The sequence below is a fragment of the Timaviella obliquedivisa GSE-PSE-MK23-08B genome (assembly GCA_019358855.1).
In the GTDB taxonomy this organism is placed as follows: Bacteria; Cyanobacteriota; Cyanobacteriia; order Elainellales; family Elainellaceae; genus Timaviella; species Timaviella obliquedivisa.
The window spans coordinates 57,327-172,669 of record JAHHII010000003.1 but is presented as its reverse complement, the minus strand read 5'-3'; the positions used below and the strand labels follow the sequence as shown (position 1 = coordinate 172,669).

The window sequence follows — 115,343 nt, the reverse complement described above, 5'->3', positions numbered from 1 at the left end:
CGATCGTCGCTTCTGCGGACGGCACTAGCTGTTCTTGTATAGGCTGGATGGGATGCGATTCGTCGATATTAGCTATCTTGGGAGCTTCTGCCAATTCTGCCAATACCGGAGAATTTTCTACGGGAAGCTCTGAAGCGGCGATCGGTGCAACAGGCAACTCAATCAGCGGCACTGAAACCTCAGGTGGGCTATCTGCCTCTAGTACCGAGCTAGGGGCTGAGTCGGGGGCTACGGCTTCTGCCCTCGCCAAGTCAACCTCAATGGGTTCGTCATCGTGCCAGCTAGAGTCGAGATCGACAGACGACACCTGCAACTGCACCATTTGGCTCCAGCCCTTGCCCAGCATGTCGTCCATTAAATCGCCTGTGCAACGGAGTTCCCAGTCTCCGGGCTGCAAACGGGTGAAGGGCATGATTACCACTAATCCCTGGGGATTTGTTTTAGCAGAACGCTTTTGAATGCGGCGAACAGGAGGCACTTCGTCAAGGTCTTGCTGTGTAATTTTAATTTCGAGGATGGTGTTAGGACGACTAGAACGAGCAACGACGCGGTACCGTCCTTCTAAAATTTCGACGTTGGGAGACTCCAACGGTAACCAGGAGCGATCGCCCTCTTTCTGCAATAGAAATTCCCAAAACTCCATCTTAAACCTCTGGTTAATCAGGGACTTTTGCCTCGAATGTTGCCACGAACCCACGGTCATGATCTCGCAACTGCGATCACAGTGCAACCCAGTAGATGTAACCGAATAACCTTTAATGTGAACCTAAAACTTAATGAAGCTTCATAGCACAGACGTTTCAGGCTACCATAGGCGGCGATCGATCGCTAGATAGATGTCAGTTCAGATAGATATAAGTTCAGAGTAATGTAAGTTTCTCAATCCTAGAATAAGCGTCTCTTACTTTTTTCCTGTTTGCCAAGTCTTCACCACCTTCCCGATGATTTCTTGTCCTAACCAAAAGGTGTTGTAGGACTGAGATTGCAAGCTTGCAGGGGTGACTTGCCAAACCTGTTGCGGGTCAAAAAGAGTCATCTCGGCAGATAGACCCGGAGCGATCGCGCCAGGATTTTGCTGTAAACAAAGCGCCGGATGGGTACTCAGGCTACGCCAAAGTGCTAATGCTGTCCAGTCTGCGGAGGTTACGAAGGCTTGCCAAAGCAGCGGCAATGCGAGTTCTAGCCCAATGGCACCGGGGGGCGATTCAGCAAAGGCGACGGTTTTTTCTTCGTAGGTATAAGGCGTATGGTCAATGGCGATTGCATCCAGCACGCCATCCTTAAATCCTTGAATGAGGGCGGCTTGGTCGGACGGATTGCCAAGGGGTGGCTCGACACGCAGGCTCGTATGGTAGCCGCGAATGTCATTGACGTTTAATAGCAAATGCAGCCAGGTGGTGCTGGCGGTGATGGACAAACCGCGCGCTTTTGCTGCCTGAATTAGCTCAACGCTACGGGCTGTAGAAACGCGCATGATATGGATGGGCAATTGAATATCGGCTACACATTCTAGGAGTGCAGCTAAGGCTGTGGTTTCAGCGATCGCAGGACTGTTGGGTAAGCCCAGGCGCAGGGCGGCAATGCCTTCACGGACTACGCCATTACTAGTGAGATCGGGGTCGCAGCACCAGAAGGCGATTGGTTTGTTGAAAGGCTGAGCGTATTCCAGCGATCGTCTCACTAAGGCTGGATTAGCCAGAGGTCTACCATCGGCAAAGCCAATTACTCCACCGTCTGCAAGTTCTGCTAGCTCAGCCATTTGCTGCCCTTGGGTGCCCAGCGTCAGTGCGCCCCAATACTCGACTTGGACAGAGGAACAGGAGCAAACTTGGGTGCGCATCCATTCAAGTTGGGCAGGATGATCGAGGGCGGGGTGAGTGTCGGGGAGGAGCGTTAGGCGGGTAAACCCTCCGACGATCGCGGCTTTGAGGAGGGAGTCTAAAGTCTCACGCTCTTCAAATCCAGGTTCTCCAGAATGGCTGTACAGATCGACCAGTCCGGGCCCAAGTACTAGTCCAGTGCAGTCGATAACTTGAGTATCTTCGGGGCGATCGAGGATAGGCGCTTCGACTGCGGTAATAATGCCATCAGTAATAAGAACGTCGGCAATTTGGTCAGTGTCGTAAACAGGATTGAGGACGCGGGCTTGGCTGAGAAGGATAGAGGTCATGGGAATCGTGGCAGGTCGGTCGGGCTAAACGTAAGCACCTCGTTCATAGAGCGCCAGCGGCGGTTTTGTCGAGGATGCTGCCCTGATGGGTAGTAATGTTCATGGCTTGGATGACGCATCTGCCCGTTGCACCATCGGGGTAGTCGATGACACTGACGGCTCCGTTGCCCTGCTTAAAAGTCCAGAACTTTTCAGGAGATTGCCCCGCGAGGTAGCAAAGGATGGCTTTATTAACAGCATCATGGGCGGTGACAAGGACAGTTGTAACTTGTCCATCGGGGTTGGCAGGAGTAGTGGCAAGGATGTGAGTCCATGCGGCGATCGCCCGTTCCCAGACCTGTTGCAGGTTCTCGCCTTCGGGCATTTGCACAGTTTCGGGATAGTTTTGCCACTGGGCAAGTTCGCCCGGAAACTCTTGTTCAATTTCTGACTCTAGTTTGCCTTCCCAGAGTCCATGGCTGATTTCGACCAAGTTGTCGTTGAATTCGAGGGTAACCTGGGGATGATACTGCAAGATGATTTCGGCAGTTTCTTTGGGGCGCAGCATTGGACTGGTGACGGCTCGGTCGATCTGAAAGTTTTTAAGAAAGGCTGCGGCTTGTGCCGATTGGATTTTACCGTTTTCGTTGAGTGGCACATCAATTTGACCTTGGAACCGCTGCTGTCGGTTCCAGTCGGTTTCGCCGTGGCGCACTAGCAGGAAGCGAGGGCCACGCTGCCCTCTACGAATGGGGGGTAGGGGATGACCTAAATGAGCCGTGAGATTAATAGATTCGAGTTGAACGGGTGCGCCCAGTTCGCCTGAAAAGTTGAGGACACTGATACCGCAGTTAGATTGATAGAGTACTTTGTATCCGGTTATGCCCAAATCCATTGCGGCGCTGATCAAACAACGATTAATACCGCTGTGGGCGATCGCTAAAATGGTTTGTCCAGGGTGTTTGGGTAGGATTTCTTGCCAAAACCTTTGGGCTTGCTCGTACAAGGCAACAACTGGGTAGAAGGTTTGGGTGCCTTCTGAAGTGACAAGCGGCATTTGCAACTCGTGGGGGCGATCGCGCCAGCACTCGTAAAGCTCTGGAAACTTCTCCTCAACTTCTTGAAAGCTCAGCCCTTCCCAGAGGGGCAGGCTAATTTCTCGGAGGTTTTTGGTAATCTGTAGCTCGGAGGGAGCTTTGTGATTGAGACTGGCTAAAATCAAGTCAGCCGTTTCCCGTGCCCTTTGGAAGGGGCTGCAATAGATCGCATCGAACTGTAAATCTTGAAGAGCAACGCCTGCCTGGGAAGCCCCAAGTTGACCCGCTTCGGTCAGTGTCGATTCATCGCAGTGCCCTTGCACTCTGCGTTGAGCGTTGTAGGTGCTTTCACCGTGCCGAACTAAAATTACGCGAGTAGCCAGGACTGTACCCTCCCTGCATCACAAAGCATCAGCATTTTACCCCGTTTGGGTCACAGCATTGAGTGTCAGAATGGCGATCGCAAGATGACAGGAAGTGCTAGGCAGATGCTAAATACGCTACAACGATGGACGATGCGATAATGCCAGAGGCGGACGTGTTGATTTAAACATTTCCTGAAGTTTTCTATGAAGTCTAAGTGCCGTGAATAACCTGAAACGAATTATTTTGAGCCTGATCACCGTGACGGTGGTCGTTTTATTGGGAAGCTCCTTGTTTGCAAGTTTGAGCGAACCGCAGATTAGCGATCGCATTGAACTATATCAGACCGATCTGGTGCTGCGTGCCACCGAGCTAAATCCTAAAAGCTTGTCGGGTTCGCAATTGACGGCGGTGCGCAAAAATCTCTTGGGTGAAAATCCTTTCAAGACAGCGCTCGAAGCCTATCAAGAGGTGCGGAAATCGGCGCAAACTAACCTAGATAAATTTCAGGCTCAGCTGGTTCCACCGTCCCTGACCGATCCACAGAAGCAACTGGTCAAAGCTAGCCAACAACAACAGGATTTAATTCACCAGCTTGACCTCAGAATTGGGTTGCTTCAAGTCAAGGAAAATCAAATTTCCACAGCGCTCAAAACCTGGGATGCAGTTGCGACTCAAGCCGAAGATTCCTCTTTGGCTGCTACCGCTGGGGTGCTGGCTGGGCTGTGGAGTGAGCCGCCGCAACTTTTGCCCAATGCCGAGCCACAAATTCAAAAGCATTTAGAAGGCTGGTTTCAGGATCAAGGGCTGACTCGGCTTTACCAACTGCAACAACGAACGGATGCGTTAGTGCCCTTGCAGGCAAATGCGCAGGTGAATGCTCAAGAGACTTTGGTGAAATTGGCGATCGTGGGGGCACTGCCTGCAGTAGGCGGCATCATTGGCATATTTTTGTTAATTGGATTTGCGGTGCAGTGGGTGCGGCGGCGATCGCTCGATCCGTTGCTGGCTTGGGAAGTTCCCTGGACTTGGGAAACGATTTTACAGGTATTAATGATAGGGTTCTTCTTCTCAGGACAGATTGCATTGCCGTTGTTAATCAAATCATTAGGCATAGATTTTTCAGCGTTTGGCGGACGCGCAAGCGCGGTTAATACGTTGATTTATTACGTACTCATGGCGACTTCTGCCCTGACAATTTTGTATCTTTCCATTAAGCAGCATTTGCCCTTGCCTGAGGGCTGGTTTCGCCCAGGGGGAAAGCGCAACTGGTTTGCCTGGGGCTTGGGGGGTTACTTTGTGGCTTTGCCGCTGATGCTGTTGGTTTCAGTGCTGAACCAACAAATTTGGCAGGGGCAGGGGGGCAGCAATCCGCTGTTGCAAATTGTCTTGGAAGAGGGCGATCCGGTGGCATTGGGAATGTTCTTTTTCACAGCAGCGATCGCCGCTCCAGTGTTTGAAGAGATTTTGTTTCGAGGCTTTTTGCTGCCTTCTCTAACGCGGTATTTCCCAGTGGGTGGAGCGATCGCCCTCAGCAGTCTCATCTTTGCAACCGCTCACCTCAGCCTTTCAGAGATTTTGCCGCTAACTGTGCTGGGGGCAATTTTAGGGTTTGTGTACACGCGATCGCGCGGGTTATTGTCATCCATTATGCTGCACAGTCTTTGGAATAGCGTCACCATGATTGGACTGTTTATTTTGGGCAGTGGAATGAATTAAGAATGAATTAGAGATGGATTAGGGATGGAAGAAATGGGAGGCGATCGTCATGACCACGATGGCTCAACAGATGACCAGTGATGAACTATAGAATCGCCCTACAAGCGAGAGAGGAGGTTGAAAGGTTATGTGCTTTCTCGCAGTATTTTGGGCGATCGGCAGGGCGTTCTAAAGTAGCTTCTCCGATTTACAAACAAAACTTTAATTTGATTACGGGCGAATGTTTTGATGATGAGACGGTACGTGTCGCGGTCTTTCTGGTGCGCGTGGTAGACGGACATGTGCAGGTTGGAATCGAAGCATAATTAGTTTGGCTTTGTTGCGCTGCGCCTAACACCTCGCCGGATATAATCCATCATTAATTAGCTGGACTGGGCTGTTAGAATGGCGGGTGTTCTTCACCCAAGACTGGCAGCAGCGATATGGCTCAGTTCGATCAGGCTTTTATGAAACGGCTTTATACTGCGTTTGACCCGTTTCGTCAGTTGCAGGCAAATGATCCGGAGTGGGTGGATTGTCAATCGGTGCGGGGCGATGAGGACGTGTTGAAGGGCTTGGGGCGGGAGATTTTGCGCTCAGAAAGGGTTACCTGTCAGCTTTATTCAGGGCATACGGGTGGGGGAAAATCGACGGAACTGCTGCGGTTGAAGCAATTTTTGGAGGATAACCAGTATCGGGTGGTGTATTTTGCGGTGGATGATGAAGATTTGGAACCGGAGGATACGGAGTATGGCGATGTGTTGATTGCCTGTGCGCGGCAGTTGATTAAGGAGTTGAAGCCTGCCAAGCCGGATGAGAAGACAACCATGGGACGGTTGCAAACTTGGTCGGATAAACTGTGGCGATCGCTCCATGACCTTGGTTTAACTGAACTCAGTCTAGAAGAATTTGCCTATGAAACGCCAGACTTAGGTTTGGGCAAACTTTCCACTACGATTAAAACCAACACTGCCAAACGCCAACAAATTCGCCGCCAAGTTGAGTTAGATGCGGATTCGCTGATTGATATTTTGAACCAGTTGATTCGAGATGCACTGAATGGAGAACCGAGCGATCGCCTTGTATTAATTGCCGACAACCTCGATCGGGTGGTGGAAAAGTTTGACCCCGATTCTCGGCGCAGCAACTATGAGCAAATCTTTGTCACTCATAGCGATGACCTAAAGGCGCTAGATTGTCATTTGATTTATACCGTGCCAATCTCGTTGGTGTATTTGTCTCATGCGATGGCAATGGCAGATCGCTATAAGCCTGTGGAGGTGTTGCCGATGGTGATGGTAAAAACGCCCGATGGTCAGCCTTGCCCGAAGGGCATTGAGGTGATGAAAGACATTATTCAGCGGCGGTTTAGGGCGGCGGATCAGAGTTTGGATTTGGTGGATGTGTTTGAGGAAATGACGGCGGTCGAGCAGTTGTGCTTGATGAGTGGTGGGCATGTGCGAAATTTGATGACTCTCATGAAGGAGACGCTGCAACATACGGAGACACTGCCGATTCGGAATCGGGCAGTGAAGCGGGCATTGTCAGGATTGCGAGACACCTATCGCCGCACCATTGACGAGCCTGACTGGGTATTGCTGGCGCGGGTACATCTAGACAAGATAATTATCAATAATGATGAGCATCGGAAACTGTTGTTTCAGCGCTGTATTTTGGAGTACTGGTGTTTAAATGAAGAGGAGGAAGAAGTAAAATGGCATGATATCCATCCATTGATTTTCGGAGTAGAGCGGTTTCAAAGTGCGCTAAAGCAAGTCTCTACGGGAGAGTAGGGCACCGATTTATCAGCAACTAGAGGCATCTGATGCAGAATAGCCTGAGTGAGTGGGATCAAGATCTGTCGAGCGATGCAGACGAAATTTATCGCTCCTTTTATCGGGCGCTGCAACGGACAGAGGACTTTGGGCTATTTTTTGTGCGCTGTGTTGAAGGCGAACGGAACAAGTTAATTGAGCGATTACAACAAGATTTGCTGAAGAAAAAAATAGAGCGACTAACGTTAGAACTTCCCGTTGAAGACGGCAATTTGTATAAAATAATTAGTCAGTTGCCCAACAGAAATGAGATTGACGTTCTATTTATTTCTGGCATTGAAAAATCGCTAGAACCTTACATCCAGCCAGGATTTGGTGGACAAGGAGATTACTACAAGCGCGATACAGTTCCGCGCATCTTGGGGCATCTAAACTTACAGCGCGAACGCTTCCGCGATGATTTCCCGTTTGCTATTGTGTTCTTAGTACCATTATTCGCATTGAAATATTTCATGCTACGATCGCCCGATTTCTTTGATTGGCGATCGGGTTTGTTTGAATTTCCGCAGGAGAAGGAGGACGTTGAGCGAGAATTCTCTCGTCTCTTAGCAAGGAGATCTGAAGCGTACGTTAACCTAACGTATCAAGAGCGCATGGATTACCTGCGAGATATACAATCTCTGATTGATGAAGATTGTATATCTTCTGAAATTAAATCTGTTCTCTGGCAAGAACAAGGATTGATTTGGTATCGTGATGGCAATTTTGAAGCAATGGTCGCATCGTTCGATCGAGCGCTTGAACTCAATCCTATCAATTCTCTTAATTGGTTCATTCGAGGGCTGGCACTAGCCAAACTAGGACGCAATGAGGAGGCGATCGCCTCCTATGACCGTACTCTAGAGATTAAGCCCAACTCATACGGAGTTTGGTATATTCGGGGACTAGGATTAGGCAATCTGGGGCGCATTGAAGATGCACTTGTTTCCTTCAACCGTGTTCTGGAGATTGAACCCAATACTGCAAATGCCGTTTACGGTAAAGCTTGCTGTTATGCATTACAAGCAGATATAGAGGCAGCGATCGCCCACCTTCAACAAGCGATCGCCCTTGACCCCAGCTACCGAGAAATGGTAAAAACCGACAGTGATTTCGATCGCATTCGAGACGATCAGCGATTTCAGGATTTGCTTGAATAATAAGCTATGGGAGCAAATCATGCTGCCAAGCTAACTTTCTTTAAAGACATCCTTATGAACGCCTTGCCATTCGCCCAAACCTGCCGAAAGTCGACAAATCAAAGCTGTTGTGCCTCCGACTTAAACCTGATTCGCGCGTTTCCCCACTAAACGATCGCGCAAATGTTTAATGCGATCGCGGAATTTTGCCGCTTCTTCAAACTCCATTTTTTTTGCAGCTTCTTTCATTTGTGCTTCCAATTGCACAATTAAGCTAGGGATATTTTCCAATGGTAAATCATAGGAATGCTCGTAAACTTCTTCTAGCTCATGGGCGCTCAAGCGGCGAGATACATCCAAAAACGCCAGAATAGAATTTGATGTGCGGCGGATAATGGAAGTGGGTGTAATGCCGTGTTTTTCGTTGTAAGCCATTTGGATGGCGCGACGGCGTTCGGTTTCGCTGATGGCTTTTGCCATACTGTCGGTCAGGTTATCGCCGTAGAGAATGGCTTTACCCTGGACATGGCGGGCGGCTCGACCAATCGTTTGAATCAGCGATCGCTCTGCGCGCAGGAAGCCTTCTTTATCAGCATCTAAAATGGCAACTAGCGAGACTTCGGGTAAGTCTAAGCCTTCCCGCAATAGGTTTACCCCAATCAGAACGTCAAAATCTCCGTTGCGCAAATCTTGAAGAATCTCGATTCGTTCAATTGAGTTAATCTCGGAGTGAAGGTAACGGACTTTTACAGATCGTTCTTGAAAGTATTCCGTTAAATCTTCCGCCATACGTTTGGTTAGCGTGGTTACTAACGTTCGCTCGTTAATTTCTGCTCGTGTCAGAATCTCTCCCAATAGATCATCGATTTGTCCTTCAGTGGGTCGAACAAAAATCTCTGGATCCAGAACGCCTGTCGGTCGGATGATTTGTTCAATCACTCTTCCGGTGCCAGGAACGTAGATTTGCTTCTCGCCAACAGTGTCTAGTTTACCGCCCGATTGCTCTAGCTCCCAAATGCCTGGAGTCGCTGAAACGAAAATACACTGGTTCACTTTTTCCCAAAATTCTTCTGATTTGAGGGGGCGGTTGTCGGCGGCGCTGGGCAGACGAAAGCCGTGATCAATTAGCGTCATTTTTCGAGAGCGATCGCCGTTATACATGCCCCTAATCTGTGGAATTGTGACGTGCGATTCGTCAACCACCAACAGCCAATCATCAGGAAAATAATCGATTAAGCATTCTGGGGGTGCGCCAGCGGTGCGTCCGGCAAGATGACGAGCGTAGTTCTCAACGCCGTTGCAATACCCGACTTCGCGCAGCATCTCCAGGTCATAGCGGGTGCGTTGCTCTAGGCGCTGTGCCTCTAAAAGCTTGTTGTCTTTTTCCATCTCTTCGAGGCGATCGCGCAGTTCTTGCTCAATGGCATTACAAGATTCCTCTAAGCGATCTTCTGGCGTAACAAAGTGACGGGCTGGATAGATATTTACAGCGTCCATACTTTGAAGCGTTGCGCCTGTAATCGGATCGATATACCGAATAGCGTCAATTTGGTCTCCAAAGAATTCTATCCGAATAATTCGGTCTTCGTATGCCGGACCAATTTCTAGAACATCGCCTTTAACTCGAAACTTTCCCCGTCCCAGGTCAAGATCGTTCCGTTCGTATTGTACTGAGGCGAGATCTCGAAGTACTTGCCGCTGATCAACTTCTTTCCCAACTCTGAACGGTAGGGCAGCGTTAAGGTATTCTGAGGGAATTCCTAAACCATAAATGCAGCTAATAGAGGCAACGACAATCACGTCTTTGCGCTCGAATAGCGATCGCGTTGCCGAGTGGCGCAGCATATCAATTTCTTCGTTAATGGATGCTGTTTTGGCAATGTAGGTATCGGTAACTGGAATGTACGCTTCGGGTTGGTAATAGTCGTAATAACTAATAAAATATTCGACGGCGTTATCAGGAAAAAATTCTCGAAACTCGTTGCATAGCTGTGCTGCCAGGGTTTTGTTATGAGCCAGAACTAAAGTAGGTTTACCAATATTTTGAATGACACGGGCAATCGTGTGGGTTTTACCCGTGCCCGTCGCTCCTAGAAGAGTTTGGAAGCGATCGCCCGCTCTGGTATTTTTAATGAGTTTAGAGATGGCTTTAGGTTGATCTCCGGCAGGTTCGTAGGGAGCTTGAATGTCGAAATCTGTCATGGTGGCTGGGTGGCTGTGTAGCGGGGTCTACGTTCTAGATCCTAGCGATTTTTGACAGATGTGGGGTGAGAATTGAGAAAGAGAAAAAAGATAATTTCTTGAGCAGGTCTGCAAGCGACGAAACTGGCAGACCTGTAATCTACATGGCTAGGCTGCATGACTCAACTATACAAACCGAAATTGATTGCTATTTAAGCTTAAGTTTGCTTCATTCTGAACAACGCCCACTAGCTCTAGTCTTACGCCCTGGCTAAGAAAAATTCCTGTTCCCAGGTTGATATCTTGTAAACGATAGTCACGACGGGTGCCATTTAGTTGAATTTTGTCGATCGCTTGCAAGTCTAAAATCAATGCAAAATCTCTCCTTCTACCGTCATCATAGTAAGCCTGATTTCTATCTCCCAACACGAACACATCTCGATCGCCACCCCCGCGAAGCTGATCGCGTTCCCCTTGTCCAGGGGCATTAGCCTGAGCGTTCACGCCTACGAGGCGATCGTGTCCACCTCCTCCGATTAAAATGTCGTTTCCTTCATCCCCAATTAATCTATCGTTGCCGCCGTTCCCAGATATTAAATCGTCACCCGCACCCCCTCGGAGTTGATCATTACCGCCTTTGCCCAACATTTGATCATCGCTTTCTTTTCCATTAGCAATGTTGTCTCGCCGATCGCCCACCAAAATATTTGGCTGCTCAAGTGCCACGGCTGCCCGTGCTCCCGAAATCAAACCGAGGAAGGAGAATCCTGGAGAAACTCGTAAAGCTTCAACGCTGCCCCTGGAAGTTAGAGCATTGGCAACGTTGTTGGGTGTAGCTTGATAAGCTGCGATAAACTCTCTAAAATCGGTTTCTTGATTAAAGTTGAAACCCGCGTTACTTAATTCTTGAACAGTAATGTTGGTTTGAGTATAACCAGGGGGCGGCGTGCTGAGAAGTCGTCTGCCTGCTGCGAGTTGGATGTGTTTATCTAGGGCAAAAATTGGCTCTACGGTGGTGCCGTCAGTGTAGGTTTGCAGCACAACTGAACCAGGTAAGTAACCTTGCCCACCCAAGCTCACTAAATCGCCGCTAACAATGTAATGGGTAATGTTTTTAGCAATGCCCTTTTGTTGATACTGCTCTACTATTGGGTTGTTAACACCAGGCGAGTTAAAGGTGACGAGGTTACCGATTTGATTAGTCAGATCAGCAGCAGCGAGTTGAGCGATCGCCCCGCCCATGCTGTGTCCAATCAGGTCAGGCTTGAGGGTGGCACCGCTAAACTTAGCGAGCCAAGTGGCGATCGCTTCTCGGTTTGCCAAAAACTGATTAAACCCAATGCTTCGCAGATCAGCATTAGCAATATCATCAATGGGTTCATCTGCGGCACGAAAAATTAGAACTGGCGGTTTCTCTGCTATTAACGAGGTTAGCCCAAGCGCCTGAAATCCGGTCGCAGGATCATTAAAAACCTGATCAATTTTGTAACCTGAAATTGTCAAAAAAACGTTAGACAGCAAGCTAAACTCAGGTTTGTCGAACCCGTTTATTATTTCTTTCGCCAAAATCTCATAAATTGGAGCTAAAGGGGTCATTGCTGTATCTCTCTGGTATTTCCGCTCCTATCGTAAAGTTATTTAAAAGCAACAGACGTTGAAGAATGGTGTACTTTTATTTAGTTGGAAAAAATCAAGATTCTTAAATTTCAGATTGCTTTCTTTCTTCTAAAATCTTAAGTCTTAACTAAATCTTAAGTCTTAACTTAGGTTATTCCTTAGGGCAATAGAGGCCCCCACCTTGATAACGCCAAGCCACGTCTTCAGGGTCTAGGCTTTTTGACCATTCGCTAAAACCAGCCTGTCGTTTACGTTGGCGCACCGTGCTTTTGCTAACGCCGAGCCGCTGGGAAAGTTGACGGCAAGAGAGGCTATTGTTTGGGGCAAATTCATCGAGCAGCGACAGATAAGTCTCCCAAAAAACAAATAGGGTCGTCACAAAAATGAACACGATCGCTTCAGGACGTTTCAGGTAATCCGGATTACCTGAAGTTTCTGCAAGGGCTGAGCTAGGGCGGAGAACAAGTGAGGATGTATCCATAGGAATAAGAGCAACTTGGGTTGAGGTAACCTCTGTCAGTAAGTTTTGAGACAAAGGGAGAATAGGTTCTGTATCAGGTACTTCTGTTTCAGATATTTCTACTTCAGAATCAAAAAGGCTGGCTTCAGCCTGTTCTGGAGTTGAGAGATCGCGATCGGCGCTATCTGGCGTAGTTAGAACGGGTTCAACGTAGAACTGGCTTTGTATGACCTCGTGCCAAGCATGATGATGGCTGTTCTTCTGCCGACCGTAAACCATGATGGTTTTGAGCGAATGAATTTTGAGAACCTCTATGCTAGAACGAACAAATGAAACAGCGATAGGCTGTTCCGGAGTAGACTCTCCTTCAAAGAGAAGATGCAGACAGTGATCTTGATTCTTTACCCGTACCGAGATGCCCAAGGGCTTTGTCACTTGGTTCATTAAGCTGGCGATCGCCGCCGGGTCACCCTGCTTGGCTAAACTCAAGACTTCTGAAGATGCCATGATTTTTTCCTTTCAACCTCAGCATCTTTTATGATCCCATCAATCGCTCCCTTGCAACAAAGCTGTCACGGCATTAACAATAACTTGGGCAGACCCAAGAAAAAATTCGCGATCGATGGTTTCTAGGGTGTCAGTCGGTTGATGGTAGTGAGGATTTCTAAAATTAGCGGTATCTGTCACTAGTACGGCTCCCAGCCCGTTCTTCCAAAAGGGGGCATGGTCACTTCGCACTAAGTCGGGGGTGAAGTTTCCAAAGGTGGGAATTTCTAAGGTTAAGACTTGGGGCAATGTGGGGCGCGTGCTTTGGGTAAAGCTATTAATCAGCGCCGGATGCCCCTGGTTACCAATGACTGCCAAAAAATCACCGCGATCGGTGGGCGGCGTGATGGGCAGCATAGGTGGATAAGACTGGCACCCTGCCTGGTAGCAAGCGTAGCCGACCATATCGAGAATGACTGCGCCTTTAAGGTTGTCCTGCTGATCCGGCTCGTCGATAAAAGCTTGGCTGCCCAACAGACCAACTTCTTCAAGGTCGAAAAAGACTAGCTTCAGGGTGCGGGGCGTAGCCGCACTAAGCAAACGGGCGGCTTCCAAAACGGTCGCTAAACTGGTAGCGTTATCGTCGGCTCCGGGCGATCGCTCGACCGAATCGTAATGTGCTCCCAGTAAAATTGCTCCTGCGGTCGGGTCACTGCCTGTTCGCTCAGCATAAACGTTAACTCCGCTAGTGGCACTAAGCTCAAAGGGCATCTCTTGCACCGTCCAGCCCGCATCTTGCAATGCCCGAAGAATGTAGCGCCTTGCCTTTTCCCGATCTGCCTGAGCATAGCGGTTAAAAGTTAGTGATTCTAAATCGGTCAGCAGCCGTTGAGAATCGACGGTGGGCATAGGGGCAGGTCGCACCTGTTGCATGAGTTGGGCATTGCTGCCGGATTGAGAGTGCCCTGATTGAGAGTGAGTTGATTGAGATTGGGTTGATTGAAATAAGGGCGATCGCTGCCAACTGACCCAAACCGCTAGAATCGTCGAAACAAATAGCCCCAGCCAGATCCATCGCTTCATGGAACTCCTTCAAATTGCATCTCCGCAACTTGAAAGATACCACTAATTGCCAGAACGCTCTGGGCAAAGGCTGCGCCCTTCATCTTGCCGAGTGACGACACAGCCTGCATATTGCCCTGCGGGAGTCGTTCCTGGTGTAAAGACTAATAGCGCCTCACTGCTAACGGCAGTTGAACCTTGTTTAATCAGCAAATCGCCATCTAGATACCGAACTCTAAGAATGGCATTGAGGGGAAAGGTGGAAAACTCATCCGGTAGCGCCGTCGTTCCCGGTACTGGCACGCGGTAGATGGCATAAGTGCCAGGGGACTGGGGATCAATGACAAATACGGCACTGGTAAAGGTATCAAAGCAATCTTGAAGCACAACTCCTACCGCCACATTGCCCGTTAACGGATCGATGGAAAGTGCCCGATTGCCAAAAAACCTTTGACCTGATAAAGTTTGGCGTGGCGCGATCGCGCCCTGAGTACAATCAACCCCTTCTATAATTTGGGCGTTGAGTGAACTAGCAGCGATCGTCGTTTTTCTGCCCGACCATTGCAACTCTAACTGCGTTCCATTGCTAACAATACGAGCACTTGGAACGACAGGAGCAGCAGAATGGGAAGGTGCGAGGAACGATAGGGAAGCGATCGCGACTCCGCCTGTTAACACCTTTGAAACACATTTCATAACACAAGTCCTCTCAGCCACAGGGATGAACTAAAGCATGAAAACATCATATTTCTATCTAAAACTTTTTACGCTACCGTAACTAAATACTAACAATCACAACAAACGGAGAATTGATCGGTTCTTTAGGAACTTGATACCCTAAATTAACCGGATTGCCAAACTCTGCTTGCCGCCGCACATAGAGGACGATCGCCCGCTCTAAAATTGCAGCAACTTCACCTCGTGTTGCTGCCGCCTTTGGGTTTAAGCGATTGACGTTGGGATAATTCACAACAATTTCGTGAAGCGTAGCCAGTTCAACCGGAAGTAGAGCGTAGTCAGAAATAGTCTCAGCATCTTCGTACCGATTGAGTACGCCAGAGCCACCGTCTCTGCGGGTGCCTAGAACTCGCGCTAGCGCGACTAAAACATCTTGCCGACGAATACCATCCTCAGGACGAAAAGTGTCATCGTCGAACCCCGATAAGATGCCCGTCTCGTAGGCACGAACAATCGCAGGACGAGCGGACATGGGCACATCTCGAAACCGAATTGCTGGACGAATGTTGGTCAAAATGCGATCGAAAGCTGCCACGATGAGTTGGGCAAATTGTCCCCGAGTAATCAGGGTATTAGGACTAAAATTGCCCAGATCATTACCCTGGGCAATCCCCATGTTGGCGAGGACAGTGATGTAATTTGCTGCCCAATGTCCTTCACTATCAGGAAAGGGAATTTGCAAAAGTGATGTCCAAGTCTGATGACCCACGACTCCATCTGTGTTCAGGGCATAGTGTTCTTGGTAAGTCAGAACGGCAGCGTTGGTGCGATCGCCGAACTCTCCATCAACTACTAAAGGCACCAGCGATCGAAAAATGAGTTGGTTGCCAAGGCGCTGGTTTAGCAGAATTTGCAATTCTTCAACGGCATCTCCCTGGCTACCAATTTGGACAATAGGACGAAGGGTAATGACTGGCATAGGTTAATCCTCTGGATTGAAATTCTAAAGATGCTCTCTTTGGATAACAATCTGAGATTAGCCCGTGAATCTGGGTGATGTTGATTACCCCAGCGGGTAGTTTTGTGGCTTAGGGCAACCAAGGATACTGCCGAAAATCAGGCTGCCGCTTTTCTAAAAATGCTTGTTTCCCTTCCGATCCTTCTTCCGTCATGTAATAAAGCAATGTCGCGTTACCCGCCAGTTCTTGCAGCCCCGCCTGCCCATCACAATCGGCATTAAACGCCGACTTCAAGCAACGAATGGCGATCGGGCTTTTCTCTAAAACTTCCTGCGCCCATTGAATGCCTTCAGCCTCTAGCTGGGCGATCGGCACCACGCAGTTGACCAAACCCATCTCTAATGCCTGCTGGGCATCGTATTGCCGACAAAGGAACCAAATTTCGCGTGCCTTCTTCTGCCCGACCACCCGTGCCAAATAACTCGCCCCAAAGCCACCGTCAAAGCTACCGACCTTAGGGCCCGTCTGTCCAAAAATGGCGTTATCAGCCGCGATCGACAAATCGCATAGCAAATGTAAAACATGTCCTCCACCGATCGCATACCCCGCCACCAGCGCAATAACCACCTTGGGCATAGAGCGAATCAATCGCTGTAAATCCAACACATTCAGCCGAGGCACGCCCTCCTCATCTACATATCCTGCCTGCCCCCGCACTGACTGATCTCCGCCCGCACAAAATGCATATTTGCCATCGGTATGCGGCCCTGCTCCAGTCAGCAGAACTACCCCAATGCGCTGATCCTCTCGAGCATTAGCAAACGCATCGTAAAGTTCAAACACCGTCTTAGGGCGGAAAGCATTGCGCTTATGGGGACGATTGATCGTAATTTTGGCAATGCCATCGGCTTTTTGATAAAGGATATCTTCGTAGGTTTTAGCAGTCTGCCATTCGAGGGGCATAGGAAAAAGAGAAGGGATAAGGTCGGTTAGGATTATATGATTCTTTGGTATCCACGGCTTTAGTATCTGATATTGAGTATGAGAAGCTTGGGTATCAGGGTCTTTGGCTGTAGAGCAGGAAATAATACAAAAGATAATTCGTCATTTTCTCAATACTGTGAAATAATTAGAGACTGTGTCTAACTGTCCCTAAAAGTAAAAGTATAGAGTTATGGCGAAGGGCGTACGAATTATTATTACGTTGGAGTGCACTGAGTGCCGCACCAACCCCGACAAGCGTTCAGCAGGAGTTTCCCGCTACACCACGCAAAAGAACCGTCGTAACACCACGGCGCGGTTAGAGCTGAAAAAGTTCTGCCGTCACTGCAATAAGCATGTAGTTCATAAAGAAATTAAGTAATTTTCACTTTCAATCATTCCAGTAAAGACCTATGGCATATTTTCGTCGTCGCGTTTCTCCCCTCAAGCCCGAAGAACCCATTGATTACAAAGATGTGGACTTGCTTAGAAAATTCATTACCGAGCGCGGTAAAATCTTGCCTCGGCGCATTACAGGTTTAACCGCTAAGCAACAGCGTGATTTAACTGAAGCAATCAAACGCGCCCGAATTCTGGCGCTCTTGCCCTTTGTAAACCAAGAAGGCTAGTGCTTAAACTCTGCAAACGTTGATTTTTCTGGAGTGCTGTTCAGAAAAATCAACAATTTGTAGCAATTTGATGCGATGAGGTGATGAGCAGAGGGAACTTTAAGCCTCATAATAGCGACATGCCGTTATAGGGCATAAATTACCTAACCTCATAGCCATCAATACTTTCATGGAGAAGGGAACTTTAGTTGAGTTCAAGCTACAGGGCGATGCCTCAGATCGTCGTCGCTTAGCGGTTATCGATCGCCCTGAGGGGAAAAAGAACTGGATTGCCATTGACGAGCGATCGCATCCTCATACTCTCCACTCTCGGCAGGTTACTTACACCGTTACAGGTCAGAGCTATACCCCAAAAGAAATTACCGGGTTCTGGCAAGAAACTCAGTCCTACCTCGACCCCGACAGTTTAGAAGTCGCTTGGGAAATTTTAGATGGCGAGTCGGTTGACCCAGCCGGTATGGCGATGCTGCTGTTCTCCCAGAAGACACCAGTCTTTTGTTATGCCGCATACTGTCTTTTGTCAGAGGATAAGCTTTACTTTAAACAGAAGGGCGATCGCTACGAACCGCGTTCTTCTGCTCAGGTCGCAGAACTCAAGCATCAGGCTAACGTTGAGACGCAGCGCTTGCAGGAGGGACAAAACTTCCTCAACCGCATTAGGCAAGCTCTAGAGGGCGAGTCGGTGGAATGGCAGAGTAGCGATCGTGTCCGGCTAGATGCTCTGGAGCGATTTGCGCTTTTGGGAGACGAGGCGACTCATCGAACGCCTGCCTTAGAACTGCTGACCTCCTTAGGGCGACCAGAAACTGCTGAAGCAGCGCTGCAACTCCTGGTGGCGCTGGGGCTTTGGAGTCCTCACGAAAATCTATTCCTGCGACGCAGCCAAGTGCCGATTCAGTTCTCTAGTAAGGCATCCGAAATGTCCGCATCCCATCTCTCGTCGCCGCCGCCTGATGCTCACCCCAATCGGTTAGACCTCACTCACCTCAAGGTTTATACCATTGATGACGAAAGCACCCGCGAAATTGATGATGGACTGAGCGTTGAATCTTTGCCAGACGGACGACAGCGGCTCTGGATACACATTGCTGATCCTAGCCGTTGGGTCGAACCGGGTGATGACCTGGATTTAGAGGCACGTCGTCGCTGCACTACCATCTATTTGCCTACAGGTATGATTCCGATGTTTCCCCCAGAGTTAGCGACTGGGCCCATGAGCTTGACTCAGGGAAAGGTCTGTTCGGCGCTCAGTTTTGGGGTGATTTTAGATGAAATGGGGGGAGTGGAAGACTACCAAATTCAGGTGAGTTTGGTCAAGCCAACCTATCGTTTGACCTATGAAGATGTTGATGAAATTTTGCAGCTAGGCGTGCAGGCAGAACCAGAGTTAGAGGCGATCGCCACTTGGTCAAAACGGCGATCGAGTTGGCGGCAGGCTCAAGGGGCAATCAGCATTCACATGCCCGAATCGTCGATTAAGGTGAAGGATGACGAAATTACGATCGAAGTTTTAGAAGATTCTGTTTCGCGATCGCTGGTAGCAGAGATGATGATTTTGGCGGGAGAAGTGGCAGGGCGCTACGGCGAAGCTCACAGTTTGCCGCTGCCCTTCCGGGGTCAACCCCAGCCAGAACTGCCGCCCGAAGGAGAGCTACTACAACTCCCGGCTGGCTTCGTCCGAGACTGTGCAATTCGCCGCTGTATGCCCCGCAGCGAAGTTAGTATCACACCCGTTCGCCATGCCAGCTTGGGGTTAGATACCTACACGCAAGTAACATCCCCAATTCGGCGGTATGCTGACCTGCTGGCGCATTTTCAGATCAAAGCGCACTTGCGAGGCGAGGCGTTGCCTTTCTCAATGGAATCAATTAAAGAGTTAATTCAGGTGATTAGCAACACTGCCTATGAGTCGATGCTAGTGGAGCGCCAAACCAATCGCTATTGGGCGTTGGAGTATTTGCGGCGACGACCCGAAGAAATTTGGGAGTCGCTGGTGTTGCGCTGGTTGCGGGAACACGAGAATTTGGGTTTGGTGCTATTAGAAGAGTTAGGTTTAGAAATTGCCATGCATTTTAGCCGTCCAATGGAAGTGGGTGAACGGTTAGATGTAAAGGTAACTTATGCTGATCCTCGGCAAGATATGATTCGTCTGACTGAGATGAGTAAGTCGGTGGCTTGATTCGGAGGGGTGAGTGGTAGGTTGTAAGAATTTACGAAGCGTAATCTTAATGAGGAAAACCGTGGAAATTCAGGAACTCAAACTGCTCATTAAAGAGACGATGCGAGAGGTTTTGCGAGAGGAGCGATTGACGCTCTGCAAAATTTTGATGCCCTATGTTGATGATGCTGAGCAAGCGGAACTGGAAGCCGAGTTCGGTTCGCCTGCTGACTACTCTGAAGACGAAGCCGTTGATATGACAGAGTGGGTGAAGCATGGCAATCCGGTTTCGTAAGCAGGCAATCAAATTCCTCGAAAAAGCTGACCCCGAAACAATCAGCCGCATTCAGGAAAAGCTGAATCAATTGCTGACGGCTGTTGAAACACAAAGCCTGATTCCGTTTACAGAACTCGACATTAAACAAATGAAAGGTGATTGGGAAGGCTTTTATCGGCTTCGAGTTGGCAAAGTTCGTCTGATTTTCACGATAGACATAGAGGTTTGTCAGATTGAGATTTATAGTATTGGGAATCGAGGCGATGTTTACAAAAAGGGCTGAACATTTCATCTGTAGATTAGTATTTGCAGATTGGTATTGAGCAGAAGTGCGATCGCTAAAATGAGACTAAATCGACATCTCCTCTAGCATTAAAACTATGACGATCGCTGAAAGGATTTACGCCCTTGTCAAATCTCTGCCTCAGGAGCAAGCTAGTGAAGTCCTGACTTTTGCCGAGTCTATCCATGCCAAACACGTAGACCCTAACCAGCCCAACGCCCCTGTCGATTTAGCAGAGTGGTCAGAGTTAGTGTATTCTCTTTCTGGAGTTTGGAAAGATGACTTCCTTACCCTAGAAGAAATCAGGGCTGAATCAGGATAAGACATCCCCTGTGAGAGTCTGTAGTTGTTTGTTTTAGATACAAATACCCTGATTTACCACTTCAAAGGACAAGGGCAGGTGACACAGAACTTAGCTAGGGTTCTTCCCCAACTCATCTTTGTTCCCGCGATCGTTTTCTTTGAATTACAGGTTGGCATCGTAAAGTCGAGTTCTTCTGAAAAACGTATCCAACAGGTTCAACAACTTTTGAACCAAACTACTGTTGTTCCTTTTGACCTAGAGGGGGCTGTTGCATCTGCAAAAATTCGTGCCCACTTAGAACAACAAGGAATGCCTATTGGCTCACTCGACGTTTTGATTGCTGGGACAGCCATAGCACTTCAGGCGACACTCGTGACTCACAATGTGAGGGAATTCCTAGGGCTCCGGGATTGACGATCGCAGATTGGTACTAATGAGGCGATCGCCAAACCTATTGAATAGGTATTTTAAGACTCAAACAGGGCTTGCTGAATCTACCCTCTCCTTAACTATTAAATACGTAGCTTCCACCACATTGCGATCGCTCGGAAGCTGAATAACTTTACGTTTGCACACTTCAGATTCTATAAACGGTCTTAATTTGTTCCGTGCAAATATTGAACGATTATTGCTAGTGTACATATCGTATAAAACATCAGCGGCGCTGCTAAATTGCGATATGAAAATCATGTTCCCCTGCCCTCGCAGGGAAGGGGCTAGGGGTTAGGTTTCGACAACGCAGCGAGACAGACCTCTCCCTAAATCTCTCTCTTAAAGGGAAGGGACTTTGAAGGATTCATATTTTGATTCAGCAATGCCAACATCAGCTAGGTTTGAGGATTTCAGCAGAAGAAAGAACGACTGTTGTTACAACGCCTGTGACAACGTTGTCCGGAATTAGCTTGCTGACATGGCTCATAGCCTTAGCGGCTCACCCGACCAAACTTTATGGTTCCCAACCCCAACCTGCCCTGACCCAACTTACCCCACCCCGATCGCCAACCCTTTCCCCAGTTCCAGTAGTGCCGCCGAACTTCGCACCATCGAATCTTGCTCATGCAAATGCTTGTAATAAAGCTCTTGGGCATCATCCAGGCGCAGATGTAAGTGAAGCTGCTGACCCAAATCGATGAGCCGCTGAACCCAGAGAGCATCTGCCTCAACGGTTTGAGGATTAGGGCTGTTGAGCAAATTCCATAGCCAGGAGACAATTAGACGTTCCAAAGTTGCCGAGATTTGAGGGAGCTTGAGTTGGCAGTGAAGTTGCTGGGCTTCAATGGCGATCGCTTCCAAGTCTGCCAAGTAGCTGAGGCAGAGTTGCGGGTTGCTGGGCGGAAAATCGCTGGCTTCTCGTTCGAGAGATTGTAGGGCGGCGATCGCCCGTTGCGTAATAGCAATCTCAGCCGCCACCTGGAGTTCTTGGGGCACCTCTAGTTGATCTCGATGGAACGCCATCAGTACGCCATAGTTATCGCGGTAAACCTGAGTATACAGTTGATCCAGGCGCATCAGAGTTTCCTGGCTAAGTAAATTCATCAGGCGATGACGCTCCTCAGCAAACAGGTTTTGCAAACTGTAGGATTGATCTCCAAACGCCTTGTTCATTGCCAAAATCGTTTGAGCGGCGCTGGCTTGCTGCATCGCTTCAAACAAATTGTCTCTCGTTTGGCTATAGACCCGTCGTCCTTTGAAAAGTTGAATGCAGCAGTGAAAATCCCAGCCGCCCAAATGCAGCACTGCAAACGCCATGCTAGTGCTGGATCTAGTAATGTCTGACCTGATCTGAATTTGCCCAACGGCTAAGGTGAGATTGCCCAAGCGTTGAAGTTGATAATCCTGCTGATGAACGGTATAGCAATAGATTTGCTGTTCGCGGGAATAGGGAGTGAATAAGGAGGTTAAGGCATAATGGGCTGCCACTTGCTCTAGGCTGACCACGGATGGCGCAACCAGTTGACGGTAAACTTCTGCACCCGTTTGGAACTGCTCGACGTTGCTAGGAGCGATCGCCAAACGTTTGATAAAGCCTTTCTCAAGCTGGATGCCAGAGACATCACCTGCTAGCTCCAGAGCACGAGCAGCATAGCGGAGGATCTGGGTGCCTTCTGGACGAGAAATTTCTTCAAAAAACCAGCCGCAGCTTGTGTACATTAGCAGGGTATGGCGCTGCATTTCTAAAAGCTGGAGTGCATCTACTTTTTCTGTCGATGTCAGCCGATGGGTTTGATGTTTGGTCAAGAACTGGTGAATGTGAGTGGGAGTACGATCGAGAATGACCTGCACGTACTCATCCCGCGCTTTCCACGGATCACGGAAAAACTTGGGAGCAGTCTCTTCGTAAACTTTGACAAGCTGATCTCGTAGCCAATCCAGGCTATCGCGCAGGGGTCTGCGCCATTGTAAGTGCCAGCCGCCGCCACCGCCACAGCCGCAGTCGTGTTGCCAGCGATCGACTCCATGGGAGCAACTCCAAGCTGTGACGGGCTTGAGTTCTACCTCCCAGGTGGGGGCACTGAGGCAAAGGTAATGGGCGTAATTAGTCACTGTCCAGCCCCGTTTGGGAAACTCCTTGACCAGGGCGTAGGCTAAAGCCTTTTCGCTACCTTTTTTGTGATGCCCAAAGGTTTCGCCATCCGTAGCCACTGAAATTAACTGCGAGGGCTGATGATCTGCCCGAACGGCTGTGCTAACTCGTCCGGCAAAATGCCCAGAACTGAGAAGCACATCATTAAAGCCCATATCCCGCGAAATCGGGCCATCATAAAAGAAAATATCAATGTATTTGTCTCGTCCAGGCAGGTAGCAGCGATAGGGACGAACCGGATCAATTTGCCCACCACCCACTTCTAGCCATGGAGAATGATCATCTAAGGGACGACAGCGCTGAGCTTGGGACGGTGCCAAAATAATGAAGCGAATATCCTCTGCAATCAAGGCTTCTAGCGTCGGGTAATCGACAGCGGTTTCCGCTAGCCACATCCCTTCAGGATTGCGCCCAAAGCGTTTGCAAAAGTCAGCTTTGCCCCAGCGAATTTGAGTATATTTGTCGCGCTCGTTGGCGAGGGGCATAATGATGTGATTGTAGACCTGGGCGATGGCGTTGCCATGTCCATTTAACCGTTCGCAGCTATGGCGATCGGCTTCTAAAATTCGTTGATATGTCTCTACATCATGGCGTTCCATCCAACTCATCAGGGTCGGACCAATATTAAAGCTGAGATACTCAAAGTTGTTGACGATCCCCACGACCTCGCCTTCGTTGTTGAGAACGCGAGCGAACGCATTAGGGCGATAGCATTCCTGATGAACACGCTCGTTCCAATCGTGGCAAGGCGCGGCACTAGGCTGGCGTTCGACGGCATTGAGATATGGATTTTCGCGGGGTGGTTGGTAGAAATGCCCGTGGACTGTCACATAAACCCCTGTCGCTGTTTTGAGGGGATCAGGCTTGAGGGGATCGGTGGATGCGGAGCTTTCTGAAGCGATTTCATCTAGAGCTATCCCTTCAGATTGTTCAAATTCCTCGGATACTGACGGGCGATCGGAGTTGAGAAGAGTCATGAAATCTTTTAGCGTGAAAGGATGAAGATGTAGCGCTATGCACTTAAATAAACCATTAAAACGGTTACTGCTGGCTACAAAGTGTTAACAAGATTCTAAATTCTTTTAATCTAGGAACTCTTTAAACGGGAATCAAACTTAAATGCTTACACTGCCACTATTCAGCATCATGCATCACAAAATCTAACTCATTATTCAAAGTTTAGCCACACAGGATTCTACAAATAGAACTGATTTCAGTCGAATACTCGGACGAAACTTGGAACTTGGCTTAAGTGTCTTAGTAATTTATATCAGTACAGATTTGAGCAGCTATTGCGAATAAAGTTTTCCTCTTCTAAGGAATTACACGATTCATTGATCAATAAATCTTAAATTTCCCTTCAAATAAGCTCATTACTAATGTGAAAGTTAATCATCTCTAACATTCAACTACAGCCTCCTTATCAATCGAAACAATAGCGAGACATAGACTGAAGAGCTAGAATGCTGCTTCAAAAAAGGAGACACACAAATCTGTATGTCTCCCTTTCTGTTTTTTAGATGGATTTAAGAGGATGATTAGAGCGTGCTGCTTTGCAGATACCGCCAGGGTCGCCCCCACCCATTACCGTCCTAACCCCTGATTAGCAGTCGTAATACATTTCAAACTCAAGCGGATGCGGCAACTTGCTCAAAGGCTTCACTTCCGTATCCATTTTGAGAGAAACCCAGTTGTAAATAAAGTCCTCAGGGAACACTCCTCCAGCCGTCAAGAAGTCATGATCCCGTTCCAGGTTGCTTAAGGCTTCCTGCAAAGTTGCTGGAGCTTTGGGCACCTTGGCCAACTCTTCAGGAGACAATTCGTAAATGTCTACATCAAGCGGCTCACCGGGATCAATTTGGTTTTTGATGCCGTCTAGACCCGCGCACAGCATTGCTGAGAAGGTTAGATAAGGATTGCTGGAAGCATCCGGACAACGGAATTCTAGGCGCTTTGCCTTGGGGTTGGCACCCGAGAGCGGAATGCGGATCGATGCTGAGCGGTTTCCGGCTGAATACGCCAGGTTAACCGGAGCCTCAAATCCAGGCACCAAACGCTTGTAAGAGTTGGTGGTAGGGTTAGTGAATGCCAGAATTGAGGGAGCGTGTTTAATCAACCCACCAATGAACCAGAGGGCGGTTTGACTAAGTCCAGCGTACTGATCTCCTGCAAACAAAGGCTGACCATCTTTCCAAAGGGACATATGGCTGTGCATTCCTGTGCCGTTGTCATCATGGATGGGCTTAGGCATAAAGGTTGCGGTTTTGCCATACTTGCGGGCGACGTTTTTGACCACATATTTGTAGGTCATGACGTAATCAGCAGCATGAACCAAATCCGAGAACCGAATGCCCAACTCACACTGACCACCGCCAGCGACTTCGTGGTGGTGCTTTTCAATGGGCACGCCGCACTTTGCCATAGTCAGCAACATTTCGGTGCGGATATCTTGCAGCATGTCAGAGGGCGCAACCGGGAAGTAACCGCGCTTCTTGGTAATTTTGTAACCCAAGTTGCCGCCATCTTTACCCGTGTTCCAGCCGCCTTCATCAGAGTCGATGAAGTAGTAGCTTTCGTGACCTGATTGCCCAAAGCGGATGTCATCAAAAATGAAAAATTCGGGTTCGGGGCCGCAAAATACAGTGTCGCCAATGCCAGTGGAGATCAGGTAATCGACGGCTTTTTGAGCGATCGATCGCGGGTCGCGCTCATACATTTGGCTGGTGCGTGGATCAACAATGGTGCAGACCATGCTGAGGGTTGGTTCTGCCATAAAGGGGTCGATCCAGGCGGTGGTGGGGTCGGGCACCATTGCCATGTCGGAGTTATTAATGGCTTTCCAGCCGCGGATGCTAGAACCATCAAATGCCACGCCGCCTGTGTTCACAAAGGACTCTGCGTCAATAAGACTTTTGTGAAAGGTGCAGTGTTGCCAAATGCCATATAGATCTACAAATTTTAGGTCGATGAGTTCGATGCCCTGCTCATCAATCATGTTTAAAATTTCTTGTGCTGTTTCAGCCATGAACTACTCCTTAATCCTGTAGGCTTATCTCTGAGTTGATTGGGGCAAGAAGCTGTGAGTCCAGCTACCGAGGAACGAACTCTAACGATGTCGAGTCGGCATTGCTGCTGCATCTCAGACGTTAGGTCTATTGACAGTTAGTGAGGATACATACTTCAAATAAATCTCCAGATTCTAAATCATCCTAGAAACAGGGCTTGCAGTATTTTGTATCAAGAAATACAAAACTAGCCTTCCTCGGTTTAGATTTAGAAGATTATGGGCAGCGCGACCCCGGCGGTGTCTGTCAAGCAACGTGCTCATAAGTCGTCCTAAGAACTCTCCCTAAAAACTCTGGCTCAGTTGCACTTGCAAGGATTTAGTTGAGTCTATTGAATTGCCTCTGGAAGGTTTGGCAGCGTTGTTCGTAGACAAAGTTGTACATTCTTCGTTACTAAACTTAACGCCCTGAACCTTGCCCATCAGCGCTTTCAAGTCAATTCTGAGAAACGCACCGTGATAAACTGAAGGGCGAATCATAAACCAACTATAGACAGCACATTGGGAGACGAGACCTCATGCGGGACGCGGTAACCAGTCTAATTAAAAACTACGACAACACAGGTCGATATCTAGATCGGGATGCTCTCGATACCTTGAAGTCCTATTTCAACACGGGCATGGCGCGAGTTCAAGCCGCCGCCGTGATTAATGGGAATGCTGCCGCCATTGTGAAACAGGCAGGCTTACAGCTTTTTGAAGATGTCCCTGAGTTAATTCGTCCGGGAGGCAACGCCTACACGACTCGTCGCTATGCCGCTTGTTTGCGAGATATGGACTACTATCTTCGCTATGCCAGCTATGCGTTGGTTGCAGGCAACATGGATGTGCTGAACGAGCGTGTGCTCCAAGGGTTGCGGGAAACCTACAATTCTTTGGGTGTGCCGATCGCGCCAACTGTAATGGGCATCCAAATTATGAAGGATGTGGTTAGAGATAAGGTGGCATTGGCAGGGATTGATGAATATGCTTCTTTTATCGATCAACCCTTCGATTACATCACCCGTGAATTGAGCGAACAGGATATTTAGGGCTGCTGGTTTCTAAAATTCTTGCAGAACTGAAACTTTAAAGGGGTAGGCAAAATGCCTATCCCTTTTGGCGTTGCTGAATGAAAGTCTGAAAATCTGGATTCTCTGCCTTTTTTCCGGTTCCCCTGCTTGTGGGGAACGGGCTAGGGGTTAGATTAGGTCGCCAATGCAGCGAGAGCGATCTAACCCCCAATCCTTCTCCTACAGAAAAGGGGTTTTGAATTGATTCATAATTTCATTCAGCAGTGCCAGAACTCTTTACAGAACTCTTTAATTCTTTAATACAGCTGGAAGTCTTCAATAGAAGCGTCATTAGAGCGAATTCGGACTCGGAAAGGTGCTCCATTCGCTTCGCCTTCTACAATCCAGGTTTGATTATTGCGCTCAATGTCGTCAATCTCAACGATGTCAGAATAGGGGTCGTCAATGTCTAACTGATCCCCTACGGCTTCTCTGGCAATGTTTTCGGCATCCTGCCGATCGCTCACCCGATCGCTTCTATTGCGATCGCCTCGATAGAAGCGATCGTCCGAGTCATCATCATCACTCTCAAAACGATCATCGCGATCGCGGCGACCATCTTCAATGCGATACAACTCCACATTGCGAGAAGAGGCGCTGTAGTCACATCCTACCGTATAGTCATTACCGCTCCGCGTAACCCGCATAATCACTTCAGTTCCGCCAGAGTGATCATTGGTTTCTAAAATATTCACCACGCGTAAGCCGCGATCGCGGACTTCAGAGGTGCAGATTGCCTCAGCCCGACCCGACTGTGCAATTTGTAATGCGGGCTGGAACCTTAAACTTGGGTTTGTCGTCCAGGAAGCACTAGAGGTTGCTGTCCCTAGGGAAAGGACTGCCAGGAGAGGTAATACGTTCATAAGCCACTATCGGATACAAAGCAGGTGGACTATGATTTAGACCCCTGGGGATTAGAACGGTTCCTGAAAGTTCCTGACTGTCATAAATCTTTACGTGAATCCTTAGCACGGGTGCTGGTATTAGAGGTGAGTGCGCGATCGAGCGTACTCCTAGCGGTTTCTGCCTGAGACTTAGCTTCGCGGTACTTAATATTGGCTTGGGCAAATGTTTTCAGCACTTTAAAGCCCTCTTTAAGCTTAGTCACCTCGTCTTCAGAAATCGGGTCATCGGAGAACAATAAATCGACTAAAGCCCGGATTTCTAGCGCCTCTTGCTTCGACTCCTGGGTTTTGAGTTTAAGGGTGGCGAAGTTGTTCAAAGTCTGGACGGCTTCCACAATTTCATCGTCTTCAGGCGAATTACCGTTCGTAGAAGGTTCCCGAATTTCAATAAATTCATCGGGACCAAACCCATCCTCTAGGTTGGTGTTCAATTTTTCTTCGTTCAGCAGCTTCATGAGCTTATCCATGGCTTTGTCGCGGGACTTCGCCGAATCTTTACCTGGCACTTCGATCGCCACTTCGGGATCTTCTTTAAGCGTGTACTTAACCATGGGAGTTGTTCTTAAGAGTTGTAAGAGAGATGGGCAAGAAAGCATTCTTCAAAATAGAGTTATATCGAAAAAATACGGACTAGGGAGATGTTTGACCCTAAGCAATATTTGAACCTAAACAGTAAAACTCTAGGAGTAGAACGTAAATAGTAGAACTAATGTTCTATTGTAAGTCATATGCAGACGGGTAATTACTTTTAAGCAGTAGTTAGCTCAACAGTAACTAACTCAGCAGTCAATTCAGAGCATTACTGCATAGAAAGTATGGCTCTGAGTCAAAGTCCCTCTCATCAAGGAAAGGAGCAGATTCATCCTTTCATTCAGCAGTTCCCAATTTTGCACCCTCGTACCGAATCCTATGGCTAAAGTCTTTGACCACATTACTCCTGAGTTGCAGCAATTCATTAAGCAGCAGCATTTATTCTTCGTTGCCACCGCTCCGCTCAGTGAAACCGGACATGTCAACATTTCGCCTAAGGGTTTAGATTGTTTCCGAGTCCTCTCTCCGAACCGGGTTGCCTATTTAGATTTGACTGGAAGCGGCAACGAAACTTCGGCTCACTTGCAAGAGAACGGAAGAATTACGCTAATGTTTTGTGCTTTTCAAGGTGCGCCTAGTATTTTGCGGCTCTATGGTACTGGACAAACATTACTCCCCAATGCTGCGGAATGGGAGGGCTTGCTTACTCAATTTCCAGCCATTCCTGGCGTTCGACAAATTATTACCGCAGACATCGATCGGGTACAAACTTCCTGCGGACATGGAGTTCCGCTCTATGAGCATCAGGGGTCGCGATCGCAGTTGGTAGACTGGGCAGAAAAGAAAGGGGAAGCAGGTTTGGCAGCCTACCATCAGCAGAAAAATCGTATCAGCATTGATGGCTTGTGGAGCGCGATCGCTCAATCTTCAAAAGAGTAAGACTACAAAAGAATAGGGAACAACAGATATTTTCAGCTTCGTTGAAAAGCTGGTTACAAAGTTGCCAATGTGACAATAAAGTGTCAAAGCATGACATTCAGACGACTTTTTTTGGCAAGTCTAAGAACTTTTTTGCTCGATTGTATGCGCCTTTAGATCACTGCACTTCTTCTCAAACATTCTTTTAGCGTGATGGAACAAATCACGCTCTTTTACGTCTACTAATTCCTTCTATATCTTACTTTGTCAGAACAGAGTAAATTAACTTTATGAGTTTTTCAACTTCAAACTACTGCACTTAAAACTATTAGAAAAACCTTTAAAACTATTCAAGTTCAAGTTCCGCCATCTATGACAGTTGCAAAAGAGTACACATTTAATACATCCCTTACTGGACAGCGCTATAACTGAAACATAGAGAAAAAGAGGTAAAGAAAACGAACGAAACAAGCTTCTAAGCAGCGAGTTGAATGGAGTGTAGGAATTCGGTTATCACCACCCACATTAGATTGGAATTAACTAACACACTGATGTAGATGACAGAAATAAGACACATTCGCCTCAAGGCTGAAATCTTACGAACCACTCTTCAAAAACAAAGCTTAGGAGTAAAGTTCAAGTCGTTTTCTACTAGTTCTTCTAACAAATACCTGTCTCATCAACAAGGGTTAGGTTAGTAAGAAAAATCTCTAAAAACAGTTCACAAAATACTAGAAACTCAACAAGGTTACTCATCATGAAATTCTCAGTAAAATCTGCTGCAATGTCCGTTTTGTCTGTTTTAGTTGTTGCGCCTGCTCTATTGATGGCTAATAGCGCCTCTGCTCAGACTGCTCGCGGTATGACAGGTAGCTACTTGGGCGGTGGCGCAACGGTTGGTTTGGGTGGTGAAGTCGGTAACAACGACGCTAACTTTGGGGGTAACGTGCAAGGTCGGTATGCCCTTCCCCAAGCGCCTGTTTCACTGCGAGGCGCAGCTTTGATCACGAGCAACAACGTTAACCTAGTTCCTACCGTGACTTATGACTTGGGCGTGGCTCCTAACACCAACATCTACTTAGGTGGCGGCTACTCTTTCGCAACTGATGAGGGCACGACCTCTGCATTGGGTAACCAAAATGCTGCTGTCCTGACCGCTGGGGTTGAAACCGCAGTTCAACGCAACATTGCGCTTTACAGTGATGTAAAAGTGGCGATTGATGGCGTTGCCAACAGCGACAAAACTCCCGTAAGCGTTCAAGTCGGTGCTGCTTACAGATTCTAAAGCTAGCTGGTTAGCTAATTCAGGTGTGCATTTGACCTATATCTAACGACTTCCTAGTGATTACCTAGACGGGGTGAGCAGTGCTTGCCCCGTTTCCTTGCGGGCTGAGGGTGATAATTTTGAACGCGGTTGAAGATCTGTGCCCAAAAATCCAGCTATCATAGCTGATGTTGCAGCGGCTACATATTTGGGCAGACAGCATGGGCAGACAGCGTTCTTTATTGGCTTTGATATTGGTCTTGGCGATCGCCGCAATTGTGGTGATTGTGCAATTTCCTGTACGACTCGGACTGGACTTACAGGGAGGGTCTCAGCTAACGCTGCGGGTGCTTCCTACGGCAGCTGTTCCTACAATTACTCCTGAAAAGCTCGAAGCGGTTCAGCGCGTCATCGAAAATCGAATTAACGGTCTAGGCGTTTCAGAAGCATTGGTACAGACGGTTGGATCCGATCAAATCTCTATCCAATTACCCGGAGTCAGCGACCCAGAGCAGGCAGAGCGGGTTTTGGGTGGCACCGCCCAGCTAGACTTTCGAGAACAGCGACAAGGGACAGAAGCTGAGTTGACCGTTGAGTTTAATGTTTTAACGGCAAAGCGGTTAGAGCTAGAAACGCTGAAGAAAACTGGAGATGCAGCCGCGATCGCCACGAAACAAGCAGAAATTGATGCCAGCAATCAAGCAATATCTCGACTGTTTGACAAAACGCCTCTCACTGGCGACAGCCTCGAAACAGCTTACCCTGCGCCCATTGGCGGCGATGCTTGGGAAGTTGTGCTGAAATTCAATGCGCAAGGAGCCGAAGGCTTTGCTAACCTAACTAAAAATGTTGCCGGAACAGGACGTAGCCTCGGCATCTTTCTAGACGATCGCCTCCTCAGTGCCCCTCGTGTCGATGTTAAATACGCTGCCAGCGGCATTACAGGAGGAAACGCCAGTATCTCTGGAAACTTTGCAACGAAAGAAGCCAACGACTTATCCGTTCAGCTTCGCGGCGGTGCGTTGCCTGTTCCTGTAAGGGTTGAAGAGAACCGCACGATTGGCGCATCCTTAGGACGAGACAGTATCCAAAGCAGCATTTACGCGGGTGCCCTAGGGTTAGCGCTAGTTCTCATCTTTATGGTGTTTTATTACCGGTTACCTGGGTTTATTGCCGATATTTCCCTGCTCCTATATGCCCTTTTTACCCTAGCAATTTTTAACCTGTTGGGCGTAACGTTGACCCTACCTGGAGTCGCTGGGTTTTTGCTTAGCATTGGCATGGCAGTAGATGCAAACGTGCTAATTTTTGAACGCACCCGAGAAGAATTGCAGGCGGGTAAAACCCTTTACCGTTCAGTCGAGTCGGGCTTTTATCGTGCTTTCTCCAGCATTTTAGATGGCAACGTGACGACCCTAATTGCCTGTGCGGCTCTGTTTTGGCTAGGCACAGGTTTGGTCAAAGGATTTGCGCTAACCCTGGCGTTAGGAATTGGGGTCAGCATGTTTACAGCGTTAACTTGTAGCCGGACGCTGTTGCTCTACGTCCTGACTATTCCCAGCCTTCGGAAACCCCATTGGTTCTCCCCCAACTTGCCCTCATCTATTCAGGCGGAGAAAACCTCATGAAGCTCGAAGTCATTAAACAGCGATCGCTCTGGTGGGCAATCTCCGCTGTCGTCCTTTTGGCGGGCATCATTGCCATGTTCATCAATTGGCAGCAAATCAATGCTCCTCTTCGCCCCAGCCTCGACTTTGTGGGTGGCACGCGGCTTCAACTCGAACTCGACTGCACCCAGCCTAACAACTGCGATCGACCGATCGACCCAGCGATCGTTCGAGCCGTTATGGAAACGCAGGGCTTGGCAGGCAGCAGCATTCAGGTTGTAGGCAATGAAGAACAAGCCCTGACCATTCGCACTTCTAGTTTAGATGTTGACCAACGTACCAAGCTTGTAGCGGCTCTTACCGAAAAGGTTGGTACCTTCACGACAAGCCAAATTGACTCTGTAGGAGCCACCCTGGGGCGACAAATTTTCACATCAGGTTTGTTGGCTCTCCTGCTTTCCTTTGCAGGAATTCTAGGCTACCTTAGCCTTCGGTTCCAGTTCGATTACGCCGTGTTTGCTATTGTGGCACTGCTGCATGATGTGTTCATCACCATTGGCATTTTTGCAATTTTGGGGCTGCTGTTTGGCATTGAAGTAGACAGCTTATTCATTGTGGCGCTGCTGACAATCGTGGGGTTCTCGGTCAATGACACGGTCGTTATTTACGATCGCATCCGCGAAACTATGAAAATCGATGGCGATCGCTCCATTGATGAAATTGTTGATACCGCCGTTAACCAAACTCTCACCCGCTCCATTAACACCACACTCACCACTCTGTTTCCTCTGACCGCTATCTTCTTTTTAGGTGGAGAAACGCTTAAATACTTTGCCTTAGCGCTGATTGTTGGCTTTGTTGCCGGAGCCTATTCCAGCATCTTCATTGCCAGTACCTCCCTAGCCTGGTGGCGCGGACGATCGGAAAAATCTACTAGCCGAGTAGAAACAAGCGAAAGCTAACGCAAAGACACCTCCTAGAAATAAAAGATAATCAGAGTAGCATCCCCGTCTCTGTCTAATTTTTGCGATCGCCAATTCTTCAACAAACGCTAACGGGTTGACTTAAGATGCAGAGTTTATTCATGCCTAAAGATCGTCCCCCTAACGAACAACGCGTCCTTCTTCCTAATGTCAGTTGGGAGCAATTTGAGCAGCTTGTCATTGAGTTAGGGGTCGATCGCCTGGTTCGCCTTACCTATATGCGAGGCAAGCTAGAAATGATGACTCCTGTCGCCGAGCACGATCGCTGCCACAAACTGTTAGAGTCCCTTGTCTTAATTATTGCCGACGAATTAAAGCAACCTGTAGAAGCGATCGCTCCTGTCATGCTCAAAAGCCCAGACCTTCTCTGTGCCACCGAACCTGACGCTTGCTACTACTTCTCGACTCCTTCCCTCCCCCATAAACCTGAGATCTACATACCTCAAGATCCTGTTCCCAATCTTCTCGTTGAAGTTGCCCTCACTCAAAGTAAACTCGACAAACTGCCTCTTTACGCCAGCCTCGCCATTCCTGAAGTCTGGCGCTACATTACCACAGCAGGCGAAGACGTTTTGAAAGGCAAGTTATTAATCTACGGCTTACAGAGCGATCGCTATCTTTCCCAAAGTCACAGCAGTACTTTTCCAGGATTATCGGGCGATCGTATTCTTGAATTTCTTGAGCAAAGTGACTCCATGAGCTTATCTGCTGCCCTCCGGGTCTTCCGCGCCTGGATTCAAGAAAAGCTATAACACCGTACAGATGGTTTATGCAAGTATAAAATGCTACTTTCGTTCGGAATCTTTCTCCTCAGTTGCGTAGTTAATGATTGTCCATTCCGCAAGCACTGCGACCCAGAAAAGGGCTTCTAGAAGAATCTTAAAAGGTTGTCCTGATTGTCATGCAAAACTCATGAATAACTAGGAAATGCCCCTTCTTTTTCAGAAGACTATCTTCACTCCCGGTAGTCGCAATTCATTAAACGCTGTGGTCTGAGATTCACTACCGCATCTATAAAGTAACTTTTATGAAGAAATATTCTTGGTTAGATGCTCTTGAAAATGCATCGCTGGTGGGGTTAGGGGTAGGTTCAGTCGCATCTCTTTTACTGAAAGAGATGTTGTTTACCACAACTCCGCTCTCGCTGCTGGTCGCATTAGGCTTAGTCAACCGCCGCCGCTACGAGCAAGAAGCAGAGCAAAACAAGACTTCTACATTTGCAGAACTCGATCAACGCTTAACGCATCAGGTTGAACAGCTTAACCAGAAAGTTGTGGCAATGCCTGCTCCTGAAGCCATTCATATTCTCAAAAAAGGCTTGCTTCGTAAAGACCGAGAAGTTGCTGAAGCACTCTATGGAGAAATTACTGCGGTTCAGCAGGAAATGCAGGAACGGTTCAATGTTTTAGAACAGCAAAGTATTCATAGTTTGCGTCAGGACTTAAATCAACTCAATGGTCGTTACGGTCACTTAACAGAAAGCGTTACTCAAATTTCTGAACAGCTTAATGCTCTGGGTCAACTCTCTCAACCGAAGCATGTGCGCACCGAGCTAGATCAACTGAAGGCAGAAGTATCTGACATTTTAGGGAACCTTGATGATCTGACTTCTCAAATCAAACCAAATTTCACTGCGCTCAATGCAGAAATTACGAGGCTCGATCGCCGCATCAGCAAACTTTCTCCCTCCTTCGACCTAAGCTCCCTTCGCCAAGAAGTTAGTGAATTAATTCGGATGATTGCCGATTTAGTTCCCAAACGGGATCTAGTCAGCATGATCAGTGAGATGAAAGATTTGCAGCAGCAGCAGGAATCTCTGCGGCAGTCGGTAGAAACCTTGGAAGTGAGTGCGGGCAAAAGTAAGCTTGCAACTCATGATAATGGCTCGACTATCAGTGGCTCGACTATCAGTGGCTCGACTATCGGTGGCTCAACGTTGAATCGCTCTACCGTTGAGCCTCAGCCACCCTTAACGGCGGCTGAACTCGAAGCAATGTTTGCAGCCCAGATTCAGCAGTCCGGATTTGACTTTACGGTTATTTCTCCAAATGCGGCTCAGATTTATCCTGAAATCCGAGGGATGGCTGCTGATTATTTGAACAACCTGCGATCGCAGCTTAGCACCATCCAAGAATTTACCGAGCACCTCGCCCGCCAGCAAAAACAGCTTCGGGAGCAAGTCAGCCAACTCCCCCAAACGCTAGATGTCGTCGCTATTCAGGGTCAGCTTCAAGAACTGTCGGGGCGCATTCCTCCACCCGAATCTAGCCTAGAGTTTAAGGCGCGCATTCAAGAAGTCCTAGAGCAAGAAATGCAGTTGATCAATCAACAGTTGCAAGCATTGCCCAGTCAGCCCCAATATGAACTGTTGTTTGACTTGAACGGTGACCAACCTGATCCGGATGAGCAGGGCATCTTGGCAGGCAGTCGTGCCGTCTTAGATGAAGCCTTGGAACGGACGCAGCAGCGGTTGATTTTAATTTTTCCTTGGGCTGGACAAAGTGACCTTGATGAAACCTTACTGACTAAGCTTGAGGTTTTCCTGAGCCAAGGTAAGCAACTCGACATAGGTTGGTGTCAGTTAAGCGATCGCCACGACGAACGATTCTTGAGCAAAGTCCGCCGAGGCTGGATGACACAGAGCCAGAAGCCCAATGTTCAAGAGTCGCTTCACAAACTGCTCAAGCTTAAGAAAGCTTATCCTCAAAATTTCCAATTTAAGATCTTGGGCACTAGCGAAAACTTTCTGGTTTCCGATGACAGCTTTGCTGTCTTGGGAATCGCTGATGCCCTGAGAACGAACAGCGCATTCTCCGAGCTACAGCTTAAGCTCCGCACCAAAGATCCTGAAGTGATTCAGCGGCTAGTGAGTTGTTTTGAAACCCCTCAGCTTGCCTTGGATGATTTAGTGGCGCACTGGAACCGGGCTGTCACTCGTCATGACTTGGGCGATAAACAAGGCGCGATCGCCGACTATGGTCAAATTCTGAAGCTCAACCCCGACGATGCCATAACCTACAACTACCGAGGGCTAGTGCATTACGATAACGGTGACTTAGAAAGCGCGATCGATGATTTTACTCAATCGATTCACCATGCCCCTCATCAAGTTTCGGCTTATTGCAATCGGGGCTTCATCCGCTATGAGCAGCATGATCAAGCGGGTGCTATTAGTGACTTTAGCTTTGCCATTCAATTTAATTCAACTTGCGCGATCGCCTATTTCTACCGGGGCATGGCGTGGCAAAAACTAGAAAAATATGCAGAAGCCGTTGCTGATTACGGTGAAGCGATTCGACTGGCTCCTGACGCTGCCGTTGCCTACTACTATCGGGGCTTAAACTGGCAAAAGCTGCGGAACTATCAAGGGGCGATCGCCCATCTGGAAACGGCTGCCGATTTGTTCGAGGCGCAGCATAACTTAACCAATGCCCAGAAAGCTCTGAGAAGTCTTGCCAAAGCCAAACAGGCAGCGGCCTCTTATCCTTTAACAGAGGAAGAGATTTCCCCGCCTCAACCTCAAGCATCAGCCAATCCTTTTGGTGAGGTCAATGTCGCTTTAGTCGAAGAGACCAGCGCAGTGGCTCCCAGTCACGCCAGCGAAGCTACTGTAGAAAATACAGCCATCAGCAATATTGCGGTGTCTCTCAAAACCTCCGACTTAATGAACCAATTAGTACAAGCAACCGCTCCCTCTAAAGCCAATGGTCTTCCGACTGTCGGAACAGACCGCTCTGAATTTGAGACGCTGATTAACTTCTTCTTGAGTGCTAATGCCAACGCCGAACAAGATTGGCACTCTAGCACTCAGGAAGAAACATTGAGCTTAGGGCAGCAGGAATCGCGAGCATTCCAGCGCAAAATCTAGAGCCTGTCCCATCGCCTATCGCCAGGGTGGTATAAACGGTAGGAATATCTATTGTTTATCGTCTGCCCTTACCCATGTATCTCCAGTCTCTCCAGCTCAAGCAATTTCGCAATTACCGAGAGCAATGGGTAGAATTTTTGGCGCCCAAAACAATTTTGGTGGGAGACAATGCGCAAGGCAAGTCGAATTTGCTAGAGGCAGTGGAACTGTTGGCAACCTTGCGATCGCATCGGGCAATGCGCGATCGGGAGTTGGTGTTGGAGGGAGAACCTGTCGGACAAATTGCGGCAGTCTTGGCACGCGATGCAGGTTCAAGCGATATGATGATCACGCTACGCAGCAATGGGCGGCGAACCGTCAGCTTAAATGGGGAAGCATTGCGACGACAGTTGGATTTCTTAGGCTTGCTTAATGCAGTGCAGTTTTCCAGCTTAGATTTGGATTTGGTGCGGGGTGGGCCAGGAGAACGACGAAATTGGTTAGATACATTATTGATGCAATTGGAACCTGTTTATGCCTACATTTTGCAGCAGTACAACACGGTTTTGCGGCAGCGCAACGCATTTTTGAAGCAGGGTGAAGCCGGGAAAGATTTGACGCAATTAGCAATTTGGGATGCACAGTTGGCATCGATCGGGGCACGGGTAATTCGGCGGCGATCGCGGGTAGTGCGACGGTTAGCGCCTTTAGCCCAGACTTGGCACCAGGCAATTAGCAGCAGTGCTGAGAGCTTAGAGGTTCATTATGCGCCCAATGTCGGGACTGAGGAAGATGACCCGCTGGTGGTGCAGCAGGCTTTTTTGGAACGGTTACAGCTACGGGCGATCGCAGAGCAGCACCAAGGGACAACGTTGGTGGGTCCGCACCGAGACGAGGTAGAGTTTATGATTAATGGCACTCCGGCGCGGCAATATGGTTCTCAAGGACAGCAGCGAACGTTGGTATTGGCGTTAAAGTTGGCAGAATTGAAGTTGATTGAGGCAGTGGTAGGAGAGCCGCCGCTGTTGTTGTTAGATGACGTGCTGGCGGAGTTAGATTTAACACGCCAAAATAAGCTATTGGAAACCATTCAAGATCGATTTCAAACCTTAATTACGACGACTCACCTGGGTTCATTTGATGCACTGTGGCTAAAATCTTCTCAAATTTTGACAGTGCAGGGAGGACAAATTGTGCGGCAGTAGGCTCTCATAATGCAAACCCCTAAGTCGCGGTGTAGGATAAAGGTATTCCCCATCACGCAACACAAGTGGGAGATCTCATATATGAGTTTTCAAAAAGTTTTAGTCGCTCTTGATCGTTCATTGCAAGCATCTGCTGTGTTTGAACAAGCCATGAGCGAAGTTAAAGCCAGAGGCAAAGGTTCACTTATGCTGGTTCATGCGCTGCGAATGGATGCTGAACTGCCAACAGGTTCATTTATGGGGCTTGGCACGATCGCTGACCTAGATACCTATGGAATTTTGAGGCGGGTTCAGCAGGAAAAAATTCAGCAAGAGCGAGACAAAGCGATCGCTTGGTTACAACCCTATCAGCAGCAAGCGATCGCCCAGGGAATTGTGACTGAATTGACTTGCCTCGTTGGCACACCAGGGGCTGGAATTTGTGAGTTGGCTCAAAGCTGGGGTGCAGATCTCATCGTTCTGGGTCGGCGCGGGCATCAAGGACTGACCGAGGTAATGATGGGTAGTGTTAGCAACTACGTAGTGCATCATGCCCCTTGTTCGGTGTTAGTTGTACAGAGGGCAATAGAAATGTCTGAGGCTAAATCTTTAGAGCCTGCGAGTTAAAATAAGTTTCCACATCTGTTCACGAATCATTCAGAGTATCGTTATTGTCCATGACGGATTTCTCTGGCTCTTTCTAGTAATTCTCGAATCATTAGAGCATCATTTGTATCGTGATTTGTAGATCCTTGTTTGGTCTGATCGACCTCTACTTCTAATTGCCGAATTTTATCTCGCAAATCTCCCGATCGCGTTCTAACTTGTTCTGCCATTGCATAAAAAATTCGAGCCAGTTGACCGAATTCATCCTTACGCTTAATTTCAGTTGCTAGTAATTCAGGTGTATAAGTTTCGGCTTCAATTGCAGTGGCTGCTGAACTAAGAGTCAAAATAGGGCGGGTGAGGCGGCGGGCAGTTAGCAGCCCCACAATAGAAGCAACCACTAAAGAGCCTAAACATAGCAAAAAGGTAGTGCGCGAGTTTTCTTGAATCTTTGCCATAAAATCAGATTCAGGAATAACGACTATGACGAGCCATTGCAAGTCAAATTGCTTGAACGATCGCACTTCTACAAAATTTCGTTTGCCGCCAATAGAATCCACTAGCTGGGCAGATTGATCGATCTTAAAGCTCCCGTAGTGCTTCTGAAGATACTCTGCTGTACCTCGAATTAAGGCAGTTTTGCTATTGGTTGCCATCACCCGATGATTTTTTTTACTAGCATCTTGGGTAATAACCGGTTCCCCAGTTGAGGTTGCCACTAACTGTCCCGAAGGCTCGATAATAAATGCCATCCCCGACTTGCTAATTTCTAACTCGCTTAGAAATTGACTAATCTGCGAGAGAATGAGGTCTACTCCAACAACTCCCAATAGTTCACCTTTCTGTCCGTTACTAAGCTGACGATAGATAGGCTGGGAAGCCGTGATGGTAGGACGGTTTTCGTAACCAAAGGCGTTGTAAACTTCAGTCCAGCTTTGTTTGCCTGTTTTTACGGCTGTTTTATAGTAGGGGCGATCGCGCGGATCATACTGACCTGCCTGTTTAATCAGTTGAGCATGACTTCCCTCATTGCCAATTCCATAGGTTCTAAAGGCTCCGCCACTGTCTGCCAAATCGATCGTGCGTTTTCCTTGATCGGATTTTTCAATGCCTACGTAGTCGCCTTGCTCGTTGGCAACTAGAAGATAGCTAACTGAATCAAATAAATAGCTTTGTTGTCCTAAGTAACGTTCCACCTGGCGAAGGTTACTGGGTTCCATGACATTTTGAGGCGACAACAGACCTAACTTAAACTGGTTTGCCATCGTGCCCAATACTAACTGGGGAGTCACCAAATACGCACTCACATGGCTATCAATGCGAATTGCCAACTGTGCGCGCAACTGAGAGGCAACGTCGTTCACTGCCTTTTGCCCATTGATGTACGAGATCAATCCTGTTAAACCAACCGCAAGCGCAATTTGTGCAGAAATAATAATGGGGACTACAGTACGGATAGAAACCATGGAGAAGCAGAGAATGGGAGTTCTCTTAAAAATGCACTAGGTTGAGAGGGAGGGCTATTAGTCGAAAGTCCAGTTCTGCAAAAAAATATGCAAAAAAGGAGGCAAAACAAAAAACTAGGCAAAACAAAAAAGGAGGCGATCGCCCCCTGAATTAATCAAACCCAATGAATAAAACTGATACAGAATAAAGCTACAAGAAAGCCTTAACCCGTTCAAAAATATGATCAGGAATATTATGTTCTGAATAAACCTGATCATACTTTTGCTCAAGTTCTTCCCAATTTTGCAATACCTGAGCCTGCACATCTGTTTCAAACATTGCCATCACTTTACCCGTAAGCCCCTTCTGCGCGCACTTCTGCATCGCAATTCTAGACTCATGAATATGACCTACACATTCAAACGCATTATGCTCTTCTAGCCCTAGCATTTGGCGATAATAAAGATGCAGGTCTGAAGAGTCGAAGGGGTTGGTGTGAAACAAAGCATTAATGACTGAGGTGTCAAAGTTTGCCAGGTAGTTAAGCCAAACATAGGCGCATTTAGCGCACTTTTTGCACCAAGGTTTGTCAATGTTGCAAGAGTGGAGGTCGGGCAATGCTTGAGGATAACGAGCTAGATTTTTGAAAATTCGATAATCGTAAAGAGGCTTGAGCAAGCTGAAATATTGGTGGTTTGTAATGAAATGCTCTCGGACGAAGGCTTCAAAAATACACTCTGCTTCATAGGTTTTAATCCACTGATGGTTAACCTCTTGCCCTAGCTCAGCCCAGTAAAAATTGCCAGTATCAGAACTCTTTTCATTACCAAACGATAGGTAGCAATATTCTTGATCTAGCAAAATTGGCAGCGCCGCAAAAATACATTCTGGCGTACCGAGGGTAAAGGGTGGCTTGAGGTGGGGGAAGTAGAGTTGCATGTAAACGCCATCGGTAAAGTCATCATGGATAGAGACGCGATGAACCGTTTGGGGTTGAACATGCTGATAAATTTTAGCGCTGAGGTCATGCTGATATTCAAAGCGACCATACTCTGACCGCGCCCATTGAAATGCGGCAAAAGGAATGGTTGCCTCTTCTAGTATTTTCATAGAGAGAAAGCTATCTTTACCGCCGCCATTTCCAGTTAAGACAGTGGGATTATTGCCTTTAAACGTGATGGGTTGTAGCGTTCCTAAAATAGATTCAAAGTAGAGAAGAGGTCCATTATAGTTACTGATTTGATTTTCGTATTTGTTCTGGGTGTATGCTGCGTTGTAAGTACGGCTAAAGAACTCTAGAGAAGCCACAGATAAGCCATCGGCGATCGCCGTTACATCATAAATTTCGGGAAAAACAGAGCAATACTTCAGTCCTTCTACCAAAGCAATGTGGCAATAAACCTGACGCATAAACTGAGCAGAATACCGTACCGCTAGGGCTTCAAGATCCACATCATGATAAAAAACTTTGGTTGTGAAAGCGCATTGTCCAATTTGGTAGGAAATTTCAAGATGATGCCTATACACTTCTAGAGCATTAACACGGACTGTTAGTGCCGACTGGGATGGATCATCCACGGAAGAAAAAACTGGCTGGGGGCTGGCAACCTGCGAACTAGTAGACATTGGGCGATCGGTGATTAGCATTTCTAAAATGTTAAATAGCGGGAAAGGATAGCCCTCGTCCGACATAGGCACAGACAAGGGCGATAGCTGTTGAAATTAGGAAAGAACTAGTAGCAGGATGCTTGTCCTGTAAGGCTGTGGGATTCGTAGCCTTTGAGAGGTGGGTTGAATACACAGACCAAGCGCATCGTTGTTTTGGCACGCAAATAATGTTTGTCGTTTCGGTTCAGTGCGTACATTGAACCAGGCTTAATGGAGTAAACAACACCGTTCGTTTCGACTTCGCCTTCGCCTTCAATGCAGTAACAAGTCTCCATATGGTTCTTATATTCCAGCAAAGATTCTGTGCCAGCGTTAATAACGGTATCGGTTAAGGAGTATCCCATTCCGTCTTGTTCAACTAGAAAACGGCGACTTTGACCGTTTCCCCAAGCAACATCACGTTCGCTGCCAACTACATCTTCTAAATTTGTATAGATCATGATGACTTCCCTAATTAAGTAAATAAGCGTAGCGATCGCTACTAATCTCTAGTAATGTTTCGCATCTATAACGTTTTATATTCTTAATAAACGGCTGAATTCATCGTCATGAGTGCGGAAGAATTAATACATACCTAGTTCTAATAGCTGTGGAATTTACTGAATTTAATGTAAAACTGTCTTCAGATTGAGGAAGATATCCTCCCAGGATTATGAGCTTAAAAATCAACTCTTCTGAAAACGTAGCAAGCGATACGGTTATTAAAAGAAATGTTTTTCTGGCTTGATTTGAGGGCACCTTAGACGCTAAGCGCTTTGGAGTCTGAATTATGCGGGTACAGAAAAAATGGTTGGTGTGGCTGGCGATCGCCACTTGGAGTTTAATTTGTATTTTAGGGGCACACCCTGCTGTTGCTCAAGTCGATCATCATTCAACTCTAAAAACAGCATCTTACGGTTGGCGACCCTTCATTTATGAAGAAGAAAGTGGGGGAACAAAGTCAGTCAACGGGCTAGATACTCGCTTAGCAAACTTAGCGTTCTCTAACATTGGTTACAGTGTTTTGTATGAAGGTGAAACTAGCTGGAACAAGCTATTGGATGATCTTAAAAAAGGAAAGAAAGACATCATTATCTCAGCTTCAAAGCGACCAGAAAGAGAGGCTTTTGGCTATTACTCCAAAGAGTTTCGGAGGTCTGTTAATGTACTTTTTGTTCCTCAAGGAGCGTCAGAGCAATATAGCTTAAAGAATGCTGCCGATGTACTGAAGATGTTTCACGAGAAATCTTTTCGTCTTGGCGTTGTAGACGGATACTCTTACGGTCAGAAGGAGATTGATGCCTATATTAAAGATTCCGATAATGAAAGCAAAATTGTTAAAGCTGAAACCGATGCAGAGCTTTTTAATTTGCTTGCTCGTAAGCAGGTTGATGGGTTTCTCATTGATCAAATTGTCGGTGCAGACATTTCCTACAAGCAGCAGTTCCAAGATATTGCCGAAGAGTATCCTCTTCGCATTAGCGAACTCCCTTACTACATTCTTTTCAGTAAAAAATCCAAGCAAGTTACACCTGAGCTAGTTGAGCAGTTTAATGCCAGCATTACGAAATTGAAAGATAACGGTCAATACAATAAGCTAGTTCAGCAATATTTATTCCCAGTCTTGTTAGGCTTTACTACAGGACAAAAATGGTACTTCTTTGTAGAACTAACTGGAGTAATTTCGTTTGCAGTTTCAGGGCTAGTAATGGCAAACCGCGAAGGCTACGATCTCTTTGGGGCTTTGGTGTTGGCGGCTTTGCCCGGAGTTGGCGGGGGAGTGTTGCGGGATATGATTGCCGGACGAACTACACTAGGCTTAATGAAAGCGCCCACTTATATGATGGCGGTGATTATTACAGTTTTGGTAGGATACGTGCTGATTCAATTAATCGGTTTTTGGAACGATAAGATCAGGAAAAACACTTCTCAGGTTCAAAGCAACACGCCTTCACTCAGTGCCAAGACATTCAATGCAGTGATTGAACTTTTAGATACGTTGGGTCTATCTACACTGTCGATTATTGGGGTGATTGTAGCCCTCGAAACTCAAAGTTCTCCGCTTTGGTTATGGGGGCCTATTTTTGCAGCCATCACCAGCGCTGGCGGTGGCATTATCCGCGATATGGTGAGAGCCGATCCAAATAATCCATCACTCAAGGGCTCTTTTTACCCAATCATTGCAATTATTTGGGGTTTCATTTTCTCAATGTTTATTATTTGGTATTCTAGCCAGTTAAACTATTACCCCGACGAAATTTTCAAGGCAGTTATGGTCATTATTGCAGGCTCGTTTGTGACACGGGTAATTGCAATTTTTCTAAGGCTGAAGATGCCTTTATTTTCCTACCAACCGAGTCAATCTAAAAGAGATGATGCTCGCTTTCAAGTGCCTGCCTACGAAACTGGTGAGACTGGGAGCGAAGTTAGAGAATAGCCAGTAAGCGCAAGAATATTAATGAAAAAGCGTTACGTTCCTACAAAGTGAACGTAACGCTTTTGATTAGCCTTTAGGAATGTTTAACGTAGCCGTCTCTCAGCCGCCCGCCACTGCGGGAACAATACTTACTTCGTCCCCTGTGGTGAGAGGAGTGTTTTGACCTTCTAAAAAGCGAATATCTTCGCTGTTGACATAGAAGTTGATGAAACGACGCAACTGACCTTGTTCATCACAAAGACGCGCTTTGATACCAGGGAAGCTTTGCTCAAGAGACTCTATTAGCTCGGCAATGCTGTTACCTTCGCACTCTAGGGTAGCTTGGTCTTGGGTTAGCTTTTGAAGGGGAGTTGGAACGAGAACTTTAACTGCCATGTTCTAGAAAAAATAAAGATTAGGAAAAAGAACGAAGTAATAGGACTGAGCCTAAACCATCACTTGCTGCCATTCTAGCCGACCTAGAGTTCTGGAACGCTCTAGGGCACGCTCGAAGGCATCAAGTTTAGGTTCAATAGTGAAAGGTTCTCCGATGCAACCTTGAACTGCTTCTTGAGTTTTTAAGCCATTGCCTGTGATGTAGACAACAGTGGTTTCTTCAGGATCAATTTTGCCAGCTTCGACTAGCTTTTTGAGGACAGCGATCGTGGTGCCTCCTGCCGTTTCGGTAAAGATGCCTTCGGTTTCCGCAAGCAGCTTGATCGCCTCTACGATCTCAGCATCGTTGACAGATTCGATGTTGCCGTTCGTTTTCCGGGCAATGTCTACAGCATAGATGCCGTCCGCAGGATTGCCGATCGCAATAGATTTGGCGATCGTGTTGGGTTTGACCGGGGTGATAAAGTCTTGATTTTCTTTAAACGCTTTAGCAATCGGCGAACAGCCTTCAGCTTGGGCACCGCTAAAGCGGACAGGTTTATCATCCACTAAACCCACTTTGACAAACTCTTGGAAGCCTTTGTAGATTTTGGTAAACAAGGAGCCGGAAGCCAAGGGAGCCACAATGTGATCAGGGAGTTGCCAGCCCAATTGTTCTGCAACTTCAAACCCTAGAGTTTTAGAACCTTCAGAATAGTAGGGGCGAAGGTTGATGTTGACGAAGCCCCAACCGTGGCTATTGGCAACCTCAGAGCAGAGGCGATTAACTTGGTCGTAGTTGCCATGAACTGCCATAACTGTCGGGCCGTAGATGAGAGTGCCCATGACTTTTCCGGCTTCTAGGTCTGAGGGAATGAAGACGCAGCAGTCAAGTCCGGCGTGAGCAGCGATCGCCGCGGTAGAGTTTGCCAAGTTTCCAGTGCTAGCGCAGGAAACTGTGGTGAAGCCAAGTTCACGGGCGCGGGTAAGAGCCACTGAAACAACGCGGTCTTTGAAGCTAAGGGTTGGCATATTAACAGCATCATTTTTAATAAAGAGACGTTTGATGCCGAGTTGACGAGCCAGACGATTAGCCTGTACGAGCGGAGTCATGCCAGTACCGACATCAATGGGATTTTGTGAGGTGACGGGTAGAAAGGGGCGATAGCGCCAGATAGAATGGGGCCCAGCTTGAATGGTTTCGCGGGTAACAATTTGCCTGAGGCGATCGTAGTCATAGGCAACCTCTAGAGGGCCAAAGCAGAGTTCGCAGACGTGGATTGCTTTGGCTTCATACTCGCTACCACATTCTTTACATTTCAATCCAGTAAAGGTTGTGGCGGAGTGGACGGCGGAATGGGTAGGGTTTATGGCTGCCTGAGTCATGACTTGAATACTCTCTCGTCGTTAATGAACAGGATAGTAACACGGGCATAAATCCTCGTCAAACATACCCGATAAAAAAAGTCGGGTATGTTTGAAAGCCTTACACACAAAGAAGCTGAGGTTCTCAAATAGCCTCAGCTTCTAAAAATTTATTTTTTAATTATCCTAAGCTGCGTAATTTTGTACAGCTAAAACTAAATTTTCTGTCCAGTAGCAGGTCAATTCATTGGTACTTGCTTCGACCATGATGCGGATGACAGGCTCGGTACCAGAGGCTCTGACTAGAATTCTGCCCTGATCACCCATCGCAGATTCGGCTTGAGCGATCGCGCTTTGCAAGGTTTCGTCATGTCGCCAATTAAGACGGCGATCGCGGTCTTCGACTCGCACATTTCTGAGAACCTGAGGATAGGTTTGGAAGCTTTGCTCAATCAAATCAGAGAGCGATGTGCCAGAGCGCAATACTAAGGCAGTCAGGTGAAGAGCCGTGAGGATACCATCGCCTGAAACGCCGTAATGAGGACAAAGGATATGCCCAGATTGCTCTCCGCCGAGCTTTGCACCCTGGCGCAGCATTTCAGCATGAACATATTGATCACCGACATCGGTACGAATGAGGGTACCGCCGAGGTTTTGCCAGGCTCGCTCAAAGCCAAGGTTTGCCATGACGGTTGAGATAATGATGTCGTGGGGAAGTTGACAGGTGCGGCGCAAGGCAGCGCCCCAAAGGTAGAGAATATAGTCACCATCGACGGTACGACCCTGAGCATCAACCGCCATGACGCGATCGGCATCGCCATCAAAGCCAAAGCCAATATCGGCTCTGTGTTCCAGGACTGCGGCTTTGAGAGAGTCAAGATGAGTGGAGCCACAATGAACATTGATGCGATCGCCATCGGCTCGATCATGCAGGCAAATCACTTCAGCGCCCATTTGGCTGAACACAAGCGGCGCAACTTGAACAGCAGCCCCCCAGGCTAAATCTAAGACAACTTTCATGCCTTTGAGATTAATCTCAGGCAGGAGCGGCTCTTGGAGAAACTGCACGTACTGGCGGACAAGTTCAGGACGATGGTAACAGCGTCCTGAACTATTGATGGGCGCTAGGTCTAACTCGCCACGAAGAGCAGCTTCAATTTGAGCCTGAACTTCTGTGGAGAGCTTGTTGCCATTTTCGCCAAAGAATTTGATGCCATTGTCTTCGGGAGGGTTATGGCTGGCAGAAACCATAATGCCGCCGATCGCTTCAGTTGTGCTCGTGAGGTGGGCGACAGTGGGAGTAGGACACAAACCCAGGTTCCAGACCTCTAGCCCTGCGGCGGTCAGCCCTGCTGAAAGTGCCATGGTCAGCATGTCGCTAGAGTTACGGGAATCTTGTCCTAAAATTACGATGCCAGAACGGTGAGATTGGAGAACTTGTCCTGCCCAAAACCCAACTTGTAAGGCAAGGGGCGCGGTTAGCAAGTCGCCTACGCGACCTCGAATACCATCGGTGCCAAAGAGCCGAGTATTAGGGAGAGCGATCGCGCCCCATTGGGGTTTAGAAATGCGAGAGAAAGGTCTATCGGACGATACGGGAACTGCCACCATAACTAAATCACTCCATACACACATCACACCGATCAGCGGAGCATAGCACAAGCATTGACAGCTTAATCAAAGCCTAGATTACAGAACCCGCTTCAGGTTAGGTTGTGCAAATAGACTACTCTTTTTTTGAAAAAAAGTCAGGTTTAACTACAGCAATGGATTTTGCTTTTCCGGAAGTTAGTGAAGGGTTGAGTGAGGATTTTTTAGACCCCGATCGCCTGAAGCAGTTCTTGCATCATTTCCCAGGTCAATCCTTGCTGAATGTATTGAGGAGACTGGGGATTGTAAGGAGCAACGAGGCGATCGAGAGTCAGAATCGCAGCGTTTTCGGGTAAGACAGGCAAATCTGGATCAAACGCAGTCGGGCGCATGAGAGAGCTAGAGAACCCTTTGAAAATGGCAATTTGATCAGGCTCACCCTCAATTTCTACAGTGACCAGCAGAACCTCTGGAGGACGTTGTTTGAGGGTATATTGCTCTAAACGATAACCAATGGAGTCGCTCATGGGTTAAAGCTCTGCTGCCGATCGCCCCTGCTTGCCGAGGCGAAACACCACAAAATAGCCGAGATAGAGGATGTAAACAATCAGGGCAACAATGCCCAAGAAGCCAAGAAATTCGGGCTTAGTAGTAGGATGGAAGATCTCTCGGAAGCTGAAAGGAGGATAGAGCCAAGCTTGGCAGAATTCGGTTCTAAATGCATCTATTGCAAAGCCACATTTGAGAAAAGGGAGACTGGCGATCGCGCCTAGTCCGCAGTAGAGGCTAACTGCCCACCGCCAAGAGGTGAAGGTTAGCTTGAGCGGAGTTTGGAACTGGTCAGAAATTTCTTCATTTAAGTCAACCCAAAACCAGAGACCTAGCGGGATGAGGATTTTAGCAAGGAACCCTGTAATAAAACCAATAGGGTGGCTGCCAATCAGGAGATAAACCGTGATGGCGAGCAAGCTAGCCACTCGCCAGTAAATCATCAGCAACCGTTGGATGGCTTCTGCTTTTTGAGCAAACGACCAGATCAGCAGGAGAAAAGGCAGGACAACGGTAAAAAGCACAGCGAGGCGATAGTCAGTCCAGATGAGGGATTGAAGCAAAGGTTGGGACATGAGGAGGATTCAGGATGAGCAGGGTTAAGAGGGCGATCGAGAGCAGGTCAATAGACTAAGACCCAACAGAAGATATTACATCAGGTATTTTAGTTAAGCTCTCAATCTTGTTTCAAGTTTAATTTCTAGCCCCACTCTAATTAATTTTTCACGGTTACAGCCTTTATGGCTACAGTCCTTGAATTTGCAGTCCTTAAATTTACAGTCCCTGGATGCGACCATACCAACGCAGCAAGATTCTGGCAAGGCGATCGGAGTCGTGGCGAACGAGGTGTAGCTGTTTGTCTTCGTCCATGACATTGGCAACAACTGCGCGTCTACCCAATTGTGATACGGCTTCCCGGTCAAAGTAGACGGGATGAGACTTTTCTTGCGCGTAGTGAATTAGAGATGACGGAGAGGGGGAATCTTTTTGGACAAGAACAACATCAAAAAGTTTATAAGGGCTGACAGCATCAATGCTACGGATATGGTCGGAGACGGTGTAGCCATCGGTTTCGCCCGGTTGAGTCATGATGTTGCAAATGTAAAGACGAGGAACTTTGCTACGGGCGATCGTCTTGGCAATATCGGGCACTAGCAGGTTAGGGATGACGCTAGTGTACAAAGAGCCAGGGCCAATGATGATGTAGTCGGCTTCGGCGATCGCATCTAAAGCACGAGGCAGGGCGATCGGGTTGGCAGGAGTACAGCCCAGACGGACGATTTTACCTTGGGCTTCAGTGATGCTTGATTCGCCTTCAATCCGTCTACCATCGGCAAGGTCTGCCCAGAGGCGCATGTCGCTCAGGGTGGCAGGGAGGACTTGCCCTCGGATCGCTAGCACTTTAGAACTGGCGGCGATCGCTTGCTCTAGATCCCCTGTAATTTCGCTCATGACAGTTAGAAACAGGTTGCCAAAGCTGTGTCCTGTCAAGCCATCGCCCGCCTGAAACCGATATTGAAATAGCTCGGTTAGAAGCTTTTCTTCATCTGCCAGGGCTGCCAGGCAGTTACGGATATCGCCAGGGGGAAGGACACCGATTTCGCGGCGCAGACGACCAGACGAGCCGCCATCATCAGCCACAGTCACAATGGCGGTAATATTGGCGCTGTAGCATTTGAGCCCTCGGAGCAAGGTAGAAAGCCCGGTGCCGCCACCCAGCACGACAATTTTGGGCCCCCGATGGAGACGGCGATGAGTGAGGAGGCGATCGACTAATTCTTCGTTGCCTTCAGGCATGAGGACATCGGTGATGGCTCCTAAGCTGCGAGTTTGACCCCAAAAAACAAAGAGAATCCCTAACAAAAGAACCAGGGGCCCACTAATGTAACTCGGGATTAATTGCGTGATGCTACGGAGCAAGTCACTTAGCAGTTGGCTAATGTAGTAAATCGGGGTGAGGTTTGACCAAATGGCCAGTCCTAGAGCAGTCAGCAATACGCCTGCTGCACTAATCAGAAGCCAGCGCTTAACAAACAAGCCAGGAGCTAACCATTTGAACCATTGGTTTACCCAATTTGGCGTTCGGGAGCGCGACTCTTGCTTAAGAGCTTGCAGGGCTTGTTTGAGTAAACCAATAGACATGTTAGATGAGGGGCAAAAGTGAAGAACAAATTTTCGGAAAGACTGCACTGAAAGCGCATTGAGGCTACGTGTCCCTGATTCGAAACTACGCGTATATACGTAGATTAATCGTAAAATTTACTACACTAGCAACAGGCTTTGATGAAGAGCTACTTTACAAAGCGCTATCTGTTTTTCGTACACCCTGTAAACAAACTGAACCTAGGTTATCCCGTTTTGCTCTTAGCAGCAGACAGTAACTCAAAAATCGATTTCTGGCACTCAAAAGGATCTGATTTTGAGGTTGCTCTTCTAAGCTAGAACTGTAGATGCAAATCCAGCTTAATTTTTATTTTTGTAACGAAAATTCTCTCTATGGCTGAGCCACTTATTCAACTGAAGAAAGTCAGTAAATCTTTTGGATCTAATGTTGTCTTAGACAATGTGGATCTGACGATTTACCGAGGAGAGGCGATCGCCATTATTGGTCCATCAGGAACAGGGAAATCAACCATTTTGCGGATGATTGCGGGGCTATTAGCTCCTGATTCAGGAGAAATTTATGTGCAGGGGCAACTCCGAGAAGGGTTGGCAGAGGATCAGCAGGAGTCTATTGGCATTGGCATGGTGTTTCAAAACGCGGCTCTGTTTGATTCGTTGACAGTAGATGAGAATGTGGGGTTTCTGCTTTATCAGCATTCACGGTTGCCTGCTAAGCGAATTCGAGATTTAGTAGAACACAAGTTGGAGATGGTGGGGTTGCCGGGGACGGGCGATCGCTTTCCGGCTGAGCTATCGGGTGGGATGCGGAAGCGAGTGAGTTTTGCGCGTGCCATTATGGATAATCCTGACAATCCCGCAGACAGTCCTGAAATTATTCTTTATGATGAACCCACGGCTGGGTTAGACCCGATCGCTTCAACCGTGATTGAAGATTTAATTCGCCAGCTTCAAAAGGCGCGAGGGGGCTGTAGCACCTATGCCATTGTGACTCACCAAGACAGCACGATTCGCCGAACTGCTGATCGGGTGATCTGCCTCTATCAGGGCAAAGTGCAATGGGAAGGGTCGGTGACAGAAATTGATACAACTAAGCATCCGGTGGTGAGACAATTTTTTAGCGGTAGTGTCGAGGGCCCTATTCATGCCCTAGGGTAGGATGTCTTAGACACACAACCTGTCGAGGGTGAGTGACCTGGGCTAATCTGAGTAGAGCTTGAAAGCGGTGAGGAACTATCATGCGATCGCGGACAATTCGAGAAGGTTCAGTCGGCTTACTGATACTGCTAGGACTAGGGTTATTTGGGGGTATTGTGCTGTGGCTGCGGGGCTTCAACCCCACTAATCAGAGCTATCAGGTGACGCTTGCGTTTTCCGATGCGCGCGGGCTCACTGACGTTTCCGGGATTCAGTCGGGGGCAGTCGTCCGCTATCGGGGGGTGCCTGTCGGGCGGGTGCTGGAGGCTCGGACAACGCCTAATGCAGTTGAGGTGGATGTGGAGATTACTCCAGCGACACTGGTAATGCCGCGCGATGTGGCGATCGAGGCAAGCCAGTCTGGTTTGATTGGTGAGACTTCGATTGATATTATTCCGCGATCGGAGGTGCCAGCAGCATTCCTGACGGCTAATCCTTTAGCAGCAGATTGTAACAATCAGCAAATTGTTTGTAATGGGTCGCGTTTAGAAGGTCAGATCGGGGTCAGTTTTAAGAAATTAATTGATACAACGGTACAGTTTGCTGATCTATTCTCTAATCCTGAGTTTTTTGGAGAAATTCGAGCGCTAACTCGCAATAGCTCCAAAGCGGCAGCAGGGGTGACCACGTTGACCGGAGAAGTCACCACTTTAACGAAGTCTGTGAAGCAGGAGTTGGGCAATATTTCGGCGGCAGCGGCAACTTCTGCAACTTCTGTAGGGCAGGCGGCTGAGCAAATTGGGCTAACAGCGGCTCAGGTCAATAGCTTGGTTTCTTCTAATCGTTCTTCGTTGGTTAGTACTTTGGATAATATTAATCAAACGAGCACTCGCTTGCAATCACTAGTTGGCAGCTTTGATCCAGCGATCGCAGACGGCAGTAGTAATTTGGTAGAAAATTTGCAAACCCTGTCGGCAAACGCGGTTGAAGCGTCGGCAAACCTGCGAAATCTGACTAGCGCGGTGGGCAGCACCGAAAATGTGGTGTTGCTTCAGCAAACGCTAGATTCAGCGCGATCGACGTTTCAAAATGCTCAAAAGATTACTGCCGATTTGGATGAATTAACGGGCGATCCGGCGTTTCGAGAGAACTTACGGAATTTGGTGAATAATCTCAGCGGTTTGGTGGCTTCGACGCAGCAGCTTCAGCAGCAAACTCAACTCGCGCAGGATTTGGCTCCAGTTCAGGACAATACATTGCGAGAAAGCAGTTCGCCAGCATCTCGTCTGACTTTTCAACCGCAATCTAGCTCGCTCTCTGCTGAAAGTTTACAGGTCGATCGCCTGTGGTCTCCAGTTCTACCGCCAATGCCGAGAGCGACCGCCGCTGATATCGCTCCTGCCACAGATGTCGCCCAATAGTTTTTCAATAGATTATCAAAGTGTCTCCATGAATTCGCGCTGTCGAGATACTTCTGAACAAAAGTACCACTAAGACTCAAGCTCCTGAAGTGATTTCAAAACTCGTTGTTTCAGAGCCTGCTCTTTTGTTACCTGCAAAGCTTTTTTAAAGTTCTGGATAGCTTTATTAATATCACCAAGCCTACGATATGCATGTCCTAAATTGCTATATGCTTTATCACTACTGGGATCAAGTCGAATCGCCTCGTTGTAACTTTCAATAGCTTTTTCATCTTGTTTTTGGTCGGCGTAAACCGTGCCCAAGTTATTGTACATATATGCAGATGGCTTAAGTTTAATAGCATAAAGAATGCTTTTGACTGCTTTCTGATACTCTTTTTGGTCAGCGTAAACCAAGCCTAAATTGTGATAAGCTTCGGCGTAGTCTTTCTTAAGATCGATCGCCCTGCGATAGTTGTTTTCTGCCCCTTCATGTCTACCTAGTTGAGCAAAAGCATATCCGAGGTTAAAGAATAAATGTGTATCATCTTGACCACTCCCAACAACTCGGCTTAGGTTATCAACGGCAAGATCATATTTTCCTTGTTTTAGGTAAGCAGATCCCAAATAATTATAAGCAGTAATATTAAGAGGATTTAACTGAGAAACTTTCTGAAAATCCCTAATGACTTGATTGAAATCCTTCTGCTCATAGGCGGCCATCCCTCGATCATAATAGCCATCAAACCGCTCAGGCTCAATCTGGATGGCTTTACTAAAGTCTTGAATGGCTAATGCATAATTCTTCAAATAGTAATGAGCCTTTCCTCTCCTTAAGTAGCTCTCTGTATGATTTGGAACAAGTTGAAGCACTTTCTCGAAATCCTTAATTGCTTCTGCATAATTTTCTTTATTAAAATAAATCGAACCTCGTTCATAGTAGATATTAGAAGAATTAGGACTTAGCTGAAGTCCTTTTGTAAAATCAAGTTCAGCTTTTTCATAGTTACCCTGATCAAGAAATGCCCTGCCCCTATTAAAGTAGGCAATGGAAGAGCTCGGTTGCAGTTCTATCGCTTTATCGTAGTTAAAAAATGCGTTCTGATAATTACCCGAACGTTTATATGCTTCTCCTTTTAAGACATAAGAAAGAGCGGAGGTAGGTGTGCTCTTGAGTACTGTGTTAAAGTCTTCAATCGCCTGTTCTTGTTTTCCCTGGTTAATGTAAGTCACTCCTCTAAAATAGTAAAGTGGTGACAATTCTTCTGTCGATAAAGAGCTTGAAAAAATCTTGATCGATTCATTGTAATTATCAATAGCCTCTTCGTATTTAAGCTGGTCGGCATAAGCAAGTCCTCTGTTGAAATATGCTAACCCAAAGTTAGGGCTATTTTTAATGGCCTTGTCGTAGTTAGCGATCGCTTCTGAGTAGTTCCCTTGACGCACGTAAACAACGCCCCGGTTATTGTAAGCTAGCGATTCGTTAGGGTTAAGCTTAATAGCTTGATCATAATTTTTGATTGCCTCATCTACATTGCCATGTCTATCATAGGCAAGCCCTAAGCTGATATAAGCATCAGTAAAGTCAGGTCTAAGTTGTACAGCTTTCTCATAGTCTTCAATAGCTAGTTCATAATCCTTCTGCGTGCAAGCACATATATCTTTCAGCAGAATATGAGAATTGCCTCTATAAAAATAGATATAACTCTTGTTCAACGACGGACTAGGAACTTTTTCGACAATCTCCAGTGCTTTCGTGAAAAGCTCGACCGCCTTTTTATCCTTTTCCAGAGAGTATTGTACTAAGCCGAGAGTAAAGAGAGTCAGATAAGACATTTCTTCTGAAAGCCGTGTCTGAAGCCTAAAATTATTCAATTCAGCTATTTTTGATACTTTTGTCTTCTGATTGTTAGCAGCTAATTCTAAATCAGGAAAAGCGCTAGGAGATCTCAAGACTGTGAATGTAGCATTAACAGGAACAACTTCAGAAGTTTGACCATAATCGCCCCAGATTACGACAGTAGCCTTTCTCTTTTTCCCTTCAGATATAGCTTCATCTCGTTGTGACAAGCTCTTGGGCAGACGCTCTACTTTTGCATTTTCGTATGCCCGTATAGAAGTTTCTAAGTTGTTATAAATTGCTTCCGTAACTCGATATTTCTGTGGTTCAGGGCCATCAAAGTTTGCGACTAAAACTATGGTCTTTTGGGGTGGGAGACTTTGATAATTTTGCCAGGTGAAAAATCCAGCTATACCCAAAAGTGGAATAACGATAACGCCAATCCAACTCAGTGATCGGACAATCTTTCGGTGCTTTACCTTTACGGCTTGAGTTTTGACTACCTTATCAGAGGAGAGTTGGATAATAATAGACCCCTTATCCTCTAGCTCAGGCTTCCACCAACAGGCATAATAGAGGCAAACTACTGACAGAGTGATAGTGAAAATGATGATTAGTAGGGGAGTATAAAGTTCAGTCTCCCCTTGGATCGCTTTAACGAAGCCTGCAATTAAGCCTATGAAGGCTACTAGCCCCGTCACAACGCCTCCAAGCCATTTGAGAGACCACATCAACCCTTTTTGAGAATCGCCATCACTACTCATAGGAATAATTTTAGATTTTTACTTATGTTGAGTGTTTTGTAGCTCTCCCGTAGTTTAATGTTTTGAAGCCTAGATTTCGTATATTTTGAAGAGTTTTAACTTTTTATCAAGATACACCTCGCTTTTATTTCTCTAAAAATGAAGTAAGAAGTAAGTAGAGGGCTGGAGGAGATTGCAAAGTTTGATAGATGTCCTAGTTATCCAGAGTTGCCAAAAATTGCTTTAGCCGCATGAGGGTTAAGGTTTGCCCCAGGTTTAACGGTAATAAGGAAACCCCTTCCAGGCAAGACTGCACCCAGCCGTCGCCCCAATGCCACTCATGAAACCCATCAATGCCTTGGTGCAGAAGCAGCCGTAGCCCATTCTCATCAGCGAGTTCTACCCGATGCTGAACCGCAATAGGGCCGAGCCAACTGGTGTACGCGACCCCAGCCTTGAGGCGATCGGGTAAGCCTGCCGAGAAGGTTTGAGGGAAAAGCCATTTTTGAAACTGAGCAGGGCAAAGCAGGCTATCGGCAATTTTTTGGTGAGAGGCGTTGATTTCGATTCGGAGGTGGCTTTGTTGAAAGGTTCCTAGCATGGTTGTAAGCGGCAAGGGATAGCGGGTAATTCCTATTTAGTATACAGAGGAGAAAAGGACAGGATGGTTGAGGAGCAGGTGCAGGTAACGGTAAAGTTGTTTGCAGTTTACCAAGAGGCTTATGGGGTTAGTGAGTTGAGCCTGGGATTTCCGATGGGGACGACAGTACAGGGACTATGCGATCGCCTGATTGCCGAGCATCCTGAACTAGAGCCGTGGCGATCGACGACTCGGTTTGGCGTTAACTTGCAGTTTGTTGAGCCGGATACGATCCTTCAAGCAGGGGATGAGGTCGTGCTAATTCCGCCTGTGAGTGGCGGTTGAGGCGATCGCCAGACTTGAAGTTTTAGATTAGAAACCTGCATTTCTTCGAGTTGCCAATGGGCAGTGGGAGCAGTGATTTGCTGAAAAGCGGCTTCTGTTAAGAGAATTTCGTCTGGTTTGGCTAGGTCTTCACCCAGTTTAGAGGCAAGGTTCATTTGATTGCCGAAAGCGTCTTTGCTGCCCTGCGAGGCTTTATCGTTGGCAATCATAATCAGTTCGCCATAGCCAATGCCAATGCTGGCGTGAATGCCGACCTGGGCAAGCTGCTGAATCATTTGAGTGGCGGCGACCACCGCCTGATGAACCTGAGGGAAAATAGCGTAAACGTTATCTGCTTCTAGTTTAAGAATTTCGCCTCGGTGGGCTTCAACAGCAGGAACGACCACTCCTCGCATTTGTTGAATCTGAGCCAAGGTATGGATAATGAAAAATTCTTCGACAAGACGGGAGAATCCTGACATGTCGAGAATGAGAATAGCATGGGTTTCAACGAACTTTTTTTGGATTTGAGCGTCGATCGCTTCAATCCATTCAGGATGAGCCAAGCGTTTTTTAAGCAATCGCACTAATTCAGCTTCAGTATTTTCTCTAGGTAAAGTTTACCCTCCAAACTGTGGCTAATCCGTTCCATACCCGCCATCTACGATGTTGAAGCGAGCATTTTCACTGTTTAGGATGCCCAAAAATGGGTCGTTCTCAATCCTGCTGCTGATCCCGTTGTTGATCCCATTGTTGATATCATTGACCCCATTGAGGTATAGAATGTTCTTCCTGAACCGCTTTCCTAATCTCTATAGACGATCGCTGACTCATGAATCAGTTAAATAGTGTTTTGACGCTGTTTTTCAGCTTGCTAGTGGAGGCAATGCCTTTTTTGTTGCTAGGTGTTTTATTCTCCAGTGCGCTGCTGTTGTTTGTAGATGAGCGTCAGCTAATTGCATCTGTGCCTCGCAATCCTCTACTTGCCGCTTTTGTGGGGAGTTTAATTGGCTTTATTTTTCCAGTTTGCGAGTGTGGCAATGTGCCTGTAGCGCGACGTTTGATGGTGCAGGGTGCGCCTATTTCGATGTCGATCGGGTTTTTGCTGGCGGCTCCAACGGTTAACCCAATTGTGTTTTGGGCAACTTGGACAGCATTCCGAGATCAGCCGGAAATTGTATTCATGCGGGTGGGTTTTTCGCTGCTCATCGCCACGGTCGTGGGCTGGGTGTTCAGTACTCAAAAAGACTTGCGCCCATTATTACAACCTGCGATCGCTCGTTCAATGCCTGTTCCCCGGTATCGTAGCAGGCGCGGGAAAAAGGACAAGGAGTCAGTTTCAGACTTATTGCAATCTGGCACGTTTATTTTAGGACAGTCGGGTAAGCTCCAGCTAGATGGAGACCCGTTACAGGCAGCGGCTTTGGTGGCAAATCCGGTGTTGTCGAAGCCAATTCCAGTGCGGCTTCAGATGATGTTGGATAACGTGGTTCTAGAACTGCGAGAACTCGGCGGAATTTTGGTTATTGGATCAGCAATAGCGGCGATCGTTCAGGTTTCAGTACCGCGTGACGTGATTTTAAGTTTAGGGCAGGATAATGTTACATCGATTTTGGCAATGCTGTTGCTAGCCTGCATTATCTCTATTTGTTCAACGGTAGATGCTTTCTTTGCGTTATCTTTTGCTTCTGTGTTTACAAGTGGGTCTCTATTAGCATTCCTGATTTTTGGTCCAATGATTGACTTGAAGAATATTGCTTTGCTTTGGTCAGTGTTTAAAGGACGCGCTATTTTCTATCTTTTTGCTTTGGCAGCGCTGTTAACATTTCTTGTTGCGTTACTCATTAATCTTTACGTTAGCTAATTCATCCATGGTTCCTACCGAATCCTCTCGCTTACCGCGTTTCTCTCGTTTGCCGCTCCTGATGGCGTTGCTTGATACTGCTGCCATTCTGACTTGGAGCTTGCTGCTGTTAAAGTTTTGTTGGACAAAGGAAATTAATCTGTTGCTGCACCCTGATTATGTGTGGCTGGCTTATGTCGCAGGATTCTTCTTGATGGGATTGGGATTGTATAAGATAGTGAAGTTGGTGGGGCGATCGCTTAATCGTTCTTCTCGACGATTAGCACGGGCGCGGGCACAGGCGGCTGAGGCAATGCCACACTTTTCATTGTTTCCGTTTGGGAGTGGATTGCTGTTAGGGGTGGCGTTATTTGGGCTAAATTTTACGCCTCAGCCGTTTGCCAGCCAGACTGCACTTGACCGAGGCGTGACGGATACGTTGACGTTGACGCGATCGCAGCCGCAGTCGTTTCGCAGTAAAAGCAGACCCGAAGAACGAACGTTAACCGAGTGGGTGCGGACGCTCAATGTTTATCCAGAGCCGGATGCTTACAAGGATCAAAAAGCAAAGATTGAAGGGTTTGTAATTCACGTCAAGGATCAGCCCGATGATGTTTTAACGTTGTCTCGCTTTGTGATTACTTGCTGTGCGGCAGATGCCTACCCGATCGGGATTCCGGTGAAGTTGAAGGGAAGTCGTTCTACTTACGCGCCTGATCAATGGCTGCGGGTAGAGGGAAAAATGGCAACTCAGACTTTAAGTGGTAAGCGGCAGTTAGTGGTAATGGCGACGGCTCTAACGAAGATTCCTAAGCCAGATGCGCCTTACGAATATTAAGTCTCTGATCGTCGAAAGAGCGGTATGCGCCTAGAACTTTAGTGCATACCGCTGTCATCCCGTTGTTTGGTTAGCGACCCCTTGCGGGTGTCTTAAAGCGCGCGCTTACAATGCCAAGCGATAACGGATCAGCACGCTCATCACTTCACCTGGGTTCGGGGCAGGCAATAGCCCACTCCAGGTTCCCGCTTCCGCATAGCCCCGCTGATGTAATTCGTGGATGTTCTCGCGCACGCCATCCGGGGAGCCAATCAGCAACACTGCCAGTTGTTCTCGCTGAGGAATTGGTTGGGGCAACGCAGCCCTCTGAGCGTCAACCGCCGATTGAATGGGCAATTTGCTTCGTAGCTTGCTTTTCAAGCTTGTATTCATTGGTTGTCATCCTTTGAGTTTCGGGGTACAGAAAACCCAAAACCTAGCCGCCCATCAAGTCGTAGCGAATCAGGGCGGCTAGGGGATGTTAAAATCTCCGACAGCCACCAGACTGCTGAGTACAGTTTGGGGGTTAGCCGTCCATCTGCTGCTGCTAACAGCGATGGGCGGTGCTAGGTTTTTGGGGTCTGACTGTGTTTCATTGCACACAGCCTTAGCTTTGGAGAATACCGAGATTTGTCAGTGAAAGTCAAGGGGCAAAGGGATTTTTGTAGCATTTAGTAGAGCGGCTCGTTTAGAAAGTTGGGTCTCTGTCTAATTCCGACAATGGGATATCTAGACAGAAACGGCTTACTCTAATTACAACTCGTGCCACTCACACTTCCAGTCTTGGCAATCGTTTACAAGGTTATCTGTTACTATTTAGGTCTAACTTAAGTAAGGTTGCTAATAGGCAATTACTTGAGTTTGTCGATAAGTGCCAAATCATTACCCTAGCTCATTTGATGGTTTTTAATTTCAAGCATCCAAAGTCCAAGCGGATAGCAAAAAATATCTGGGAAAACGTCTTATTAAAAACTAATCAGTACTTTAGCGATTCCCAAGAAGCTATGAAGCTTTCATTGGTTGAGGTAGCTACATATAAATTAAGGATGAACTCTGGAAGCTATATTTATCCCAAAGAGAGAGCACGAGAAGAGATTAGGAATTTCGCTAAAGCTATTTATGCAATCCCTGAAATTAAAAATAGCTATAGCTTTGGAACAGTTTATGAAAGCGTTAAGTATGAGCTTCAATCAGAACTATCTTTTATTGAAGAGTCAAATCATCCGAGAGAGTTTGAGGAGGTGTTAAAGACTTTGTTTTGTAGAATTGATTCAAAATTAAAGCTCTATGATTTTTACTTTTCCTTAGAAGGTATTAAGCTAATTGGCATCTCAAAAATAGATTTTGGTTCAATTCAAATATTAGAATTTAATCAAGAGGTAATGAATGAAGTCTTATCTACAGGCGATGATACAAACCAAAACGGTACATACACAGAGTTTATAGAGAAAAATTTTTTAAATAGAGTTTGTATAAGGTGCCGTTGTTCGGGCGACTCTAAATCTTCTAAGAAGCTTGCAGAACTTAGAACAAGAGAAACAATTAATTATTTTAGATATCTGATATGCCTTCTTTTCTATAAACGCATACATGAAAATTTACTGAAGATTAATGTTGTATCTGAAACGTATGTTGATGAAAACCAAGTTTTAGCTAAAGAAGCATTTTCTGGAAATCTTTCCTTTCACTGGAATGTAACAAGAAAACCGTCACAAGACTTCCCTGTCAACCAAGAAAGACTGAATGAAATTAAAGAAAAACTTTACTTTGATGAAATTGTTAGAATACTGAATATGAATAGTAATGACCGGGCACAGCTAGAAGGATGTCTGTTAACAGCAATGTATTGGTCAGGTGAAGCTCAAAATGAATTTGATTGGGATATTTCATTCCTAAAGTATTGGACTGCCCTTGAGTGTATATTTTCACACAAAGAAAAAGGTGTTGCTGGCGCTTTAGCGCGCGGCATCTCTGCTCTAGCTGCTTTTAGCGACTATCAGTTCATAACATCAGATGAAATTGATGTTGTTTATAGTTCAGTAAAAAGTCTTTATGACAAGAGATCAAAGATAGTTCACAGAGGCTTAAGAAATAGTGTAGATGAGGCTGAACTTACAGAAATATGTAAGTATGCATCATGGACGATTTTGAGTTTAATGAGTCTTATCTCAGTTGGATATAGAGATGTTGCTCAACTCGATGCACAGATCGCTAAGCTATACGAATGTCGTCCACATTGAGTATAGAACTAGCTTCTAAAGAGCAATAACTATATATAGAATCTCTAATTCGTTGTTGCGATTAACTAAAATGGAAGGCTATAAGGCTATAAAGTTAGGTTTTTCTTATTCCTAATCTTCACTCAAGGAACGAGAAAAATCATTTTGTCAGTGATGTAGAATTGGAGGGTTGAGCGATCGCATTAAAGTACTTCGCTTAGTCTCTTCTGAGAATAGAGAAAGGCAGCCCTTAGGAAGAAATCTGTGAACTACCCCTGTAATTGAACAGATTGTGGAGGTAATGCGATCGAAATTCCACCTAAGCTACATTAGACTGAGCGGCTTCTGCTTCAAGCTTAGAGAGATCAGCGGCGGCTTCTGCAAGATATTGGGCAATATTGGTACAAATGCTCGGATTGGTTTCGCGTTACAGTTCTTGGTAATGGAAGGTGAGGCGTAGACGACAATCTTGTAGAAATGTCGGATCAATAGCATATCGTTAAGATTCACGCATTGGGAGACTCCCTTTGGATTTTGTGGATGGAGCCTAGAAACGATGGAAATATAGATCCACTTTTTCTGATTGCCGAAGCTCCACTCAGAATTGAAAATGCGATCGCGTTACAAATAAAGGCGATCGCCAATCTAAAGAACGAGAGCCTAAGACTACGAATTCCAGCGTTGCTGAATGAAAGTATGAACCTGCTCAAAGCCCCTTTCCTTCAGGAGAGGGGTTGGGGAGAGGTTTATCTCGCTGCGTTAGCCACTCAACCTAACCCCTAGCCCCTGCCCTGCGAGGGCAGGGGAAACGGATTTTCATACTTTCATTGGTCGAGAAATGCATTTACTTATTTGCCGAAAACGGAAGTCTCAAACTATTTCCCAATAGAGTTAAGACTTCCTGTATTTTCTAGCGGCAATAGGTTCGTTTTGACAGTGTAGAATCTAACACAAATGGATTCTCATTACCTTGAAGTGTTCTAGCGATCGCACGACTGCGAGTCATCTCAATGGCATCAACTGGATCATCCGCTTGCCATCTACAAAGCGTATCTTGTTGTGCCTCAAAGAAATTCTCATCTGCTAGTTCTGGATACACTGTGCGGAAATAGAACATTACGCGAGCAATGTCTCCTTTCTTCGCTTCTCGTGGTTCAAAAGCTCCCCTTTTGAATTCACTATACTTGTCAATATCCTGTGGACTGGGTTTGACAAATAGTTCGTCATCATCAAGGTACCAAGATGTGGTTTGGCTATCAGGAATATCTGCAAATGGAAAGTTTGCCCGATCGCTGTTAACCTCTGCTCTTGAGGCAAAAAGGTTATGTAAATCGCTTTTTGCGGGACCCTTAGCTCCCATGCTTTGCGGCCATACATGTTCTGCATTAATTCTATGTTGCGCAGCTTCCTCTCTAGGTTTAGCCGAATTTTTTTTGATTGAAACACTATAGCCGCTGTAGATATCTGTGACTATCCCGCCTTGGTTATCTATTTCCGTATAGAGTAGGTCTCTGGCACTGCCGTAACCAAGACTGATACGAGGAGAGTAAAGCCGATCTAGCTCTTCCAGTAAATTGTCTCCTGTAATACCAGGAAGAATTGTGTTTGACGTAGCGGCTGGTGGGTTAGGACGAACCACAGGAGACGGTTGAATAGGAGCAAGTGCCCCAGGGGCAGATAGAGTAAATCGAGCAATCACAGGGTCATGATCGCTAGCTGAGTTACGTATACCTGCATTAATGTGAACAGCCTCTATCTCAGGATTCCCATTACTAAATAAGTTTTGGGTAATCAGGATCTGGTCAATTTGCTCCTTGCTCCCTCTAAATATAAAAGAAAAGCGATCTGCCAATGGAATATTGTCTACTAAATTTTTCAGATTAGTTCCGGCAAGGGCTTTTATTGGTTGGGAATTCGGAGTATCGTTCAGATCGCCAAGAACAATGATGTTTGCCGTTGAGTCAGTATTCAGGCGATTTACAATAAATTTGTTAACAATTCTGGCTTGAGCTATCCGCTGTGTGTCGGAAGCCGCTCCCCCACTTTTGGAAGCAAAGTGGTTATTAATTAGGGTAAGGGGAATATTGTTAAACGTAAATTCACCCACTAAAGGCTTGCGGCTCTCCAAAAAAGCTGGATCATCTGCAAAACGTTCAAGTTTCTCTAGCTTAACTCGTTGAGGATTGAACAAAAAGCTTACTCGGATATTGCCACCCGGTTGACCTCCATCCTGTCCGTTCTCAGGAGAAATTTCCTGATATTGATAGGTTAGACCTCCGGCAGATTCGATGGAATCAGTCAGAGTTTTGGCAGTCAGATCAGCGTCAACCACTGAACTCAGTTCGGCTCCATCATTGTCCTGTACTTCTTGCAAAGCAATGATGTCCGGTTCTTTAAGATTAGTAACAATCTGGTTTGCTAAAGCTACAAACTTACCGCTTTGCACATCATCATCAACGTTTCTGGCTGTATTGCCATCAACCTTGGAGACTGCTTCCTTTTTGGGATCAAGGTTTTCGACATTGAAGGTGGCAACTGTTAGTTGCGAAGGCTCTCCGACTAAGGAGGTAATTTCTACACCATAGGCAATGCCTGAAGGAAGGCAAAATGCAAGAAAAATTATCAGCCATATTGTCTGTATGGCTCTTCTTGTAAAACTCACGAGTATTCTCCCTAAGTACAGTACAAGTTGAAACTAAATTCAGTTGGGGTATTACAGATGTAGATACTACATTAGCGATGGAGCAGGCTTATTCTTATTGAGAAGGTCTTGACCTAACTAAACTACTCTAATAAGGGTTAAATGAGCGAAATTTTTACTTTATTCCTACTGTTACAATCCTTATAGTTTGAGCAACTCCCTCAGAGTCTGTTATACAGCGATCGTCAGTTCTGCTGCCGTCAGTTCTCCTAGTATCTAGGCGGGTGAGTAATCGTGCCCATAACCTCAACAATTTTCTCAGCTATACCAAGAAGTTGAGCGTCCTGCGAACGCTGACTGATGAACTGCATCCCGATCGACAAGCCGTTTTGAGTTTATCCGATTAGACCCAATCGGATAAATAAATGTGTCCTTAATCACCAGGACACCTACTATCAACTTCCGCAATAATCCCCTCAGCCTGTTATGTGTGGAACACGACCTGATTAAGGGTCTTTTAGCAAAACCATGGCTACATCAGGGAAGTGCTCTTGCATACAATTATTGCAAATGCCATGGGTAAACTCCACGGTTGAATGCTGCTTAATGAATTGCTCAACCGTTGACCAATAGCCTTGGTCATCGCGAATGCCTTTGCAGTAAGAGCAAATGGGAATCAGCCCTTCCATCTGCTTAATTTTGTCGAGAGATTCAGCAAGTCTTGCCGAAACTCGCCGTAATTCTAGTTGGGCAACAACCTGTCTTGCCAGTGACTCCAGCGCTGTCTTCTGCAACTCTGACAACGATCGCGGCTGTCGATCAATGACACAAAGAGAACCGAGAGTATGTCCCTCTGGGCTGATCAGCGGGGCACCAGCGTAAAAGCGAATTGATGGGTCGGAGGTAACGAGAGGGTTATTGATAAACCGTTGATCACAAAGAGCATCATTTACTACCAAGGTTTTATCACTTAAAATGGTGTGACCGCAAAACGAAATATTCCGAGCAGTCTCGCTCACCTCTAAGCCCACTTTGGACTTAAACCACTGCCGATCTGCATCTACCAGGCTAATGAGGGCGATCGGAACCTCACAGATGAACGAGGCTAATAAAGTGAAGTCATCATACGCTTGTTCCGAAGGCGTGTCTAAGATCTGATATTGTCTCAGGGCTTCAAGTCTCGCAGCTTCCTGATCCGGTTTTCGGGCTTCCATCGCAAAACCTCTGTTTGTCCAACTTCTAGGATTGCAGTTATTAGCAAGATTGGTCACTTTGACAAGATGGTCGCTCAACCGAGCAATGAATTAGCCATTCTTTGCCTGACCTATGGGGCTAATTGTAACCTCCTTGAGTTTAACCTTTAGAGTTATCCCTCTGGCGATCGTTTTTTTATAGCATCGTCGCGGTGATTTGAAAGATGAGGTAGGGCGCGAACCAGCTTCTAATAGGATAAACAGGAATTTCTGTAGCTTTTGGACACCCAACGTTAAGCTTTCAAGTTTCACTACAATTGGCTTGCGATCGTTGCCTGCTCGGTTGGATGAAAGCCAGAAACTGCTTGATAACTCCTTTTCTGACCACCGACTTAAGCTAGGACAGACTTCATGGTTTTTTCAACTTGATGGAATAAATTCAAAAATAGGCACGATGATTCCTGAGCAATCCTGAAAGTTATTTGCTAAGGCAGGGGTTTCAGCATTTTCTGTGATTCCAAAAGCACCCGCAAAGTGGTTTGTGTAGGCATAGCTGATGCCTATAGGGCTGTGTTCCAGCTAACAACGTCAGTGCATCAGTGCCTTGGATTGACAGGCGATCGGGGTACTGAGTTCAAGGGTATCTGCAACCGCTAACCTTAGCTGTTATGTGCCAAAATCAGGCAGTAGACGCACAACCGAATTCCCTTTACTTTAGCAAATTTTAGGCTCGTGCCTAACTGTGCAACTGCTGTTCTGGATTGCAATCCTGCTAGAGATTAAGGTATTAATAATAGGAATGATTTGCAATTAAACATAATCACGTTAATATGGCGATCGCACTCTCTCAATCTGACTACTGGGCATTGTTTCAAGATGTAGAAGAACAAAATGCCTTTAGTGATGATAAGTTTGATATCACTTGGAAATATCCTGAGCAATTGGGTCAGGGCTATTGGCGCGAGATTAGATTGCGGGATGGCGTGGAATTGGCGATCGCTCACTATCAGCTGCATGACACTGTCACGATGCAATTACCGGAGAGAGAGCATCCTTTGGAGTACAGCTTTCATCTGGCGGGTGGATACAAAAATCAGCAGAGTTCTGCTCGTACAGGGCAATATTCCCTGTGTGGTAGTGGGTTAGCTCCCGTCGAAACCAGCGAATGGGTTAACACTGAGCAGATAGATGTCAATGTCCATATTGAGCAAGAGATATTCACAACTTGGTTAAATCAAACCGCAGAGTCTGTTCCACAAGAGTTACAGCATTTAATTAAATCTTCTTCTCAAATTTATTACAATCGTTCTGGCACAACGACAGGCATGATGCAAACAGCAGTGCAGCAAATTCTCCATTGTCCCTTTCAGGGTATTACCAAGCGGATGTATTTGGAGAGCAAAGTTTGGGAATTGATGGCGCTGTTAGTAGAAGAAGAATTAAAACTGCGCGACAATAAAAAAACTATTTCTTGTGCTTATCCATTGAAACCCGATGATGTTGATCGAATTCATCAAGCAAAAATAATTTTAATGCAGCGCTTAGATAATCCACCCTCTTTAATGGAATTGGCGCGACAGGTTGGATTAAATGATTGCACGTTGAAGCGAGGCTTTCGTCAGGTGTTTGACACCACTGCGTTTGGTCTTTTACATGATTATCGGTTAGAGCAAGCTCAACAATTGCTGGAAGAACGCCAATTAAATATTTCTGAGATTGCTCAAGCGATCGGTTTTGCCAATCGCAGTTATTTTGCGTCTGCATTTCGTAAAAAGTTTGGGGTAACACCCAGAGAGTATTTATCTAGCTATAAAAATTCCGCCTAGCGTTCAAAAAATTCCGTATAGTGGTCAATGCGATCGCCAATCCACTACTGTTTACTACTATTCTATTGAGAATAATTCTTGATTTAATTAATTTACGGCGGTGTGTGGCGTGGTTTTCAACCAAATTTGGCGATCGGCAAGATTGGCATTCATGTTATTGCTCATGGCTTCTCCTGCTTGGGCAGAAGTTAATCCTGCTAGCGAAGAAACTGGGCGATCGGCACCTGTGGAAACGAAAGTGCAGGAAGAACCAGTCGCAATAACGGTTACTTCCCAGCTAAGTGAAGAGAATCTCAGTGAACTGGATCGTCCCGCCACGACGGTTGCAGAATGGTTGGCTCAATCCACTGCTGTACCTGTGCAAATTACAGGAGTGCAATTAAATTCAACGGCGCAAGGGTTGGAATTGCAGCTAGAAACCACTGGAGAACTGTCTCAATCTGCTGCAACTTCGGTCGTTGGCAATGCGTTAATTGTCGATATTGATAACGCGACGTTAGCGTTAGTAGATGGCAACGAATTTCAATCCGCAAATCCTATTGAGGGCATTGCATTAGTTACTGTTACCAGTCTCCCTGGCGATACCGTTCCGGGAGCGCTTCGCGATCGCGTGCGGGTGGCAATTACAGGAACGGATGCGCCTCCCACAGCCGTAGTCAGGACGGAAGCACAAGGGTTGGTGTTGAGTGTGAGTCTGGGAACAGAAACAACAGAAACAGACGAGGATGCGATTCAGGTCGTGGTGACGGGTGAGCAGGATGAGGGTTATACACCGAACAATGCTACAACTGCAACGCGAACCGATACGCCACTGCGCGACATTCCACAATCCATTCAAGTCATTCCGCAGCAATTGCTACGGGATCGACGGGTCGATCGCGTCAGTGAGGCGTTGCAAAGCGTCAGTGGAGTGCAGGTAGACGATGGTTTTGGCGGTTCGCTTGATCGCTTCAACATTCGCGGCTTCCAATCAGATGTATTTTTAGAAAATGGTTTCCGACGCAATGCGTTTAGTTCGATTGGTATTGCTGATGCCGAGTTAATTGAACGAATTGAAGTACTAAAAGGGCCTGCCTCTGTTCTCTACGGCAACATTGAACCCGGTGGCGTGGTGAATATCATTACAGAGCAACCGCTTTCGGAGCCGTTTTACACCTTTGAAGCATCAGGTGGCAGCTTTGGTTTTATCAGTCCCAGTCTTGATTTGACGGGGCCGCTCGATAACGATGGCGAGCTACTTTATCGCTTAAATGCATTGTACGAAGTAGAAGATGGATTCCGCGACTACGACCAGAATATCCATCGCTTTGTGATTGCACCCTCTCTAACGTGGAATATCAGCGATCGCACCACCGTTACCTTTGATGCAACTTATGCGGAAGCCGATCGCCCTTTCGATCGAGGCATTCCTGCCATTGGAGATGGAGTTGCTGACATTCCGCGCGATCGATTGTTTCAAAATCCTGATACAATCGCCAGCACAGAGGAACTCAGCACCAGTTATCGTCTAGAACATCGTTTTAATGACGACTGGACGTTACGCAATGCTTTTCGCTATTTGTCAGTGGACACCTTTGATTTTCGTTTAGAGTCTTGGACAATTGAAGATTCTGGCAGATTGGAGCAACGCTGGCGATCGAATGATGATTACGCTGAATCCTACGTGTTCCAAACCAATGTTGTGGGCAAGTTTGAAACTGGAGCGATCGAACACGCACTGCTGGTAGGAGTGGATTTAAATCGGGCAACGACTAGGGGTCAGCAGCAACGGCTGCCCGGCGATCCTGGCTTCTTCACTAATATTTTCACCGCAGGAGCAGTCAATACACCCAAGCCCGGCTTGGAAGAATTGACGCTGATCGTGCGAAATGGCAACAGCCGACAAGATAACTTAGGAATTTATTTGCAAGATCAAATTTCCTTTACAGACAATCTGAAGCTACTACTTGGGGGTCGATTTGATATCTTTGATTACCGATCGCTGGATATTACAACAAACACGACGACCGAAGATACTGTAGAACGATTTACGCCGCGTGTAGGAATTGTGTATCAGCCGATTCAACCCCTGTCTCTCTATGCCAGCTACAGTCAGGCATTTTCACCCAACCTGTTTGATGCCACAGTGGACGGTTCAATTCTTGAGCCAGAAATTAGTGAACAGTTTGAGATTGGAATTCGCGGCGAGTTTTTAGACAGTCGCTTAATTGCAAATTTGGCAGCGTTTGAAATTACCAAACAAAACGTGGCGGCTCCCGATCCCAATAACCCAGATTTTTCCCTAGGTGTAGGCGAAATCCGTAGTCGTGGCATCGAATTCGATATTGCTGGAGAAATTTTGGATGGCTGGAATGTGATCGCCTCCTATGCCTATATTGATGCCGAAGTTACTAAAGAGTCGTTTATTCCTGAAGGTAATACACCTGACAACGTGGCAGACCATAGCGCCAGCCTGTGGACAACCTATGAGATTCAAACTGGAACGCTGCAAGGATTAGGGTTTGGATTAGGGCTATTCTACGTGAACAATCGTCCAGGTGATTTTGAAAACACTTACGAGCTTTCCAGCTATCTGCGTAACGATGCTGCTATCTTTTATCGACACGATAATTGGCGAATTGCCCTGAACGTCCAGAATCTCTTCGATGTAGACTACATCCGTTACAGCGAAGGATTTAGAGAAGCCAATGCACCCGGAGAACCTTTATCAGTCGTTGGTTCAGTATCAGTCACGTTCTAGATGGCAAGACAATTATGCGGTTTATTCCTCGTTTTTTGCGCTTTTTAACGCTGATGATTCTGGCGATCGGCATCGCTACCGCCTGCGCATCTGCACCTAATCAAGTCTCTTCGCCTCAATCGAAAGACTGCTACAGGGTTACTCATGTAATGGGGAAAACTTGCATTCCAAAGCAACCTCAACGAGTGGTGGTATTAGACACAACAACCTTTGAGTTTGCGATCGCCCTCGGCATTAAACCGATTGGCGCTACGCTTTCAGATGAGTTTGCATCACAGGTGCAACAAGATCTAATAGGGATTGAGGATATTGGCAATGTAGGCGAACCAAGCCTCGAAAAGATACTAGCACTTCAGCCCGATTTAATCATAGGACAAGATTATCACCAAACGATCTACTCTCAATCCTCACAAATTGCGCCTACAATTTTGTATGGATTTGAACACAGTGGTCAATGGAAAGATGTTTTTATGGACGTTGCTCGGATACTACAAAAAACAGAAATTGCAAAACAAGTAATGAATGACTATGATAAGCGACTGGATCAGTTCAGACAGAAAATGGGAGAACGCTTAAAGCAAACAGAAGTCTCTGTAGTTCGCATCTATCCAGACAGCGTGAATCTTTACCTGAAAGAGTCATTTTGCGGCACGATTTTGCAGGATGCTGGCTTGCTGCGCCCTGAAGCCCAAAACATTTCTGCATCAGAAGCAAAAAAGCGATTTGACAATGAAATTCAAGTTTCCATTAGCCGCGAGTTGCTGCATCAAGCAGATGGTGATGTAATGTTTATCTGGACAGGTGAAAACACGGCGGAAGCCAACCAACAAGCTCAACAAAAATTAGCGGAACTCAAGTCTGATCCACTTTGGCAAGGCTTGAGAGCAGTAAAACAAAACAAAATTTATCAGGTGCCAAGTTATTGGATCGGAAGTGGAACGACTGCTGCCAATTTAGTGATTGATGACCTGTTCAAGTATCTTGTTGAAACTCCATTATGATGACAAAACATACGCTATTTGTTTGCAAATCCTGTAGCGCATCGATCGCCCATGATGATGTCACCGAAGAGACAATCACAGAAGGAGTGCTGTTACTCAATCAGTTACAACAACTCAATCAGAATCAGTCTGAGCATAATAAATTAAATGTTCAAGCTGTAGGATGTTTATGGACGTGCGATCGCCCTTGTTCTGTCACTTTTGCTTGTCCTGAAAAATACACCTATCATTTTGTCGATCTACCTGCTGAGGCGATCGCTGATGCGTTGCTGCAATTCAGTCAAATTTACAGGCAAAGTGAAGACGGCTACGTGTTGCCAGCTAAAATACCTCAGTCCTTACGATCGCGTTTATTAGTTCGTGTTCCGCCTGTTTCTTAAAAAAATCGGCGATCGCTTCAAGTGATTAGCGAACTGTGCAAGAATATTGAGAATTAGTTGCAACTAGCCGAATCTCACAATATGGCGATCGCCCTTTCACAATCTGACTACTGGTCGCTGATTCAAGAGAGTGCAGCAGATGAGCACACTGTATCTACTGCGGATCAGTTAGACATCACCTGGAAGTATCCATCGCTTTTGGGACATGGCTCTGTGCGAGAGATTAGCTTGCGAGAGGGATTGGTGTTGGATATCGCAGACTATCAAACCCATGACGATATCATCACCCATTCTTTCGACTGCGAACATCCGCTTGAATACACCTTTAACCTTGCAGGCGGACATCAAGCTTCGGCTGATGCTATTCTTTACCACCTCTACGGCAGCGGCATTTCACCGGGAGAGCATTGGAAACAATTTGCTAACCAGCGAAGCATGTGGGTAAGCGTTCACATTGAGCCGGAGGTATTTCAATCGTTTGCAGGCAACCCTAATGGAGAGGTTCCCGCCGCGCTGCAACACTTGATTGGCGATCGCAATCAGGAATACTACGTCCGTCCGGGGCAGGCGACACCAGCAATGCACATCGCCTTGCAGCAAATTTTGCACTGTCCCTATCAAGGATTTACCCAGCGAGTGTTTCTAGAAAGCAAAGTGTTGGAATTGATGGCGTTATTGCTGGAGCAGGAGGTGGAAACTCAACAAGGCAAACAATCTCCTGTCTGGCTGAAGCCCGATGATGTCGATCGGATTCACCACGCTAAAGCCATCTTGTTGCAGAATTTAAACAATCCACCGTCTTTGACGCAACTGGCACGGCAGGTTGGCTTAAACGAGTGTACCCTGAAGCGCGGCTTTCGTCAGGTGTTTGGTACGACGGCATTTGGCTATTTGCATCACTATCGGCTAGAGCAAGCTAGACAACTTCTCACCACTGGAGAGATGACGGTTGCTGAGGTTGCTCGGTCTATAGGGTTTGCCCGCAACTACTTTACCAAGGCATTTTGTCAGAAGTTTGGCTGTACGCCTGGAGCCTACCGCAAAGGGCATGGATAGCGCTTCAGCATTAGTTTAAGCAAAAATTCCGTCTAGTTCACAAAAATATTCCGTTGAGCAGACATTGCGATCGCCTATCTGACCTCACACTCCGGTAATCTATTTGAGAAATATTCTTATTACCGGGCTGGCGACTAACAAACCGCTGGCTCTGATAGTATCCCAGGTGTGTGGAGTCATGGTGAATCGATTTGTACAACTCGTGGTTTTATCGGGTATTTTTTCACTACTTGTTGTCCCCAGTGTTTTGGCGGAAGAGGAAATCGGGGATAGGCAATCTGGAAGGGAGGAGTCATTGGTGGTCGATCGTGGGTTGCTACGAAACGAAGGACAGTTAACCAGTGACGTACAAGATCCCTTAACTCTAGAAATCCCACATCTCAACGACCTTGAGCAACCCGCAACCACTGTGGATGAGTGGATGGCTCAAATTGCCCAAGCACAGGTGCAGGTGACAGGGGTGCAGGTGACAGCAACCGATACGGGTTTAGAAATTACGCTGGAAACGTCTGAATCTTTGGAGACTCCTTCTACCTCGGTGGTGGGAAATGCGCTGATTGTGGATATTCCCAATGCGGTGCTGGCACTGTCAGAGGGCGATGAGTTTCAGGCAGCAAATCCGACGGCAGGAATTGCGTTGGTGAGCGTGACCAGTTTACCGGGCGATCGCGTTCGGGTGGCAATTACCGGAGTGGATGCGCCGCCTACTGCTAATTTGAGCGTGGAATCATTGGGATTAGTGTTAGCTGTTACGCCTGGAACTGAAGCGGCAGAAACCGATGAGGATGCGATTCAGGTTGTGGTAACGGGAGAGCAGGATGAAGGCTACAGCCCATCTGATGCCACAACTGCAACCCGAACAGATACGCCATTACGCGACATTCCTCAATCCATTCAAGTCATTCCTCAGCAGGTATTAGAAGACCAGCAAGTCATTCAGCTTCGAGAGGCGACCCGCAATGTGAGCGGAGTGATTGAAGGCAGCAATTTTGGTAATAGTGGCGATGCATTTTTGATTCGGGGTTTTCAAACCAACAATGTTCTATTAGATGGTATTGAACTAGGTACATCTAATCTAGGAAATAATAGCAGTTTTAGAGAAACCGCAAATATAGAAAGGGTAGAAGTGCTCAAAGGTCCGGCGTCTGTTTTGTATGGCACCCTTGAGCCAGGCGGTATTATCAACGTTGTCACAGAACAGCCTTTAGAAGATCCATTTTATGAAGTCGAACTTCAAGCTGGAAACTTTGGTTTGCTTCGTCCTAGCATTGATTTGTCTGGTTCACTCAACTCCGATCGCACTGCACTTTATCGGTTGAATGCGGTTTATCAAACGGCTGATGATTTTCGTGAGTTTGATCAGGGAATTGAGCGAATTTTTGTTGCCCCTGTACTCAGTTTAGCCATTACTGACAATACAGATTTAACCTTAAACTTTGAGTATCTCTACGATGAACGTCCCTTCGATCGCGGCTTAGCTGCCATTGGTGATGAAATCGCCGATATCCCATTCGATCGAATTTTGGGCGAACCGGATGATGTTAATATCAGGAACCAGTATGTGGCTGGCTATCGCCTAGAACATCGGTTCAGCGAAAACTGGCAACTCCGGAATGTCTTTCGCTATATTTCGACAGAGCGTACAACGAGAGCGTTTCAAAATAGGGGCAATCTGAACGAAGAAACAGGTGAATTAGCAAGAGACATTACTGACCAAAATGGTACTATCGAAGGCTATGCTCTGCAAACCAATCTTGTAGGTGAGTTCTCTACAGGCTCGATCGAACATACCCTTTTACTAGGGGCTGATTTCTCCAGAGAAACGAATGATTTTGATAATCGATCCGCGCTTGAGCGTAGTATCATCAACATTTTTGACCCAGTTTATGGTGCTCCCAGACCAAGCCGATCTGAGCTTGAAAATGAAAGACAGTCTTTGTTCGGAGGAACAGTACGGGCTTTTGGACTTTATCTGCAAGATCAGATTGCATTGACAGATAATTTAAAGCTACTCGTAGGTGGACGTTTTGACATCGTCGATCAAGATTCTTTCTTTACATCTGTTTCTGCTGGAGATGTTCTCTCAGATACAACTGACCAACAACAAGACGAGGCATTTTCTCCCCGCATCGGGATTGTCTATCAACCCATCGAACCACTTTCCCTTTACGCCAGCTTCAGTCGTTCCTTTGCCCCCAACTTTGGTACAACCGTTGAAGGAGACATCCTCGAACCTACACGCGGTACGCAATATGAAGTTGGTGTTAGAGGTGAGTTCTTTGAAAATAGACTGACGACCAACGTGGCAGCCTATTACCTGACCAAAACTAACATTGCGGCTACAGACCCGGATAACCCGGACTTCAGTATTGCAACTGGAGAGCAGAGAAGTCAGGGAATTGAACTAGATGTGATTGGCGAAATCCTTTCCGGTTGGAATATTATTGCCTCCTATGCCTACACAGATGCCGAAGTGACCGAGGATGAAGGCAGTCCGTTAGAGGGAAATCGACTGGCAGGTGTACCAAAACATGCCGCTAGTTTATGGTCAACCTACGAAATTCAAAGCGGAGACTTGCAAGGGTTGGGCTTTGGACTAGGACTATTTTTTGTTGGCGATCGACAAGACTTAGAGAATTCCTTCAGCGTTCCAAGTTATCTCCGTACCGATGCCAGTCTTTTTTACCGACGAGACAACTGGCGAGCGGGCATCAATGTTAGGAATCTCTTTAATATCGACTATACTGAAGCCGTCGATGATCGAGCGGTAATTACGCCAGGCACACCTTTTACCATTGTCGGTTCAGTCTCAGTAACATTCTGAAGAGTTAGGGGTAAGAGAAGCTGTGAACTTTCTGCCGAGAAGTAAAGGAATTCTGTGGGTGCAAGGTTTTAGACAAGTTACTCACTTCCGAGTTTCTGGCGTTTTTTTTAAGTATTTCTGGTTCCATTTACTGATTTTGATCACCCTGATTCTTTGTCTAGTTTCAGCCTGTGGTAACAACGTTTCATCAGATAGCGTCTCTGACTCACCACTTCAAACATCAGATTGTCGAATCGTTGAACACGCTATGGGCGAAACCTGTGTTCCTCTTAATCCTCAGCGCGTGGTGACAATTGACCCATTCTCACTTGAAAACGTTTTGGCGTTTGGAATACAGCCTATAGGAGTTGCCATGTCCCCAGACTGGCTAAACGATCGAGACTATTTGCGCGATCGCCTATCTGGCATTGAAGCAGTTGGCAACTTTACTCAGCCGAGCCTGGAAAAAATTCTTGCGCTTAAACCAGACCTGATCTTAGGGCTGACCGAAGATGAAAAAATATACTCACAGCTTACGAAAATCGCCCCTACTGTTTTATTTAACTTTGAAAGCAGCGGACAGTGGAAAGATATCCTGATGCATAACGCAGAAACGCTTGGTATGACAGATGTGAAAAACCAGCTTATGGTATCTTATGGCGATCGCTTAGCCGACTTCAAAGCTCAAATGGGCACTCGCTTGCAACAGCTTGAAGTTTCTATTATTCGGATTTATCCCAACACGATCTCAATTTATACTAGCGATACCTTTGTTGGCTCAATCATAGAAGACGCTGGATTGGCTCGTCCGCTTTTACAAACCCCAACTGGACAGTTAGACATCTCTAAAGAAAGTCTGCAAATTGCTGACGGAGACGTGATCTTTTTGTGGAATAATGAGTCCGGGCAATCTCAGCAAGAGGTGCAAACTGAAATTGCCAAACTCAAAGCTGATCCACTCTGGCAACGACTCAAAGCTGTTCAGCAAGGACAAGTTTACGAGGTGCCTAGCTATTGGATTGGTAGCAGTATTCTATCTGCAAATGCCGTAATTGATGACCTTTTCAAATACCTAATTGAAGAACAATAAGAGTCATGGTTAAACACGTCTTATTCATCTGCAAATCCTGCAACGCCGAGTCTGATCAAGACCAAACTACAGACCCATCCGACGGCTCCAAACTGTTGAACAAACTCCAGAACCTACATCAAACCTGGACGCACCAAGCGGATCTGGAAATTCGAGCAGTTGGATGTCTGTGGACGTGCAGCCATCCCTGCGCCGTTGCCTTCTCCGCCACCGATAAAGCCACCTATCTCTTCACCAACCTCCCTGCAAATGAAGCCGATGCGCTGCTCCAATTTGGCGAACTCTATCTCAACAGCCAGAATGGAGACATCCCCTGGAAGCAATTTCCTGAAGTGTTGCAATCAGCAGAGGTGGCTAAAATTCCATCGGTCTAAAGGGCAGTGGGCGCTAAACTGGATTAGCACTCAATTTAGGGTATGAGAGAGGCTTCAGGATGAGAACCATAGAAACCATCGCCGTGGTCGATCGTGAGGGAAAGCTCACGATTGAGTTAGCCTCAGATTTGCCGCCGGGAACTCATCGAGCAGTGGTGGTGATCAACGAAGCATTGTTAGCACAAGCAGCAACTAACGGAGAACCGACAGCGCAATCAGCAGTAGTTAAAACAGCCTGGATGGTTTTACGCGCTCATGCCGGAACAGTAGAGATGCCAGAAGACTGGTCTAAAGAGCATGACCACTATCTCTATGGCACTCCAAAGCGAGAGTCTTAAATAGATGAGCCAAAGCCGTCTTTTTCTTGACACAGTGTTTATTCAAGCCCTCTACAATTCCCGCGATCGGTATCATGCTAAGGCGCTGGCTCTGTTGCCTCAGGTTGAAGCAGCAGAGGTGTGGATTACAGAAGCCATTTTAATTGAAGTAGGCAATGGTCTGAGTGAGGTGAATCGGCAGGGAGCCGTTGAATTTATTCAGTTGTGCTATCAAACTCCAAATATTCATGTCATGAGTGTTGACACAGCATTACTCGATCAAGCCTTACAGCTTTATGCTGCTCGTAATGACAAGGACTGGGGCTTAACAGACTGCATTTCATTTGTGGTAATGAAAAATCAAAACCTGAGTGAAGCTGTTACTGCTGATGAGCATTTTGTGCAGGCAGGTTACCAAGCGTTGCTACGAATGAATAACTAAGCAATGGCAAGCAGCTTTTTGAGCGGCTGATATATTCAACCTTCATCGCTATCAAGTTCTTGCAGGGCAGCACTCAAGCTGAGCGGAACTTCATGCTTAACGTCTTGTTATCGCTCGATATAGCCATTCATCTTCAAGCGCTTCGAGTAGCCGCCGATAATCATCTACTTGCAAGACAACCTTGCAGACTTGACCACTATTGTCAGTCAAAAATTCTTCAACAAAGGGGTAGGCGTTTGCTGGTATCTGTGTCATATGAGAACTGCTGAGTATGCCACGGTTGCCTCTTTAGATTAGCTCAAATCAAACTCAGCGAGTTTATGCCATTGCCTTCTCTGCCGCAGACAAAGTCACCTATCTCTTCACCAACGTTCCCGCAAATGAAGCCGATGCGTTGCTGCAATTTGATCAACTTTATAGGCAAAGTGAAGACGGCTACGTGTTGCCAGCTAAAATGCCTGAGTCCTTACGATCGCGTTTATTAGTTCGCGTTCCACCTGTTTCTTAAAAAAATCGGCGATCGCTTCAAGTGATTAGCGAACTGTGCAAAAATATTGAGAATTAGTTGCAACTAGTTCAATCTCACAATATGGCGATCGCACTCTCTCAAGCTGACTACTGGGCATTATTTCAGGAAAGTGTAGAAGGTAAACAGCCTGCTTCTGATGAAGTTGATATCATTCGGAAATACCCGTCGCAGTTAGGACATGGGTTTTGGCGAGAGGTTGATCTGCGGGAAGGATTATATCTGACCATTGCTGACTATACGCTGCATGACGATGTGATTTCAGAAGCACCCGATCGAGAACACCCACTGGAATATATGTTTTATCTCTGCAATAGTTCCACCAGCGGCGATCGCGTCTTCAGGGCAGGGCAATATAACTTCTGTGGTAGCGGTGTAGCCCCCAGAGAAATCAGCCGATCCTTTGCTCAGGAACGGCACTTAACGGTTAATGTCCATATTGAACCAGAATTATTTGGCAACTTCTTAGGCAACCCAGCAGATCAACTTCCTCCTGAGTTAAAACACCTGATTCAGCAGTCCACTCAAGAATACTATTTTCGCTCTGGTCTCACCACAGTACCCATGCAGGTGGTCTTGCAACAACTGTTGAATTGCCCTTATCAAGGTATCACCAAACGCCTGTATCTAGAATGCAAAGTTTGGGAATTGTTGACCTTGTTAATTGAGCAAGAGTTAGATATTCGCAGCGGCAAATCTCAAGTTTCATCGTTTCTGAAGCGAGATGATGTCGATCGCATTCACCATGCCAAAGAAATTCTCCTCAACCGTTTAGACAATCCGCCTTCTTTGTTGGAGTTGGCTCATCAAGTTGGACTGAATGATTGCAAGCTCAAGCAAGGTTTTCGTCAGGTGTTTGGCAAAACGGTGTTTGGATATCTCCACGATTATCGATTGGAGCAAGCCCAACAATTGCTGACCACTGGACAAATTAATATCCGAGAAGCCGCGAAAGCAGTCGGCTATACGAGTCAGAGCGCGTTTGCTGTGGCATTCAAGAGGAAATTTGGCGTTAATCCTAAATTATTTCAGAAATCCACGGTTTTGTCTGTTTCTATGTCGAATCAGTCTTCAACTGCATGAGTGTGGGTTGACAAAAAATCCGTTTGAAAACAAAAAAAATCCGTTTGAAGCTAAAAGTACCTGCAAGTTAGATCTTATTTCCCGGTAAGCTTATTGAGAAAGATTAGTAATAGCAGGGAGCAGCAATGATTTCGCCCACTCCCTGTACTTTCCCATTGCTCATGAGGTGTGTGGTGTGATGTTGAATTTGTTGTGGCGATCGTCGCTTATTGCAAGCTTGTTCTCGGTGTGGTTGGCTCCATTTGCTTGGGCAGAGGTGAGCTTGGAGGGAATAGAAAATAGGGATCAGGAATGGGGAATTAGGGATCAGGGCGAAGAAGAGATAAGAGATAGACCAGAACCGCAAATCGATGAAGATTTTTTTTCATTCGCTACTCCCCACTCGCTACTCCCCACAGTCAGCGAACTTGAGCAACCTGCAACAACGGTTGAGGAATGGCTGGCACAGATTTTGGTGCAAATTACAGGAGTACGATTAAACCAAACTCCAGAGGGAGTAGAGGTCATTCTGGATGCAACAGGGCAATTGCAGCCTGCTTCCCCTTCTATTGTGGGCAATGCGTTGATTATTGATATCTCAGATGCAACACTGGTCTTGCCAGATGAGGATGAATTCCGGGTAGCCGATCCAAGTGAGGGAATTGCGCTAATCAGTGTGACCAATTTGCCCAATAATCGGGTGCGAGTTGCCATTACAGGAACAGATGCGCCGCCTGTGACTGAGGTAAGCACGGAGGCTCAGGAATTGGTGGTGAGTGTGACATCGGGTGAACCGGGAGAAGTGACAGAGGAAGACGCGATTCAGGTGGTGGTGACTGGGGAGCAGGAAGAGGGATATCAGGTCGATGAGGCGACGACCGCCACCCGCACCGATACACCACTGCGAGATATTCCCCAATCGATTCAGGTGGTTCCCCGACAGATTCTCGAAGACCAGCAGGTAATTCAACTGGAAGACGCGGTTCGCAACGTCAGCGGGGTCGTCCCAGGCAACACGTTTGGGAACACGCAGGATGGTGGCTTCGTGATCCGGGGGTTTCCAGCCTTTGATTTGTATTTACGTAATGGCTTCAGAGACAACGCTCAAGGCATTCGAGAATTTGCCAATATTGAACGAGTCGAAGTGCTGAAAGGTCCAGCCTCGTTACTCTATGGCAATCTGGAACCGGGAGGTGTGATCAACTTTATTACCGAAATACCGCTGTCTGATCCCTACTACTCCGCAGAACTAAAGTTGGGGAATTACGGCTTTGTGCGTCCGTCGATCGATTTTTCGGGCCCTTTAAACGACGATGAAACTCTGCTGTATCGCCTCAATGCGGCTTACCTGAACGAAGACGGGTTTCGAGATTTTAGCCGCGCCACCGAACGATACTTTATTGCTCCGGTGTTGACCTGGCAAATTAGCGATCGCACCGATCTGACACTGGAATTTGATCATGTGCGCGACGAGCGCCCCTTCGATCGCGGCTTAGTGGTCATTGGCGATGAAGTGGCAGATATTCCCATCAGCCGAATACTGGGCGAGGAAGATGATTTCCGGCAGGTGGAAGAAGTTGGCGCAGGATACCGTTTTGAGCATCGCTTTAGCGACAACTGGCGGGTGCGAAACGCTTTCCGGACGCTGTTTAGCGATTCCTTAGACTCTGCCTTTCAGCCTGATAGTTTGGACGAGGAAACGGGGATATTGACGCGCAATTTGCGTTCCAATGATGACCACCGCGAGAGTTTTGCCCTCCAGACCGAGCTAGTGGGAGAGTTCTCAACGGGATCGGTCGACCATACCCTGTTATTGGGCGTAGACTGGAGCCGAAACACCCAGCGCAGCAATACCAGAGCCGCCGAGTCTACTCCATCGATTAACATCTTTGACCCAGAATACGGTGCCTTCCGACCTGAGCGATCGGATCTGCCGCTGCTGACTATCGATCGCTTCAATGCCACCAACACAGTGGGCTTTTTTATCCAGGATCAAATTGACCTCTTAGACAACTTGCATCTGCTGATCGGTGGACGATTCGACATTATTGATCAGAGTTCTTTCAGTTTTCTGAGCGGTACTGGCAGTGACCAAAACGAAGAGGCTTTCTCTCCCCGAATTGGCATTCTCTATCAGCCGATCGAACCCATTTCACTCTATGCCAGCTATAGCCAGTCGTTTCAGCCTAATGTGTTTACCCAATCCGATGGTTCTTTTCTGGAACCCGAACGGGGACGACAGTTTGAGGTGGGCATTCGCGGCGAATTTCTAGGCGATCGCCTGATTGCAAATTTGGCCGCGTACCATCTGACCAAGACCAACGTGGCTACTACCAATCCAGACGATCCCAACTTCTCGCTGCCCTTGGGTGAAGTCAGAAGCCAGGGGATTGAATTGGATGTTGCAGGGGAAATCTTATCCGGTTGGAATATCATTGCCTCCTATGCTTACACGGATGCCAAAGTCACAGACAGTGGCGATGATCCCTTCTTTCCGGAGGGATTACGCAACGCCAATGTTGCTCCCAATACGGCTAGTCTCTGGACAACGTATGAGATACAAACTGGAACGCTCCAGGGATTGGGATTTGGTATTGGCTTATTCTATGTCGATAATAGACCCGGTAATTTTGATAACACCTATGAATTACCCTCTTTTATCCGCACGGATGCGGCTGTCTATTATCGTCGTGATAACTGGAGAGCCGCGCTTAACATCAAGAACTTGTTTGATGAGCGGCATTTTGCAGGGGCAGATTTTGGAACCAACACAGTTAGACCGGGTGAACCCTTGACGATTGTGGGCAGCGTATCGGTAGAGTTTTAGAAAAATGTAGCAGAGATGTGGCATGGCGGGAAGAATGCATCGATCGATTTTGCGGATTCTGCTGGTGATTATCACGTTAGTTTGGGTGATTGCCTGCAATGGCAGCAGTGTCGAACAATTAGGAGATAGCGGAGACAATGGTGTAGAATTACAATCTTCCGCAGCAGTACACGTTGTTGAACACGGTAAGGGGAAAACCACAGTTCCCACTAATCTCAACCGGATTATCACACTAGATGAATATGCCTTAGAATGCGTTTTGGCATTACAGGCTAAACCCGTTGGCAGCGTTATTTTTGAAAATACTCCGCCCTATTTTCAAGGAAAGATACAAGGAATTGAAAACCTGGGTAGCGAAGGAGAACCCAGTCTGGAGAAAATATTGGCGCTTAAACCTGATTTAATTTTAGGCACAATGATCCACGAGCAAACCTATCGTCAATTATCACAAATTGCCCCAACAGTTTTAACGCCTCACAAAGACTCAAAGGATTGGAAAGCAGCACTGATGAACTTTGCCGAGGCGTTGGGAAAGACCGATGTTGCGGAACAGATTTTACAAGACTACAACGATCGGCTAGAGACATTCAAAACTCAAATGGGCGAGCGATTAGAGAACACTCAAGTCTCCGTTGTGCGCGTCTATCCCACTCACATTAGTCTCTATCTAAACGATGTTTTCATTGGCACAATTTTAGAGGATGCCGGATTACCTCGTCCGCCTTCTCAAGACAAGTCAGGGGCAGCTTACGAGATTTCTAAAGAACGCATTCGAGATGCTGACGGAGATGTGATCTTTATGTGGACGTATGGCTATAACCAGCAATACCAGCAAGAGGCGCAGATTGCCCTAAAGCAGTTGAAAACCGATCCACTATGGGCACAATTAAACGCCGTGCAGCAAGGGAAAGTCTATGAGGTTCCTGGCTACTGGATTGGAGCAGGGCCGCTGGCTGCCAATGCCGTCATTGATGATCTGTTCAAGTATCTCGTCAGGAATTAATCATCAATAACAACTCTTGGTATCCATTCATGTTGATTTGCTTATGTCTCCTAACCAAGCTTTAACTACCTGCCGATTTTGTTCAGTTGTGTCCAAATCTAATCACGAAGATCCGATCGGCACAGGAGCCACCTACGATCGCTTTCTGCTGATTGAACTGCCTCAACCCTGGTCGCCTGCAATTTGGATTGAACCTGGAACGTTGCCCCAACCAGTCATCGATGTGTTTCAAACTGCTTGGAATCAGGATATCAACTTCAGACCACTAGCCATTGCGCCCGATCGAGACTACACCCAGCCCAATGCCACACGAGTCATCTATTACCAGCGCCCTGCTAAGCAATTTGCACAATACACCAAGCAGGAATTCATTCTGCCGTTTACTGAACTAGCTCCTCTGATCAACGCCTTGCTTACTCAACCAGACCAACTTCCCAACTTCACGTCCTATCAGCAAAACACCAATCACATCCGAGACTTACTAATCTGTACCCATAGCAACTACGACGTGGCTTGCGGCAGGTTTGGTTATCCCATCTATGAAAAACTTCGCAAAGAGTACGCCATGCGCCATTCATCATCTCTCCAAGTCTGGCGCTGTTCCCATTTTGGCGGACATCAGTTTGCACCCACCCTACTCGATCTACCCGAAGGTCGCTACTGGGGGCATTTAGAGCCAGAAATTCTGGATTTGCTAGTGCATCGCAATGGTTCTGTAGCGGGGTTGCGATCGTTTTACCGAGGATGGGCAGGACTAGGCTGGGCTGAACAAATTGCCGAGCGAGAAATCTGGATGCAGGAAGGTTGGGATTGGCTCAATTACCTCAAGCATAGCGAAACATTGGCGATCGACCCATCCGATGCAGATTATCCTAACTGGGCAGAGGTTCGCATTAACTTTACCTCACCAGATGGAACTCGATCGGGTGCCTACACAGCCAGAGTTGAGGCTTGCGGTCAGGTCACGACGATGTGGAATTCAGGAGACGAAAAATCATTGGAGACGGTTAAGCAGTATCAGGTCAGTCGCCTAGATCAAGTCATTTCGCCATAGGTTAGCGATCGCCCGCTGATCCTTTTGTCTCTAACCGCCTTACAAAGTCTGCATAATCGGGGCAATTCAATCCCAATTGCAGCATTGAGTCATGCCATCGGCATTAGACATGAGTCGTTGATACTCACGCTTCATAATACTGGATTGCAATCCCTCCAAAAATTAAGGTATTAATAATAAGAATGATTTGCAATTAAAGTCAACCACAGTAATTATGGCGATCGCACTCTCTCAATCTGACTACTGGGCGTTGTTTCAGGAGCCTTTGGCAACAGCACAAATGACGCGCCCAGATAAGGCTGACACCATCTGGAAATACCCGGAGCAGTTTGGGCAAGGCTATTGGCGATCGCTTCAGCTTCAGGAGGGGCTATTGTTGGAGATTGGCGATTATCAACTCCACAAACCGCTGATTGTTGAATCTCCTGAGCGTGCCCATCCGCTAGAGTGTAGTTTTTGGACTGTGAAGGAATTTGTCCACCAGCCCTCATCTAGCGATGGAGAGTATTTCTTTTCTGGCAGTGGCAATGCTTGCGAGGATTCGTGTGAGTATTTACCAGGACAGCGCAACTTTGAGGTGTGCGTTCATATGGAGCCTGAACTATTTTGTGCATCTGTGAGCGATCGCGCTGGAGAAGTTCCTGAAGAATTCCAAAAACTGCTTAAGAAACCTGACCAAGAGCGTTTCGTTTGTTCTCATGCACCTACTGCTGCCATGCAAATCACCTTACAACAGATCGTGAATTGCCCCCACCAAGGCGCAGTCAAACGAATGTATCTCGAAAGTAAAGTGTGGGAACTGATGGCGTTGCAGTTGGAAGCGGTGAACCAGCAAGCCAATCAAGGCAACCTGTGGCAATTAAAAGCAGAAGATGTCGATCGCCTTCACTATGCCAGGGAGATTTTGGCAAAACACTTGCAGAATCCGCCTTCGCTTAAAGCATTGGCTCGTCAGGTTGGTCTAAACGAATTTATTCTGAAGCGGGGATTTCGCCAGGTTTTTAGCACTACCGTATTTGGTTATTTACATCAATACCGCATGGAACAGGCTAAGCAATTGCTAGAGGAGGGAAATCTGTCGATTACTCAGATTGCTCACGCAGTCGGTTTTGCCAATCGTGGTTACTTTGCCGCCGCATTTAGAAAGAGATTTGGCATCAATCCTAAAGCCTATTCCCTACTGATTGGAAGACAAAGGAATTTGGGAGATGCCAAAATTCCCGCTTGTGATCTAAAAATTCCCGCTCGTGATCAATGCGATCGCCCATACGCTGCTGCTTTCCGGTAAGCTTTTTGCAAATGATTTGCAATTGAGGGTAAGGAGTTCTGTCTTACCGTCTCTTGTGTTTTGGTGTGTGGAGTTATGAATCAACAACAGCGATCGATTTGGATAGCGGGTGTTTTACTCATGCTGATGGCTTGCCCTGCCTGGGCAGAGGTTGAGCAGGAGAATAGATCTCAAGAGACAGGAACGATAGAAGCGCAGACTGCCGAAGTTGCAGAGCTTCAGGAGACTAAAAGGGAAACTGAAATTCCTCGCCTCAGCCAGATTGAGCAGCCTGCGACCACGATGAATGAATGGTTGACTGAGATTGCCCAGGCGATCGCGCAGATTACGGGTGTGAATCTCAATGCCACAGCCGATGGAATTGCGATCGTTTTAGAGACTTCAGGAGAACTGACTCCTACTACTTCGGTGGTTGGCAATGCGTTAATTGTAGATATCCCGAATGCAGTGCTGGCATTGCCGGAGGGCAATGAGTTTCAGGCAGCTAATCCGGCGGAAGGCATTGCTTTAGTAAGCATTACACCGCGAGGGGACGGCATTCGAGTGGCGATCACAGGATCAGAGGCTCCACCCACAGCGACGGTCAACACAGAAGCTCAAAACTTGGTCTTGAGTGTTACGAGGGGCACAGCGACAGTAGAAGTTGAGGAAGATGCAATTCAGGTAGTGGTGACGGGGGAGCAGGAAGAGGGATATGCAGTGGATGATGCCTCGACCGCCACGCGAACGGATTACACCATTGAGAGATATTCCCCAATCTATTCAAGTCGTGCCTCGGCAAGTGCTAGAAGATCAAAACGTCATTCGTTTGGAAGAAGTCATTAGAAATGTTCCTGCGGCAAACCAAATCTCGCCTTCCACACAGCCCGATAGCTTAATTAATATCCGAGGCTTTGGAGTCTTTCCTTTTGGTGGCAATTTTCTTAGAAATGGTCTGAGAGAACGTTTTTCAGGAGCGCCAACTGTTTTTACTAATATTGAGAGGGTTGAATTTCTCCAGGGTCCAGCTTCAGTGCTGTTTGGTCCAGGTAATCCAGGTGGAACCATCAACCTGCTGACAAAGCAACCGCTACGCGAACCTTTCTACTCCCTTGATGCCACAATTGGCAGCTTTGATTTTTACCGGGTTACAGCAGACTTGTCTGGTCCACTGAATGACTCCAGGACAGTTTTATATCGACTCAATGCATCTTATCTGGATAGAAATAGCTTCATTGATATTTACAAGGAGAATCAATTTTTTGTTGCTCCTGTATTAAGCTGGGCAATTGGAGATAGAACTAATTTAACAATAGAATTCGATTATACAGATGCACAAACTTCGTTTACTCCGGGACTACCAGCAGTCGGCACTGTATTGCCTAATCCCAATGGTCGCATCGCCCGAGATCGTTATATTGGAGAAACTGACGCTTCCATAGATGGTACTACGACCAGAGTTGGATATAGGCTAGAGCATCAGTTTAGTGATACCTGGTCACTACAGAATGCGTTTCAGTTCGGCTCACTTCGAGAGGATTTACTATTTATTCTCCCTGATAGCCTTGAGCCTGATAACCGAACGCTAAATCGTTCTACCCTATTCAGGGATCTCGAAAATGATGCCTACGAAGTCGCATTAAACCTTACAGGTAATTTCTCAACTGGCTCGATAGGGCATCAGCTAGTCTTTGGAGCCAACCTGGGTTACGCATCCTTTAGCATTCAAGACTCCTTCGGAACCATCGGATCAATTGACTTGTTTGACCCTGTGTACGGGCAGCCTTTTGAGACTCCATCTCTTACTAGAATCAATACCTTTTTAAGAAATGATTTAGGCTTTTATGTTCAAGATCAGATTACCCTGCTAGAGAATCTTAAGCTGCTGCTGGGTGTACGGTTTGATATGTATGATCAAACTGATCGATTTTTTCGAGCAGGAACAGGAGTTACTGAATCAAACAATCAATCCGGTAACGCACTCAGTCCTCGTGTCGGAATTGTTTATCAGCCTATTGAGCCAATTTCACTTTATGCCAGTTACACTAACTCATTTGCTCCAGTCCTTGGCATAGCATTTGATGGTAGCAGTTTTCAACCAGAGCGTGGCACTCAGTATGAGGTTGGAATCAAAGCGGACTTGAATGATCGGCTTTCGACAACCCTTGCTCTTTACGAATTGACACGATCCAATGTTCTAACGTCTGATCCGGACAATGAAGGATTTTCGATTCAAGTCGGTGAACAGCGTAGCCGAGGTGTTGAACTCAGCGTCGCAGGCGAAATTTTGCCGGGATGGAACATTACTGCGGGCTATGCCTACACGGATGCCCAAATCACTAGAGATAATGATCTTCCTGTAGGCGGTCGCTTGAGTAATGTACCTGAGAACTCTGTTAACCTATGGACTACTTATCAAATTCAACAAGGTGCCTTACAAGGTTTAGGGTTTGGCTTGGGGTTATTCTACGTCGGTGAGCGTCAAGGGTTTAGCGATGCATTTGTTTTGCCTAGTTACCTGCGGACGGATGCGGCGATTTATTATCGGCATGATCGTTTTCGTGCTTCCCTCAATCTTCAAAATTTATTCAATGTAGATTATTTTCAGGCTTCCTACGGAGAGTTGGAGGTGTTTCCCGGTGAGCCATTTACAATGCAGGGGCAAATCTCGTGGGAATTTTAAGTAGCAAGGCGACACCAATGAAAATGTTTCAACGCCGTATTACCTATCTGTTTCTGCTAGGGCTTTTGGTTTGCTCAGTTATTGGAGCCTGTGGCAGGAGTGTTAACCATCCTGTCAAGAACTCAGAACAGGCAACACCAGAGTGTCGAGTTGTAGCTCATGTAATGGGGAAAACTTGTATTCCTCATAATCCTAAACGAGTGGTTACTATTTCTCACTTCGCTCTGGCTAATGCACTTGCTTTAGGGATCAAACCAATTGGCAGTACTTCAGCCTCCAGTTATTCACAAGATAACTTTCCTCCATATTTAAGAAGAGAAATAGGGGATATACCCGTACTAGGCAGTCAAGGTATGCCTAATTTGGAGAAAATATCGTTGCTCAAGCCTGATTTGATCATCAGTTGGGATCTTGCTGTTCGTAGTATTTACCCTCTTCTCTCTCAAATCAGCCCTACGATAATGCTGCGTTTTGGAGAAACTCCAGATTGGAAAGATTTTTTTAACCTCATGGCTGAAGCATTAGGAAAGCAGGATGTTGCACAACAAGAATGGGATAGATATTATCAACGAATTGAGAAGCTTAAATTAGCCTTAAAAAATCGATATGTGGATAAAACAATATCCGTCATCACTCTCGCTGAGGACAGTACTGTGCAGGTATGGGGTAGAAATTCATTTGCAGGATCTATTCTTAAAGATATCGGACTAAAACGTCCAAAATCACAAGATATTGATGTACCTAATGGTCTAGTTTACTATCCTCTTTCTGAAGAAAAGCTAGGAGAAATGGATGCTGATATTTTATTTATTCAAGCTCGTGAGGATGTAGCTGCTGAAGCATCTAAAAAGTGGCAACAAGACCCTCTCTGGCGATCGCTCAAGGCTGTTCAGCAACGTCAGGTGTATGTTGTAGACGTTTACGCCTGGATCGGATCAAATTTAATTGCTGCTGATGCTGTAATTGACGACCTGTTCAAATACTTGGTTGATGAGCAATAGCCTACCAATTTCTGGAACTAATGCTAACAACTAATCGCACTAATCTGATTGTCACTTTTGTTCTACCGTGTCCAAAGCCAATGACCATAACCCAATTGTCTCCGTATGGCAGTACGCTCTCGATTTCCTGAAATTTTTCAATCCGGTTCTCAGCGACAAATTAAGCAGGAAAAAAGAAGGCTATCTCCGTTGGGTAGAGATAGAAATTAACCTCATCTCATTGTTCTTGTTCAATGATTGACTTAATCTCGTCGGGTTCAATATTGGCTTGCTCAGACTTTAGATAGATAGTTAAGAGAATAATCCCAGTCATGGTTTGGAGATAATAAATCAATCGATACCCGCCGCTTTTTCCTTTTTTTATATCACTGTTACGGATTCGGACTTTAAAGACTGCATAGCCAATGTTGGGAATTTGATCACCAAGGATGTTGCCATTCTGAAGTTCCTCAATAACGGGCTGAACATCCTTATAAATACTGCGATACTTTTTCGAGAGAGTCCGTAAGTCACGAGTGAACGTTTTAGCTGCTTCAACCTGGATTATCGGCTTATCAGTCACGATCAATCCCTTCCCACATTTGTGAGACTGGAACCGTTTGCCCTGTCATTGCCTCATGCCAAGCTTGCCGAAAGTTTGCAAGAATTTCATCTTTTGAGACCAGATCTGTCTCCGGCTCATCTTCCTCAGCAATCAGGACAATGACTTCAACACGACCATCTACATTCACAAGCGGTTGGTCAAGATGAATTTGTCCCTGCTCATCAATGCTACCAGTCGCTTTAATCGCTCTCATGGTACTTGGCTCAATCTAGATTTGTACTTCTAATGATAGTCACTGAATTGAAGTTTGACGCAACGCACAGTATGCTTTAGAGCAGTATGACCGTTGAGATGTCTCTGCGATCGCTAACTTCTGGTTCACTCAATCCCTTTTGATGGCTGCTCTGCTCCACCGTTTCCAAGACCAATGGTCACGAGCCAATTGGTTCTGCCTGGCATTACGATCGCTGGTTGATCATCGAAATACCTCAACCTTGAAAGCGATCGTCACCTTCTGAAAGTGGAACGATTGATGTATCCCTATTCTAAACATTCCAAAAAAGAATTAACGCCTAGCAACTGGATACCATAAGTGCCATGATTGTCCTCAATTCATCATCAGCCCGTAAATCATCATCCCCAGTCACAATCATGTTTGCTTCACCATCAATAGCCGTAGCCAGCACAGGTAAATCTTTTGGATCTCGACAATTCGGTGGAATTGTTTTCAACTCAACCCATGTAGCGCGGTTCTGTAACTGTTGTTCAAGGCGAAAGGCTTGACTCGTATCAATTCGCTCTTTTAATCGGGGGCGATCGCAAACGAGACGGAGTTCATCCATGAGCAGTTGACTCATCACCAACTCAAATTTGTCCTGATTGAACGCTTCTAAGATTGGCAATGTCACCTGCCCCTTTAGCAAGATGCGAATCCAGATATTGGTATCAACCACGACTCGAAACGTCATACTTGCTGGGATTGCTGGCGTACAGCCTTAATTTCAGCCATGATGTCATCATCTGTGATGTCATCAACAGGCGATTGGTTATACAGTTCCTGGATTAAAGCCGTCAAATCTGAACGTAACCCTGCTTGAACTAAGACTCTAGCAACCTGTACCTGCTCATCCGGTTGCAATTGTTGTACGGCTGCGATGAGTTGTTCCAGAGAAATAGAAATCGATATCATGTTCGTATCCATGATTAAGCCTCCCTAATTTTAGTGCGAATCATTGAGATAACTCTGGGTCACTGTTGCATCAGACAAAGCTAGTTCTTCTTAATCCCCTGATTCAATCTACCATGACCTGATGGTAGTGTTGCTAGAGCTTGTGCAGCCAGAGTTGAGGTATGCAGAATGGGGTGGTAACGCAATGGAGTTCAGGACAAGATCAGCTTGCGGAAGAAACCCAACAATATCGGGTCAGCCAATTCAACAAACTGAGCTACAAAAATTCCGTCTAGGCATCAAAAAAATCCGTCCAGCGCTCATTTTCATCTTCCCAGCGATCGCGCTTCACGCTAAGCTACCGTTGCCCCAGATCGTTTTGCCCAGAATATTTTGATGAATGCCACTTCCTCTCAAGCAATATAGCGATCTCCTAGCAGATTATCTTAAACCTCAACGCGATCGCGTTGTTTGGCTGGCGGTAACCCTGTTGGGAAGTATCGGTTTACAAATTCTCAATCCGCAACTGCTGGGTTATTTTATCGATACGGCAAGCGCGGGCGGTTCCACTCAATCTTTGTTGACGGCGGCTCTGCTGTTTACAGGTGTAGCATTGTTAACCCAGATTCTTACCGTCATCGCTACCTACTTCGGCGAAAACGTAGCTTGGACAGCCACGAATGCTCTGCGAGCCGATCTGGTGGAACATTGCTTGCGACTCGACCTGTCCTTCCACAAATCTCACACTTCCGGCGAATTGCTAGAGCGGGTAGATGGCGATGTGACGATGCTCTCTCGGTTCTTCTCACAGTTAGTGATCCATGTTCTGGGAAATGGTATCTTGCTCGTTGGCATTCTAATTGTGCTGTTCTTTGAAGATTGGCGGGCAGGGCTAAGTCTTAGCATTTTCTCATTGATGGCGCTGTCGCTGCTGTTGAGTTTGCGATCGTTTGCCGTAATGCCTTGGACGGAATATCGCCAAATGGGGGCAGAGTTTTTCGGCTTCCTGGGAGAACATCTGGCAGGCAGAGAAGATATTCGCGCGAACGGTGCAGTCAGCTACGTGATGCGTCGATTTCACGAAATTTTGCAACGCTGGTTGCCGATCTATCAAAACGCCCGATTTGCCAGCACGGTACTGTGGGCAACTTCTGTGGGATTATTTACAACTGGAAATGCGATCGCCCTCGCTACAGCGGCTTATCTTTGGAATCAAAACGCCATCACGATCGGCACGGCTTATCTCATCTTTCATTACACCAATTTGCTCAACCAACCGATCGAACGTATCCGCGAAGAACTGGAAGAACTGCAACAAGTAGAAGCTAGTATTTACCGCATTCAGGAGTTATTCAATACCACATCGAAACTAGAGGATAAGGGCGATCGCTCTCTTCCGCCGGAAGCGCTATCAGTTAGATTTGATCACGTTTGGTTTAGTTACGAGGCAGCCGAAAAAAACACAGCAGTGCAAAAGCATGGACAGGTTTTTACGCACCCATTTACTCATTCACCCATTCCCTCATCCACTCAACTCCAGGATATTTCCTTCCACCTTCCATCAGGTCAAGTGTTAGGACTACTAGGACGCACAGGCAGCGGCAAAACCACGATCGCCCGTTTGTTGCTGCGACTCTATGACATTCAATCGGGCAAGATTTGCATTGGTGAAGTCCCGATCGCTCAACCGTCTCTCGTTCAGTTACGACAGCGGATTGGATTGGTTACACAAGATATCCAACTGTTTCAAGCTAGCGTTCGTGATAATTTAACTTTTTTCGATTCTCGCGTTAGCGATTCAGAGATTCGGGAAACGTTGGATTGGTTAGGACTGACAGAATGGCTGCATTCACTTCCCCACGGACTCGATACCTTACTGGGTGCAGATAGCAGCGGACTTTCTGCCGGACAAGCTCAATTGTTAGCCTTTGCCCGCGTATTTCTCAAAAATCCGAGTTTAGTCATTCTTGATGAAGCCTCTTCACGGCTTGACCCCATTACCGAAACTCAAATTGAACGGGCGATCGCGCGTCTTTTTCAAAACCGAACTGGCATCATTATTGCTCATCGATTAACTACCGTTCAACAAGCTAACCAAATTTTGATTTTGGAACAGGGAAAGATTCGGGAGTATGGCGATCGCCTGACCCTTCAAAACGATGAGCGATCGCACTTCTCAAAGCTTTTGATTGCTAGCTCCAAAAAGGTACAACCTTTAATATAGCGAGCTTGATCGCTTGACTATCTTGACTAAGCAGTTGAGAATAAATTCTATTAGTTCATCATTATAAAACTGCCCTTAAACATGCGATCGCAACAACCATGACCATCACTCTCTCCCAGGCAGATTATGACGATCTGTGGCAACATAATCCTACGTCTGAGGCGTTAACCTGTTCAGGCAGTTCTGAAAAATTGGAAGTAATTTCTCCGCTACTGGGCTGTGGTTGGGTTCGTTCAATTCTATTGCGGGGAATGTCGCTTTCTATCTTTGATTATCAACTTCAAGAAAATGTATTTGTCAAAGATAACTTTGCTGGAACCGAATGGGAGTTTGGATTTAATATTTCTGGTAATCGCAGCGAGAAACGAACTGGCGAAAGTTTTATCAGTTGGGGATCTTATGAAGGTGAAGGCGTATGGGAAAGCTACGCAGATGATCCTATCTTAAAAATAGACATCCATTTACAGTCTCCTGATCAACTCCATCAACTCATTGGCGAAGAGCTAGAAAGCTTCCCTGCTGAGGTTCGGCAATTAATTGAAGATAATGACGAATCCTCATTTTGTGACCTCAATTTGATTACGCCAGCAATGCGATCGGCATTAGAGCAAATTCTAGATTGTCCGTTTATAGGTACAACCAGACAGGTTTATTTGGAAAGTAAATGTTTAGAGTTAATCGCTCTGAAATTAGAGCAAGTTAAAGCCGGGGATAGATACATCAGATCACCGCTGTGTTCGCTTAACCCTGACGACATCGATCGCCTTTATTTAGCGCGGGAGATCATTACAGAACATTCTGATCATCCACCTTCCTTGATGCAGTTGGCGCAGCAAGTGGGGCTAAATGATTTTAAGTTGAAGCTTGGTTTTCGGCAGATTTTTGGCATCACAGTGTTTGGCTATATTCATCGATATCGTATGGAGACAGCCCGGCAACTATTGAGCGATCGCCGGATGAATGTCCGAGAAGTGGCTCAAACTGTGGGATACGCCAATCAGAGTCGCTTTGCTGCCGCATTCCGTAAACAGTTTGGTATCAATCCAAAAGCCTATCTTTTAAGCAAAAAATCCGGCTAGGGCGCAAAATGATCCCGATGAGAGCGATCGCCATTGCCCACACTACATTATTTCCTGATAGCTTACTGAGAATAGTTCCTAGCTAACAACAAGTTATCTTACACTGTTGGCTAAATGTGGTGTGTGGAGAAAAAGAAATGAGTTCGCGCCGTTTATATCACGATCGGTATCCAAACAGGCTGACAAGACATTCCTCAACGCTGATGCGATCGCTCTTTTGGCTGACACTCTGGGTATCGGGAGCCATGATAGCGATCGCTCAACCCAGTTGGGCAAATCAGAACAACGCAGAGATTGAGCCGCAATCTGCTGATCCAGAAGTTGCTACAGAGTCTCAGTCTCTTCAGACTAGCTCAGATATCTCCCAACTCAGCGAGTTAGAGCAACCTGCAATAACCGCTGATCAATGGCTGACTCAAATTGCTCAAGCCGCAATCATCGAGATTACTGAAATGCGTGTGAATGCTACTGATACTGGGCTTGAACTGGTTTTGGCAACAACCGGAGCATTGCCAACGCCCTCAACTCAGGTGATTGGTAACGCCCTGATTGCTGACATTCCCAATGCGGTGCTGGTTTTGCCGGATGGGAAAGAGTTTCAGCAAGCGAATCCGACCGAGGGAATTGCACTGATATCCGTTACGCCTAGAGGGGATGGCATTCGTGTAGCGATCACAGGCACAGAGGCTCCACCAACGGTTGACGTGAGAACGGAAGCGCAGGGATTAATCTTGAGTGTAGTTCCGGGAGCAGAAGCGGCAGAAACCAATGATGATGCTATTCAAGTAGTGGTGACAGCTACTCGAACTGAAGAAGATGTGCAGAGTGTACCGCGATCGGTGACGATTATTGAGCGAGAAGAAATTGCAGAACAAGCCAGAGTTTCCAGGAGCCTCCAGGATATTTTAGGCAACCTTGTGCCTGGCTTTAGCCCACCTAGCCAAACTGTTCTGCTCAATAGCGGGCAAAACCTGCGGGGACGTTTTCCTCAAGTTTTGATTGATGGAGTGCCCATCATCTCAAATAACTTTTCTAGTCAGGCTAGGGACTTGAGGAGTATTGATCCGGCTGCGATCGAACGAATTGAAATTGTCCGTGGGGCAACGGCAACTTATGGTAATGGTGGCACGGGTGGGGTGATTAATATCATTACTCGCCGACCCAGTGAAACGGGAATTATTTCTACAGTTGAATTTGGAGTGAATGCACCGGGTCGAGGTGATGATGTTACCCTGCCTGGGGAAGGCTTTGGGAATTTCTTTCAAGCTGGATTTGCCGGGACTGAAGGAGATATTAACTTCAATTTCTCGATCGCCCGGAATGATATTGGCACTGCTTATGATGCAGCGGGCAACCCCCTTCCCTATGGTCAAAGTACTCTGACAGATAGCGTAGAACTCAATCTGCTGGGCGGATTAGGCGTTAACATTGGGGAAACACAGCAATTACAACTAACCGCAAACTACTTTAATGCAGACGATAACAGCAACCTGATTTCTGATCCATCTATTCTTGACATTCCAGGAATTCAAGCGGCTCGTGGAATTGCAGTACCCGAAGCCAATTATATTGAAGCCCCCAATCCAGGTAATGACAATACCATCATTAGCTTGACTTACACTCATGAAGCGCTCTTAGGTAGTCAACTCCAAGCCCAAGCCTACTATCGCAGTAGTGGATTTCGAGGAGAATACTTTGATGGTAGACCCTTTGAATTTAAAGATCCTGAAGTGGTGCAGTTTGTTTATGAACGCGAACTATTTGGAGGAAGACTGCAAATAGACACCCCACTTTCATCTGCCTTGAGTTTACTTTGGGGCGCAGACTACTCTTCTGAAAGAGTTAACCAGCCCACCAATGTATTTGATACCGCAGTATTTGATTCAAGTGGTAAACGAACGTTACAAGTCGTTGACGAGATCCCATTTGCTTACCGCGTCAACAACTTTGGTGCTTTTGCTCAAATGCAGTGGGATTTGAGTCCTCAATGGATTCTCAGTGGCGGAGCGCGCTATGAGCAGTTTGGGCTAAGTGTGGAGGACTACACCATAGAAAACTTTGGCTTTGAACCCGATCGCCAGGTTGAAGGGGGGAGTCTCAGCTTTGATGATGTGGTGTTTAATGCGGGTCTGGTTTATCAAGCAACGGATACGATCAATCTATTTGCAAACTTTGCTCAAGGGTTTTCTGCTCCAGACTATAGTCGCGCCTTGGGTCAAGTTCCCAATAGCGTAGAAGCTGATTTAGACATCACCAGTCCTCAGAAGGTCAATAGCTATGAACTTGGAGTTCGGGGGAATTGGCAAACATTGCAATTCTCCTTAGCTGGATTTTATACTGACTCTGATTTAGGGTTAAGAATTGTCCCTGGAGAAGCAGGTCGTTCTGCAACCTTAGCTCGTGAACCCCAACGAATTTATGGACTGGAAGCGGCTCTGGACTGGCAGCCTGGGGGCGGTTGGGGACTGGGTGGAACTACAACCTGGACTGAAGGAGAATTCAAAAATGCTGAAGGTGAGTTCGTTGCGCTCAGTAGTTTAGCTATTTCTCCCTTCAAACTCACAACTTATGTCCAACATGAAACTGCCTTTGGTTGGCGCAATCGTTTACAGGCAATTTTTGTTGGAAACCGCGATGGCGGGTTTGAAGACAAAACCGATCCAGTGCCGATCGGTAGCTACATAACATTAGATTTCATCAGCAGCATTCCGTTGTTTGGCGGACATCTCAACTTTAGTGTTGAAAACCTGCTCAACGAACAGTATTCTACAGTGGTTTCCCAGTATTTCAGTGGCTTTGATGAAACAGGAAATGTTGCGGCAAGAGGTCGAATGTTTCGTTTAGGTTATTCAATTAATTTCTAATTCTAAGTTGTGCTGAAATCTTCGCTGTAGTTGAAAGTAGCAATGGTTAATCATGATAAAAAGCGTTATCCCCGAGAATATCAGAAATATTTGTTGGCGTTACTAACTGCATTCTTCCTAACCGCCTGCTACCATACCCTCGATCGCGTTTATGTCGATGCCAGTGATGAAGCTGGATCTCCCTGTCGAGTCATTCAGCACATTCTGGGAAAATCCTGTGTCCCTGTCAATCCCCAGCGGGTTGTGGCGCTTGACCTATTGGACAATGTTTTAGCATTGGGTGTCAAGCCCGTAGGTGCAACCGTTGATGATGGGCGTTTCCGTACCCTACTGCCGATGGAGAAGAGCACGAATATTAAATCTGTTGGCGACTTAGTGCAGCCTAATCTTGAGAGTATTTTGCAGTTGCAGCCTGACTTGATTTTGGATGTCTATTGGGGGCAGTCCCATCATCAACTTTCTCAAATTGCGCCGATTGTATCTGCTGGAAATGGGGAAACCATCGATTGGAAAGCATGGTTGAAAACCTACGGTGAAGCACTTGGAAAACAGCAAGAAGCGGATGCTCTGATAGCCGACTATCACAAGCGAATTACAAGCTTTCAGCAGAAGATAGGGAAAAGGCTTTCTCAAACTCAAGTTTCTGTTGTTGTGGCATGGGATAACTATCGCATTTATATGAAGCGATCATTCAGTGGACAAATCTTGAGCGATATTGGGCTACCGCGTCCCCCCTTGCAAGACAGGGAGCGTGTTAATGAAAATCTTTCGTTAGAGTTGATTCCCAAAATGGCGGGAGATGTAATTTTTGTGGCGATCGGAGGTAACAATCCGTCTAGCGTAGAAAAACTATTGAGTCATCCTTTGTGGTTGCAATTAAAAGCCGTTAAGGAGGGACGAGTCTACCTAGTGGATGCTAAGGCTTGGCTAGCTGGATACGGACCCGTAGGAGCTAATGTTGTCCTAGATGATTTATTCAAGTATTTGATCGATGAATGGAATTAAAACAGTTGAGTAGGAAATCCGGTTAGGGCGCAAAAAGATCCGGCTGAGAGCGATCGCTAGTACCCATGTGGTTTGATTTTCCAGTATCTTTTTGAGAATAGTTCTTAGTAATGATAAAGTTCTAAGAAATTGATAGTTCGTCTTAAAAGGTGTGGGAAGAGCGATGGGAATCAGTTTGAAGAATTGGAGTAATGGCAAGTTTTTTGCTGGAATGTTAGTGCGCTTTTTTGCTAGAGATGCTGCGCGATCGCCCTTCTTAGTGAGTCTTTTGGTGTTCAGTGCGCTGGCTGTGGAAATGCGACCTGTGAGAGCGATCGAGGAAATTATCAATCCGCAGATTGCAGCCCCGAATACAACGGCTCCAGACCCACTAGCTCCAGACACAACTCCAGAGGCATTAGGTGAATCGTCTTTTGCCTCAAGTTCTTCAACAGCCGCGATCGCTCCTCTCGGTGACCTAGCCCCTCTCAGTGAACCGGATCAGCCTGCCACCACGGTAGAGGACTGGATGACCGAAATTGCTCAATCCCTGGTACAAATTACAGGGGTGCGAGTAGAAGCAACAGAGTCAGGTTTGCAGGTGGTGTTGGAAACGACAGAGGGGGATGTGCTCACGCCAATGACGCGATCGGTGGGCAATGCTTTGATTGCAGATTTTCCCAATGCAGTGCTGGCATTACCCGATGGGAATGAGTATTCGCAGAGTAACCCAACAGAGGGGATTGCCTTAGTTAGCGTGACCAATTTACCAGGCAACCAAGTACGAGTTGCCATCACAGGAACAGGTGCTCCACCCACAGCAGAGGTGAACCCCAATGCTCAAGGATTGGTGTTGAGCGTATTGCCGGGAGCAGCAGTGGCAGATAGTGATGCAGATGCCATTCAGGTTGTGGTAACGGGTGAACAGGATGAGGGTTATAATCCGTCGAGTGCTACAACTGCAACTCGTACCGATACACCCATTCGAGACATTCCCCAATCCATTCAAGTCATTCCCCGCCAAGTTTTAGAAGATCAGCAAGTAACTCGCCTCCAAGACGCACTTCAGAATGTCAGCGGTGTGACGCGCCAGGGAAATTATGGTGGCGGTGAAGGCGGTTCTTATAAAATTCGGGGCTTTGAGCAAGAAGGAAATTTTAGAAACGGTTTTCGGGATAACGATTTCTACAGCATTTCTGATCCGGCTAATATTGAACAAATAGAAGTTTTGCGGGGTCCGTCTTCTGTTCTGTTTGGGCAAGCCCAACCCGGCGGCATCATCAATGTCATTACGGAACAGCCCACTGAGCAGCCCTACTACTCGTTTGAATTTACAGGTGGGCAATTTAGTTTTTATCGTCCGGAATTAGATATTTCTGGTTCGATCGACAACGATGGTGATTTGCGATATCGTCTTAACCTTGCCTATCAAAATTCTGGTAGTTTTCGAGATTATAATCACACAGAACGGTTCTTTGTGGCTCCGGTATTAACCTGGGATATTAGCGATAACACAACCATAACGTTCAATTTTGAATATCTGGACAACGATCCGGTTTTCGATCGCGGTTTAGTGGCGCTGAGCGATGGTTCTCTAGTTTTACCGATCAATCGTTTCTTGGGCTATCCTTCCCTAGACAAGTACAGTGAAACAGTCTTCCGAGCGGGCTATAACTTTGAGCATCGCTTTAGCGAAGATTGGCGAATCCGTAATGCCTTGTCGATCTATTCGGCTTTTGCAGATGGAGAAAGTGTCGTGGTCGATGGTGATGTAGTAGACGATCAATTTTCCCCTCGAAGACTGGATGTAGATGAGTTTCTTAACGAAAACTATGCGCTGCAAACAGAAGTCGTAGGCGAATTTTCTACGGGAAGTATTACCCATGAATTGTTAATGGGTGTGGAGCTAAACCGTCGGACACGCTACTATGATCTTCTCTCTGGGGCTTTACCATCGATCGATATTTTCAACCCAAACTATGATGTCGATCGCCCCAATGATTTAGCATCTCCATACAATGAACTGACTTTTGTCGATACGCTTGGCATCTATGTGCAAGATCAGATCAATCTAATAGATAATCTCATTGTCTTGGTGGGAGGTCGCTTTGATCACATTACACAAGATACTCGTTTCCCCTACGATGGATCATCTACTGAGCAAACCAACAGTGCTTTTAGCCCACGCATAGGAGTAGTTTACCAGCCCAGCGACGAGATTTCTCTTTACGCTAGCTACAGTGAAGGCTTTGCTGCCAACATCGGGCGCTCTGCTGATAATTCTGTCTTCGATCCAGAGCGCGGCAGTCAATATGAGATCGGCATCAAGGGTGATTTTCTAGACGGCAGGCTTTCAGGTACTTTGGCAGCATTCGATATCACCAAGTCCAACATTCTCACCACTAACCCCGATAATCCAGACTTTTCGATCGCCCTGGGAGAACAGCGCAGCCAAGGTGTAGAGCTAAACTTAGCAGGCGAAATTCTGCCCGGTTGGAATATCATTGCAGGCTATGCCTATACTGATGCACGAGTTTCTGAAGATAACAGCATTCCAGAGGGCGATCGCCCAACCAACGTGGCAGACCACACTGCTAACCTATGGTCAACCTACGAAATTCAAGACGGAGATTTTCAGGGGTTAGGATTTGGACTGGGATTGTTTTTTACAGGAGAACGGGAAGGAGAATTACCCAACAGCAATCTTCAGTTGCCTAGCTTTTTACGAGCAGATGCTACGATATTTTATCGGCGTGATAACTGGAGAGTGGGCGTGAATGTGCGCAACTTGTTTGACATTGAATACTATGAGACAGTACAGTCCAGATCCATTATTTATCCGGGTGCCCCCATTAATGTGCTGGCAACTGTTTCGGTTGAATTTTAATGTCTGATCATTGCATTATGCATATCTTTCGGCTTCGGCTATTTCTACTGAGTCTCATTGCAATTCTTGTGATAGGAGCTTGCAGCGATCGATCGCCCCCTCAACCGCAATCGGCAATATCGCCACCCCCTAACTGCCGCATGGTGCCCCATGAACTAGGAGAAACCAAAATTTGTGGTCAACCACAGCGGGTGGCAGTACTCAGTCCCCATATTCTTGATAGTATTTTGTCTCTGGGTGTTCAACCGATCGCCTATGCAGAAGCTAGCACACTCAATCTGCGCAAGTTCGATCGTCCAGAGCAGCAAATTCCCTTTTTAGGGCGTTATGTGACGACTCAACCCATCAACGTGGGCAACCGAGATAATCCCTCGTTGGAACTGCTCACCCAACTAAAACCCGATCTGATTTTGGGTGAGTCTTGGACTTCCAAAAAACACTATGATTTACTATCTAAAATTGCACCAACCCTCCTATTTAGTGATGTTGGCATGAACGATGATCAGCATTGGAAGCATAGCATTGGAGGAATTGCTAAAGCACTAGGACGAGAACAACAAGCACAACAATTACTTGAAAACTATCCTCAACAAACTGCCCTAGCTCGCAAAGAATTGGCTCCGGTTGTTGCAGCCTACCCAAAAGTTCTAGTGATTCATTCTAATCGTCTCAGCAATTCTATTGCTATGGCAGATGATAGTAAGGCGGCTGATATGTTACGGGCGATCGGGTTTGAGATTATATCGCCTGAAGATGTGTCTCTTAAATCAGGGGCAAATGTCCAAGTTTCCCTAGAGATTCTTCCCCAAATTGAAACCGATCTGATTTTCGTTTTGGCGTGGTCAGAGGAACTTTATGATCCGCAACTAGAAATTGAACAGCAATGGAGCAAAACTCCGCTCTTACGGCAAATGCAAGCGTTCAAGAATGGGCAGGTTTTCTTCGTTGATTATCAGCTTTGGGGTAGCGTCACTCGTGGTCCTATTACCGATCAGTTGATTCTAGAAAAACTGCCTCCGCTCTTGCTTCCCTTAATGGAAAAAACAGATCCCTAACAGCAAATTCTATACCCGAATTGTCACCCCTACAATTCGGGCAGCTGATTTGGATCAATGCCCTGCGATCGCAGGGAACGCTCTGGCTAGGCACCGAAATTTCAGCTATGCTAATAATTACAGCAAAAGTGATATTAGCCGTCATGACGATTCATACCCTCGAATTACCAATGGCTCAAATCAAAGAACTGTGCGATCGCCATCAAATTATTGAATTTGCGCTATTTGGTTCTGTCTTACGAGATGACTTCAGACCTAATAGCGACATTGATGTATTAATTAGCTTTGCCCCTAATGCTAGAAAGGGATTGTTGACTCTAGCTCAAATTAAACATGAACTAGAAGACCTGCTAGGGAGAAACGTGGATATACTCACCAAAAAATCAATTCAACAAAGCCACAACCCTGCTCGCAGTCGCAACATTTTGAATTCTGCTCAAGTTTTGTATGTCGCGTGACCAGCAATCAATTCGGGACATGGTTAATGCAGCCGAGGAAATTCTTAACTTCACGGCTGGTCTGGATTACGCTTCTTTAGAATCCGATCGCCGTACCCAAGCTGCTGTTTTCTACGAGATTTTAGTCATTGGCAAAGCCGCAAACCGTTTATCAGATAAGTTTCGGGTAGAACATTCAACTGTGCCTTGGAAAGACATTATCGGAATGCAAAATATCCTGGCACATCAGTACGACAAAGTAGATGCTGAAGTAGTGTGGGATGTGATTCGTCAAGATGTTCCAGAGTTAATTTTGCTGCTTAAACAACTCTTATCTCCTCAAAACAAATAGATTTACCACTGGATTTTTTACTAACGATCGCCCTCCTACTCTTCAGGTAGCTGATTCGGGTCAATGCCCTGCGATCGCAAAAACACCTCTAGCTGTTCTAATCGCTGTTGGGCTTGCTCCTTGGCTTGGCGCTCCTGTTCTGCCCGCTGGCGCTCCTGTTCTGCCCGCTGGCGCTCGATCTCCTGCCCTTCTGCTCCTGTCAAAATGACCTGCCCCTGACGATCGCACCAGCGCAACCACAGCCTAGAGATTTCTTCCTCAAACGCGCCTTCCCAAAGGGTTAGTCCCAGTCCAATCCGCTCTAACCACACCGATTGCTGAATCTCAACGATGCCTTCAAGGGAAGTTAGCTCTGTGTAGCCCGTTGGAGAAATTGCCCAGACGCGTAGTAACGCCCCGTCCATCTCAGCCTTGCCCTGGATCTGCCGCAGCGGATCAATCACAACATAATAAGGCACACCAATCTGAGCATAAATGTCTTTTTTACAGAGGGTTTTACCTTTCTGCCGCGATTTTTGGCTTAGGGAAAGTTCATCGCCTTCCTGATTCGAGACAATTTCAATGCAAACATCCGGTACTTTGCCAAACTCCCAAACAAAATAAGAGCGATGGCGACGTTCGGCGAAGTCCTCAGCCCGCTGTACGCCCAAACTCAACAGCATATCGGGAACAATCGGATCGCCCTTGTACTGATAGAATAGTCCGACATTGGCGGCAGCGAGAAACGGAGAAACCAAAACCTTGGCGCTACAGATGGGTTCGACCAAGAGGCGCTGCTGCAATTCTGATTGAAAATTATCCACGGGCTGATCATCCTCGATCGCAAGATGGCTGATGTCAAGCTCCGGGACGATCGCTTCAGTCTCGGCTTCAGTCTTTGCTTCAGTCTTGAGAAGTTGTTGACTCATTGCATCCCGTGCTCAAAGCTGACGTGACTCACTTTAGTATATGCCAAAAGAATGGAGCGACTGATGGCAGCGATCGATTGACGGGCGATCGCCAGCAGAAAATGAGAATATATCTCATTTATAATCCAGATGCAGACTTGCTTTTTTTTAGCAAAATTAACCACCCTATGACAATCATCCTCTCAGAAAAGGATCTGCCAGCATCGGCACAGATAGCATCGCAGCCCACCTCACAGCCTACCTCAACAAACCTGGGCTTTAGCCAAACGGGTAGTTTCGATCTGTTGATTCAAGCCCCTGATGCGAATAATCGTAGCTACAAGCGATCGCTGAACTTGCGCCACGGGCTGAACCTGCTGATTCGAGATTACTGGCTAGATGATGGGTTAATTGAGGAAAACCTACCGGAAATACCAGGGCTGACACTGGAGTTTGGCTTCGATCTGTTGGACTGTGATCTGACCCATCATGGTAATACGGATATTTCAAATGGTTTTTTGATGCTATCCGAAAATCGAACCCATGCTGAGTTCCAAGAATGGCAGGGCAAGGGCAGAGTTGTCAAAATTGACTTGCACTTGAGGACTCAACAGGGCGCTCAATCCTTCAGTCAGGAGCAATTGGAATTGATTCCGGCTGAACTACGGGAAGTGGTCGAGTTGCATCAGGATAAGTGGGATGCTCCTCTTGGAGTGCTTGCTCCTAATATTCAGTTCGTGCTTCAGCAAATTCTTAACTGTCCCTACAGTGGCTCGATTCAGCAAGTGTATTTGGAAGGAAAAGCCCTAGAACTCATTGCGCTACAGTCTGCTCGTTTTTTGCAGTCCGAGCGATCGCAGCCGCACCCTATTCTCAAGCGATCGGATATTGAGCGAATTTATCAAGCCAGAGAGTTAGTGACCCAACAGCTAGACCATCCCCCTTCACTGCTCGATTTGGCTCATGCCGTGGGGCTAAACGACTGTACGCTCAAGCGCGGCTTTCGCCAGGTATTTAGTACAACGGTGTTTGGCTACATTCGACAACAGCGTCTCATCAAAGCCCGCCAATTGCTGCAAGATACGGAAATGAGTGTGACTGAGGTGACTTGTCTGGTGGGATATACTCACCCTGGTCATTTTGCTGCTGCCTTCAAGCGGGAATTTGGTGTTAGTCCTAAAGTCTTTAAACATTCCGCTCAGTGACTAAAAAATTCCGTTGCCTGGCAGACACAGCTATCCTATTCATCCTATAGTTTGCCTAATTATTTGAGAATAATTTGCAATTAAGTAGTGTGTAGAGCAGCGGTGTGAGAGTAATGAATCAAGTGCAGTGGCTAAAATATGGAGTGCTGTTCGGCGTAATTGGGGCGGCGATCGCTATCAGTGAACCCACCAGGGCAGAGACGGGTAGTGCTGATATGCCGCTGCTTCATGGGTTAAATGCTGACGGGTTGAAGGCTAATGAGCCAAATGCTACTGCAACAACGGTTGAGAAATGGTTGGCGCAAGAGGAATCATATCTGGCACAGTCGCTAATTCAGGTGATCGGAGTTCGGGTGAAGGATACCGAGTCGGGCTTGGAGGTGGTACTAGAGACGGCTGAGGGCGATCTGACGGCTCCTGCCACTTCGGTGATGGGAAATGCCTTGATTGCGGACATTCCTAATGCGGTGCTGGTTTTGCCAAATGGAGAGGAGTTTCAGCAAGCGAATCCGGCTGAAGGAATTGCCCTAATATCCGTTACTTCTAGAGAAAGCGGAATTCGTGTGGCGATTACAGGATTGGATGCGCCACCAACGACTGAGGTGAGAACGGAAGCGCAGGGATTGGTGTTGAGTGTGGTTGCTAGTGCAGAAGGAAGGGCAGGATCTGAAGAAGATGCCATTCAGGTCGTGGTAACGGGTGAACAAGATGAAGGCTATGCTGTTCCGAATGCTAGTACAGCTACCCGAACTGATACACCTCTGAGAGATATTCCTCAGTCAATTCAAATCATTCCTCGTCAGGTGATTGAAGATCAAGGAGCAACACGGGTTGAAGATGTGTTGCGGAATGCGGTCGGGGTTGCCTCTGCCGCAGATACCAGAGCCGCCTCCAGTTCTTTCCTAATTCGCGGGTTTGACTCTTCCACCACGCTGAGAAATGGCTTTCGGATTCCGTCTGGGGGAGATGGAACTTCGGCTCGTGTTCAGACTCCGAGTAATCTGGAACGCATTGAAATTCTGCGCGGCCCGGCTTCAGTATTGTACGGTACAGGTGAACCGGGTGGCATTATCAACTTTGTCACAAAACAACCTCTGAGAGAACCTTACTATTCAGCAGAATTAACGGCTGGAAGCTACAGTTTTTATGAAGGTTCGATCGATCTCTCTGGGCCGTTAACCGAAGATGAACGACTGCTTTACCGATTTAATGCGTCCTATGAAAACTTTGGCAGCTTTGCCGATTTTGTCAATGGAGAATTGATCTCGATCGCCCCCATCCTTCGCTACGAATTTAGTGATGCCACCGCCTTATCATTTTCCTACGATTACACCCATATTGATCAAGCGTCCTATAGTGGCTTACCCATTGACCCGATCGCCTTCGAGTTACCCAGAAGCCGCAATTACAACGAACCAGATGGCGATCGATTAGATAGCACCGATCATTCGCTAATTCTGAGCTTTGAACACGAGTTTAGCGACAGTCTGCGCCTCAACAGCGCCATCAGTGCTGTCTTTTCGGAAGGACAAAATGACGGTTTTGGGCTATTTGGATTTGATCCTCAAACAAACCTATGGGAGCGATACTCACGATTAGGTGAAACCTACAGCAGTAGCTACACCTGGCAAACAGATTTAATGACTCGGTTCAACACAGGTTCGATCCAGCATCAGCTACTCTTCGGGTTGGAGCTACGCACCTCAAGCGGTAAAACTTCTGTATTTGAATCAACTGAAAATTCTGCAATCAATGTTCTTTATCCCATCTACGGTACACCGTTTTCAGCACGGGATGACTACACGTTTATCAATCCTAACTCAAGCGATACCGTTGGAGTTTATCTTCAAGATCAAATTACATTGTTACCTAATCTAAAACTACTTTTGGGAGGCAGGTATGATTCGATTAATCAGAACGTTGAAATCAATAGTATTTTTGAAGGAGTCCGCACAGACAACTCTAATGATTTTTACAACGAGGCATTTTCCCCGCGTGCAGGAATCGTCTATCAGCCGATCGAACCGATCTCCCTATATGGCAGCTTTAGTCAATCCTTTGTCCCCAACAACACCACAACCCGTGAAGGCGACTTAATTGAACCGACACGCGGCACTCAGTATGAAATAGGAGTCAGGGCTGAATTTGGCGATCTGGCAGCGAACCTTGCTGTTTACGAAATTACCAAAACCAACATTCTCACCAATGACCCTGACGATCCCAATTTTTCCGTTCCGGTTGGAGCAGTCAGGAGTCGTGGGATTGAGTTTGATATTGGTGGAGAGATTCTGACTGGCTGGAATCTCTTTGCGTCTGCGTTTCTGAATGACGCGATCGTGACCAAAGATAGTACGCTGCCTGAAGGCGACAGATTACAAATCGCGCCCGATCAGGGAGCCAGCCTGTGGACAACCTACGAACTTCAGAGTGGCAATTTGCAAGGATTGGGCTTTGGGATCGGTGTGTTTTATGTGGGCGATCGGGAAGCTGAACTGCCAAATGATTTTGTCATTCCCTCTTATGTCCGTGCGGATGCTAGCCTGTTTTATCGCCGTGACAACTGGCGGGTAGCGCTAAACTTCAAAAATCTGACCAGTACTCGGTACTACGAAGATGCTCAATACGGGTTATTCGTGGGCGCTCCATTTACAGTTTTGGGAACAGTTTCAGTACAATTCTAATTTAACTTTATTAATAAAAAACTATCATCTGAATGAATGCCTTCATGACTGCCAAACCAGACATACTCAATCGACAAATGAGATCGATTCTGCTGTCACTGCTAATTTCATTATGGATAGTGGCTTGCCAGAGCAGTACCTCTAATTTTTCTGTCTCAAGCAATCGTTTATCTTCTACCAATTGTCGAATAGTCAAACACACAATGGGAGAAACCTGCGTTCCCGTAAGTCCTCAGCGAATTGTGGTGTTAACGGCATTAGATAGTGTCCTGGTTTTGGGTGTTAAACCAATCGGGGCAGCCACGTATGAGATGAATCAATTTCGTAGCTTTCTGACAGAACAAACCGAGGGAATTGAAAATATTGGGGTAATTGGGCAACCAAGTTTAGAGAAGATCGTTCGCTTACAGCCTGACTTGATTATGGGAACTTATCCTATAGAAATCTACGCTCAATTATCAAAAATTGCTCCCACGGTAATTTTCTTTGATGGCGATAAGGCTTATTCAAAGTGGCAGAATGCCTTCAAAGCTTATGCTGATGTACTGGGAAAAACTCAAGAAGCCGATCGCATTCTAAATGAGTATCAGCAACGAGTGGGTGAGTTTCGAGCACGGATGGGCGAGCAAATTTCTAAAACCCAAGTGTCTCTGGTCAATTTCTTTGCAACCGATGTTCGCATTTATTTCAAACAATGTATTGGAGGGCAGGTTATTGAAGAGGCTGGTTTCCTGCGTTCTCCGTTTCAGGATAAAGACGAGTGGTCGGTTGAAAATCTTTCACTAGAAGCGATCCCACAAATGGCAGGTGATGTGATTTTTCTGCTGCTTGGAGGGCATGAACCTTCTAAGTTAGATCAGTTTATCAAACATCCTCTTTGGTCTCAGTTAGAAGCGGTTCAAACTAGCAAAGTGTATGAAGTCAGCAGTGAAATTTGGATTTCTGGATCAACTCCAGTGGATGCAAACCTGATTCTTGACGATCTGTTTAAGCATCTAATAGATAAATGAAAGGTAAAAAGTAACTAACGCCATGACAACAACTCAATTCTTCTCTGTCGATCGCCCCAATTACAAATCAGGCAGTTGATTCGGATCAATGCGCTGCGATCGCAGAAAATCCTCTGGCTAGACACCGAAATCCCAGCTATGACTATTGAATTGTGACTTTGACATCTGGAGTAACCATAGCGATCGCGCGCCCCCTATGATTCAGGCAGTTGGTTTGGGTCAATTCCCTGCGATCGCAGAAACACCTCTAGCTGCTCTAATCGTTGTTGGGCTTGCTCTGCCCGTTGATATTCCTGCTCTGCCCGTTGATATTCCTGCTCTGCCCGTTGTCGTTCCCCGTCTTCAGGTAAGAGAACCAGATCGCCCTCTGCCGTAAACCAGCGCAACTGCCGCTCATGCATTCCAAGCTCTAGCCCCAACTGCTCACTAGGCAATCGATCGCTCTGAGTTGATGCAATATCTAAATAACTACCACCCACCAACCGAAATCCTGCGAATTCTAGCGTTTCTGGGTGAAACCAGTAATATTCTGGTACGCGCCACACGTCTTGATACAGAGTTTTCTTAGCACCTCTGTCTATACTTGCCGTGGAGCTAGAAAGTAGTTCAATCACCACATTGGGATATTTACCCCCTTCTTCCCAGATCGCCCAACTGCGACGATTTTTCTTTTCGGTGCCTAACACGATGAACACATCCGGTCCTCGAAAATCGCGCGACTTGAGTTGCTGCTTATTGTAGTAAACCGTCAGGTTGCCAGAAATGTAGAAATCTTGACGATCTTGCCACCAATAGTTCAGTAGCCGAATCAATAGGTCAATCTGGTTGCGGTGAAGATCGGTTTCCAAGGCTGGCTCGTCACTATATAAGTCGCTGGGAGGCAAATCAATATCGTAAATGACCTCCTCACTAATAAAGGGAGGATTCTCATCAAGATGTACCATAGCAGAATTTCCCGGTAAAACTAATTTCAGTATAACCTAGAGGGCATTGAGCTATTAACAGTGAATTGCAGAAAACCTAGGGGTGGACATTTATTTTCGGTAGAGATTTCATCAATTATCAGCACCAATTTATGCTCACCTGGCGGAATAGTGGAGGGTAATTAAATTGTGACTTTGCCATCTAGAGTAACCATAGCGATCGCTGCAACCGTAATCACAGTATCATTCCTATTGAGAGGTAGTAGCCCAACCATAGCAACATGACTTCAACTAAGCAAAGCTCAATCTGGAAACTCCTTTGGGAAATGATTCGGTATGCACCCCGGTTATACCTGATAGACAGTTTTTTATGGATGTTTATCATGGGATTGCCTGCCATCCTGGGACTGATCATCCGTGAGTTTTTTAACACGTTGACGAACCAATCTCAGAACAGTGTGTCTCCTCAAGCGCTGATTGCTCTGTTATTCGCCACAGGACTAGGACGCATCGTGGCAATTTTTGCAGGGCGTATCACCAAAACACAGCATCGATTTACCATAAGTTCACTGGTACAGTGCAATTTGTTAGAACAATTGTTTCGTCGTCCTGGGGCTGAACCGTTCATGCTTGAGAATGGTAAAACGGTATCGCCAGGAGAGATCATCAGCTATTTTCGGGAAGATGTCGCACAAATTGAAGATACTGTAGTAGGAACCAATGAGATTGTAGGTGCAGGAATATTTGCGGCTATATCGATCGCAATTCTTCTTAACGTGAGTATTCCATTAACGTTATTTGTTTTTTTACCGCTAGTGCTCATTGCTATTCTCATTCAATTGGCTGAAAAACGAATTAAGCAATATCGCCGCACTAGCCGCCAAGCCACTCAACAAGTTACCGGGTTGATTGCCGAAATGTTCAGTGCCGTACAAGCGATTCAAGTCGCGGGTGCAGAGGCGATCGTCCTCGATCATTTCCGTCATCTCAACGAACAGCGGCGACGCTCAATGGTTCGAGATCAAGTGTTTATGGCGGCATTGAATTCCAGTTTGGAGAACTTGGTTAGCATCGGAACTGGGCTAATTTTGCTGGTTGCCTCCCTCGCGATCGCCAATGGAGCCGCTGTGTTGACAGTGGGTGATTTTGCCCTGTTTGTTTACTATCTATCCTTTGTCACAGAATTTCTTTCGTTCCTAGGAGGGTTCTTAACTTTGTCAAAGCAAACAGAAGTCGCCTTCGAGCGAATGACTTCACTGTTAAAGCAGGAGCAAAAGATGCCATCTCCTTCCACTATAGATAGCAGTCCTTCCCCGTCTGCACTGGTTGCAGCAACGCCACTTTATTTGCATAATCTGCGAGGACAAAAACCACCGTTACCGCCTATTCAACAACCTGATCGATCGAATCAGCTACACAGCTTGACTGTCCACAACCTAACTTATCGTTATCCTGGAAGCGATCGCGGTATCTTTGACGTTAATCTGTCGTTGGCAAGGGGTAGTTTGACGGTGATCACTGGACGTGTAGGTTCAGGTAAAACCACGTTGTTGCGGGTGCTTTTAGGATTATTACCTCAGCAAACCGGGGCAATTTACTGGAACCATCAACTCGTTGAGCATCCAGCGAGGTTCTTCGTTCCGCCCCAAACTGCCTATACCCCACAAGCACCCCAACTGTTTAGTTACACCCTTAGAGAGAATCTGCTGCTGGGGCTAGAACCTGATGAACAAGTGCTAGAACAAGCGATCGCTTTAGCGGTGTTTGAACAAGATATTGCCGCGATGCCAGCAGGACTAGAGACAATGATTGGGGCAAAGGGCGTTCGTTTATCGGGAGGACAACAGCAGCGATCGGCTGCCACCCGGATGTTTGTTCACAAACCTGAGTTGTTAGTTTTTGACGATTTGTCTAGCGCATTGGATATTGAAACTGAACAGCGTTTATGGTCTCGTCTTTTTGCAGTTAAAGACCAGTTTGAGCAAGCTGACGCAACCCACTGGCAACCAACCTGTCTAGTAGTCTCTCATCGTGAGTCAGTACTACAACGAGCCGATCAAATTATTGTGCTAGAACAGGGTTCGATCGTCTCAGACTAGAGGGGTCGGTTGCCCGCAAAGTTCACTTCAGTGATTTCGCGCTTTCTGTTAATGGAGATCAAAGCACTCCCATTTGAATGTGCTAGGGCGTGGCATAAATCCTTCCAAGTTCCAGTCATTTCTCGTGCTTGCCCTGCTCCACTAGTTGTCCTCGCTCCATACATAAATGCGATCGCCCTGATGAATAAGTCGAAAGTCGATGGGCGATCGCAATGGTAGTCCAGTTCTGTGTAATCATCTGTAGGGATTGGCAAGTGAGGGTTTGACTAATTGAGCGATCGCCCTCATCACTGGGTAGCTAAGCAGGAAGAAGCCAGAAGATGTCAAATGGGTTCTATGCAGAAGCTAACCTTGCCTGCCGGATGTTTTTCTACTCTGCGAGGTTCTATCAAAAATATCGTCAATGGGTGTATCTAATCGTTGTTTTGAAAATCGGGGTTCTGACGAAGGCTGGTAAGTCCCAGTTGATCGACAGAGAACCCCGATTTTTCTGCTGATTTGGAAAATCTACATTTTCCAGGCAACTGACGGAGACATTTTCGAGTTTCCAACTAATCCGATCGCAACCGATCGGGAACTGGAGAAATGGATTGGTGCGCTCATCCTAACAGGTGCGTTTCCAACTAATCCGATCGCAACCGATCGGGAACAACTGATGAACAGAAGCCGTGGCATGACATCATTCAGTTTCCAACTAATCCGATCGCACCTGCCCAAAGGACAGATGCTTTGTGATACAGAAACGCATCAAACGGTTGTCATAAATAAGTTGTTTTCAACTAATCCGATAAGTACTATCGGTCATGTTACTATTCTAGCGGATTATGGCGGGCTGCTTATCAAAACAACGGTGTAGAAAGGCTTAGTCAGCTACCTAACTTTACAATCTTTGATGACAAATTTTAGTTTTATGGTGCTAGCATGTCAGGGTACATGGAGTGACTATTTAAGTGAATGGAGTCAAAGTATGTATTAACTTGATCCTCTCAACCCAACCCAACAAACAACAGAACGCAACAAACATTTGTAATAAACAAGAAACTTACCCAATGAAAATCCAATTTCTTCTAGATCCGTTTGTCAAGTTTTTGCTATCATCGCCCATTTTCATTTTCGCCATCCTTCAACGTTTCAAGAAGTCCATAAGTGGACTGATGGCAGCAGTTCTTCAAAGCTATCCTCATAGGGAACACCGCGACCGCAGGCTAATAGCAAGCGGCAAGTTCGACTTTCTATGCCTATCTTTGGCGGCACACTTCGAGTTGACGTCGAAAGAGTGTTTAGACCGTTCAAGGCGCTACCCATCCATACCCCGTCGGAAGAAGAAGCTGCCTCGTTCTTAACCTAGCTGCTTTTCACAGGCTACGGGTAGAGCTTCTTTGTAGCAATTGCCTGTAGCCTATCTTGAGCTATGTTTTAGTGAATTCAAAGAGATTTTGAGCTTATGAACTTGTTGCTCTCTCCGACTTCTTACACCGCCATCACCTTCGCCCCCATCCAAGGCTTCATCACCAATTCCCGCAAACTCCGTGACCTCTACGGTAGCTCGTATCTGCTCTCCTTTCTCTCCTGGGCAATTTGTCACGCCGCCGAAACCAACCCTAACCTCAACATTATCTCCCCAGCCCTGACCAACGTGGCGCAAGGATTGCCCAACGTCATTATTGTTGAAGGCGATTTTTCTAAAGACGAAGCTCACAAAGCATTTCAACAAGCTTGGCGATGCGTCGTCGAAACCTGTCGCCAATGGATTGAACAAGATAAAAGTTGGGACTATTGCTGGGAAAGAGAGTGGAGTTTGTGGACAAATCATGCTTGGGAGTTTTTCTGGGTGCAGGGCAAACCGGGTGAAACTGTGACTCAAGTCAAAGATAAACTGACCGAACAAAAGCGATCGCGCCAATGGACAGGCATTAATTGGACGGGCGAAAGCTCTACATTATCTGGGGTAGATGCGATCGCTTATCCTGATCTTGGACGCATCGCCGACCCTCGCTGCTACGACTATCAAGCTGAGAAAACAAAGGTCAAAGCATTCTACAAACAACTCAGCGATCGCCTTGGTAAATCCTTTATTGACCCACGGGAAGAACTCAGTATCCCAGAGTTGGTGAAGCGATTAATCACTCATGGGTTAATTGCTCAGAGATTGAGAAAGAACCTTAAAAGAACGCTTAACTTAAAACAAGGATACAAGATTGATGAACTGGATAAACTCGTGAGAACGATCGCCACTGAACTCCGTCCTGAATCCTTTCGAGAACTCAATCGCCTTAAACGCAAACGCAACCCCAGCGATCCTGAATATTGGACAGGGTGGTTTCAAGGAGATGGAGACGCGGCAGGCAAGTATTTAGAAAACAAAAGCCCAAAAGAGATTACAGCATTTAGTACAACGATGCGGCAATGGGGACAAACATTTAAAGGTAATTCCACGATTCCTGGCGATGCTAGTCGCATTGTGTATGCGGGCGGCGATGATTTTCTGGGCGTTTTGTTTCACGCCAAAAGTCAGCTACAGGCTCATGAGTGCTTAAGTTTCTTTACCCGCTTTAAGTCTCAAGTTTGGGATGGATCTGAGAGTAAGAAAATTAACGTCAGCGTTGGCTTTGTCTGGGCTGCTCCCAAGATTCCTCAGCGCGAGGTTTTGCAACACTGTCGAGATGCCGAAAAGAACGCTAAATCAATGGGACGCGATCGCATTAGTTTTCGTATTCTTTTCAACAGCGGCAACTGTTTAGAATGGGCTTGTCCTTGGTGGATTCTCGAAAACGGACTCTTTGAATCATACCGCGATCGCAATAAACGCGAAGGAGAACAAAACTGGGCACATCTCTACAATGATGTTGCTGAACTTGAATCCCGTCATGCTTTCGGAACAGGAAAAAACATTCACCTGGAAGTCGTCACCAGTCTATTTAAGGCATACTTCAAGGATGAACAAGATCTACTGAATCAGAATTATTGGTGGAACCTGTCGTCTAGTCCAGAATACCCTAGAGGACGCGCTGGCATTTTAGGTAAACGGGGAAAAATACCAGATGACGAAATTGCTGAAGCTCTGAAAGATTGGGTGATTAACCTCGCGAAAGTGGGGTTTCATTTGCATCGAGATTGGGGGAAAGGGAATGTTTGAATACCTCATTGCGATCGAGCCGCTGGGCTTGCTGTATGGCAGTGCTGGACGGTTTCTATCACCCGAAAACTTGGTGGGGCGATCGGGCACGAGCTTTCCACCCAGTGCTGCGACGGTTTCAGGATTATTTGCGGCAGCATACGGTAACGATCGTGTGCAGTCTTTACAACTCGCGGGTTCTTTTTGGGCAAATATTGATGAACTAGATCAAACCCAAAACTTCTATGTGCCCACTCCAATGAACTACCTGGTGAAGGATGGTAAGATTTGCAATCGCCTCGTCTGGACAAATGGAGAATGGTGCTATGCCAGCGGCAAAAAGCCCAAGGAAAAGCTAGAGAGTGGCGGATGGGTGGCGATCGATCAGTGGCGATCGCCCCAGAAAATTCACTCATCACCCTGGGAATTTTTGCCCCATCTCCATCCTCGCCTAGAACTAGAACAACGCCGCGTTGCTGTGTCCCAAGACGAAGACGAAGTTCAGGGCAGTTTATTCTTAGAAAACAGCGTTCAGATAGAACCCGGAATTTGTTTAGTCTACCTGTCTAACATGGAACTCGAATCCGGCTGGTATCGCTTCGGTGGCGAGGGACATTTAGCAGATGTCCGCTGTATTCCAATCAAATCTAGCAGCAGCATTCAGCAATTGCTCCAGCAAGACGTGGGTAAAACCTTTGCCCTGATTACGCCTGCCGTTTGGGGTTCCAATCGCCTCTCCTGCCGTTATCCGCCGCAGTGGAAACCCGTCCAAACCATGCTGACCGATCGCCCCCAATCTTTTCGCTATCGCATGGGTGGGAAAGATCCAACTAAACCCAAGCGACTGTCACGCGGACGCTATGCCGTGCCTGCGGGTAGCGTCTATGTGTTGGAGCGATCGCTCTGTTCATGGCAATCTTGGAAAGTCGAATGGTTTCCTAAAGAAGGTGTCGTTCTCAATCGCTGGGGCTGTGGATTGGCGCTACCCCTGGATGTTGAACCCTAGCTTATACTGAGTAAAAACTAAATTACACCGGGAAAAAGCAATGTCTAAAGTTCTACAAGCGACCTGCATCAATGGCAAGTTTATCCCTGACGAAACTCCCGATTCTGCACTAGAGGGAAAACGAGTCACACTCATGATTTTTGATATAGAAACAGAAGACTTAGCACAGCATCAAGCCGAAACTGATGACTTAGAAAACGTCCGCACCCAAAAGTTTTTAGAACATACCAAACAATACTCCTTTCAACTCCCCCCAGACTACAAATTCGATCGCAACGAAATTTATGACCGATAGCATTTTTCTA

General features: G+C 46.7%; 96 protein-coding genes and 3 pseudogenes (2 of these 99 cut by a window edge). 63 read left to right on the top strand and 36 right to left on the bottom strand.

Annotation, left to right across the window (positions count from 1 at the left end; translation table 11 throughout):
* From KME11_06670 to KME11_06660, 3 genes are all read right to left on the bottom strand, one after another.
* Positions 1–643, bottom strand: partial view of a hypothetical protein gene (locus KME11_06670; protein MBW4514892.1) — the beginning only. The gene continues 1,529 nt to the left of window position 1, outside the view; only the first 643 of its 2,172 coding nucleotides appear in the window; its start codon is at positions 641–643; the stop codon falls past the left edge of the window.
* A 258-nt stretch (positions 644–901) separates the two neighbouring features.
* Positions 902–2,170 (bottom strand): dihydroorotase, encoded by a 1,269-nt coding sequence (locus KME11_06665; protein MBW4514891.1) that lies wholly within the window; start codon positions 2,168–2,170, stop codon positions 902–904.
* A gap of 43 nt (positions 2,171–2,213) precedes the next feature.
* Entirely contained in the window at positions 2,214–3,569 is a 1,356-nt protein-coding gene (locus KME11_06660; protein MBW4514890.1) for a histidine phosphatase family protein, read from the bottom strand.
* Positions 3,570–3,780: 211 nt separating this feature from the next.
* Here KME11_06660 and KME11_06655 point away from each other — a divergent pair, with 211 nt between their 5' ends.
* The 4 genes and pseudogenes from KME11_06655 to KME11_06640 all read left to right on the top strand — a co-directional run bounded on the left by KME11_06655 (position 3,781) and on the right by KME11_06640 (position 8,221).
* The gene (locus KME11_06655; protein ID MBW4514889.1) at positions 3,781–5,268 is read left to right on the top strand and encodes a CPBP family intramembrane metalloprotease; all 1,488 of its coding nucleotides are present in this window, start codon (positions 3,781–3,783) and stop codon (positions 5,266–5,268) included.
* An 87-nt stretch (positions 5,269–5,355) separates the two neighbouring features.
* Positions 5,356–5,573, top strand: a pseudogene (locus KME11_06650) (nitrite reductase (NAD(P)H) small subunit).
* A 117-nt stretch (positions 5,574–5,690) separates the two neighbouring features.
* Positions 5,691–7,040: an ATP-binding protein gene (locus tag KME11_06645; protein MBW4514888.1), complete on the top strand. Its 1,350-nt coding sequence runs from the start codon at positions 5,691–5,693 to the stop codon at positions 7,038–7,040.
* Positions 7,041–7,072: 32 nt separating this feature from the next.
* Positions 7,073–8,221, top strand: a complete 1,149-nt coding sequence (locus KME11_06640; GenBank protein ID MBW4514887.1) for a tetratricopeptide repeat protein — start codon at positions 7,073–7,075, stop codon at positions 8,219–8,221.
* A 120-nt stretch (positions 8,222–8,341) separates the two neighbouring features.
* On the opposite strand, the gene uvrB is transcribed toward KME11_06640, so the two are convergent.
* The 7 genes from uvrB to menB all read right to left on the bottom strand — a co-directional run bounded on the left by uvrB (position 8,342) and on the right by menB (position 16,606).
* Positions 8,342–10,402, bottom strand: coding sequence for an excinuclease ABC subunit UvrB (uvrB, locus tag KME11_06635; GenBank protein ID MBW4514886.1), 2,061 nt, complete (start codon positions 10,400–10,402; stop codon positions 8,342–8,344).
* Between the two features lie 165 nt (positions 10,403–10,567).
* Complete coding sequence (locus tag KME11_06630) at positions 10,568–11,977, bottom strand: DUF2974 domain-containing protein (protein MBW4514885.1); 1,410 nt, start codon at positions 11,975–11,977, stop codon at positions 10,568–10,570.
* Positions 11,978–12,149: 172 nt separating this feature from the next.
* Complete coding sequence (locus KME11_06625; GenBank protein MBW4514884.1) at positions 12,150–12,965, bottom strand: hypothetical protein; 816 nt, start codon at positions 12,963–12,965, stop codon at positions 12,150–12,152.
* Between the two features lie 39 nt (positions 12,966–13,004).
* Entirely contained in the window at positions 13,005–14,027 is a 1,023-nt protein-coding gene (locus KME11_06620) for a M20/M25/M40 family metallo-hydrolase (protein MBW4514883.1), read from the bottom strand.
* 42 nt (positions 14,028–14,069) lie between these two features.
* On the bottom strand, positions 14,070–14,702 hold the full coding sequence (locus tag KME11_06615; protein MBW4514882.1) for a hypothetical protein: 633 nt from the start codon (positions 14,700–14,702) through the stop codon (positions 14,070–14,072).
* An 82-nt stretch (positions 14,703–14,784) separates the two neighbouring features.
* Positions 14,785–15,663 carry an S-layer homology domain-containing protein gene (locus KME11_06610; GenBank protein MBW4514881.1) on the bottom strand — a complete coding sequence of 293 codons (879 nt, stop codon included), beginning with the start codon at positions 15,661–15,663 and terminating at the stop codon, positions 14,785–14,787.
* Positions 15,664–15,772: 109 nt separating this feature from the next.
* A complete protein-coding gene (menB, locus tag KME11_06605) occupies positions 15,773–16,606 on the bottom strand; it encodes a 1,4-dihydroxy-2-naphthoyl-CoA synthase (protein ID MBW4514880.1) in 834 nt (277 codons plus the stop codon).
* 211 nt (positions 16,607–16,817) lie between these two features.
* On the opposite strand from menB, the gene rpmG reads away from it, so the two are divergent.
* The 7 genes and pseudogenes from rpmG (at position 16,818) to KME11_06570 (ending at position 20,709) form a co-directional block, all read left to right on the top strand.
* Positions 16,818–17,006, top strand: a complete 189-nt coding sequence (gene rpmG, locus KME11_06600) for a 50S ribosomal protein L33 (GenBank protein ID MBW4514879.1) — start codon at positions 16,818–16,820, stop codon at positions 17,004–17,006.
* Positions 17,007–17,037: 31 nt separating this feature from the next.
* Positions 17,038–17,253, top strand: a complete 216-nt coding sequence (gene rpsR, locus KME11_06595) for a 30S ribosomal protein S18 (GenBank protein MBW4514878.1) — start codon at positions 17,038–17,040, stop codon at positions 17,251–17,253.
* A gap of 169 nt (positions 17,254–17,422) precedes the next feature.
* Positions 17,423–19,432, top strand: coding sequence for a ribonuclease R (locus KME11_06590; GenBank protein MBW4514877.1), 2,010 nt, complete (start codon positions 17,423–17,425; stop codon positions 19,430–19,432).
* A gap of 49 nt (positions 19,433–19,481) precedes the next feature.
* Positions 19,482–19,706 (top strand): hypothetical protein, encoded by a 225-nt coding sequence (locus KME11_06585; GenBank protein MBW4514876.1) that lies wholly within the window; start codon positions 19,482–19,484, stop codon positions 19,704–19,706.
* Positions 19,687–19,971 (top strand): type II toxin-antitoxin system RelE/ParE family toxin, encoded by a 285-nt coding sequence (locus tag KME11_06580; protein MBW4514875.1) that lies wholly within the window; start codon positions 19,687–19,689, stop codon positions 19,969–19,971. Before KME11_06585 ends, KME11_06580 begins: the two co-directional genes overlap by 20 nt.
* A gap of 97 nt (positions 19,972–20,068) precedes the next feature.
* The gene (locus KME11_06575; GenBank protein MBW4514874.1) at positions 20,069–20,293 is read left to right on the top strand and encodes a DUF2281 domain-containing protein; all 225 of its coding nucleotides are present in this window, start codon (positions 20,069–20,071) and stop codon (positions 20,291–20,293) included.
* 24 nt (positions 20,294–20,317) lie between these two features.
* Positions 20,318–20,709 (top strand): annotated as a pseudogene (locus KME11_06570) (type II toxin-antitoxin system VapC family toxin).
* 547 nt (positions 20,710–21,256) lie between these two features.
* On the opposite strand, the gene KME11_06565 reads toward KME11_06570, so the two are convergent.
* Both KME11_06565 and glnA read right to left on the bottom strand, forming a co-directional pair.
* Positions 21,257–23,836, bottom strand: coding sequence for a DUF3536 domain-containing protein (locus KME11_06565; GenBank protein ID MBW4514873.1), 2,580 nt, complete (start codon positions 23,834–23,836; stop codon positions 21,257–21,259).
* A gap of 626 nt (positions 23,837–24,462) precedes the next feature.
* Positions 24,463–25,884: a type I glutamate--ammonia ligase gene (glnA, locus tag KME11_06560; GenBank protein ID MBW4514872.1), complete on the bottom strand. Its 1,422-nt coding sequence runs from the start codon at positions 25,882–25,884 to the stop codon at positions 24,463–24,465.
* 557 nt (positions 25,885–26,441) lie between these two features.
* Between glnA and apcB the strand changes: the two genes are divergently transcribed.
* Positions 26,442–26,954 carry an allophycocyanin subunit beta gene (gene apcB / locus KME11_06555; GenBank protein ID MBW4514871.1) on the top strand — a complete coding sequence of 171 codons (513 nt, stop codon included), beginning with the start codon at positions 26,442–26,444 and terminating at the stop codon, positions 26,952–26,954.
* A 278-nt stretch (positions 26,955–27,232) separates the two neighbouring features.
* Here the strand turns inward: apcB and KME11_06550 are convergent, their stop codons facing one another.
* On the bottom strand, positions 27,233–27,838 hold the full coding sequence (locus tag KME11_06550; GenBank protein MBW4514870.1) for a hypothetical protein: 606 nt from the start codon (positions 27,836–27,838) through the stop codon (positions 27,233–27,235).
* Between the two features lie 80 nt (positions 27,839–27,918).
* Complete coding sequence (locus KME11_06545; protein ID MBW4514869.1) at positions 27,919–28,431, bottom strand: hypothetical protein; 513 nt, start codon at positions 28,429–28,431, stop codon at positions 27,919–27,921.
* A gap of 358 nt (positions 28,432–28,789) precedes the next feature.
* Between KME11_06545 and KME11_06540 the strand changes: the two genes are divergently transcribed.
* The 8 genes from KME11_06540 to KME11_06505 all read left to right on the top strand — a co-directional run bounded on the left by KME11_06540 (position 28,790) and on the right by KME11_06505 (position 38,841).
* Entirely contained in the window at positions 28,790–29,350 is a 561-nt protein-coding gene (locus KME11_06540) for a pyridoxamine 5'-phosphate oxidase family protein (GenBank protein ID MBW4514868.1), read from the top strand.
* Between the two features lie 736 nt (positions 29,351–30,086).
* Positions 30,087–30,614 carry a porin family protein gene (locus tag KME11_06535; GenBank protein MBW4514867.1) on the top strand — a complete coding sequence of 176 codons (528 nt, stop codon included), beginning with the start codon at positions 30,087–30,089 and terminating at the stop codon, positions 30,612–30,614.
* A 200-nt stretch (positions 30,615–30,814) separates the two neighbouring features.
* Positions 30,815–32,221 carry a protein translocase subunit SecD gene (secD, locus tag KME11_06530; protein MBW4514866.1) on the top strand — a complete coding sequence of 469 codons (1,407 nt, stop codon included), beginning with the start codon at positions 30,815–30,817 and terminating at the stop codon, positions 32,219–32,221.
* The gene (gene secF, locus KME11_06525) at positions 32,218–33,162 is read left to right on the top strand and encodes a protein translocase subunit SecF (GenBank protein MBW4514865.1); all 945 of its coding nucleotides are present in this window, start codon (positions 32,218–32,220) and stop codon (positions 33,160–33,162) included. Before secD ends, secF begins: the two co-directional genes overlap by 4 nt.
* Positions 33,163–33,284: 122 nt before the next feature.
* The gene (locus KME11_06520; protein MBW4514864.1) at positions 33,285–33,935 is read left to right on the top strand and encodes a Uma2 family endonuclease; all 651 of its coding nucleotides are present in this window, start codon (positions 33,285–33,287) and stop codon (positions 33,933–33,935) included.
* 275 nt (positions 33,936–34,210) lie between these two features.
* Complete coding sequence (locus tag KME11_06515) at positions 34,211–37,051, top strand: tetratricopeptide repeat protein (GenBank protein MBW4514863.1); 2,841 nt, start codon at positions 34,211–34,213, stop codon at positions 37,049–37,051.
* 74 nt (positions 37,052–37,125) lie between these two features.
* Positions 37,126–38,235, top strand: coding sequence for a DNA replication/repair protein RecF (gene recF, locus KME11_06510; GenBank protein ID MBW4514862.1), 1,110 nt, complete (start codon positions 37,126–37,128; stop codon positions 38,233–38,235).
* 81 nt (positions 38,236–38,316) lie between these two features.
* Positions 38,317–38,841 carry a universal stress protein gene (locus tag KME11_06505; protein MBW4514861.1) on the top strand — a complete coding sequence of 175 codons (525 nt, stop codon included), beginning with the start codon at positions 38,317–38,319 and terminating at the stop codon, positions 38,839–38,841.
* A gap of 41 nt (positions 38,842–38,882) precedes the next feature.
* Here KME11_06505 and KME11_06500 read toward each other — a convergent pair whose 3' ends face one another.
* The 3 genes from KME11_06500 to KME11_06490 form a co-directional block, all read right to left on the bottom strand.
* The gene (locus tag KME11_06500; GenBank protein MBW4514860.1) at positions 38,883–40,286 is read right to left on the bottom strand and encodes a HAMP domain-containing protein; all 1,404 of its coding nucleotides are present in this window, start codon (positions 40,284–40,286) and stop codon (positions 38,883–38,885) included.
* 190 nt (positions 40,287–40,476) lie between these two features.
* On the bottom strand, positions 40,477–41,964 hold the full coding sequence (locus KME11_06495) for a hypothetical protein (GenBank protein ID MBW4514859.1): 1,488 nt from the start codon (positions 41,962–41,964) through the stop codon (positions 40,477–40,479).
* Between the two features lie 35 nt (positions 41,965–41,999).
* Positions 42,000–42,374, bottom strand: coding sequence for an ectoine synthase (locus KME11_06490; GenBank protein MBW4514858.1), 375 nt, complete (start codon positions 42,372–42,374; stop codon positions 42,000–42,002).
* 329 nt (positions 42,375–42,703) lie between these two features.
* Here KME11_06490 and KME11_06485 point away from each other — a divergent pair, with 329 nt between their 5' ends.
* Positions 42,704–44,350, top strand: coding sequence for a transporter substrate-binding domain-containing protein (locus KME11_06485; protein MBW4514857.1), 1,647 nt, complete (start codon positions 42,704–42,706; stop codon positions 44,348–44,350).
* A 99-nt stretch (positions 44,351–44,449) separates the two neighbouring features.
* On the opposite strand, the gene KME11_06480 is transcribed toward KME11_06485, so the two are convergent.
* The 6 genes from KME11_06480 to KME11_06455 all read right to left on the bottom strand — a co-directional run bounded on the left by KME11_06480 (position 44,450) and on the right by KME11_06455 (position 50,350).
* A complete protein-coding gene (locus KME11_06480) occupies positions 44,450–44,725 on the bottom strand; it encodes a MoaD/ThiS family protein (GenBank protein ID MBW4514856.1) in 276 nt (91 codons plus the stop codon).
* A 51-nt stretch (positions 44,726–44,776) separates the two neighbouring features.
* A complete protein-coding gene (locus KME11_06475) occupies positions 44,777–46,090 on the bottom strand; it encodes a threonine synthase (GenBank protein ID MBW4514855.1) in 1,314 nt (437 codons plus the stop codon).
* Positions 46,091–46,255: 165 nt separating this feature from the next.
* Positions 46,256–47,680 (bottom strand): phosphoglucosamine mutase, encoded by a 1,425-nt coding sequence (locus KME11_06470; protein ID MBW4514854.1) that lies wholly within the window; start codon positions 47,678–47,680, stop codon positions 46,256–46,258.
* A gap of 203 nt (positions 47,681–47,883) precedes the next feature.
* Positions 47,884–48,186 carry a hypothetical protein gene (locus tag KME11_06465; GenBank protein ID MBW4514853.1) on the bottom strand — a complete coding sequence of 101 codons (303 nt, stop codon included), beginning with the start codon at positions 48,184–48,186 and terminating at the stop codon, positions 47,884–47,886.
* A 3-nt stretch (positions 48,187–48,189) separates the two neighbouring features.
* Positions 48,190–48,783 (bottom strand): DUF3177 family protein, encoded by a 594-nt coding sequence (locus KME11_06460; protein MBW4514852.1) that lies wholly within the window; start codon positions 48,781–48,783, stop codon positions 48,190–48,192.
* 199 nt (positions 48,784–48,982) lie between these two features.
* Positions 48,983–50,350: a YvcK family protein gene (locus KME11_06455; GenBank protein ID MBW4514851.1), complete on the bottom strand. Its 1,368-nt coding sequence runs from the start codon at positions 50,348–50,350 to the stop codon at positions 48,983–48,985.
* A gap of 354 nt (positions 50,351–50,704) precedes the next feature.
* On the opposite strand from KME11_06455, the gene KME11_06450 reads away from it, so the two are divergent.
* Together KME11_06450 and KME11_06445 are read left to right on the top strand one after the other, a co-directional pair.
* Positions 50,705–51,487 (top strand): ABC transporter ATP-binding protein, encoded by a 783-nt coding sequence (locus tag KME11_06450; protein ID MBW4514850.1) that lies wholly within the window; start codon positions 50,705–50,707, stop codon positions 51,485–51,487.
* 80 nt (positions 51,488–51,567) lie between these two features.
* Positions 51,568–52,887 carry an MCE family protein gene (locus tag KME11_06445; protein ID MBW4514849.1) on the top strand — a complete coding sequence of 440 codons (1,320 nt, stop codon included), beginning with the start codon at positions 51,568–51,570 and terminating at the stop codon, positions 52,885–52,887.
* Positions 52,888–52,956: 69 nt separating this feature from the next.
* Here the strand turns inward: KME11_06445 and KME11_06440 are convergent, their stop codons facing one another.
* Both KME11_06440 and KME11_06435 read right to left on the bottom strand, forming a co-directional pair.
* Positions 52,957–55,470, bottom strand: a complete 2,514-nt coding sequence (locus KME11_06440) for a tetratricopeptide repeat protein (protein MBW4514848.1) — start codon at positions 55,468–55,470, stop codon at positions 52,957–52,959.
* Between the two features lie 193 nt (positions 55,471–55,663).
* The gene (locus KME11_06435; protein ID MBW4514847.1) at positions 55,664–56,050 is read right to left on the bottom strand and encodes a hypothetical protein; all 387 of its coding nucleotides are present in this window, start codon (positions 56,048–56,050) and stop codon (positions 55,664–55,666) included.
* Between the two features lie 63 nt (positions 56,051–56,113).
* Between KME11_06435 and KME11_06430 the strand changes: the two genes are divergently transcribed.
* Positions 56,114–56,374, top strand: coding sequence for a MoaD/ThiS family protein (locus KME11_06430; protein MBW4514846.1), 261 nt, complete (start codon positions 56,114–56,116; stop codon positions 56,372–56,374).
* Here the strand turns inward: KME11_06430 and KME11_06425 are convergent.
* Entirely contained in the window at positions 56,326–56,940 is a 615-nt protein-coding gene (locus KME11_06425) for an adenylate/guanylate cyclase domain-containing protein (GenBank protein ID MBW4514845.1), read from the bottom strand. The genes KME11_06430 and KME11_06425 overlap by 49 nt on opposite strands.
* 245 nt (positions 56,941–57,185) lie before the next feature.
* Between KME11_06425 and KME11_06420 the strand changes: the two genes are divergently transcribed.
* Positions 57,186–58,217 carry a permease gene (locus KME11_06420; GenBank protein ID MBW4514844.1) on the top strand — a complete coding sequence of 344 codons (1,032 nt, stop codon included), beginning with the start codon at positions 57,186–57,188 and terminating at the stop codon, positions 58,215–58,217.
* 61 nt (positions 58,218–58,278) lie between these two features.
* Complete coding sequence (locus KME11_06415; GenBank protein ID MBW4514843.1) at positions 58,279–59,034, top strand: TIGR03943 family protein; 756 nt, start codon at positions 58,279–58,281, stop codon at positions 59,032–59,034.
* A gap of 105 nt (positions 59,035–59,139) precedes the next feature.
* Here the strand turns inward: KME11_06415 and KME11_06410 are convergent, their stop codons facing one another.
* Positions 59,140–59,370, bottom strand: coding sequence for a hypothetical protein (locus KME11_06410; GenBank protein ID MBW4514842.1), 231 nt, complete (start codon positions 59,368–59,370; stop codon positions 59,140–59,142).
* A gap of 542 nt (positions 59,371–59,912) precedes the next feature.
* Here KME11_06410 and KME11_06405 point away from each other — a divergent pair.
* Both KME11_06405 and KME11_06400 read left to right on the top strand, forming a co-directional pair.
* Positions 59,913–61,253, top strand: a complete 1,341-nt coding sequence (locus tag KME11_06405; protein MBW4514841.1) for a hypothetical protein — start codon at positions 59,913–59,915, stop codon at positions 61,251–61,253.
* A gap of 519 nt (positions 61,254–61,772) precedes the next feature.
* Positions 61,773–62,015 carry a hypothetical protein gene (locus KME11_06400; protein ID MBW4514840.1) on the top strand — a complete coding sequence of 81 codons (243 nt, stop codon included), beginning with the start codon at positions 61,773–61,775 and terminating at the stop codon, positions 62,013–62,015.
* A 127-nt stretch (positions 62,016–62,142) separates the two neighbouring features.
* On the opposite strand, the gene KME11_06395 is transcribed toward KME11_06400, so the two are convergent.
* Positions 62,143–63,894 (bottom strand): endonuclease, encoded by a 1,752-nt coding sequence (locus tag KME11_06395; GenBank protein ID MBW4514839.1) that lies wholly within the window; start codon positions 63,892–63,894, stop codon positions 62,143–62,145.
* 485 nt (positions 63,895–64,379) lie between these two features.
* On the bottom strand, positions 64,380–65,087 hold the full coding sequence (locus KME11_06390) for a GAF domain-containing protein (GenBank protein ID MBW4514838.1): 708 nt from the start codon (positions 65,085–65,087) through the stop codon (positions 64,380–64,382).
* Positions 65,088–65,896: 809 nt separating this feature from the next.
* Between KME11_06390 and KME11_06385 the strand changes: the two genes are divergently transcribed.
* The 10 genes from KME11_06385 (at position 65,897) to KME11_06340 (ending at position 77,095) form a co-directional block, all read left to right on the top strand.
* Positions 65,897–66,892, top strand: a complete 996-nt coding sequence (locus KME11_06385) for an AraC family transcriptional regulator (GenBank protein MBW4514837.1) — start codon at positions 65,897–65,899, stop codon at positions 66,890–66,892.
* 100 nt (positions 66,893–66,992) lie between these two features.
* Entirely contained in the window at positions 66,993–69,632 is a 2,640-nt protein-coding gene (locus tag KME11_06380; protein ID MBW4514836.1) for a TonB-dependent siderophore receptor, read from the top strand.
* 14 nt (positions 69,633–69,646) lie between these two features.
* A complete protein-coding gene (locus KME11_06375) occupies positions 69,647–70,633 on the top strand; it encodes an iron-siderophore ABC transporter substrate-binding protein (GenBank protein ID MBW4514835.1) in 987 nt (328 codons plus the stop codon).
* Positions 70,630–71,013, top strand: a complete 384-nt coding sequence (locus KME11_06370) for a DUF1636 domain-containing protein (GenBank protein MBW4514834.1) — start codon at positions 70,630–70,632, stop codon at positions 71,011–71,013. Before KME11_06375 ends, KME11_06370 begins: the two co-directional genes overlap by 4 nt.
* Before the next feature lie 81 nt (positions 71,014–71,094).
* On the top strand, positions 71,095–72,069 hold the full coding sequence (locus tag KME11_06365; protein MBW4514833.1) for an AraC family transcriptional regulator: 975 nt from the start codon (positions 71,095–71,097) through the stop codon (positions 72,067–72,069).
* 166 nt (positions 72,070–72,235) lie between these two features.
* A complete protein-coding gene (locus KME11_06360) occupies positions 72,236–74,893 on the top strand; it encodes a TonB-dependent receptor (GenBank protein ID MBW4514832.1) in 2,658 nt (885 codons plus the stop codon).
* 22 nt (positions 74,894–74,915) lie between these two features.
* Positions 74,916–75,962, top strand: a complete 1,047-nt coding sequence (locus tag KME11_06355; GenBank protein ID MBW4514831.1) for an iron-siderophore ABC transporter substrate-binding protein — start codon at positions 74,916–74,918, stop codon at positions 75,960–75,962.
* 5 nt (positions 75,963–75,967) lie between these two features.
* Entirely contained in the window at positions 75,968–76,336 is a 369-nt protein-coding gene (locus tag KME11_06350; protein ID MBW4514830.1) for a DUF1636 domain-containing protein, read from the top strand.
* A gap of 59 nt (positions 76,337–76,395) precedes the next feature.
* The gene (locus KME11_06345; GenBank protein MBW4514829.1) at positions 76,396–76,674 is read left to right on the top strand and encodes a hypothetical protein; all 279 of its coding nucleotides are present in this window, start codon (positions 76,396–76,398) and stop codon (positions 76,672–76,674) included.
* A gap of 4 nt (positions 76,675–76,678) precedes the next feature.
* Complete coding sequence (locus KME11_06340; GenBank protein MBW4514828.1) at positions 76,679–77,095, top strand: PIN domain-containing protein; 417 nt, start codon at positions 76,679–76,681, stop codon at positions 77,093–77,095.
* A gap of 96 nt (positions 77,096–77,191) precedes the next feature.
* Here KME11_06340 and KME11_06335 read toward each other — a convergent pair whose 3' ends face one another.
* Positions 77,192–77,350: a hypothetical protein gene (locus tag KME11_06335; GenBank protein ID MBW4514827.1), complete on the bottom strand. Its 159-nt coding sequence runs from the start codon at positions 77,348–77,350 to the stop codon at positions 77,192–77,194.
* Positions 77,351–77,387: 37 nt separating this feature from the next.
* Here KME11_06335 and KME11_06330 point away from each other — a divergent pair, with 37 nt between their 5' ends.
* The 8 genes and pseudogenes from KME11_06330 to KME11_06295 all read left to right on the top strand — a co-directional run bounded on the left by KME11_06330 (position 77,388) and on the right by KME11_06295 (position 88,518).
* Positions 77,388–77,603 carry a DUF1636 domain-containing protein gene (locus tag KME11_06330; GenBank protein MBW4514826.1) on the top strand — a complete coding sequence of 72 codons (216 nt, stop codon included), beginning with the start codon at positions 77,388–77,390 and terminating at the stop codon, positions 77,601–77,603.
* 81 nt (positions 77,604–77,684) lie between these two features.
* Positions 77,685–78,704, top strand: coding sequence for an AraC family transcriptional regulator (locus KME11_06325; GenBank protein ID MBW4514825.1), 1,020 nt, complete (start codon positions 77,685–77,687; stop codon positions 78,702–78,704).
* 178 nt (positions 78,705–78,882) lie between these two features.
* Positions 78,883–81,510 carry a TonB-dependent receptor gene (locus KME11_06320; protein MBW4514824.1) on the top strand — a complete coding sequence of 876 codons (2,628 nt, stop codon included), beginning with the start codon at positions 78,883–78,885 and terminating at the stop codon, positions 81,508–81,510.
* Between the two features lie 22 nt (positions 81,511–81,532).
* Positions 81,533–82,513 carry an iron-siderophore ABC transporter substrate-binding protein gene (locus KME11_06315; protein MBW4514823.1) on the top strand — a complete coding sequence of 327 codons (981 nt, stop codon included), beginning with the start codon at positions 81,533–81,535 and terminating at the stop codon, positions 82,511–82,513.
* Positions 82,514–82,556: 43 nt separating this feature from the next.
* Positions 82,557–83,567, top strand: coding sequence for a sucrase ferredoxin (locus KME11_06310; protein ID MBW4514822.1), 1,011 nt, complete (start codon positions 82,557–82,559; stop codon positions 83,565–83,567).
* A gap of 214 nt (positions 83,568–83,781) precedes the next feature.
* Positions 83,782–84,855 (top strand): AraC family transcriptional regulator, encoded by a 1,074-nt coding sequence (locus KME11_06305; protein ID MBW4514821.1) that lies wholly within the window; start codon positions 83,782–83,784, stop codon positions 84,853–84,855.
* 60 nt (positions 84,856–84,915) lie between these two features.
* Positions 84,916–87,517, top strand: a pseudogene (locus KME11_06300) (TonB-dependent siderophore receptor).
* Complete coding sequence (locus KME11_06295) at positions 87,505–88,518, top strand: iron-siderophore ABC transporter substrate-binding protein (protein MBW4514820.1); 1,014 nt, start codon at positions 87,505–87,507, stop codon at positions 88,516–88,518. The pseudogene KME11_06300 and the gene KME11_06295 overlap by 13 nt, the downstream one beginning before the upstream one ends.
* 217 nt (positions 88,519–88,735) lie before the next feature.
* On the opposite strand, the gene KME11_06290 is transcribed toward KME11_06295, so the two are convergent.
* From KME11_06290 to KME11_06275, 4 genes are all read right to left on the bottom strand, one after another.
* Positions 88,736–89,080, bottom strand: a complete 345-nt coding sequence (locus KME11_06290) for a type II toxin-antitoxin system RelE/ParE family toxin (GenBank protein MBW4514819.1) — start codon at positions 89,078–89,080, stop codon at positions 88,736–88,738.
* Complete coding sequence (locus KME11_06285; GenBank protein MBW4514818.1) at positions 89,073–89,315, bottom strand: hypothetical protein; 243 nt, start codon at positions 89,313–89,315, stop codon at positions 89,073–89,075. Before KME11_06285 ends, KME11_06290 begins: the two co-directional genes overlap by 8 nt.
* Positions 89,316–89,634: 319 nt before the next feature.
* Positions 89,635–90,030, bottom strand: coding sequence for a putative toxin-antitoxin system toxin component, PIN family (locus KME11_06280; protein ID MBW4514817.1), 396 nt, complete (start codon positions 90,028–90,030; stop codon positions 89,635–89,637).
* On the bottom strand, positions 90,027–90,263 hold the full coding sequence (locus KME11_06275) for a hypothetical protein (GenBank protein MBW4514816.1): 237 nt from the start codon (positions 90,261–90,263) through the stop codon (positions 90,027–90,029). The genes KME11_06280 and KME11_06275 overlap by 4 nt, the downstream gene beginning before the upstream one ends.
* Positions 90,264–90,372: 109 nt before the next feature.
* Here KME11_06275 and KME11_06270 point away from each other — a divergent pair, with 109 nt between their 5' ends.
* The 9 genes from KME11_06270 to KME11_06230 all read left to right on the top strand — a co-directional run bounded on the left by KME11_06270 (position 90,373) and on the right by KME11_06230 (position 102,112).
* Positions 90,373–90,627, top strand: a complete 255-nt coding sequence (locus tag KME11_06270) for a hypothetical protein (GenBank protein ID MBW4514815.1) — start codon at positions 90,373–90,375, stop codon at positions 90,625–90,627.
* A gap of 3 nt (positions 90,628–90,630) precedes the next feature.
* Complete coding sequence (locus KME11_06265) at positions 90,631–92,454, top strand: ABC transporter ATP-binding protein/permease (protein ID MBW4514814.1); 1,824 nt, start codon at positions 90,631–90,633, stop codon at positions 92,452–92,454.
* 98 nt (positions 92,455–92,552) lie between these two features.
* Positions 92,553–93,533, top strand: a complete 981-nt coding sequence (locus tag KME11_06260; protein ID MBW4514813.1) for an AraC family transcriptional regulator — start codon at positions 92,553–92,555, stop codon at positions 93,531–93,533.
* 137 nt (positions 93,534–93,670) lie between these two features.
* Positions 93,671–96,397, top strand: coding sequence for a TonB-dependent receptor (locus tag KME11_06255; GenBank protein ID MBW4514812.1), 2,727 nt, complete (start codon positions 93,671–93,673; stop codon positions 96,395–96,397).
* 42 nt (positions 96,398–96,439) lie between these two features.
* Entirely contained in the window at positions 96,440–97,402 is a 963-nt protein-coding gene (locus tag KME11_06250; GenBank protein MBW4514811.1) for an iron-siderophore ABC transporter substrate-binding protein, read from the top strand.
* A 163-nt stretch (positions 97,403–97,565) separates the two neighbouring features.
* Positions 97,566–100,268: a TonB-dependent receptor gene (locus KME11_06245; protein ID MBW4514810.1), complete on the top strand. Its 2,703-nt coding sequence runs from the start codon at positions 97,566–97,568 to the stop codon at positions 100,266–100,268.
* On the top strand, positions 100,268–101,323 hold the full coding sequence (locus tag KME11_06240; protein MBW4514809.1) for an iron-siderophore ABC transporter substrate-binding protein: 1,056 nt from the start codon (positions 100,268–100,270) through the stop codon (positions 101,321–101,323). The genes KME11_06245 and KME11_06240 overlap by 1 nt, the downstream gene beginning before the upstream one ends.
* Positions 101,324–101,466: 143 nt before the next feature.
* Positions 101,467–101,781, top strand: a complete 315-nt coding sequence (locus tag KME11_06235) for a nucleotidyltransferase family protein (GenBank protein MBW4514808.1) — start codon at positions 101,467–101,469, stop codon at positions 101,779–101,781.
* A complete protein-coding gene (locus KME11_06230; GenBank protein ID MBW4514807.1) occupies positions 101,771–102,112 on the top strand; it encodes a DUF86 domain-containing protein in 342 nt (113 codons plus the stop codon). Before KME11_06235 ends, KME11_06230 begins: the two co-directional genes overlap by 11 nt.
* A gap of 35 nt (positions 102,113–102,147) precedes the next feature.
* Here KME11_06230 and KME11_06225 read toward each other — a convergent pair whose 3' ends face one another.
* Positions 102,148–103,020: a Uma2 family endonuclease gene (locus KME11_06225; GenBank protein MBW4514806.1), complete on the bottom strand. Its 873-nt coding sequence runs from the start codon at positions 103,018–103,020 to the stop codon at positions 102,148–102,150.
* 8 nt (positions 103,021–103,028) lie between these two features.
* On the opposite strand from KME11_06225, the gene KME11_06220 reads away from it, so the two are divergent.
* From KME11_06220 to KME11_06210, 3 genes are all read left to right on the top strand, one after another.
* Positions 103,029–104,204: an AraC family transcriptional regulator gene (locus KME11_06220; protein ID MBW4514805.1), complete on the top strand. Its 1,176-nt coding sequence runs from the start codon at positions 103,029–103,031 to the stop codon at positions 104,202–104,204.
* 113 nt (positions 104,205–104,317) lie between these two features.
* The gene (locus KME11_06215; protein ID MBW4514804.1) at positions 104,318–106,885 is read left to right on the top strand and encodes a TonB-dependent siderophore receptor; all 2,568 of its coding nucleotides are present in this window, start codon (positions 104,318–104,320) and stop codon (positions 106,883–106,885) included.
* Positions 106,886–107,088: 203 nt separating this feature from the next.
* Positions 107,089–107,895 (top strand): iron-siderophore ABC transporter substrate-binding protein, encoded by an 807-nt coding sequence (locus KME11_06210; GenBank protein MBW4514803.1) that lies wholly within the window; start codon positions 107,089–107,091, stop codon positions 107,893–107,895.
* 194 nt (positions 107,896–108,089) lie between these two features.
* Here KME11_06210 and KME11_06205 read toward each other — a convergent pair whose 3' ends face one another.
* A complete protein-coding gene (locus KME11_06205; GenBank protein MBW4514802.1) occupies positions 108,090–108,839 on the bottom strand; it encodes a Uma2 family endonuclease in 750 nt (249 codons plus the stop codon).
* A 260-nt stretch (positions 108,840–109,099) separates the two neighbouring features.
* On the opposite strand from KME11_06205, the gene KME11_06200 reads away from it, so the two are divergent.
* The 5 genes from KME11_06200 to KME11_06180 all read left to right on the top strand — a co-directional run.
* The gene (locus KME11_06200; GenBank protein ID MBW4514801.1) at positions 109,100–110,917 is read left to right on the top strand and encodes an ABC transporter ATP-binding protein/permease; all 1,818 of its coding nucleotides are present in this window, start codon (positions 109,100–109,102) and stop codon (positions 110,915–110,917) included.
* A 1,444-nt stretch (positions 110,918–112,361) separates the two neighbouring features.
* A complete protein-coding gene (locus tag KME11_06195) occupies positions 112,362–114,053 on the top strand; it encodes a hypothetical protein (protein ID MBW4514800.1) in 1,692 nt (563 codons plus the stop codon).
* Complete coding sequence (locus KME11_06190; GenBank protein MBW4514799.1) at positions 114,046–115,038, top strand: CRISPR-associated protein; 993 nt, start codon at positions 114,046–114,048, stop codon at positions 115,036–115,038. The genes KME11_06195 and KME11_06190 overlap by 8 nt, the downstream gene beginning before the upstream one ends.
* Before the next feature lie 40 nt (positions 115,039–115,078).
* A complete protein-coding gene (locus KME11_06185) occupies positions 115,079–115,333 on the top strand; it encodes a hypothetical protein (protein ID MBW4514798.1) in 255 nt (84 codons plus the stop codon).
* Positions 115,323–115,343: the beginning of a PIN domain-containing protein gene (locus KME11_06180; GenBank protein ID MBW4514797.1), read on the top strand. The gene runs 285 nt beyond the window's last position; only the first 21 of its 306 coding nucleotides appear in the window; it begins with the start codon at positions 115,323–115,325; its stop codon lies off the right edge, out of view. Before KME11_06185 ends, KME11_06180 begins: the two co-directional genes overlap by 11 nt.

What these genes read in the sequence shown, in the direction of transcription:
- KME11_06665 (MBW4514891.1), bottom strand. Translation starts at nt 2,170, where the DNA reads ATGACCTCTATCCTTCTCAGCCAAGCCCGCGTCCTCAATCCTGTTTAC.
- KME11_06645 (MBW4514888.1), top strand. Translation starts at nt 5,691, where the DNA reads ATGGCTCAGTTCGATCAGGCTTTTATGAAACGGCTTTATACTGCGTTT.
- KME11_06640 (MBW4514887.1), top strand. Translation starts at nt 7,073, where the DNA reads ATGCAGAATAGCCTGAGTGAGTGGGATCAAGATCTGTCGAGCGATGCA.
- uvrB (MBW4514886.1), bottom strand. Translation starts at nt 10,402, where the DNA reads ATGACAGATTTCGACATTCAAGCTCCCTACGAACCTGCCGGAGATCAA.
- KME11_06630 (MBW4514885.1), bottom strand. Translation starts at nt 11,977, where the DNA reads ATGACCCCTTTAGCTCCAATTTATGAGATTTTGGCGAAAGAAATAATA.
- KME11_06625 (MBW4514884.1), bottom strand. Translation starts at nt 12,965, where the DNA reads ATGGCATCTTCAGAAGTCTTGAGTTTAGCCAAGCAGGGTGACCCGGCG.
- KME11_06620 (MBW4514883.1), bottom strand. Translation starts at nt 14,027, where the DNA reads ATGAAGCGATGGATCTGGCTGGGGCTATTTGTTTCGACGATTCTAGCG.
- KME11_06615 (MBW4514882.1), bottom strand. Translation starts at nt 14,702, where the DNA reads ATGAAATGTGTTTCAAAGGTGTTAACAGGCGGAGTCGCGATCGCTTCC.
- KME11_06610 (MBW4514881.1), bottom strand. Translation starts at nt 15,663, where the DNA reads ATGCCAGTCATTACCCTTCGTCCTATTGTCCAAATTGGTAGCCAGGGA.
- menB (MBW4514880.1), bottom strand. Translation starts at nt 16,606, where the DNA reads ATGCCCCTCGAATGGCAGACTGCTAAAACCTACGAAGATATCCTTTAT.
- rpmG (MBW4514879.1), top strand. Translation starts at nt 16,818, where the DNA reads ATGGCGAAGGGCGTACGAATTATTATTACGTTGGAGTGCACTGAGTGC.
- rpsR (MBW4514878.1), top strand. Translation starts at nt 17,038, where the DNA reads ATGGCATATTTTCGTCGTCGCGTTTCTCCCCTCAAGCCCGAAGAACCC.
- KME11_06590 (MBW4514877.1), top strand. Translation starts at nt 17,423, where the DNA reads ATGGAGAAGGGAACTTTAGTTGAGTTCAAGCTACAGGGCGATGCCTCA.
- KME11_06585 (MBW4514876.1), top strand. Translation starts at nt 19,482, where the DNA reads ATGAGGAAAACCGTGGAAATTCAGGAACTCAAACTGCTCATTAAAGAG.
- KME11_06580 (MBW4514875.1), top strand. Translation starts at nt 19,687, where the DNA reads ATGGCAATCCGGTTTCGTAAGCAGGCAATCAAATTCCTCGAAAAAGCT.
- KME11_06575 (MBW4514874.1), top strand. Translation starts at nt 20,069, where the DNA reads ATGACGATCGCTGAAAGGATTTACGCCCTTGTCAAATCTCTGCCTCAG.
- KME11_06565 (MBW4514873.1), bottom strand. Translation starts at nt 23,836, where the DNA reads ATGACTCTTCTCAACTCCGATCGCCCGTCAGTATCCGAGGAATTTGAA.
- glnA (MBW4514872.1), bottom strand. Translation starts at nt 25,884, where the DNA reads ATGGCTGAAACAGCACAAGAAATTTTAAACATGATTGATGAGCAGGGC.
- apcB (MBW4514871.1), top strand. Translation starts at nt 26,442, where the DNA reads ATGCGGGACGCGGTAACCAGTCTAATTAAAAACTACGACAACACAGGT.
- KME11_06550 (MBW4514870.1), bottom strand. Translation starts at nt 27,838, where the DNA reads ATGAACGTATTACCTCTCCTGGCAGTCCTTTCCCTAGGGACAGCAACC.
- KME11_06545 (MBW4514869.1), bottom strand. Translation starts at nt 28,431, where the DNA reads ATGGTTAAGTACACGCTTAAAGAAGATCCCGAAGTGGCGATCGAAGTG.
- KME11_06540 (MBW4514868.1), top strand. Translation starts at nt 28,790, where the DNA reads ATGGCTAAAGTCTTTGACCACATTACTCCTGAGTTGCAGCAATTCATT.
- KME11_06535 (MBW4514867.1), top strand. Translation starts at nt 30,087, where the DNA reads ATGAAATTCTCAGTAAAATCTGCTGCAATGTCCGTTTTGTCTGTTTTA.
- secD (MBW4514866.1), top strand. Translation starts at nt 30,815, where the DNA reads ATGGGCAGACAGCGTTCTTTATTGGCTTTGATATTGGTCTTGGCGATC.
- secF (MBW4514865.1), top strand. Translation starts at nt 32,218, where the DNA reads ATGAAGCTCGAAGTCATTAAACAGCGATCGCTCTGGTGGGCAATCTCC.
- KME11_06520 (MBW4514864.1), top strand. Translation starts at nt 33,285, where the DNA reads ATGCCTAAAGATCGTCCCCCTAACGAACAACGCGTCCTTCTTCCTAAT.
- KME11_06515 (MBW4514863.1), top strand. Translation starts at nt 34,211, where the DNA reads ATGAAGAAATATTCTTGGTTAGATGCTCTTGAAAATGCATCGCTGGTG.
- recF (MBW4514862.1), top strand. Translation starts at nt 37,126, where the DNA reads ATGTATCTCCAGTCTCTCCAGCTCAAGCAATTTCGCAATTACCGAGAG.
- KME11_06505 (MBW4514861.1), top strand. Translation starts at nt 38,317, where the DNA reads ATGAGTTTTCAAAAAGTTTTAGTCGCTCTTGATCGTTCATTGCAAGCA.
- KME11_06500 (MBW4514860.1), bottom strand. Translation starts at nt 40,286, where the DNA reads ATGGTTTCTATCCGTACTGTAGTCCCCATTATTATTTCTGCACAAATT.
- KME11_06490 (MBW4514858.1), bottom strand. Translation starts at nt 42,374, where the DNA reads ATGATCTATACAAATTTAGAAGATGTAGTTGGCAGCGAACGTGATGTT.
- KME11_06485 (MBW4514857.1), top strand. Translation starts at nt 42,704, where the DNA reads ATGCGGGTACAGAAAAAATGGTTGGTGTGGCTGGCGATCGCCACTTGG.
- KME11_06480 (MBW4514856.1), bottom strand. Translation starts at nt 44,725, where the DNA reads ATGGCAGTTAAAGTTCTCGTTCCAACTCCCCTTCAAAAGCTAACCCAA.
- KME11_06475 (MBW4514855.1), bottom strand. Translation starts at nt 46,090, where the DNA reads ATGACTCAGGCAGCCATAAACCCTACCCATTCCGCCGTCCACTCCGCC.
- KME11_06470 (MBW4514854.1), bottom strand. Translation starts at nt 47,680, where the DNA reads ATGGTGGCAGTTCCCGTATCGTCCGATAGACCTTTCTCTCGCATTTCT.
- KME11_06465 (MBW4514853.1), bottom strand. Translation starts at nt 48,186, where the DNA reads ATGAGCGACTCCATTGGTTATCGTTTAGAGCAATATACCCTCAAACAA.
- KME11_06460 (MBW4514852.1), bottom strand. Translation starts at nt 48,783, where the DNA reads ATGTCCCAACCTTTGCTTCAATCCCTCATCTGGACTGACTATCGCCTC.
- KME11_06455 (MBW4514851.1), bottom strand. Translation starts at nt 50,350, where the DNA reads ATGTCTATTGGTTTACTCAAACAAGCCCTGCAAGCTCTTAAGCAAGAG.
- KME11_06450 (MBW4514850.1), top strand. Translation starts at nt 50,705, where the DNA reads ATGGCTGAGCCACTTATTCAACTGAAGAAAGTCAGTAAATCTTTTGGA.
- KME11_06445 (MBW4514849.1), top strand. Translation starts at nt 51,568, where the DNA reads ATGCGATCGCGGACAATTCGAGAAGGTTCAGTCGGCTTACTGATACTG.
- KME11_06440 (MBW4514848.1), bottom strand. Translation starts at nt 55,470, where the DNA reads ATGAGTAGTGATGGCGATTCTCAAAAAGGGTTGATGTGGTCTCTCAAA.
- KME11_06435 (MBW4514847.1), bottom strand. Translation starts at nt 56,050, where the DNA reads ATGCTAGGAACCTTTCAACAAAGCCACCTCCGAATCGAAATCAACGCC.
- KME11_06430 (MBW4514846.1), top strand. Translation starts at nt 56,114, where the DNA reads ATGGTTGAGGAGCAGGTGCAGGTAACGGTAAAGTTGTTTGCAGTTTAC.
- KME11_06420 (MBW4514844.1), top strand. Translation starts at nt 57,186, where the DNA reads ATGAATCAGTTAAATAGTGTTTTGACGCTGTTTTTCAGCTTGCTAGTG.
- KME11_06415 (MBW4514843.1), top strand. Translation starts at nt 58,279, where the DNA reads ATGGCGTTGCTTGATACTGCTGCCATTCTGACTTGGAGCTTGCTGCTG.
- KME11_06405 (MBW4514841.1), top strand. Translation starts at nt 59,913, where the DNA reads ATGGTTTTTAATTTCAAGCATCCAAAGTCCAAGCGGATAGCAAAAAAT.
- KME11_06400 (MBW4514840.1), top strand. Translation starts at nt 61,773, where the DNA reads ATGGAGCCTAGAAACGATGGAAATATAGATCCACTTTTTCTGATTGCC.
- KME11_06390 (MBW4514838.1), bottom strand. Translation starts at nt 65,087, where the DNA reads ATGGAAGCCCGAAAACCGGATCAGGAAGCTGCGAGACTTGAAGCCCTG.
- KME11_06385 (MBW4514837.1), top strand. Translation starts at nt 65,897, where the DNA reads ATGGCGATCGCACTCTCTCAATCTGACTACTGGGCATTGTTTCAAGAT.
- KME11_06375 (MBW4514835.1), top strand. Translation starts at nt 69,647, where the DNA reads ATGCGGTTTATTCCTCGTTTTTTGCGCTTTTTAACGCTGATGATTCTG.
- KME11_06370 (MBW4514834.1), top strand. Translation starts at nt 70,630, where the DNA reads ATGATGACAAAACATACGCTATTTGTTTGCAAATCCTGTAGCGCATCG.
- KME11_06365 (MBW4514833.1), top strand. Translation starts at nt 71,095, where the DNA reads ATGGCGATCGCCCTTTCACAATCTGACTACTGGTCGCTGATTCAAGAG.
- KME11_06350 (MBW4514830.1), top strand. Translation starts at nt 75,968, where the DNA reads ATGGTTAAACACGTCTTATTCATCTGCAAATCCTGCAACGCCGAGTCT.
- KME11_06345 (MBW4514829.1), top strand. Translation starts at nt 76,396, where the DNA reads ATGAGAACCATAGAAACCATCGCCGTGGTCGATCGTGAGGGAAAGCTC.
- KME11_06340 (MBW4514828.1), top strand. Translation starts at nt 76,679, where the DNA reads ATGAGCCAAAGCCGTCTTTTTCTTGACACAGTGTTTATTCAAGCCCTC.
- KME11_06335 (MBW4514827.1), bottom strand. Translation starts at nt 77,350, where the DNA reads ATGACACAGATACCAGCAAACGCCTACCCCTTTGTTGAAGAATTTTTG.
- KME11_06325 (MBW4514825.1), top strand. Translation starts at nt 77,685, where the DNA reads ATGGCGATCGCACTCTCTCAAGCTGACTACTGGGCATTATTTCAGGAA.
- KME11_06320 (MBW4514824.1), top strand. Translation starts at nt 78,883, where the DNA reads ATGTTGAATTTGTTGTGGCGATCGTCGCTTATTGCAAGCTTGTTCTCG.
- KME11_06315 (MBW4514823.1), top strand. Translation starts at nt 81,533, where the DNA reads ATGGCGGGAAGAATGCATCGATCGATTTTGCGGATTCTGCTGGTGATT.
- KME11_06310 (MBW4514822.1), top strand. Translation starts at nt 82,557, where the DNA reads ATGTCTCCTAACCAAGCTTTAACTACCTGCCGATTTTGTTCAGTTGTG.
- KME11_06305 (MBW4514821.1), top strand. Translation starts at nt 83,782, where the DNA reads ATGGCGATCGCACTCTCTCAATCTGACTACTGGGCGTTGTTTCAGGAG.
- KME11_06285 (MBW4514818.1), bottom strand. Translation starts at nt 89,315, where the DNA reads ATGAGAGCGATTAAAGCGACTGGTAGCATTGATGAGCAGGGACAAATT.
- KME11_06280 (MBW4514817.1), bottom strand. Translation starts at nt 90,030, where the DNA reads ATGACGTTTCGAGTCGTGGTTGATACCAATATCTGGATTCGCATCTTG.
- KME11_06275 (MBW4514816.1), bottom strand. Translation starts at nt 90,263, where the DNA reads ATGGATACGAACATGATATCGATTTCTATTTCTCTGGAACAACTCATC.
- KME11_06270 (MBW4514815.1), top strand. Translation starts at nt 90,373, where the DNA reads ATGGTAGTGTTGCTAGAGCTTGTGCAGCCAGAGTTGAGGTATGCAGAA.
- KME11_06265 (MBW4514814.1), top strand. Translation starts at nt 90,631, where the DNA reads ATGCCACTTCCTCTCAAGCAATATAGCGATCTCCTAGCAGATTATCTT.
- KME11_06260 (MBW4514813.1), top strand. Translation starts at nt 92,553, where the DNA reads ATGACCATCACTCTCTCCCAGGCAGATTATGACGATCTGTGGCAACAT.
- KME11_06255 (MBW4514812.1), top strand. Translation starts at nt 93,671, where the DNA reads ATGAGTTCGCGCCGTTTATATCACGATCGGTATCCAAACAGGCTGACA.
- KME11_06250 (MBW4514811.1), top strand. Translation starts at nt 96,440, where the DNA reads ATGGTTAATCATGATAAAAAGCGTTATCCCCGAGAATATCAGAAATAT.
- KME11_06245 (MBW4514810.1), top strand. Translation starts at nt 97,566, where the DNA reads ATGGGAATCAGTTTGAAGAATTGGAGTAATGGCAAGTTTTTTGCTGGA.
- KME11_06240 (MBW4514809.1), top strand. Translation starts at nt 100,268, where the DNA reads ATGTCTGATCATTGCATTATGCATATCTTTCGGCTTCGGCTATTTCTA.
- KME11_06235 (MBW4514808.1), top strand. Translation starts at nt 101,467, where the DNA reads ATGACGATTCATACCCTCGAATTACCAATGGCTCAAATCAAAGAACTG.
- KME11_06230 (MBW4514807.1), top strand. Translation starts at nt 101,771, where the DNA reads ATGTCGCGTGACCAGCAATCAATTCGGGACATGGTTAATGCAGCCGAG.
- KME11_06225 (MBW4514806.1), bottom strand. Translation starts at nt 103,020, where the DNA reads ATGAGTCAACAACTTCTCAAGACTGAAGCAAAGACTGAAGCCGAGACT.
- KME11_06215 (MBW4514804.1), top strand. Translation starts at nt 104,318, where the DNA reads ATGAATCAAGTGCAGTGGCTAAAATATGGAGTGCTGTTCGGCGTAATT.
- KME11_06210 (MBW4514803.1), top strand. Translation starts at nt 107,089, where the DNA reads ATGGGAGAAACCTGCGTTCCCGTAAGTCCTCAGCGAATTGTGGTGTTA.
- KME11_06205 (MBW4514802.1), bottom strand. Translation starts at nt 108,839, where the DNA reads ATGGTACATCTTGATGAGAATCCTCCCTTTATTAGTGAGGAGGTCATT.
- KME11_06200 (MBW4514801.1), top strand. Translation starts at nt 109,100, where the DNA reads ATGACTTCAACTAAGCAAAGCTCAATCTGGAAACTCCTTTGGGAAATG.
- KME11_06195 (MBW4514800.1), top strand. Translation starts at nt 112,362, where the DNA reads ATGAACTTGTTGCTCTCTCCGACTTCTTACACCGCCATCACCTTCGCC.
- KME11_06190 (MBW4514799.1), top strand. Translation starts at nt 114,046, where the DNA reads ATGTTTGAATACCTCATTGCGATCGAGCCGCTGGGCTTGCTGTATGGC.
- KME11_06185 (MBW4514798.1), top strand. Translation starts at nt 115,079, where the DNA reads ATGTCTAAAGTTCTACAAGCGACCTGCATCAATGGCAAGTTTATCCCT.